The sequence below is a fragment of the Pantoea sp. GW821-FHT03E06 genome (genome assembly GCF_059420725.1).
Genome location: NZ_JBWKUG010000002.1, coordinates 516628 through 631970, shown reverse-complemented (window position 1 = coordinate 631970; position 115343 = coordinate 516628). Strand labels below are relative to the sequence as shown.

Here is a 115343-nt window from a genome sequence, read left to right as displayed (position 1 = left end):
GTTTTTTATTATTAACTTCACTTGTGTAGGGTTTATTTACAGCACTTTTATGTCGTGCACGATCTGGAACGGCTGATAATAGAAATTACAGAGCGGCATCCCTGCCTTACGACCTGATGTTTTAGATCGTTATCCAACTTTTTTCACGTGAAGAGGCGACGGCAGCATCGACCAACTTCTGAATTTGATATGCTTCAGTAAAATCGGGGCCAATAGATTTCCCCTCATTGATTGATTGAATAAACTCCAGCATTTCGATAGTTTTTAAATCATTAAATCCAAGCTGGTGTCCCGGAGCCGGGCAGAATAGGGCATAAGGATAATGTTCGGGTCCGGCCACCAGCGTTTTAAAACCGTTGGTCGCTTCATGTTGATTGAACTGGAAATATTGCAGTTCGTTGAAACGCTCCTGATTAAAAATCAGCGCGCCTTTAGAACCGGTAATTTCAAAGCCCAGCTGCATTTTATGGCCTGAAGCCACCCAGTTAGCTTCAACATGCCCGCTGCAACCGCGCGCAAACTTCACCGTAAGACGAGCGATATCATCCACTTCAACGGCTTTGGTATTTGCGGCACCGGCACTTTCCGGGCGTGTTTTAATCACGGTTTCCAAATCGGCAAACAGTGACGAAATGGGACCAAGCAGAAAGCGCGCCATGCCAAGAATATGGCTGCCCAGGTCGGCCACGGCACCGGCGCCGCCTGAGGGATCCAGTCGCCATGACCAGGGGATCTCTGGATTGGCCATAAAGTCTTCGGCATGAATACCGCGAAAACCGGTGATATCGCCCAGATCGCCTTCCGCTATCATCTTTTGCGCCAGCTTCAGTAGCGGATTTTTAACGTAATTAAAGCCAACCTGGGTGACCACGCCTGCTGCTTTGGCGGCCAGCACCATGCGTTCTGCGGTTTGGCTATCCGGTGCCAGCGGTTTTTCGCAGTGCACATGTTTGCCCGCCGCAATTGCCGCTAGCGACTGCTCGGCGTGAAAGCGATTGGGTGAGGTGATTGAAATGACATCGATTTCAGGATCGTCAATCAACTCCTGCCAGTTATTGGTTGAACGTTGAAAGCCATACTGCTGTTGGGTACGGCGGGCAGCTTCACCGTCAATGTCCGCAACGCACACCAACACCGGCTGCACCTCGCCTGAAAAGTTGGCTGCCGCGCGCCAGGCCATAGCGTGAGATTTGCCCATGAAGCCGGTGCCAATAAGGCCAATACCTAATTTGCGCATCACAATGTCCTTAATTCAGTTTCACCACGGCCTGAGTATCGGCGGAGAGCTGTGCAGCATCGGCAAGGCGTAGCGCCTGGCAGCCATCATGAATAGTGACAGGCAGCGCGGTACCCTTGCTGATGGCCTGAATAAAGGCGTCGATTTCCAGCCGATACGCATCGGTATAACGCTGCATGAAGAAGTCCAGCAGCGGACCGCGCACTTCGGTGTGCTGCGCGCCAAAATGGCGCACCGTGGTCTCACGGTGGTTGTCATTGATCATCATGCCGCCAGAACCAAATGCCTCCAGGCGCTGATCGTAGCCATATACCGCCTGACGGCTGCAGTTAATCTGGCACTGTTTACCGGAAGCCGTACGCAGCTGCACCATCACGGTGTCGTAATCCCCTAACGCCTCCAGCGAAGGCTCAAACAGGCGGCTGCCGGTGGCAAACACCTCTACCGGTTCCTCGCCCAAAATCCAGCGCGCGAGGTCAAAATCATGGATCACCATATCGCGGAAGATACCGCCGGAATGCTTGAGATAATTCAGCGGTGCCAGACCCGGATCGCGGCTGGTGATCACCACCTGATGCAGGTCGCCAATATCTCCCTGAGCGATACGCTGATGAATTTCGTTAAAGCCGGGATCGAAGCGACGGTTGAAACCCAGCATTACTCTGCTGGCCTTCTCGCCCAGCGCTTTTTCGGCCGCCAGCGCTTTGTGGATATCAAGATCCACCGGCTTTTCGCACAGCACGGCTTTGCCTGCATTGGCTGCGGCGAGCATCAGTTCGACGTGGGTATCGGTAGGTGTACCAATCACCACGGCGTCAACAGCAGGATCGTGAATCGCCTCAAGCGGATCTTGCACCGCGCGACCGCCCCACAGGGCTGTCAATGCATTAGCATTTTCGATAAATGGATCGGCAACCATAACCAGCTGCGCGTCTTTGTGGCGTGCCACGTTGGCGGCATGGACCTGGCCAATACGGCCAGCGCCGAGGATGGCGATTTTGAGCATGATGTTCTCCGGGTCGAGTTTTATTGTTATCAGGGTAATTGGCTCATCAGGTCGTTAAGCGCCAGAACCTGCTTATTGACCACCAGATCCGTATCGAGCTGACCAGTGAAATAGTCAACGATATTAGTGGCGGCGGAGACCGACATGCGCATCGCCGCTTCTTCGGTGAGCCCCGCCGAATGGGGGCTGAGGATTAATTTATCGCGCTGGGCTAGCAGCGCAGTGTGCAGGGCGGGTGGCTCCTGCTGTAACACATCCAGACCCGCGCCGCCCAGCGCATCGTTTTGCAGGGCGGTTGCCAGCGCCTCTTCATCGACAATGCCGCCGCGTGCGGTATTGATCAAAATGGCGTGACGTTTCATCAGTGCCAGTTCTTCTGCGCCAATCAACGGTTTTTCGCCGCTCAACGGCAGATGAATGGTGATCGCATCTGCCAGCTGCAAACCGTCATTGATGGCAGTTATGCGGGCTACGCCGCTTTCTTCAAAAGCGTTATCGGGCAGGAAGGGATCGTAAGCGATGACTTTCATGCGGAAGCTTTTCGCCAGGCGCGCCACTTCGCGGCCGATACGACCAAAACCGAGGATGAATAAGGTTCTGCCAGCCACCTCAACCGCAGAAAAACTGTTGCGACGATTCCATTCCCCATCACGAATACTGTTATCGAAATAGCAAAGGCGTTTTGCCAAAGCCAGCAGCATGGACAGGGTGTGCTCCGCCACGGAAAGCGAATTCACATTGCCGACAATGGTCAGCGGAATGTTGCGTTCGGTGAGGGCGGCAACATCAACCGAGTCATAACCCACACCGTGACGTGACACCACGCGCAGATTTTTCGCGGCAACGATCTCTTTTGCCGTGAGCGGTTGCGTGCGGATTAACAGCGCATCCGCCTCAGCCATAAAAGGGGCATAACTTTCCACGCTAACGTCGTGCACCAACTGCACCGTGAAACCTGGCGCGCTATTGAGAATATCGATCCCAGCCTGATGAATTTTTCCGGCAACCAGAATGTTTGGCATGTTAGTAACCCCCCGCCTGGGTTGATGGTGCTGTTACGCCGTTACCGTTAAGTTCGCGGAACTGCTGCACGCTGCTGGCTGCTGCACCACGCAACAGCTGGACATCATTGGAAAGGGTGACTAAATCGAAGCCCCATTGCGCCGCGTTGGCCGCATAAGCGGCAGAACCATTGTGCAAACCCGCTTTCTTCCCGGCGCGATGGGCGGTGGCGAGAATATGTTTAATTGCATCGACAATTTCCGCTTCAGTGCGATCAAAGCCAGTGCGATATTTTCTCCCGGTGAGGCCCAGCGTCAGGTCGGCCGGGCCGATATAGACGCCATCGAGACCGGGCGTGGCGACAATCGCTTCGATATTTTCAAAGGCTTCTGCGGTTTCAATCATTGCGAAACACACCACGTGATCGTCGGCATGCTGGCCGTAATCCTGACCGGCAGAGAACGTCACGCGCGTTGGACCAAAGCTGCGGCTGCCATGGGGCGGATAGCGTACGCAGGAGACCAGCGCCTGCGCTTGCTCAGCGGTACTGATCATGGGACAAATAATGCCCCATGCACCGGCATCGAGTGACTTCATGATGATGCCCGGCTCTAGCCAGGGCACGCGCACCATGGGGGCAACGCCGCTGGCGCGCATCGCCTGTAGCATATGCGTTGCCTGCTCATAGCCGACAAAACCGTGCTGCAAATCGATAGTCAGCGCGTCGTAACCCTGCTCAGCCATGATCTCAGCGGTGAAGGCGTTGGCGATGCTAAGCCAGCCATTAAGTACGGTTTGTCCTTCATTCCAGCGTGCTTTGATATTATTCAGCTTCATCAATGCATTCCTTACAGCACGATTTGCGCGAGTTTGACGTTCATATAGTCGTGAATACCTTCACTTCCGCCTTCACGGCCCATGCCGCTGGCTTTCACGCCGCCGAACGGTACTTCGGCAGCGGCCAGCGCATAACTGTTGATACCGACCATACCGGCTTCGAGGCGCGCAACGGTTTCACGGATGCGGGCCGGATCGTGGGTAAAGGCGTATGCGGAGAGGGCAAAGTCAGAGTTATTAACGCGCCGCCACAGATCGTCGCTGTCGCTAAATGCGGTGATGGCGGCGATAGGGCCAAAGTTCTCTTCGGCGATCGCCAGCGCATCATCGGGAACATCCGCTATCACGGTAGGGGCGTAAAAATAACCGCCGTTTAATTCGATACGCTCGCCGCCGGTCACGATGCGCGCCCCTTTATCGCGTGCATCCGCCACAATCGCTTCGATAGCTTTAAGACGTCGAGGGTTGATCAGCGGGCCCATTTGCGTTCCCTCATCCAGCCCGTAACCCACCTTGAGTTTTTTCGCGCGCTCGGCAAAACCTTGCACAAAGTCGTGGTAGCGGCTTTGGTGTATATAAAAGCGATCGCAGGTGACACAAACCTGGCCGCAGTTGGCAAATTTGGTGGCTACGGAAAGGTCGAGCGCTTTTTCCAGGTCGGCATCTTCAAAGACGATGACCGGCGCGTTGCCGCCTAACTCCATGCTCAGGCGCTTGATGGTGGCCGCTGAATCGCGAATCATCTGCTGGCCGAGTTGCGTTGAGCCGGTTAGTGAGACTTTCTTCACCACGGGCGAAGCAATCAACGGTTCATAGGTTGCGGCAGTCGGCCCAACAACCAGATTGGCCACGCCAGCCGGCAGTCCCGCTTTGCGCAGACACTCAAAGATCATCATGGCGGAGCCAGGGACTTCACTGGAGGGACGCAACACCACCGTGCAGCCGGCGGCGAGCGCAGGTGCGAGCTTGCGTGCCACTAGCACCACCGGAAAATTCCACGCGGTAAAAGCCGCCACCACACCGACCGGTTCGTGTGACACTTCGCAGCGCCCGCCCGGCACCCGGCTTTCTACAATGCGACCATAGATGCGACGTGCCTCCTCGGCGTACCAGATAAATTGATCGGTCGATAATTCCCACTCACGTTTGGCCTGTGCTAACGGTTTACCGCTCTCTTGCGAGATCATCTGCGCGGCTTCTGCCGCTAATAGCGTCATCTCTTTTGCCACCGCCTGCAGTAAATCTGCCCGCGCCCAGCCCAGGGTTGTTCGCCACTCGACCAGTGCCGCTGCTGCACTTGCCAGCGCAGATTGGGTGTCAGCGGTAGAGGCGGCGGCTATTTCACCCAGCGTTTTTCCATTACCGGGATCGGTAACGATCACCGGCTCTTTACCGCTGCCTTTAAGCCATTCGCCATTAATAAACTGTCCAAAGTTTTGATACATGTTGATCCGTTCCTCCGGTAGCGGTTTCAGGCTAAAGACAATTGACCTGAAACGGTCGGCTGAGAGGGAAAAGAAGGGAGTGAAAATCCCTCATCAGCATTGATAGTTGCAATGTTAGGATCGGAGCAATAAAAATTGCAATGATATGACTGGTGTGAGGTGAAATTGAGGGTTTAGCGTAAATTGTTGTTGAATATCATGTGGTAAGAATCTTCTTTTTCAGGTGGTTGAGGTGTTTCATTAAGACTAAAAGTGAATTTTTCGAAGCAAATCACAAATATCACGCTGAGTTTTTCCCAGTTGGAAACGAATAGGTTAGAACTAATTGCATTAGAGTTTTACTTGCAATTTTTATTGCGGTAGCGTGCTGGCGAGACGGGCTTTACGCCAAAAAGGAATGATGGATGAGTAAAATCGAGAAGATGCAGGCCACGCTGCCTCATGAGAATTACGAGCAAATTGTGGATGAAATTACCAAACGCTATGCGCAGTTGTCGGTGCGACACCAGCAGGCAGCCCGCTATGTGACACAAAACCCAAACACGGTGGCACTGGAGTCGATTAACGCTGTTGCCGCTAAATGCGGTCTGCACCCCTCGGTGCTGGTGCGTTTTGCGCAGGTGTTTGGCTATAGCGGTTTTAAACAGATGCAGAGCGTGTTTCAAACCCGCCTTGCCACTGCGGCGCCGGGGTACAACGAGCGCATCACCGCGCTGGAAAACGATCTGCGCAAGAATGAGCAAAATGGCAGCCTTGGCTTTCTGCAAAGTCTGGTGATCCGGGATATCGCTACATTGCAGGAGCTGCTGAGCAACGTAACGGAGGCTGATCTTGATGCCACCGCGACGTATCTGAAGAAGGCGGAAACCATTTACATCGCCGGTCAGCTGCGCTCCGAGCCCATTGCGTTACTGCTACGCTACCTGCTGACCATGCTGAATCGCCGGGTCATCCTGCTGGATTCCGCCGGCGGACTGGCGCCGGAAATGGCTAACCATATGCGCGAAAATGATGTGCTGATCGCCATCGCCTTCCGTCATTACGCCAAAGAGGTGATTGCCATTGCCGACCACGCCAGCGCACGCGCCATTCCGGTGATCGCGATTACCGATGGTCCGTTATCGCCTTTAGCCAAAGGCGCCAGCGTGCTGTTCAACATTCCGGAAGAGGAGTACAGCTTTTCACGCTCGCTGGCCGCGCCGGTGTGTCTGGCGCAAAGCATTGCTATGGCGCTGGCGGCGGTTTTACAGCCTGAAGTGGCGCAGCCGCGCATTGAAACCATTACTGAACGTGAAAAACGCGCTGAATCACCGCGCAAACGCAACCGCGCATAATGTGAATTAACGGGCTCCCGCCTGCTTTTAAGCGGGAGTTTTGTCGCCTGAAGTTGCAACTTATATTGCTAATATTTCGTTATGGCAATTTAAATTGTGAGATGAACCGCGATGCTGCCGAGCAGCATCTCTGAAGAGTGAGTGAGGATATGGCTACGATTCGTTGCACGACAGCTCAGGCGATAGTTCGCTATCTGAGCAATCAGTTTACCGAAGTGGATGGCAAGCGCGTACCGCTGTTCCCGGGCGTGTATGGCATTTTTGGTCACGGCAATGTCACTTGCCTGGGCGAGGCGCTGGAAGCGGCGCAGGATGTATTGCCGACCTGGCGCGGACAGAATGAGCAATCGATGGCATTTGCGGCCGTGGGTTTTGCTAAGGCGATGGTACGACGTCAAATCATGGTGGTTACCGCCTCGATTGGTCCTGGCACCACCAATCTGCTTACCGCAGCGGGCGTGGCGCATACGAGCCGCTTGCCGCTGCTGATGATCTGCGGTGACAGCTTTGCCCGTCGTCATCCCGATCCGGTGATGCAGCAGGTCGAGCATTTCAACGATCCGACCCAAACGGTGAATGATGCCTTTAAAGCGGTGTCGCGCTACTGGGATCGGATTACCTATCCTGAACAAATCCTCTCCTCTCTGCCACAGGCCGTGGCAACCCTGCTCGATCCCGGCGACTGTGGCCCAGCATTTATTGGCGTATGCCAGGACGTGCAGGAGATGGCGTGGGATTACCCAGAAGAGTTCTTTACTCCGCGTTTGCATCTGATGCCGCGTCCACGTCCCGATCGTCAGCTGCTGGCTCGCGCCGTTGCATGCCTGAAACAGGCCAAACGCCCGCTGATTATTTCCGGTGGCGGCGTGCGCTACTCGCAGGCTGAAGCAGAACTGGCGCAGTTTGCCCAGGCGCATGGCATCCCGGTGGTGGAAACCATCGCCGGCAAGGGCGCGTTTACCCACGACCATCCAATTCATTGCGGGCCGATTGGCATTCTCGGTTCAACGTCAGCCAATGCGCTGGCCGCCGAAGCGGACGTAGTGATTGCGGTGGGCACGCGCTTGATGGATTTCGTTACCGGTTCGTGGACGGTGTTTGATCGTAACGCGCAATTTATCGCCCTCAATGCCGCGCGCTTTGATGCACACAAGCATTTCGCCATCCCGCTTGAGTGTGATGCCCGCGAAGGCATTACCGAACTCGATACGGCGCTCGGCGACTGGAAAGCAACCGACAGCTGGCTGGAGAAAGGGCGCCGGGAATTTGCCAAATGGAACGAGCTGATCGCTGCGCGTCAGGAGCGCACGGTAGCGGAAGGCGATCCTACCTATGCGCAGGTCATCGGCGTAGTGAATGCGGCTGCCGCGGCTGAGGATTACATCATCAGCGCGGCGGGCGGCTTGCCGGGCGAACTGGTGAAAGGCTGGCGGGTGAAGAACCCCGGCACATTTGACTGTGAATTTGGCTTCTCCTGTATGGGCTATGAGCTCTCCGCCGGATGGGGCGTGGCGATGGCTGAGCAGGATCGCGACGTGTTCGTGATGATCGGCGACGGCACCTACATGATGATGAATTCCGATATCTACTCCAGCGTACTTTCCGGGCACAAATTCATTCTGCTGGTGTGTGATAACGGCGGCTATGCGGTGATCAACCGCTTGCAGAATGCCAAGGGCGGCGCGTCGTTCAATAACCTGCTGAAAGATTGCCGGGTGCAAGAGCCGTTTCACGTCGATTTCGTCGCGCATGCGCAATCGATGGGGGCGCTGGCGCGCAAGGTTTCTTCGCTGGATGAACTTGAAGAAGCCATCAGCTGGGCCAAAGGCAACGATCGCACTACGGTCATCTCGATTGCGACGCATCCTTTTGATTGGACGCCGGGCGATGCCTGGTGGGATGTCGGGGTGCCGGAAGTCAGCGCGCGTGACAGCGTCAACAAAGCGCGTGAAGAGCACGTCAAAGGCCGCCTGGCGCAGCGCGTCGGCATTTAATCAGGGAGTTCATGATGTTAAAAGCAAAACTGGGCATCGCGCCCATTGCCTGGTCGAATGATGACCTGCCGCAGTTGGGTGGGGATACGCCGCTGACCACCTGCTTGTCTGAGAGTCATCAGGCGGGATTTCAGGGCGTTGAAACCGGCGGAAAATTTCCGAAAACCTCCGAGGCGCTAAAACCGTTACTGCAAGAGTTTCAGCTGGATTTGGTGTCAGGCTGGTATTCCGGGACCTTGCTGGACAACAGCGTGGAAGCGGAGATCAAAAAATCGCTGCCGCAAATGGCGCTTTTCCGCGATTGCGGCGCCGCGTGCCTGGTGTATGGCGAAACGGCCGGCACCATTCAAAATCAGCAAAGTGTGCCGCTGGTGCAGCGTCGTCGCCTCACTGATGATCAGATGCGCGAATACGGCGAAAAGCTGATTCAATTTGCTGCCTTTTGCCGGGATTACGGTGTGCCGCTGGCTTTTCATCATCACATGGGAACCGCCATTGAGGATGAACATGATATTGACCGCTTGATGGCCGTCACCACGCCGGACGTTGGGCTGCTGTTTGACGCCGGTCATCTTGTCTTTGCAGGCGTTGATCCGCTGCGGATTCTGGAAAAGCACGGCAGCCGCATCATCCACGTGCACACCAAAGACGTGCGCGAGTCGGTGCTGCATGCAATCGATAGAAACCGTGACTCCTTCCTCGATGCGGTGCTGAAGGGGATTTATACCGTACCCGGCGACGGCATGATCGATTTTAACGCCATCGTTAACAAGCTGGCGCAAATCGGCTATCAGGGCTGGTTTGTGGTGGAAGCGGAACAAGATCCGGCGAAAGCACCGCCGCTGGAATACGCGCATATTGGTTATAAAACACTTCGTTCTGCGCTCGACGCAGCCGGTTATTCAGTCATTTCAGGAGCACTATGATGAGCCAGTTAACAGGTAAAGTGGCAGTGGTTACCGGAGGAACACAGGGCGTGGGCGCAGCGATTGCACGCCAGTTTACGCAGCTGGGCGCCAGCGCGGTGGTGATTTGTGGCCGCAATCAGGAGAAAGGGGCCAAAGTTGCCGAGCGCTTAAACGGTGAAAGCGAGACCAAAGTGGATTTCGTGCGCGCAGATTTATCTAACGTAGAGGATTGTCGTAACGTCATCGCTACCGCCGATAAGCTGCATGGCCGCGTCGATGTCTTAGTCAATGCGGGTGGCATGAGCGATCGCGGGACGATTCTGGACACCGACCCAGAACTTTTTGACCGTATCTTCGCCACCAACGTCCGTGGCCCGTTCTTCCTGATGCAGGAGGCCATCAAGCTGATGCGCCGTGACAATATTGCTGGCAGCATCGTGAATATCTGTTCGATGTCATCGCTGGCGGGGCAACCTTTTATCGCCGCATATTGCTCTTCCAAGGGCGCGCTGGCCACGCTGACACGCAATACCGCTTATGCACTGTTACGTAACCGTATTCGGGTCAATGGTTTGAATATTGGCTGGATGGCATCGGAAGGTGAAGATCGCATCATGAAGCAATATCACAGCGCGGAAGATAACTGGCTGGAGAAAGCCGCGGCGTCTCAGCCGTTTGGTCGTCTGATCCAACCCGAAGAAGTGGCGCGCGCGGTGGCATTCCTCGCCAGCGAAGAGTCTGGCTTGATGACCGGCTCAATGATTGAGTTCGATCAGTCAGTGTGGGGCGGTTACGATCAGGCCGCCGCGCCGGCAGCACCGCTTTAAATCTCCTCCCTCAGCCTGCGAAAGCAGGCTGATTCCTCATTTTATGCACTGATAAACGAGGATGCGCCATGAACCTAAAACAACTCGATAGCATTGCTTATTTTTATCATCAGCTGCTGCTTCAGGTTCGCTACCTGAAATTCAGCGCGCGGGGAAAAAAAGAAGACGAGAAAAAAGAGTTGCTCGTTCAGTGGCTGCTGAAAGAAAAAAAGTTAAAGACCTTTGGTGAAGAGTGCCGTCATGAGATTGCCTATATGATGCTCGAAATCGAGGGTAACCAGCTTCTCGACTTTGAAAATAAAGTGGAAAATCTGCTGAGTAACTGCGGTGCTATTCGTTTGGAGATGGAAATGAGCCAGGCGTTGAAATGGGAAACGTCATCAAAATCTGGCTATGGTTAAGACATCTGCCTCAGGAAGAGGCAGATTTAGCATTCCATTCACGCTTCTCCGCACCGGCACGCTTTTCTTTTATTTTCCAGATCAACCAAAGCGCAATAAACCACGTTGGCGAAACCGCCAGGGCGGCGAGTGTGTCGGGGTCAAATACCATGATTACGACCGAAAACAGGAAGAAAATCAGCGTGGCCCAGGCCATAACAATGCCACCGGGCATTTTGAATGTTGATTTTTGATGCAGGTCCGGGCGCTGTCTGCGGTATACCAGATAGGACACCAGAATCATTCCCCAGCAATAGATCACCAGAATGGCGGCCAGCGTCGAAACGATAGTGAAGAGCGTAGAGACATTCGGTACAAGGAACAGCAGCAACGTTCCGCTCAGCATACAGAAGCAGGAGAACAGCAGACTGCGCAGCGGGATGCGCGTGCTGCGCGAAAGAATGCGAAATTGCCAGTGCGCGTGCTTCTCAATCGACAAGCCATACAACATGCGGGTACTGGAGTAGACGCCGCTATTTGCGGAAGACATCGCCGAAGTGAGCGCCACGAAATTAATGATCGCCGCTGCGGCGGGCAATCCGGCCTTCGCGAAGAGCGTGACAAAGGGGCTGGTGTCTGGCGAAACGCCCTGCCAGGAGGTGACCGCAATAATGACCATCATCGAGAGCAGGTAAAAAACCACAATACGCAGCGGCAAGGCATTAATGGCGCGTGGCAGAATTTTCTCGGGATCGCGCGTTTCCGCGGTCATGGTGCCTAGCAGCTCAATCCCGGTATAAGAGAAAATAGCGATTTGGAACCCCGCGAGAAAGCCGGTGATGCCATGCGGCATAAACACGGCGGGATCGGTCAGATTATGTACCGATGCGGTGACGCCGTCAGGCGACGTCCAGCCGGTAAACACCATCCATCCCCCGGTTAAAATCAGCGCAATGATGGTAATCACTTTGATCAACGCGAACCAGAACTCCGCTTCACCAAAGGCTTTCACCGACAGCATGTTAAACAAACACAGTATGCTAAGGGTGAATAATGCCGGTATCCACGCCGACATTTCCGGAAACCAATACTGCATATAGGCACCGCACACCACCACGTCGGCAATGCAGGTCACAACCCAGCTTAGCCAATAGGACCAACCCAAATAGAAGCTGGCTTTCGGCCCGAGATAGTCACTGACAAAATCGGCAAACGATCGATAATCCAGCCGCGTCAGCAGTAGCTCTCCCATCGCCCGCATCACCATATAGCTAAAGAAGCCCACCAACACGTAGATAATTAAAATTGAGGTTCCGGCCACCGCAATATTGCGGCCTGCTCCCATAAACAGTCCTGTGCCGATGGAGCCTCCTAGCGCGATCATCTGAATATGGCGTTCGCTTAGTCCGCGCTGCAGTTTTTGCGGGGCGTCGTTAGACGGAGCAGGCTGAAGCTGCTCTTGAGTCGGTTTGTTAGACACAATGATTCCTTCAGTCTGGCGAAGAGACGCATGGCGATGCCTGCCCGCAAGCATCAATGGCAAATAAGGGTTTTATTCTTTCCGTAAAGACATAATTAAACGTATCTGTTTGGCCCCTGTAAAAAGGCACGTTTAACTAGTTGAAAGAACAACAAAACTGATAAAAGCCTAATTCATGATCGAGATTTCCCACTGAGTTTCACTCATCGTGGTTGCCTGAGTTAACAAAGTCAATGCGATAAAATAACACTTTATTCACTTTTTGATGACCATCAAAGAACTGAAAAATAGGGAAAAAATCCCAATTTATGCACTTAATTGCATATGTATTGCATAGATATGCGTTTCATGCAGAGCTATTTCATTGCTTATTTATTCATTCAAAAACGCGAATTTGCATTGGGAACGTTAATGTTTTCTTTTTCGCCATTATTCTCTTTTTTTAAAGATGCTAAATTAAACCCTGCCTAGTGCAATGCATTACCTTTCCACGTCTTTTCAATATAAATAACTCTGATTAAACAGGCTTCTCATGGAAAAGTTATCTTACGCGTCTGAAAGCAGTACATCTCCCTGGACTACCTACCTAAGCCAAATTGACCGCGTTGCGCCTTATCTTGGTGAATTATCTCGCTGGATAGAAACGCTGCGTCATCCCAAAAGAGCATTGATTGTTGATATCCCGGTGCAAATGGATGACGGATCCATCCGCCATTTTGAAGGCTATCGCGTGCAGCACAACTTATCGCGCGGGCCAGGCAAAGGCGGCGTGCGTTACCATCCCGCGGTTGACCTGAACGAAGTGATGGCGCTCTCTGCCTGGATGACCATCAAGTGTGCGGCGGTCAACCTGCCTTATGGCGGGGCCAAAGGCGGCATTCGCGTTGATCCCCATGCGCTGTCTGAAGGTGAGTTGGAACGATTAACGCGTCGTTACACCAGTGAAATTGGTCTGATTATTGGTCCACAGAAAGATATTCCCGCGCCGGATGTCGGTACCAACGGCAAAGTCATGGCCTGGATGATGGACACGTACTCGATGAACCATGGCACCACCATTACGGGTGTGGTGACCGGTAAACCGATCCATCTTGGCGGCTCGTTAGGTCGTGAGAAAGCGACCGGCCGTGGCGTATTTATTACCGGTCGGGAAGTGGCGCAGCGCTCCAACATTACCATTGAAGGCGCGCGCGTGGCGCTGCAGGGCTTTGGTAACGTGGGCAGCGAAGCGGCCCGTCTGTTTGCCGAAGCAGGTGCGCGCGTGGTGGTGATTCAGGACCACACCGCCACCTTGTTTAATGAGGGCGGGATCGATTTAACTGCGCTAAGTGCATGGCAGGCCGAGCATAAACAGATTGCCGGTTTCCCAGGCGCACGTGAAATCGAGAAAGAGCAGTTCTGGACCACGGCCATGGATATTCTGATCCCGGCCGCGCTTGAAGGGCAGATTACCCGCGAACGTGCGGAAATTATCAGTGCAAAACTGGTGCTTGAAGGGGCGAACGGCCCAACCTACCCGGATGCCGATGATGTGCTGGCTAACCGTGGCGTACAGGTAGTGCCGGACGTAATCTGTAATGCCGGTGGGGTAACGGTGAGTTACTTCGAGTGGGTGCAGGATATGGCGAGTTTCTTCTGGAGCGAAGACGAGATTAATAAGCGTATGGATCGCATCATGACCGAAGCGATGGTTCATGTTTGGGACAAAGCCGCAGAAAAACGCTGTTCACTGCGTACCGCCGCTTATATTGTTGCCTGCGAACGTATTTTACTGGCACGTAAAGACCGCGGTATTTATCCTGGCTGACTTAACGGGTTAAGACGCCTATTGGTAAAAACCGGGAGTGATACCATTTCCGGTTTTAAAATATCTGAATTAACGTTTATGAGATAACATTCAAGCAGCCAATTTTTGGCATATTACGCTTCGCTTTAATGAAGAGAGACGAACATATTTACTGCCGTAAGCTGAGCGTGTTAAGTAAAGCTAACTCTTAAGTTAAACGTCATCACCGCAGTGAGAGGACGTTTATCCTGTCGTTTATGCAAGGTTCACCCCCCGCAGGCCTGACCAGCAGCGCGCGGCGGACTGCGTAATCAGCACCGCAGGATCTTCGCTAAAGTCATTGACTAAATTCACTATCCTGTCAGTTAAACTTCTTATGTTTTCAGTGCCTACGTAGACAAATTCATTGACCGGTAATACGTAGGCATATCCCTTTTCACACACCAAACTGCGTGAGAACCCATTTTCGAGCATCGCATAGAGTAATTCGATCTGCATACTGGCAGTGGGCTCTTTCAACTCAATGCGAATAGTGTAACTGGCCATGATAAAACCTCCCGCGCAATAAAATTTAAGTTTACTTAAGTTTAATTGTGCCAGAACTTATATTCTGCTTTTAAGAAATATCCTAGTGGCTGCCTGCGCATAAATAAAAGGGTAATTTAGGGGGTTACAGCGATCAGGCGTAGTAAATAGTGGTACTATTAAGCGCGTCGGCAAAATGAGTTAATATATTTAACGGCTTGGGTTTATTGTTATTCCGTTCGGCTTATTTATGTTTATCGTTAATTAGAGACAATAGACGCTACGCGGGCTATCTTTAATAGATGGATCTTTTTGAATCGGTGTTAAAAACGTTTGCAAGCGAGTTTCCGCAAAAGGCGATTTTAAGCGTGGTATTTTTCATATTTTTATGCCTTAAGTGGAGTAGCAAATGAAATTAACCGTAACCGACTTTTACGTGTTTAGTCAGGAGGATGCCGACGGTTGCTGTAATCTCCACCGTGAACACTGCCGTTGGGCGCCGGCCTATAATAATCGCGTGTTTATGGGGTCCTTTTATTCACCCGCGCATGCCTGGCAATATTTCCGCACGCATCATGCCGAAAAAAGAGCGGCGTACTGCCTGGTTTGCATGCGAGAGGGCGCCTAAGGCTTAAAGCGTGATTTACAAAGGCTGTTGCGCAAAGGCCTGTTTCAGCGCATCAATCGCACACCTTAGCCGCAGCGGCATCGCGGCGGTTTTCAACCACACGGCGTAAATGGGCAGGCTGTTTCTGCGCGTTTGCGGCAGGATCTCAATCAGTTTTCTACTCTGGATATCCTCATTTACCAGCCAGCGCGGTAATTGTGCAATGCCGTAGCCTTCAAGAGTCGCAGCATAAACGGCACTCATGCTACTGAAGCGCAATCGATCGTCTGGCTGCCAGTAAACCATCTCCTCAGCGTTTTTCAGTAGCCACGGCTGCGATCGACCGTTTTCAAGTAACGTTAGATGCGGAAAATCAATAAGACCGTCTGGTTTATCCAGAGGATTAACAGTCGTTATCAGGGAAGGCGCGGCGCATAACAGCAACGGTTGCTGGCCAATCAGGCGAGCAGTCAGATCCGCGTGATGGCCGGGTGCCCCGATACGTATCGCGAGATCAACCCCTTCGGCTGCCAGATCGATGCGTTTGGTTGAGAGCCGCACATCGAGAGACAGTCCTTGCCAGCGGCGCGTCAGCGGCAATAAGACGGGCATCACCCATTTCTCACCCAGCAAGGGCGGCGCTGCTACCCGCAATTGGCCGGTCGGTTCGCTGGCATGCGCCGTAAGTCGATTCTCTGCCGCATCCAGACTCGCCAAAATCTGCAGGCAATCCTGATAAAATTGTTCACCTTCACTGGTCAGCGACAGGGATCGAGTGGTGCGCTGAAATAATTTCACCTGCAAGCGTGCTTCCAGACGGGCCACTGCTTTTCCCACGGTGGAACGCGATAAACCGAGTTGCTCTGCAGCCTGACTGAATCCACCCGCCTGGGCCGCCTGCACAAAAGCACGGATGCCGTTCAGCCTATCGGTGTTGACCATTTTTTTGCGACCTGGAATTGACGATAAAGGTTCGCCAGTATGACGAAAACATAGCGTTAATGGCGAATTTAAATCGTGTCAGGATAAGGTTTTCGCCTCAGGACCTTCGCATGTCAGCTTCTCACTCTGTTACACCCGCTAAATTGATCCGCATGCAAACGGGCATTTGTCTGGCCAGCTTTCTGGGTTGTATTGATTTCACCATCGTCAATACCGCTTTACCCGCACTGCAGCGACATTTTCAGACTGATATTGAGGATGTGCAGTGGGCAATGACGCTGTTTGTGATGGCACTGTGTTGCTGCATGGTGATGTCAGCCCGTCTGGCTGAACGCATGGGGGCTCGTCGGGTGCTTTATGCCGGGATGCTGCTATTTGGCACGGCTTCGCTAGGGGCGGGATTAGCCCCTAACCTGCTGTTCTTGCACTTTTGTCGCTTGTTACAGGGCGCGGGCTGCGCGGTACTGTATACCGTCAGTGCCACTATTCTGGTTGAGGCAATGCCCGTGGCAAAACGCGGCAGCGCCCTTGGCGTGCTGTTTGCCGCGAACGGGCTTGGATTAGCGTTGGGGCCGGTAGCCGGCGGGGTGCTGGTAAGCTGGCTCGGCTGGCGTGCGGTTTTCCTGCTGAATGTGCCGCTTATCCTGCTGAGTTTTCTTTTTTGCAGCGGCTGTATTGCGGCATCGCGCAGACGTAATGAAACGCGTCTGGATATACCTGGCTGGCTGCTGATGACTGCCGGGTTAGCTCCACTGCTAGTGTGGTGCAGCCATGTCCTGCAATGGGGGATGTTAACGTGGACTTCATTCGTGACGCTGCTGGCGTCGCTGCTGCTGTTGCTGGCTTTTGTGCTGCTAGAAAAACGCGCGATTCAACCGATGATCGACTTTCATCTATTGCGTATTCGCGGCTTTGTGTCAGCCTGTTTGCTCTCCGTGTTGCTGGCGATATTCTACTGCTCGGCGTTTATGCTGATGCCGTTCCGCCTGATGGCAATCTTTCATTTGAGTGATGCACAACTTGGCCTGATGCTGCTGCCGGTGACGTTAATCATGGCGCTGGTATCGCCACTGGCAGGCCGTGTTGCTGACCGATTTTCGCCCTGGCCGGTGATGGCGGTAGGTTTTGCCCTGCTGGCGGTTTCCGCACTGCTACAGAGCCTCGTCAGCTCAGCGCTCTTACCTCTCTTTCTCGCCTTCATACTGATGGGGGCAGGTTGGGGGGCCATCCTCGGCCCTTCTGTCGCAGCAGCACTCGCCGCTTTGCCCGAGGCCCATCACGCGCAGGGAATTGGCATTTCGTGGACGCTACATAATCTTGGCGGCGCGCTAGGGTTAGCCTTAGCAACACAGATCTTTCAAACCGGCGGCGAGATCGCAGGTTTCCAATGGGTGATGTGGGGACTGGCGGGCGCAGCGGTGATCGGTATGCTTGTTGCCGTGAGAGAAGCAAAAAGCACAAGCGTAGCAGCGGCGGATGCGGGTTAAAATTAATTCAACAGCACGGCATGCCATTTCTTTGCCCGCTCGCCACATTGAGCGTATTCACAGAAGCAGGAGAAATAAACGGTTGTCCTTGACCACGCAGACGCATGACGCATCCTGTTGAATCACTATCCGACCAGAGAACGCAGCATGCAGAATCCACACAAGACCACGCATTCACAGAAACGCGCATTAATTGCGGGTTCTGTTGGCAACTTTATTGAGTGGTACGAATTTGCCGTATATGGCTTTCTTGCCACGGTCATCGCGCAGAATTTCTTTCGCCTGCAGGGCGAAGCCGAGCTGACGGGTTTAATCCTCACTTATGCCTCGTTTGCGGTCGCTTTTTTCTTTAGGCCTCTCGGCGCGGTGTTTTTTGGCCGCATGGGCGATAGGATGGGACGCAAGCCCACGCTGATTTTCGTGTTGATTATGATGACGTTAGCGACGACGGCGATCGGCTTGATTCCCACCTATGCCAGCATTGGTGTGGCGGCGCCGCTGATCATCACCGGGCTGCGTATTCTGCAAGGCCTGTTCGCCGGGGGGGAATATGGCGGCGCGGTTTCACTGATGACTGAATTTGCCCCTAAAGGACAGCGGGGACGTTACGGTGCCTGGCAATCATTCACTGTTGCATTGGGGTTACTGGCGGGAGCCGGCATTGTGGCGTTGCTTTCCGCCGTGTTAAGTGCTGAACAGATGCACAGCTGGGGCTGGCGCATTCCTTTTTTCCTGGCATTACCGATGGGGGCGCTGGCGTTGTGGTTACGGTACAGCATGGAAGAGACACCCAGCTTTGTGCGCCAGCAGCAAGCGAAAAAAACGCATCAGCCCCAACCGGTCCGGGCCAGCTTCGGCACGACTTTCAAGATCATCCTGCTGGCGATTAGCCGCGTGATGGTTTGGTCGGCGGCGGGATATACCTATTTGGTGATTATGCCCACCTATTTGCAATCATCACTGCATACCGGATTTAATCAGGCGCTGCTGATTGCGGTGATATCTAACGTCGGCTTTGCGGCAACCATCCTCCCGGCGGGGATCCTCAGCGACAGAATAGGGCGTCGCCGCGTGATGGTTATTGCTGCTTGTCTATTGCTGGTGCTGGCTTTGCCGTTGCTTAAATTACTGCAGGCCGATGCCGCAACGCTGTTAATCAAGGCATTGGTGGTATTACTGGCAGGAGGAATTGTCGGGTTGCTGGCAGGACCGGGACCGGCAATGCTGGCGGAGATGTTTCCCACGCGCGTACGCTACACCGGACTTGGCCTGGCTTATTCTCTCTCTAACGCTATTTTCTCGGGATGTGCTGGGCTGATTATCACTTCACTCATTAAGCAGACAGGCAATCTGGATATTCCCGCCTGGTATATTATCGTGACGGCTGCGGTGAGTATTCCGGCGCTGATGACGTTGAATAAAACCGATCATTTGCGGTCGCTGGATGAGTAAGCAGAATCAACGCTAAAGGCAGAGGAGAGTGCTGCCTTTAGCGCGGCAAAATTCTATGGTGACAATGATGGCGAGTTAGTCTTTAGCTAAATGCCCCACCGCTTCCCGAATCGCGACTTCTCCGCTCGTCAGCTCAATAATGATGCGATTGAGGTCAGGCCGATCGATGATTTCTGCCAGCGTAGCCGCAACGTCTTCACGCGGGATATCGCCATAGGGGATAGCCAGGCCCGCATTGACCTTTCCGCTGCCTTGTTCATCCGTTAGCGTGCCAGGGCGCACTATCACCCAATCCAGCTGGCTTTGTGCCAGCGCCACGTCCGCCATTTTTTTCACGCGCATGTAGTTTTCGAAGGTGGCGGAAAGGTTTTTTCCTCTTCCCGCTTCAGGGAAAGCGGAAACCAGCAAAAAGCGTTTTATCCCAGCCTGCTGTGCGGCAGCCACAGCGGTTTTCAGGCCTTCGCCGTCAATGGCATTGGTCAACTCCTCTCCGCCTTTACCGCCCGCGCCGGCGGTAAAGACCACCACATCACTTCCTGCCATTAGTGCGGCAAGAGCGGCGCTATCCAAACGGGTTAAATCACCGTTAACTGGCTCGGCTCCCCGATCGCGTAAGGGTTGTTCCTGCTCCGCTTTACGAAACAGCGGGCGTGCAATATGGCCTTGGGTCGCTAACAGGGATGAAAGGCGACGACCAATGTTTCCTGCACCGCCAATAATAAATACCTTGGACATGAATGCCTCTCTGATTCCGTGAGTACGAGTAAAGGGATGAAAGTGTAGGCAGGCATGCGGATGAACGCCAGTTTAGGCTTATAGGTGGCGGGCTCGTAATACCCTGCGCTGCAGATTTATTCCAGTCATCTACACTCGAACCAGACGATTATGACAGGAGGAAATATGGCAGAGAGTAAACATGAGCTGGTCTCCCAAAGCGGAACCGCGTGGAACGGGCAGACCTACAAGGAATACCCGGCCGGTAAGCCAGAAATATCGGTAATGCGTATGTCATTACCTCCGCATAGCGAACTTCCCTGGCACACGCATCCGATGCCGAATACCGCTTACATTTTATCTGGTCAGCTGACGATTGAAGACAAAGAAACCGGTAAGACCCATTGCGTTAAAGCGGGGGACGCGCTGAATGAAACCATCAACAGCGCGCACCGTGGCTATACCACCGACGACGCAACCGAGTTAGTCATTTTCTACGCGGGAGTGGAAGGGCAGGCGCTTTCAGAATCACTGCCAGGCGAAGAGTCCGAGTTCTGAAGGTATCGCCAGAGTGCGTCGCTGCAAAATAAGCGAATGCAGTGGCGCGAAGAGCGGACTTGATCAGCGGTTTGCAGTACCCTGTTTACCTCGCAATTCAATCCTCTCTTCGAACAGGTAATATCGACAATGGCTCTGATTCCAAAAAATTACGCGCGGCTGGAAAGCGGCTACCGTGAGAAGGCATTAAAAATTTATCCATGGGTATGTGGACGCTGCGCGCGCGAGTTTGTGTATTCAAACCTGCGCGAATTAACCGTTCACCATATCGATCATGATCATACCAATAACCCCGAAGACGGCAGTAATTGGGAGTTATTGTGTCTGTATTGTCATGACCACGAACACGCTAAGTACACAGAAGCAGATCAGTACGGCACGCGCGTTGTGGCGGGAGAAGACGCGCAGAAAGATGTTGCCGCAGCCACCTATAATCCTTTTGCCGATTTAAAGTCGATGCTGAACAAGAAAAAATAATATCGCCAACAGGCCTCGCGCCGAGGGAAACGCTCTTCGCGAGGTCATCTGGCGACGCATCGCTGCCCCATTTTAAACGCACTACACGCCAAAATTCTGCTCAAGTCAGATTTTCATGATCCACATGTAGCGTATCGAGCATGACAGACAAGGTCTCAATATTGATTTGGCCCGGTGCAGAAGCCGCTCCCTGACTGGCAAACGTTAAATTGCTTCCGAAAAGCTCGCCAGCGGCACGCGACAGTTTGCCTGGGTCACCCATGGCCATGGTGAGTAACGGTTTGTCGGACTGCTTTCTCATTTGCCAGGTAACGTCCAGCAGTCGAATGACATCGTCAGGCCAATGCGGCATAACAGCTATCTTTAGAATATCTGCGCCCTGAGCCGCTTGCCACTGCAACCTTTCAAGTAGGTCGGCAGAAGACGGCGTTGAGGCGAAATCGTGAAACGAGAGGATCACAGCCACTTTTCGACGGTGGGCTTCGTTAATAATTTCCTGGGTGATGCTCTCGCCAATGCGCATTTCAACATCAATAAGATCGGCAAAGCCAGCCGCTAACCATTTTTTATACAGTGCCAGATAAGTTTGGTCATCCACCTCGCCACTCCCGCCTTCTGCCTTAGTGCGGAACGTCAGCAGCAGCGGCTTTCCCTCAAGCCGCTCACGTACAGCATGGCCAAGATGTGCAATTCGATCCGCGTCCAGCGCATTTTGATGTTTATCAACGCGCAGTTCGGCAATTTGTACAGCGTCATTTTCGGCCGCCTGGCTGGCCTGACTCAATAGGGTTTTGTCATTATCACCGTTTAAAGACACGATAACGGCAGGTTTACCTTGCTTAATGGTGATATTACCCACCGTGAGCGGCGTTACACGCACAGTTGTTGTTTTATCAGAGGGTTTATTCTCTTCACTGTTCGCCGCCGTTGCTGCAAAAGGCATCATTTCTCTCCGGACCTAATTCAAATTTCCATATTATATTTAGTTCACCTTTTTCAGCCCCGCAATAGCCCTTTCAATTTAGATGAATAAAGAAATTGTTCGCCTATGTAATAGTCATGTTCATATCAGAATATGGTAAGCGGGCGGCGTAATATGAATTTTACAAAATTAAATAAATTTTCAGTGTTTAACGTGGCTTAATAAAAATCGCTATCAGGAATAAACGAGACGTTAACGCATTACGTCTGAACGCTACTTAAAACTGAACCTATACTCTCTATTCGGCACTTTTGAATGAATACGTGAAAATAGTGAGGAATAAGATGGTTACGTTGTATCACGCGATAAAAATCTCAGCCAGCCGTCATGAGGTTTATACATCACTCACGGATCTGAAGAAAATGGCGGCCTGGCATGGCGGCAAGGTCGAAGGAGAAATTGCGGCGGGAAAGGTTCTTACTCTGCGGCCAAAACCGGACACTCACTTCAGCTGGGTAACCGAAAAACTTGTAAGCGATGAGCGCATTGTGCAGACGTCGCGAGAAGAGAGCGACAGCGATCCCGGTAAAACACTTGTTTTTACGCTCAGCGATTTAAACGATGGTCGCACGCTCGTTAAGCTGGAGCACGGCGTTTGGTCAGAAAATGATCCGCATCTTCCTTTTTGTAATACCTATTGGGGAGAAGTGCTATTTCACCTGAAAACCTTTCATGAACAACCCTGAGAGAGAGCCATACCATGCCACAAAAAAAACCGTCTACTTACCGCATCGTTAAAGCCGGTGAACCTCATCCTCAAGGCTGGAATGTTCCCCCCGTTAACGATCTGCGTTCAGCAATTGAACTGCTTAAAACATTACCAGAACAGTATGTTGAATCGAACCGCGAAGTGGATCCGATTGCCGAACTTGCGGGTGTATATCGCTATATCGGTGCAGGCGGCACGGTGATGCGCCCCACGCGTATCGGCCCCGCTATGACGTTCAACAATATCAAAGGTTTTCCTGACGCGCGTGTTTTGGTCGGCTTAATGGCAAGCCGTAAGCGCGTGAGTGCGTTACTGGGCGCGCCGGAACGTGAGTTGGGTATTCAGATGGCTGAAGCGCGAAGGAACGTGACCCCGCCGACGGTAATTGAGCCTGAGAATGCGCCCTGCCAGGAAGTGGTCTATCGGGCTGAGGACGAGGGATTTGATTTACGAAAAATTCTGCCGGCACCGACCAATACAACTGAAGATGCAGGACCCTATTTTTGTCTTGGTCTGGTGTTGGGAAGCGATCCTGATGATCGCGATAATGTTGATGTCACTATTCATCGTCTTTGTGTTCAAAGCAAAGATGAACTTTCAATATTTTTTGCGCCAGGACGCCACATTGATGCGTTTCGCTTAAAGGCGGAAGCCGCGGGCAAGCCGTTGGCGGTGTCCATTAATATGGGGCTTGATCCGGCAATTCATATTGGCGCAGAGTTTGAAGCACCCACCACACCGTTTGGTTTTAATGAGTTATGCGTGGCGGGAGGACTACGAGGTCAACCGGTTGAACTGGTGGAGTGTTTGACCGTTAAGCAGCGTGCGATTGCTCGCGCAGAAATTGTTATTGAAGGTGAAATTTTACCCGGCGTACGCGTTGCAGAAGATCAGAACAGCCATACCGGCAAGGCGATGCCGGAGTTTCCCGGTTATACAGGGGAGGCAAACCCTTCGCTGCCGGTAATCAAAGTGAAAGCTATCACCACGCGGAAAAATCCCATCCTGCAAACCTTAGTAGGACCAGGTGAGGAGCATGTCAGCCTTGCGGGTATTCCAACGGAGGCCAGCATCCATATTGAATGTGAGGACGCTCTGCCAGGACTGGTAAAAAATGTGTACGCCCACAGCGCAGGTGGCGGTAAGTTTCTTGCCATATTACAGGTGCAGAAGAAAAATGCCGGTGACGACGGTATGACGCGTCAGGCTGCGCTGATAGCGCTTTCAGTCTATCGTGAACTTAAGAACGTGATTTTGGTTGATGAAGATGTCGATATCTTTGATACCGATGATGTGATGTGGGCTTTGCAGACGCGTTATGTCGGCGACATCGATACTCTTTTCGTGCCCGGTGTTGCGGGGCATGTGCTTGATCCTACGCAACAGCCTTTTTATGACCCGCGCGTAACGGCGAAGGGAACAACGACAAAAACCATCTTTGATTGTACGGTACCTTATCATCTGAAAGAGCATTTTATTCGTGCTCAGTTTAAAGAGGTGGATGCGAGCTTGTGGTTATCTTCGTAACTCACTTTATCGATTGTTAGCGATAACGCAATCGTGGATGCGAGGGGGACAAAGTGAAGAGGCGGGCCATGGCGGCCCATTCTCTCCATACACAAATCATTTTTATAAAAAATATTTTTCTTACCTCTGGCTTAATAAACCTATACAAGCTCGTTGTTGTTGTATAACTTCACCTCCTGGCATAACGATTAAACCGTGACCAACCGAGGGTTTTCATGCAACAGAACGTAGGCACTTCCAGTTCGATAAATGACATTGCTGCTTATTTCAACAACGCATCACTTCCTTCTCAGCAGGAAACGCTGGGTAGCATTGTGGTTGAGATCCTCCGTTCGGGACGTAATCTGAATCGCAAAGCGATTTGTACAAAACTTTTGTCACGTCTCGAACTCGCCTCCACGTCTGATGAAGAGCATCACTACCACCAGCTGATAGCGCTGCTATTTGGCCGGGACTAAACGTTGTTAATCGGCCTATCTGGCCAGAGAGTGATATGAAAAACAGCGATGAAGAAAAACTCTGTGACATTCTCATCGGTGAGGCTGTTGTTACGTTACTGCGTGAAAAAGGGCGCATATCGCAACGTGCGCTTCTAACTAAGCTTAGGCTCATGCTTAACGCGGAGCATGATGAAGTGCGGATGCGCGCTACAAAGCTCGCCATTCGGGATGTTGAGGCTGAAATGGTACGGCGCGATAGTCCCGGCGCGGGAGAGCGAGAAAAGGGCGTAATAATTACGACTGGAAAATTCGGTAATGATGGCTCAACCCGGCACTGATACTGGTAGAAGTGTCAGCGAGAGAAAGCTCATAATAGTCACCAAGGTTAAAAGGAACACCCGATGCAGCAGAATACGACCGAATCAGACCTCCAGTCCTTCTTACATAGTACTGGAGATCAGTTTGACGAAGAAAAACAGGTGATTGGTGCCATAGTGAAGTCGTTACTGACAGAAAGAGGCCGAGTAACGAATAAAGCCATTATTTTAAGTTTGATCGCAGAACTTGAAAGCACGAATGATATTGAGCAGCTTGATGTACTGCGCAATTGCCTCGAAATCGTCGTGGGCCGCACACCGGATGATGATAAATGAGATTTTTTCGGCCTCGCCTCTATGTGAAAGCGTAAAGAGGCGAGGGCGACGTACCTTAGAAAGTTAGATGTTTGCTGAATGATAGGTGGCTAATTCAGTAGGAAGTGCCTTCAATTCCCGTAATGTCTTCTCTGCATGCCGCTGGTGCGTGTCTAATTGCTTCCGGCGCTTATTTCTCCCTCGATTACTCTTGAGCAGCCAGTCATTAAAGCGTTTTACTATTTCTTCAGCGTGCTGCGGATCAGGTGTGCGGCACAGCAGCAGGCGACTCATCGTTTGATGAGTACAATCGATGGCGTAAATTTCATGGGTCATATCGCGCGGCTCGCACTCTATTGCTGTGAAATGCATGTCAGGCCAGCGATTCACCTTTGACATAAACTCACTCAAAATCATATTTTCACCTCTAATTATTATGGAATGCTTTTTACTTTTCCCTACTGGTCAGTCCAGACTAGACGCAAGTCAGCACTTTGCAAATTAATGGCACTATTTTTGTGGCAAATTTTTGCCTGATGGTTGTCAGTTAAGATATGAAAGACCCTCATTATCGAGAGCACACAATGTAGCGGCGCAATTCATTGCGCGATAAATCGCGCCGCTACGGAAGGTGCGGTGATTTGATACGGCGCTTAACTGATCGGCATTAGGCAAACCAAGGGTGAAGCAGCCCGTAACAGTGAAGTGAGTTGCAAAGAGAGGAGGAGCGGCGCGAAAACAAAAGAGCAGGGCGGATAAGCTGGCGCTACGAGCTCAACATGGCGTTGAGACTTCAGCGTTGTGGCCAGCTATCCGAAAGATCGTGGCAATAGGGTGCAAACAACGTTTACCAGTTGAAGTAAGCCCAACGCTCCTCTTCACCCGGGGTCAATCCTACAACGACTTTAAGCGTGTTGAGTAAGATATCGACCTGCGCGGCATCAGAAGTGGTTTCAATGGCCGAAATGAGGTGCAAAATTAACGCAGTGGTCGTGACCTCTCTTCCTTGATTAGTCAAATCACGAACCGTGGCGTCAATAACCGCGGTTTCCGCAGAGAGAGCATCACCCGCACTAAGGAAGTGGTGAAAAATGTTTGCTTCAACTGTATTTTGCTGCGTGCTTTGATGCATTGACTTTATCCCCTTCATCCGGAAGTGTAGTGATAACGCGACGCGTAGCGACCATCTTAAAATTGAAATATAGCCGACTCTGTCTAGGTGTAAAGTTATACACTAATTTTAACATTGTACAGATATTCTGGTTGTGTACAGATTTGGATTTTTGGCGAAAAGTGCTAATTGTCATCAAGCTATAAGTGAGAGCACGCGCAATGCAGCGTTGCGGGGGAAATGCTATACGCTTTCCGTTATGGCGCTGCACTCAAGGCATGGCCAGGAAGAGGCAAATAGAGAGCGGGGATTTCGTAGGGTGCGCATTCATGCGCACCTGAATAAAGAGGCATTTTTGGCTTAAGTAAGCGGCGAAGCCTCAAAAAAATGTGGTTGCGCGCCCTCAGGCGCGACCGAGATAACATTAGGTTTTACTGTTGTCTTCTGACGGCAGATTCATGAGTTGAGGAGACTTTGCTGTAGCAAGCCAGCGGAGTTCTGCGCGATGTCGGGGGGCGGTGTTAACGAACCCTTCGAGCCAGTGCCTGGCGTCAGCAATTTGAGAAAGCTTATCTTCACTGATACCGTTTTCTGCCATTACACCTAATTCTGCAATAAGGGATTCAACGCTGATTTCCTGTTGACTAACGGCGAGGTTAAACACTGCTTCGCCAATAATAATGTGCCCTTGCTGGTCATCATGAAATAACACGGTGTTTCCTCCTGTTCATTTCTCGTTAATCATCAAAAAAGTGTAGTCAAGGATTCACTTTTATTCCTGCTACATCCACTTGTCCCTGGAATTTAGCTGAAAAAAGGTAGAATTAAACGTAGGTGACGTTTAGCCAACTCGCTGAAAGAGTGAGTAAAGAATGATTATGCTGGCAAATAAGCATCCTTAAAGAAAATTCTTAAAAAGAACCCTTGTTATCAATGAAATCGATTTCAAGCCGTTTCTATTTTACTGTGCCGATGTCCAATAATTCTTATGCAGCAGTTGGTTTGACCACAAATTGTGGAACAGAATATTAAAAATCGACAAACTACATTCACTAGTAAGGAAGTAATTATTTTCTAAATAAGTTCGGTAAATGTATTAATTCTGACATTTATCTTTTGCAGGCATAAAGAGGGCAATGTGTGGGGGAGAGTGTCGTCCCTGACATATTCTCCGGCCGGTACACGTAGAAACGTGACCGCTGAGGTCATCTTCGTTATCGTCTTCCGGCCGGAGCCGGACTACGTCCTATGGCGTCAGTTTGTCTCGTCGTTCAAGCCTGCAAGCGTTTGCAGGTAGGGCACTTGATGGACTGCTCGCTCCGGTTCTTCGAAACTCTTCAGCCAGGCACTGGCTTTGGTAATCTCAGACAACCGCGCTTCGCTGCCGCCAGCATTTGCCATATGATCAAGTTCGTCGATTAGCGAATGAACGCTGACCACTCTTTGACCCAAGGCAATGCTTAATGCCGCTTCGCCAATAATGACGTAGCCTTTCCCGTCGTGTTGAATAGACAAATTACCTCCTCCATTTCACGTTGATGAAAACCTCATTACCAACTGTAGGCAGGATGGGGATTTTTGCCTGGCGTTTATTCTTAAAAAACCGTCATAATTAATTTTAAATGGTGTTCATGCGCCAGGTATCTCGGTTAACGCTTATATATTAAGCATAAATACCCAAACACGTTGTGGCGTGACCTGAAAATACGCCTTGCTGGTGCGTTAATTTATCAATGCAAATGTGCAAAATAGCGCACAGGATTTCCATTATCATCGAACACCTCAAAGGATATTTTTTCATTTATCTGTAAAGGCTGTTTTAAAGGTAAGGTGTAATTACCTTTAGGGGCGACCATAATATTATTGATCATCTTATTCGGTTCAATTTGCAGACGAAGGCTCATAAACCAGGGCGTCGGGTTGACGATAGTTAAAAGCTGATTGCGGCTCTCAAAACGTAAGCGTTGCACATCTTGCTGTGTAGGCGCGGTAAGGGCTGCCGGGCGAATGAAGACTTTAAGGCGCAGTCGTAGCGGCAGCACCACCTTGCGCTCAGCATGACTTGTCTCTTTTGCTAATGCAGGTATTTGATAAAGATTAAGCCAGTACAGGCTCTCTTTATCCATGGGCAGAGAATGCTGTGAGAGTAACATCAGCCGAATAACTCGCTGTTCATCGGGGAGAAGTTTCATCACCGGCGGCATAGCAAATACCGGTGTCCGGGTGAGCGTAGGTGACTGCATTATGTCCCCATCATCACTCCAGATCTGCACAATGGTCGGATTATCAGGGCTATTTTTGAGATTCAAGGTCTGGCTGCTTTCGCTAGCACTAAAGATAATGCGCGTTTTATCAATATTTACGACGGCAAAAGTAGAATGGGCGTAAAGCACACAGGCTAAAACCCACGCGTTACTGAAAGCTAACCACCACTTGCAACTGCGCATTGACTGTCCCTGCTGTAATTGTTTGTCCACTCAGTGCTTCAAGCGAAGCGGTAAAGTCACCGCTATACATGTTGCTGGTGCCGGAAGCGGCGAGCGAGGTCAGATCGGTATAGGCATACCATCCTCGCGTATTACCTGTACCGGTACTGGTGAGATCGGGTAACAGGTTAATGGGAGCACCGTTAGCGTCATAAATTTTGATGCCCACTCCGGATGCCACGCCACTGCTGCCGTATTGATTATCCAGCAGCCATGTCAGTCCGCCGCCGCTGGTGGTTAATCCCATTTGAGTGGCTTTAAGAACGGATGTTGCCTGATTAACAAGGAAGCCCATGGCGACATTGGCTGAACTTGTCGTTGACGTGCTAGTACTGGAATTCGCGCCAGATTCACATTGCAGCGTGACGGAAAAGGGGGCCTGGCTGCTGCTGCCACCCGATAACGCCCCTACGCTAATCGTCGGCAACAACACTACCGAGGGATAATTTTTCACTTCACACAGTGCGCCGCGGACATAAGTAACGTTTTTGTAACTACTCCAGGCGGCAGGCCAGTTAGCGTAAAAGCCATACCAATAGCTAGCGCTGTCTTGCCCATCCCGCAGGCTATTAGTATCGAGCCCGGGTCCTTTAAAGGCGATATAACCGCGTGGCTGCGTCCAGATATCGGTATAGCGATTCGCCGCGGAGGCATAGTAACTGGTCGAGCTGATTTTAAACATTTCATACAACACGTTGCTGAAGGCGCTGGCTGGGATATAAATGTAGGTGCCGTCGGAATACCAGTTGTCGGAAGTAAACTGACGTGATTTCCAGTAGCGACTGTAAAACTCCCCGGTAGCGAGATTGGTCATACGTACTGCCACATTTTTTGCCACGTCATAATAGGCCCCCTCTACTTCACTGCTGGCATACATACCGGCATACGGGCTATCACCATTCGTGGCATACATTTCGTACAGGCTGCCGGCATCAGTCACAGCGCAGCGATACAGGATCTGATTCGGGCTATAGTTCACACTGCTAGCCGATGAGAGAAAGCTACCCACAGAGCTGGCAAGCAGCGTCCCGGAGGGTTGAAACGTACTCCCGCTGTTGATACTGATTACAGACGGTAAGCCAAGATTGCCGGAGCAGGTATCACAAGCACCTGGCCAGGAACCGGCTGTATAACCGGCTGCCAGTGCGGCGGCAGAGAGCGACGAGGTGCTGGTCACCCGAATACAGTTCGCCCAGACCGTGGGAGAGTGGGCCAGCAGAATAATAAGCGCCAGCAGCCAGGTTTTAATTTTCACGTTTATGATTTCCTACATGTCCCGTCGAGATGAATAAGCGCCTGATGCACATGACCGGGGATTTGATAATTCACTAAGCAGTGGTTCGTATTGCCATTCCAACTAACTTTTAGGCTGCCTGAGGTATGCGGCACGCGGGCGTAGAGCTGGCTTCCCTGGCCAACGACGCCAATTAATGTGCCTTCGCTGTCGCGAACGTCAGCCCCCATAGGTGGCGTAATGCCCTCATTGAGTGAGATCAATACCGCGTTGCCGCGCAGCGTGGAAAATTTCACCTGACTCACCGCACCTGCATAAGGTACTACGCGCTGACTTCCCCCGCTTAACTCGGCATCCGCACGCATGTTTTTGCTATCGAGGGTGACGGTATTTTCACGATATGGGGTAAGCGACGGCAGCAAGGCATAACCATGGCTATCGATCACCGCACCCTGACCGTTCTGCACAACTGCACCTTGCGCACCGTCGGCATGAATCAAAGCAAAGGTGTCGCTGGTATACGGACCGGCCGTCAGTCCACCGCGATGCAAAAGCAGCGTACCGGAAGTACCCAGTCCGAGCTGGCGGTAATCATTACCTTGACCATAACTGGCGCGGAATGCCCCTACTCGGGTATTTTGCTGCAAATTACCACCGAAGGAGCTGGCCTCGCCCGTTGAATCGTTGTGGTAACGATCGGTACCGCCATACATCGAATAGGATAGGTCGCGCTGCTCACCAGCCGATCCGGTAAGTGAAACGGTGGAAGAGCGGCTGGTTTTTGACTGGTTATAGTTGTAGGCCACCGAAGAGAGGCCCGATCCCCAATCCAGCGGTAGAGAGATATTTAACGAAACGGTGTTTTCGGTATATTTCTGCTGGCGTGAAGCGTCTGCATTATCATTCACACTGATGATGTGACGTCCGCTGTTCCAGTACGTGCGTTGGCGCGCCACATTCACTCCAAAACTGATGGTTTTCCAGCTGGTGGTATAGCCGAGTTGTAGCTGAGTGATACGCGACTGATTGTTGTAATAGTCTGAACTACTGGCACTGAGACTGAGCAAGCCATACGCATCCAAAGATTGGCTTAGGGTTGCCGACAGTCGATTTCGTTGATTAAGCGTATCAGAGTCGTAATGAATTCCATTTTTGGCCTGGCGTCGTACGCCAAGTACATCCTGTAGATCGCGAAAGCCACTGGTGGAGTAGCGATAGGCAGCTAACACCAGATTCGTACCAGTGTGAAAGGTTTTGCTATAGCTTAATTCGGCGCGCCAGCCCGAAATAGGGTGATTTTCCTCCACTTTGGCTTGGGAGAAGGTGGTGTTCATGCCTAAAGCACCCCATTGTGTCGCCCACACCCCACCCAGTAACCAGGCCTGATAACCTTGCGCCAGCCTGGAACCTGCCGTCGCTGTTATGCTGTTGCTCATGCCATGTTGTAAAACGCCTTCCAAAAAGCCGTTGTTCACCGAGTAATATTGGCGCACGCGTCCCATGGCTAAGGAATAATGCCAGTTACCCGGTCTGACAGAATCTGGAACGGAGGCATAAGGAACGGTGAATGTCGCCATCTTACCGTTTGCCTCAATCACCGTTACCTCAAAATCTCCCTGGCTGCGCGTGTTAAACAAATCATCAATGACAAAGGGGCCTGGCGGCACCACAGTTTCATAAACCACTTTATTTAACTGCTTCACCACTACGCGTGCGTTCGATGAAGCAATACCGTGAATTTCGGGTGCATAGCCTCGCCTGCCTTGCGGCCACATACGTTCATCCGTGGTTAACTTGATACCGTTAAAGGGCAGGCTGCCAAACAGATTGCTGTCGGTGTAGCTATCACCGATAGCAATTAAGCTGTTTAATTTTTCTAACGGACGTTGCACCCAGGTTCTAACGCTATTATAGCGATAGCTACTGCCACCGGTGCTGCTGCTCAGATAGCGTAAATTACTTTGGTGGCGTAGTTGCCAGTTCGCGATATTACTACCCGCAGTAATGCCACTCCATAAATATTGGTAGCGATAATCCGCACCACTGTTTTCCGTCCAGGTATAGTTGGTGTTATGACGCAGAAACAGAGCTGTCATACCTTGATCCCATTCAGACACTGGGACGTAGCCTCTGGGTTTACGATTAAGTGCAGTCATGGGCAGCGTAATATTTAGACGCAACGCCGCGGCGTCAAACTCCCAGTTTCCAAAGGACGTCCATGATGCAAGCGGATAGCAGGTGCGGGATAAGGGCGATGTCAGGGCAGATTTTATATGTAGCGTATCAATAAGTGACTTCGACAAGCAGGGCTCAGCGCGTTTATCTGCTTCTGAGGAGATAAACGTGATCTCTTCGCTGGAAACAATTAATTTATTGTTCAAATAGACATCAACAAGATATTGCCCCGCTGGCACGTCACTACGATTGAATTGATCAATGTTTTGACCAAAGGATGAGCCTTTGAACAGCGAGGGATCAAAATAGTATTCATCAGCATGTGCAGGATGAGACAAGCAGCCCGATACGCCGAAAAAGAATAAGTACAGCCGCAATTCACTGCGCGTCAATTGTATAGCTTTCACTTATTCTTGCCCCCTGATCGTTAATCGCATCGATATTCACCGCACCCACACCTTGTAAGCGTTTATTATTTTTGTGAAACCAACATGTTTGTCTGGCGAAGGGGGCTATCATTTCAGGTGTGCAAGAGTATTTTTCGGTGGATATGCGTACAGAAACAGCGACTATCGAGGCATACCAAGGCTGAGCATTATCTATTGTTATGCCATTCCCTTTAACGGCATCATAGACATCATGAACAGTTAATCCTTTTAGAATATTTTTTGGTTCGCCAATGGCGGTTGGACGATAAAAAATCTTCACTCTATTTCTCAGCATTACCGTCATTGCATTTTTCGCTGAATCAGACGTTAGATTGCTGGGGGGGATTTGCAGCATGTTGAACCAATAAAGCGTTTCTCTATCCTGTGGCAGAGCTGTTGTTTGGTTGAACATAATGCGTGATACTTGCCCAGCCTTGGGCTGAATGCGAAACACCGGCGGTGTAATAATAAAAGGGACGTTATTGATTTGCTGTGGCTGAGCGTCAATATCACCTTCATCAAACCATGACTGAATGACATACGGAATGTTATCGTCATTTTTAAACTGAATATCAATTGAGTGAGCGGAAGATGGATAGATAATACGGCTCCCCAATAACGTAACACTCGCCGTGGCATTCGCAGACGTCAATATCACTATCAGAAATAAAGATGAAAAAAGCGTGTGTAAAGACATACCAACGTTCTCATTGCATTAACTGAGAGCCCATTTCAATGGACTCTCATACTTTAACTACTGATAGGTGACGGCATATTGCATTGATGACTCAACCGTACCGGCGGTTGCGGCACTGGTTGCATAATATTGCGCAATATAATTTGCTGAAGCTTCCGTTTCATCGGCTGCCAACGTAAGGTCGCCATCACCGGTATAGCCACCGGTTAAATTGATTACAGCGTCTTTGCTGTCGACTAATTGAACTTCCACATTGGTCGCGCTGCCGGTATTGGCAAGGTTGCCATTAGCCGTGACGTTATTTCCCACAAATACCGTAGAGACTTTTGTTGACGTCGTTGAGCTGCCGGTACAGCCGGATAGACCTACGGTGAATGAAGTCTGGCCTGCTGTATCGCCGCTTTTCGCCAGTTCTGATTTACTGACGGTTGGCATTAGAACGACAGGCGAGGCCGCATTTCCATTTACCGCAATCGAACAGGTTTCATCAGACACTTCGCCCTGAAAGTTAATTGTATTCTCCGATGCGGCAATCGCCGATGATGAAAAGAGTAAACCGCTTAGTAACCGGACTAATAGTTTATTTTGCGCATGCATTGTGTCATCCTTTTTACAAAGTTGTAGAAGTGTATCTTGATTAACGTGTCACCAGATTTTAATTTATATAAACGATACAGTGGATGCTGATATCATTAGGCAGAATCATCGGCTAGAGTTTTTTGAAAAATTTGGCGTCATCCTCCCTGCGAAAAGTGTGAAAGTTCATGAGAAGACTTCTGGCATGAATTAATTTCGCTGCCTTAATCACTGCAAAGAGTGAGTCAATCAGCCATAACTTTCCTGCCACAGTAAAAGGCTCGATGCTTTTTTAACATTCAGTTTTCTCAGCGCATTGTCTCGTTGAGAGTAATAAGTTTTCCGCTTTGCACCCTCCAGGTATTGTAAAGCATCACACTGTAGACTTAACTGAAGCGCTTTATATTCTCCAGCCGTAATGCTCGGGCTGTTTTTATAAACATTAACCGGCGTTTTTAAATTGGGCCACGGGTATTTACTTAACGCAGTAATATCAAGAATACGTATCCTGCCACTGTTTGTATTTTCAAGAAATTTTGCCAGTGGCATACATCGTGATGAACTCACTAAAACCACATTTCCCTGAGGAAGTGTAAACTCGCCGGTGCCATTCACCACATGCACTAATGAGTGCACATCCAGCTTTACAAAATGGCAATATCTGGCAGGCGCGGGCAGGCTTGGCTTAAAGGTTGCAATAAAATGTCTTAACCCCACATTAAAGTAATGGTCCTGTTCTGGGAATGTTTTGATATTCATGATTATTCTGGCGTCCCTGATATATTTCGATCTCAAGAATAAAAAGCAACGTTGAATTCAACGTCTGCTAAGTGAGCAGATGCTCCTTCCCATGGACCATGATAATAGCGCGATGTTACTACCCATTTAGATTAGTTTGCTCGCATTCACGGCATGTCCATAATTCTACATAAAAATCAGCGCATCTAAATGACAACATTTCTACCCAATCTTTAACACCATGTTTAGCTAAGTGTATATTGACTTTTTTATTTATATTAGGTTGCGAGAGTTGACATGTCGCTCTATAGTCAAAAAAGAGGCGGCTGTTCGCATAATATTATATTTACTAACAGGACTTTATTCAGGCATGACGCCATAGAAGTTCTTCTGCAGCGAGTAACCATGGAAAATAAAATTAGAGTTTTTGAGGCACTTAATAAGTTATATTTAGACAATGCAGCAAACCCTTTGCTTAATGCAGCAATTCACAAACATAGCGAAATGATAACGGAAGAGTTCAAACGCAAAAGCCATTTCTATAAATTTATCTTTAAGAATAACCGCTTTCTGGTTGCGACGGTAACGGCTTCACAGTTTTACATTAACGAAGAAGCTTGCTTCTCCGATGTAAAGGCCGAATGTCTGAAGTTTGGTCTTGTCAGCGCCAATACCATTTCAAGTCTCCTTACTTTGATGAGTGTTAGTGGCAGAATTAAAATGAAAGTGAGCAAGAAGGATAAAAGAAAAATGCGTTATTTTTTGACTGAAAAAGGCGCAAATGATTCAATAAGTCTAATTAACACAATGACAAGTGCTCTTGATATCCTGAGCGGAAAGAAGCGCTCTCATCACATTTCACTTGATAATATTGCGCAATATTTTTCACGGTATTCGGAAATCTATAAAGCAGGCTTTTTTATTATAAATTTAGTTCCTGATGCTCATCTTTTTATCGACAAGGATTCAGGGCATATGGTCATGCTGAATTTATTCAATATTGGCAATAAGCCTAAAAGAGAAGATTGCAAGGAGGGCGCGCTAACGCGCATCTCACGGGAGTGCAGCGTCTCACGTTCTCATCTGAGAAATATTTTCATCGAAGCAGAAAAGAATAATATGATAAATTATGATCCGAAAAGCGGTGAGGTTGAAATACTCGATAGGTTTAAAAAGATGTTTTACACTTATATGTCTTATTATTTTGCTTTTGTCCAATATGGTCTGCAAAGTGAGTGAAATTTGCGAATTTGGCGTAAGTATTTATTTTTTCCAAAGATAGGACACTAAGCCAGAAACCGATGATTACGTTAATCAGGGCTGCAACACAGCCCTGATTGTTATCGCCTTACAACTTATCTTATGTTGTACTTGGTCTAAGCGTTTTTATCTTTCCCTTGCAGTGCAGAATGATACTTTTCAAAATACTGCTCCATCATCTTTCTTAATGACTTACCGATTGCGGCGTACTCATATTCATTCAAATTAGCCAGAGATATACGTCCTGCAGGTTTAAGGCTACCAAATCCGGTACCTGGAAGCATGACGATGCCGGTCTCTTCTGCAATGTGGAAAAGCAAGTCGGTTGGGTTGAGGGTTTTATTTACCCAATCGGCAAAGTCATCGCCGTAAACCTGACGAGATATTGCCTCTAAATCCAACAGCGTGTAGTAATCTACAGCCTCTTCGGTATCAATATGCGTTATTCCCAGCTCACGGTAGAGCACGGCCTGACGGCGGCGGATCACTTCCGATACAGCGGCTTTATAACCGTCCTCCCCATCCATCAGAGCGAATAGACTGAACAATACCATCTGCACTTGTTGCGGAGTCGATAAGCCGGCAGTGTGATTGAGGGCTACGCTTCGGCTATCCGCCACAACCCGGTCAAGAAATCGTAAAGCGGGAACGTCTGGCGTAAGGGAACCATAGCGCTGCTGCAGACGATGATGTTCTGCATCGCTAATATTTCTCAGTTTGTCATCCAGAATATTGTTCTGGTGGGTGGCGATCACCCCCAAACGCCAACCCGTTGCACCGAAATATTTTGAGAATGAATAGACTAAAATGGTGTTCTGCGGGCAGGTAGCAAACAATGATTTAAAGTTATTCGCAAAGGTACCGTACACATCATCCGTGAGAATGATTAAATCGGGACGCTGCTCAACAATTCTCGCCATTTTATCCAGGGTGCGTTGATCCATTTTCACTGAGGCAGGATTGCTTGGATTGACGCAGAAGAAGATTTTAATAGCCGGGTCGAGCAGTTTCTCTAACTCTTCATCGGGATATTGCCAGTTATCTTCCGGCGACGCATTAATCATCACGCTTTCAAGCCGGTAATCCTCCAAATGCGGTATTTCAATATAAGGGGTAAAAATGGGCGCGCCCATTGCGACTTTATCACCTGCGGTAACCAAACCATTTGTGCGAAGAGTATTAAAAAGGTAGGTCATCGCGGCCGTACCTCCTTCCACCGCAAACAGTTCAACGTCCTCAGCCGAAATCAGGCCGCCAACCATTTCTTTGACGATATACTCGCGGGTGATTTTTTCACTAAGCGACAACATACGTGGTGGAACCGGATAATTGCAGCCCAGAATACCTTCCACCATCTCATGTAAAAAATCGGAAGCGGAAAGCCCCAGCTGATCACGGACATAGCTTACGGCCCTCGACAAAAATGCAACGCCTGGTTGCTCATGGCCGCGAGAAAGAAATGCGTCGAAACGTGCCTCAATACCTTCAATGCGCGGTATACCTCCAATGCCATGCGGCAAATAAGAGAAGGATCGCTCCGCCTCTTCTGTGGCAAATAATCCAAGACGCCAGAAAGCACGGCGGGGCAAGGTCGCGATGAAGTTAGGATTGCCTCTACCTGCATTAAGCATCATGCGGTCGGGTTTACCGGAGGCGAGTTGTATCAGGGCGTCTTTGAGTTCGAAGGGACTGAGTGAAGCATATTTTTCGTAAGGGTTAGACATGGTAAATCTCTCCAGATCAGGAAGCATTTCATTGTCATACCAGCGCGACGATAAGCGGGCCAAGCAGGGTGAGAAACACATTTGCCAACCCGTATGTCACGGCAAAGGGGGCGGTAGGAATGGCATTGCCCGCCTTATCGAGAATTTCACCAAAAGCGGGATTCGCACTTCGCGTGCCAGACAAAGCCCCGGCAAAAATCGCCGTATTGTCATAGCGCAACAAATAGCGACCAATAAATAACGTGATCATTAGGGGGAGGACAGTCACGACAATGCCGATCAGGAAAATAGAGATGCCGTTATTTCGCACGGTCTCGACGGCTTGCAGGCCCGACTGTAAGCCCACCACCGCAACAAACCCCGCCAGCCCTAAATCACGCAGCAAACCCGATGCGGGCAAAGGCATATTTCCCATTAGTGGTTTTCGTGCCTGATACCAGCCAAACAGCAGGCCGGACAGTAGCGCTCCGCCGCCGCTGCCCAGCGTTAAAGGTACTGAACCAACACGCAACACCAGCAATCCCAGCAACAGGCCAAAGGTCAGGCCAAAACCGTGAAACATCAGATCTGTTTTTGGACTTTTCAGCAACACCGGACCGGCTAGCGTCACCGCACGCTGAATGTCCTGTTCGCTACCGTACAGCGTTACTACGTCATTACGCTCAATGACAGCATCATCTTTGAAGGGCAACACCACATCACCCCGTTTAAGTGCGGTGACATAAATACCGTGCCGGACGTCGCCCGAAATCTGTTTGCGCAGTTCATCCACCCTTTTTCCCATCAGCGCGGGGTTGGTTAGTAAGACTTCGGAGGTTTTCATCGTCATCTCCGGCCCATCCTCCGCATCCAGCTCTGTGCCTAGCGAGGGAGCAAGTGCAACGATCCCTTTGCGTCGACCCACCAATAACAGGATATCGTTCTCGTTGAGCACCATGTCAGGCGTGACAGCAATGACTTTATCGTCACGTTTAATGCGTTCGAGCGTGACAGGAAAATTTGATTGGGCCAACGCTTCAACCTCCGCCACGCTCTTGCCTGCGGCCGGTCCCACCCGGAATACCCTTCCCACCAGCTCGGGGAGTGCAGGGACCTGACCAGGCGCCAGAATGGTTGCGCCGTGCATCATTTCCTGTTCGGCTTTTATCGCGTCCTCGCGAATGGATCGGCCCATTATTTTCGGCAGAATGTTAACGCAGATGATGATGGCACCCAGCGAGCCGAAGATGTAGGTGACCGCGTATCCCACCGCCACATTGCCTTGCATCTGCTGAAGTTGTGCGGGATCTAAATTCAGTTTAGCAATGGCGGCACTGGCCGTACCGATGATGGCTGATTGTGTCAGCGCACCTGCCGCAATGCCTGCCGCAATGCCTTTGTCCAGCGCGAAGAGTTTGGCCATCACGACCAGGGTGGCTAAGGATGATATGACCAGAACTAACGCCAGAGCAATTTCACGCAATGTTCGTCGACCTAATGAGGAGAAGAACTTTGGTCCACTTTCAAAGCCCACAGCGTAAATAAACACGGCAAAAAGAACGTTTTTAATTCCACTGTCAATGGTAATTCCTACCTGGCTTATCAGCACGGCGATAAGCAAAGCGCCTGCAACGCCGCCAAGTTGAAATGCACCTAGTTTGAATTTTCCAATCCATGTGCCTATCGCGAGAGAAAGGAAAAGCGCCAGTTCCGGTGACAGACGAAAAACTTCTTGAATCAAATTCATAGAAGAATACCCTGCAGTTCGGTTCTTGAAATTCGGGCATATTTATCCGCCCGCTGAATGGTTTATCAGTGGTAAAGAAACGTCAATATGTAACACCTTACTTAGGTTAGCTTTAGATTTCACTTTGGCAAATTTGATAACTAAAATACTTCCTAAAAAAGAATTAACGTGCGATAAGTCGTTTAACTATCAGTAAAAATCTGAGAGAAATAATTTTCTCACGCTCCGTTTTTTTTCACGTTTTATTACCTTATACTGACTTTTTATTGTCATATGATTTATCCGGTTAAATATCCGTGTTGCAAATATCTCTGCTACCGACTACCGTGAAAAACAAGGTGATCCAGGTATTTTCAAATGCATAACATTGGAAAAAACCTGAAGTGTTCCATATTATAAATATCTCTATACGAGAATGATGTGGCAACTCGTCAAGAGGAAGTTTCATCAACTTACTCACAACACAGTGAAATATGAGGTAGTTATGTCCATGGAATCGTTAAACGATATCTCAAAAGATTTATCCGCCTTTGTTGGAACGCATTTTGTCTACACCTACGATAATGGATGGAAATATGAGTGGTATGCGCGCAACGACACAACGTGTGATTATCGTATCCACCAGGGATTGGTAGGTGGCCGATGGGTAACCCAGCAAAAGATGAATGCCGTACAGTTCGCCCCAGGTATTTATAAAGTAGACTGGCACGAACCGACAGGAACCTGTGTAAGCCTATTATTTGATCTCGAAAGAAAACTTATTCATGGTACTATTTTCTTCCCTCAATGGATTGCCGGTGAAGGACAGCACCCTGAAAAAACGATTTGTTATCAAAACGAATTTATTGAAGATATGCATCGTTTTCGCGATGAAGGTCCGGCTTACCCTTATGTGATTATTCCGGAATTTGCTAAAGTCACCTATATGAAAAATGAAGGGCCTGATAATGATGCTGTTATTAATATGCCTCCAGGTCAACTTCCGAGTGATTTCTTCGAAGGGAAATAAGCGGTGCTTGCTTTATAAAGGTGTTTGTGCCGAAGGTATTAAATGAACGGACAGCCTCTGGCATTAAGCAGTAATGCCAGAGACTGTCCGGTTGAGAATGCGTTAACGGCTTATACCACTTATCGTTAGTCTCACGAAAACGATATCTAGCGGATTTTCAGGCGGTTAAACACCGGAATCGCTCAATGTTGCGCGAACATGAGGCAGACACTCAGGATAATTTTGTTGTATAAACTCAATCATTTTTTCCCGGACGAGGCAGCGCAAATCCCAGGCCGTGGGGGAGTTTTGTGCCGTCATCAGTAATCTTATCGTCATGGTTTTATCATTGGTATCGGTAACCTGAAGCACCTGTGTCTGTTGATCCCAAAGTTTTGTTTCACTGAGTACTTTTTCAAAATGTTTGCGCAGGGGATCTAACGGCATAGAATAATCCACATAAAGAAAAACAGATCCTAATATTTGTGCATTATTACGCGTCCAGTTCTGGAAGGCATTTTCTGTAAAGTAGGTAATAGGCAATACCAGGCGGCGCAGATCCCAGATACGCACCACAACATAAGTCAGATTGATCTCCTCAATCCAACCCCATTCATTTTCAACCACCACCGCGTCGTCAATTTTTATCGGTTGCGTAAACGCTATCTGAATTCCGGCAAATAAATTGACCAGCGACTTCTGAAGAGCAAAGCCAATGATTATCCCGGCAACGCCGGCGCCCGCAAGGATAGTCGTGCCGAATTTACGCACCCCCGGAAAACTAAGTAGGATCAGAGTAAGACAGAATGATACCAGTAATACGATAGCGACTTTTTTAACATAGATTATTTGAGTGCGAATTTTTCGCGCGCGGAGATTGTTTGAAAGGTTAATGTCATAGCGTATAAAGAGCATATCCTGCGCGACATTAGTCAACCGGATTAAAATGGAGCAAAATGATAATATAATAAAAATGTTGGTCGTGGTCGTAATAAAGGCAAGGGAGTCTGGGTGAATGTTAATATAATTAACCCCGACATTGATTAACAGCAAGGGAATGAAGAGAAACAGCGATCCGCTCAGATGTTTTTCGAGTGATTTGAATAGCTTTCTGTCACGGCTCTGCCAGTAGCGGATAAACCTGAGAAGTATAAACCGCGCCAGAAAACCCAGAGCGAGCGAGAGCGTGACGAGCAATACAGCAGGCACCCATACTGGAGCACCAGATAACTCACCAAATATTAGTGGCATTCTTTTCCCTTATATTCAGCCAACAACCTTTAGCTGTCAGGTAATTCATAAAAATTCAGTAACCGTTGTCTTTCCGGTTATCTGCGAATGACATGTTTAACGCACGTTAGTTTAGGAAGAATTTAAACATCCGACTTCCCCGACAGGTAAAAAAACCGCGCACAATGACGGTTTTCTAAGGGGGATGCTATCGCAACTCACTGAAATATATGATGACGGCTTCTTTTATTCTCGGGCTAGTAGGACCACTCTTAAAGTGGCCGCAAGCACAACGCGAGGTCATTTACATAAAACCCTGACCCAACGCTTTCTACCGCAAACAGTTTTACTCCTGCACACGCTCAAATGTCGCAATTACCCGGTCAATATGCTTCTTCATCGCGGCTCTGGCTGCTTTAGCATCCCGTTTTTCTAGCGCCGAGAGAATCTCCATATGCTCCGTTTCTGAGACGAGCGGCATATCGCTCGGCGTGTAGTGCGCCTGCAACATGCGGAACATACTGCCATAGCGATGACCGAGCAGATGGCCGATGATAAAGCCGTAGGCGGGATTGCCACTCGCCTGGGCGATGCGAATGTGGAATAAACGGTCGCCGGGATGGGTGCGCGACTGCGCACGGTTATCTTCACAGTTTTGCAGATACGCTGCGCGGATGAGGGCCAGCTCCTGATCGCTGGCATGCACGGCGGCAAGCGCAGCGGCCTCTGGCTCAATCAGGCGGCGCGCCTGCAGCAGCGAGAAAGGTGGCAGTTCGGTGGAGAAATCAAGCTTTATCCCCAGTTCATCGTCGGGTTCCTTCCACTGATCGCGCCCGGCTTGCATCATCACCGGTTCCTGCGTAGTGGAACGTGCTTTCACAATCACGCCATTTCCCACTTTCACATCTACCAAGCCAATCACTTCCAGAGCGATTAGCGCTTCACGCACCGATGCGCGACTAACTTGTAGCTGCTCTGCCAGCTCGCGCTCCGCTGGCAGACGGCTGCCGGGAGGAAATTCATTGTTATCGATAAGTTTGATCAGCTGGTCAGCTATTTGTCTGTAAAGCCTGGGGTTTTCCATCTTTTTTATCGGCATCGCACTGCTACCTGTCTACATAAATTAAGTGATCGGATGCACAAATAATCATCAGCACACTTGTCAATGTTACGCAATTGTCAATAAAACGTAATGCGTCAGCGAAAAAGTTGCCAGCGTTATTTTGCTAACCCGGAAGGGCAAAACTCACTTTTAATGGCCTGACCATTAGATCTTTGGACCAGAGGAAATGCAATGAATTTATCCGGAAAACGCGTGTTAATCACCGCCGCCGGGCAAGGCATCGGCCTGGCCAGCGCGCGTTATTTTGTGCAGCAGGGCGCAAAGGTTATTGCCAGCGATATCAACCTTGCCGCGCTGCAGGATCTGCAAGGTATCCGCGCTTATCAGCTGGATGTGACCGATCGCCAGGCAATTCGCGCAGCGGCGCAGGAGCTCGGCACGCTCGATGTGCTGTTCAACTGTGCAGGTGTTGTACACAGCGGCAGCCTGCTGGCGTGCAGCGAAAAGGAGTGGCAGTTCGCGCTCGACCTCAACGTCACGGCGATGTTTCACATGATTCAGGCCTTTCTGCCGGGGATGCTGCAACAGCAGCAGGGCTCGATCATTAACATGTCATCGGTGGCATCCAGCGTAAAAGGCGTAGTCAATCGCTTTGCCTACAGCGCGACCAAAGCGGCAGTGATTGGCCTGACACGCTCGGTAGCGGCGGATTACATCGGTGAAGGGATTCGCTGCAACGCCATCTGCCCCGGCACCGTCGATTCGCCGTCGCTGCGCCAGCGCATCGCCGCGCAGGCACAGGCGGAAGGCCGCACGGAAGCGGAAGTGTATGACGCCTTTGTCGCGCGTCAGCCGATTGGCCGTATCGGCACCACAGAGGAGATCGCTTATCTGGCGGCCTATCTGGCCTCCGATGCCAGCGCTTATATCACCGGCACCGCACAGATTATTGATGGCGGCTGGAGCAACTAACAGGAGTGCAGTCATGAAATTATTACGAGTGGGCGAGCCGGGAAAAGAGCGTCCGGCAATGCTGGACCAACAGGGTGAACTGCGCGATTTGTCGCACTTTGTCGATGACATCGCTGGTGATGCGCTGCTACCTGCCGAACTGGAAAGGCTGCGTCAGCTGCCGCTCAGTGAACTGCCTAAAATCAGCGGCCAACCGCGCATTGGTGCCTGCGTCGGGCGTATTGGCAAATTTATCTGTATTGGCCTGAACTATGCCGATCACGCCGCCGAAACCGGTGCTGACATCCCGCAAGAACCGGTGGTGTTTAGCAAATGGACCAGCGCCGTGGTGGGGCCAAACGATACGGTGCGCATTCCTCGCGGTTCGGTGAAAACCGACTGGGAAGTCGAGCTGGGCGTAGTAATCGGTAAAGGCGGTAGCTATATCGCCGAAGCGGATGCGCTGTTGCATGTCGCAGGCTACTGCGTGGTCAACGACGTTTCTGAACGTGAATATCAGATTGAACGCGGCGGCACATGGGACAAAGGCAAAGGCTGCGACACCTTTGGTCCGATCGGTCCGTGGCTGGTGACTGCCGATGAAATCGCCGATCCGCAGCAGCTTAATCTGTGGCTGGAGGTGGATGGCAGGCGCTATCAGAACGGCAACACCCGCACCATGATCTTCACGGTTGCGCAGATCGTTAGCTATCTCAGTCGGTTTATGAGTTTGCAGCCGGGCGACATCATCTCAACCGGCACACCGCCGGGCGTGGGGATGGGACAAAAACCACCGGTTTATCTGCGTCCGGGGCAGGTCATCCGGTTAGGCATCGCCGGGCTTGGCGAGCAGCGTCAACTCACCGAGGGCAGCGAACAATGACCAGACTTACCGCATTGCGCGTCGAAGACATCCGCTTTCCTACCTCCGAACAGCTCGACGGTTCGGATGCGATGAATCCGGACCCGGATTATTCTGCCGCTTACGTCATCATCGAGACGGATAACGCGGCGATCAGCGGACATGGTCTGACTTTTACCATTGGACGCGGTAATGAAATTTGCTGTGCGGCGATACGCGCGCTAGAGCACCTGATTGTTGGTCGCCAGCTGGAGTCTGTCACCGCCGATATGGGGCAGTTCTGGCGCGACATCACCGGTGATAGCCAGCTGCGCTGGATCGGCCCGGATAAAGGCGCGATTCATCTGGCGACCGGCGCAGTAGTCAACGCAGTATGGGATCTGTGGGCCAAATCGGAAGAGAAGCCGCTGTGGCGGCTGGTGGCTGATATGTCACCGCAGGAGTTGGTGCGCTGCATCGATTTCCGCTACCTCACTGACTGCATCACGCCGGACGAAGCGCTGGCATTGTTGACGGCGCAGCAGGCTGGCAAAGCGCAGCGCATCCGTGAGCTGGAGCAGCACGGTTATCCCTGTTACACCACCTCGGCAGGCTGGCTCGGTTACGACGACGATAAACTGCGCCGCCTGTGTCAGCAGGCGGTCGATGCCGGGTTCTCACACATCAAGCTGAAAGTTGGACGTGACCTCGCAGATGATATCCGCCGCGTGCGCATCGCGCGTGAAGTGCTGGGACCGGATCGCCAGTTAATGATCGATGCCAACCAAGTGTGGGAAGTGAATGACGCGATTGAATGGGTGCAGCAGCTGGCCTTCGCGCGACCGTGGTTTATCGAGGAACCCACCAGCCCGGATGATATCGAAGGGCATCGCAAAATCCGGCAGGGCGTCGCGCCGGTGAAGGTGGCAACCGGTGAAATGTGCCAGAACCGCATCATCTTCAAGCAGCTGATTATGCGTGAAGCAATTGATGTGGTGCAGATCGATGCCTGTCGCCTCGGCGGCGTTAATGAAGTACTGGCGGTAATGTTAATGGCAGCGAAATACCAGTTGCCGGTGTGCCCGCATGCTGGCGGCGTTGGACTGTGCGAATACGTCCAGCACCTGTCGATGATCGACTTCGTTTGCATAGCCGGCAGCCATCAAGGCCGGGTCATCGAGTATGTCGATCATCTGCACGAGCATTTCTTACATCCTTGCGAAGTGCGCGGCGCTGCCTATATGCCGCCTACTGCGCCCGGCTTCTCGATCGAGATGTATCCCGCCTCGCGCGAGAAATACCGCTATCGCGCGCAGGGAGGCTGAGGTGCGAATCGACGCTCATCAGCATTTCTGGCGCTATGACGCGGTGGACTATCCGTGGATCGCGGAATCCATGACACGCCTGCAACAGGATTATTTACCCGATGATCTCGCGCCGCTGCTGGCACAACGGCAGCTGCAGGGCTCAATTGCCGTTCAGGCGCGGCAGTGCGTGGCGGAGACGCAGCAGCTGTTGCAGTGGGCGCAGCAGCACGCGGCAACGCAGGTGGTTGGCTGGATTGACGTCAGCGCCGCGGACCTGACGGCGCAGCTGGAAGTATTGCAGCATCCGCTGCTGCGGGGTTTCCGTCATCAGGTGCAGGATGAGCGCGATCCCGCCGCATGGCTACGACAACCGCGCGTGGCGAGCGGCATCCGTCTGCTGCAGCAGCGTGATTACGTGTGGGAAATGCTGCTGACCTGGCGGCATCTGGCGGACGCTACCCGGTTTGCCGCACAGCACGACCGTCACTGGCTGGTGCTCGATCACCTCGGCAAACCGGATATTGCGCGCGGCGCGCAGGCGTGGGGCGAACAAGTGGCGGAACTGGCCGCAATGCCGCACGTGGTCTGCAAATTATCGGGGCTGGTGACTGAGGCGCCGCAAGGCCAATGGCACAGCGCGCAGCTGCGGCCCTTTATCGATGAGGCGCTGGCGCGTTTCGGTCCGCAGCGCCTGATGTTTGGCTCAGACTGGCCCGTCTGCCTGCTGGCAGCGGAGTACCACGCGGTGGCGCAGCTGATTGAAGACGCAATCGCTGAGCTTGCAACCGACGAACAGGCCGCCATTTGGGGCAACACGGCGGCGCAGGTATATAGCCTGACAGGAGAGAAGCATGAATCTGTTTTTGCAGGATAAAGTGATTATTGTCACCGGCGGCGGATCGGGCATTGGTGCCGCCATCTCACGACTGCTGGCGGAAGAGGGCGCCATTCCGGTGATCGTCAGCAACGCACAGCCCGATGAGATGTGGCTGGCCGGCTTGCGCGCGCTGCAACCGCAAACCGAAGTGCTACTTGCCGATCTGTGCGATGAGCAGAACTGCCAGCGTGCGGTTGAGGCCGTGCAGCAGCAGTTTGGGCGCATCGATGGGCTGGTGAACAACGCGGGTGTCAACGATGGCGTCGGGCTGGAAGCGGGGCGCAGCGCCTTTGTCACCTCGCTGGAAAAGAATCTCATCCACTATTACCAGATGACGCATTTCTGCCAGCGCGCGCTGGAAAACAGCGGCGGTGCGATCGTCAATATTGCTTCGAAAACGGCACTGAGCGGACAGGGCGGCACCAGCGGCTACTGCGCGGCCAAAAGCGCGATTCTGGCACTGACGCGGGAGTGGGCAGTGTCACTGCGCAGCAGCGGTGTGCGGGTCAACGCCGTGGTGCCCGCCGAAGTGATGACGCCGCTGTATGAACGCTGGATCGGCACCTTTGCCGATCCGCAGGGCGAACTGGCGAAAATCACCCAGCGAATTCCACTCGGCCAGCGCATGACCACGCCAGAGGAGATCGCTAACACCGTCGTGTTTTTGCTGTCGTCGCGCGCTTCACACACTACCGGCGAGTGGCTGAGCGTTGATGGCGGCTATCTGCATCTCGATCGGGCGCTGTTATGAGCGGCGCAACCGAACGCTACGCTCTGGCGCTGGATCTGGTGGACGAGGCGGACAAAATTGCCGAATACCAGCGCCTGCATCAACGCATCTGGCCAGAAGTGGCGCAGCATCTGCGCCAGCACGGCGTCATCAATATGGAGATTTACCGCCTTGGTACCCGACTTTTTATGGTGATGGAGGTGAACGAACGGTTTAACGCGCAGGATGTTGCTCAGGCCGCTGAGCAAAATCCGCATATTCAGCGCTGGGAAGCGCTGATGTGGCAGTTTCAACAGCCAACGCCCTGGACGCCAGAAGGGGAAAAATGGGTGGCGATGGCGCGAATATTCTCTTTGCAGGACCAATAACAACACTTACCGACTGTACCCTACGAGGATATAACCATGTCTACACAACGCGTCGAGACGCCAGAAAACATTGGCGTCGGGGGAACTATTAGCCTGCGCTGGGCGTTCATGCTGATTACTACCCTGTTTTTTATGTGGGGCGTGTCATACGGCCTGCTGGATGTTCTCAATAAGCACTTTCAGGAAACGTTAAGCGTTACCAAAGCCCAATCAGGATTATTACAGGCGGCCTATTTTGGTGCCTATTTTATTATCGCGCTGCCTGCAGGTTATTTTATGCGTCGTCACGGCTATAAGGCTGGCATCCTGGCGGGATTATCGCTGTACGCCCTTGGCGCGCTGCTGTTTGTGCCGGCGGCGATGGTCAATAATTTCTCGGTATTTCTGTTTGCGCTGTTCGTGCTTGCCTGCGGGCTTGGCTGCCTGGAAACCGCGGCTAATCCGTACGCTACGGTACTGGGCGATGCCAACGGCGCCGAGCGTCGTCTCAATCTGGCGCAATCTTTTAATGGTCTTGGGCAGTTTGTCGGGCCCATGATTGGCGGCTCGCTGTTCTTTACCCACGCCAGCCAGGAAGCCGCGCAGGACAGTGTCAAAATGACCTATGTGGTGATTGCGTGTGTGGTTATCGCTATCGCGCTGTTATTTAAGCGTACCGCCTTGCCGGATATTCGTGAGGCCGCCAGCGAGCATGTGCAGCAGCCCGGTGCCACGCTATGGCAGCAAAAACATTTTGTCGGCGGGGTGATTGCGCAATTCTTTTATGTTGCCGCTCAGGTTGGGGTAGGTGCCTTCTTTATTAACTACGCCACCGAGCACTGGCATGGCGTGACCAATCAAAGCGCGGCTTATATGCTTTCGGTTGCGATGATCTGCTTTATGCTGGGACGTTTCTTTTCCACCTGGCTAATGGGCAGAGTTAAACCAGCGGCGATGCTGGCGGCCTACGCGCTGATCAACATCGTCCTGAGCGCCATTGTGATGTTAGGCGCAGGCGATGTCTCCGTTATCGCGCTGATCGCCATCTTCTTCTTTATGTCCACCATGTTCCCCACCATCTTTGCCATGGGCGTGAAAAATCTCGGGCAATCCACTAAACAGGCCAGCTCGTTTATGATCATGGCGATTGTGGGTGGTGCAATTATGCCTTACTTCATGGGGCTGATTTCTGACCATGTCAGCACGGCCGTGGCTTACAGTTTACCGCTGCTGTGTTTTGTCGTGGTGTTGGTTTATGCGCTGAGGCAGCGGAGACATTCATAATGACGTCTTAACGTTAGCTTGTGAGGGTTGATAAGAGCAGGGTAAGGGCGATGCTGCGGGATCGCCCTTGCATGCAGCCAGGCAGGAGTAAAGCAGGCGTGTTTGGCTTAGAGCGGGTAGCAAAATGAAATTAGCAGTAACAGTTTGTTAATTGTTATGTTATAACATTAACTTTGACATATAAGGTTAATGTTATGAAAATTAAGAAGTCATTAGTCTTCCTGGGATTAGTATTCAGTTCACACGCCTTTTCACATGCCCATCATTCACACGGTGCGCCACTCACCGCGACAGAGGTGAGTGCGGCAAAAGGTATTTTTAATGATGGCGATATCAAAGACCGACCGCTCTCTGACTGGGATGGCGTATGGCAGTCTATCTATCCATATGCCAAAGATGGCAGTTTGGATCCGGTTTTCCGCAAGAAGGCGGAAGCCGATCAACGAAAGTCATTTGAGGATATTAAGCATTACTATTTGAAGGGCTATGCCAGCAATATTACAGATATTGGCATTGAAAACGGGATGATGGAATTTACCGCCAATGGAGAAGTTAACGCCTGTAAATATGCTTATAAAGGATACAAGGTCCTCAATTACGTTTCAGGAAAAAGAGGCGTTCGCTATCTTTTCGAATGTACCGATAACAAAAGCGCAGCCCCTAAATTTGTGCAATTTAGCGATCATATTATTAGTCCGAGAAAATCATCGCACTTTCATATTTTCACCGGCAACGAATCACAGGATGCGCTCTATAAAGAGCTGGAGAATTGGCCAACATTTTTCCCTTATCAGCTGACCAAACAGGAAATTGTTGATGACCTAATGCATCACTGATCCCTCACGGATAAAGGATGCTTTCGTCGCTGGCAGGCTATGAGCCGGACTCTGACGTCCGCTTCTTAACGCGAGACATCAAGAAAAGGGTGAATAGAGGCTACCTTCCATTAAAAACAGCCTGTTCGCCCACAGGCTGTTTTGCATCTCATCATTGGGATAGCCATGCAACGTTGCTCACAGACATCCTGTATGCAGCTTTGTGTCAGCGGCCTGGTGGTTTATTAAGGTATTTCATCTGAAAACCGTGCGCTAATCGCATCGCGTTCATACCCCTGCGGTTGCGTCAAAATCTGGTATAAATCTGGCCGACGACCGTGGATCCAGCGGCGTCCAGTACTCATTGCCAGCAGGGTCAAATCCAGCTCAGCGCTGACCATGGCATCTTCAGCGGCCCAGGTTTCCTCAACCACTCTTCCATAGGGATCCAGAATCATCGCATTGCCGGTGCGTACTTCGTCGTCATCTGCGCCTACACCGTTACTGAAAAGAAGAAATAATCCGTTGTCATGCGCGCGTGCGGGCAGCCATCGCATTAACCATTCCCGGCCGCTATGGCCTCTGAATGCCACAGTGATTTCATCTTTACGCGTTTCCCGTTCCGCCCACAAATCGAGAGGAATTGGCTTCATCGCATGCGGGCTACGGGAATCAGTACCGCCGGTTTGATGGGGGGCGAGCAGGATATCCGCACCCATCAATGCCGTTGCACGCACGTTTTCCACCAGATTATTGTCCCAGCAAATTAAGATGCCTACTTTTACCCCCCATGGTGTTTCAAATACCGTAAACCCGTCGCCGCTGCTGATTGCGGGATGTTCGAAAGCGTGAAGTTTACGGTGCGTGTGCAATGATCCATCTGGCATACAGGCAACGTAAGCATTATAGAGTTGGCCATCCTCGGCTTGCTCAATAAGCCCCGCGCCAATAAGCATTTGATGCTTAATCGCCAGAGAACGAATTAACATCAGGGAAGGGCTGGTTTCAACCGGCTCAGCCAGAGCAGCCACCTCAGCAGCGGTGAGTTTGGGCACATGCCAGTAGCCGGTGATACACATTTCTGGAAAGGTGAGAATCTTCACCTCTTGAAGCGCCGCCTTCTCAATAAATTTCTCCATTATCAGCAGATTATAGTGTTTGTTATTGGCTTGATGCTGAAACTGTACGGTTGCAGCCTTTAAGGTGGTTAATGTGGGCATGATGCTTCTCCTCGGAATCGGAACTGAATTACACAGGAGCGACCGATAACTGTATAATCAATTTATTTCCCTTTTCGATAACATCCTGGAATGTAAATATGAACACCCGGTTGCTAAACGCCTTTGTGATGCTGGCTGAAAAAGGAAATTATGCGGAGGCGGCCCGCGCGCTCTATATTTCGCAGCCGGCGCTGACCAAGCAGATTCATCTCCTTGAATCTATAGTGAACATGCCTTTATTCTCACGTGGCCGCCACGGAGCAATACTGACGGTTGCAGGAAGACGCCTACTGCCACAGGCAGAAAAGGTTGTTCGGCAAACCCAGTTATTCATGCATCATGCTGGGCAGGTTTCAAAAGGGATTGAAGGGAATATCGCAGTGGGGTTCGGTCTTTCGAGCTTTTACCTTGCTCCGCGCTGTATTGCTGAATATCGCCGTGAGTATCCGGGTATTGAGGTTTCATTAACGGATCAAGCATCCTTCCTGCAATACGATATGCTGCTGAATGACGAGCTTCAGTTAGGATTTGTCAGGGTTCCTCCACCCGTAGCGCTTGATTACCTGCCATTATTTACCGATCGATTAGTTCTGGTTGCGCCGGCAACATCTTCATTTAGCGTTGCCGATTGGTTAAAAAAAGTCCCGCTGTTGCGACTTCACACCACGCGCGGGCGGGGTTTAAATGCGCAGATTGATCGCTATCTGCATGACAATGCCCTTTTTACTTCCTCTATTCAGGAGACTGACGATATACAAACCATTGTCGCGCTGGTGATTGCGGGAACGGGCGTTGCGCTTTTGCCTTATAGTGTGGTTCATATAGCGCCGCCAGAACTGGTAATTATTCCGTTAACGGGGGAATCGCTGAGCTGGCAGGTTGGTATCGCCTGGAATGCAAATCATGATGATGTAATACGCGACAATTTTATTGCCAGCATAAGAAAGGCGATGACGATTAATAAAGAAGAGTAAGCCATAGCGTTTCATTTAATCATATTGACAAAGACTCAATGCATATGGTTGTATCATACAACTAATGGTTGAGGATTAATATTTATGCGCTCTGAATCGCTGATGGTTGAAAATATTCGTGTCGCTTCGCGTCAAATGGTGCGGGAGTTGGGGTTCATGAACCACACTCTCGCAGCGACTCAATACTCTCCTTCCGTTGTTCACACTTTGCTGGAAATTGAAGCCCGGGGATTAATGACTGCGGCTCAACTGGTTCAGATTCTGGGACTTGAGAAGTCCAGTGTTAGCCGCATGTTGTCCAAACTGGTCAATATTGGTGAACTGGAAGAACAGCCTTCAACTGAGGATGCCAGAATTAAGCAGCTTGGTTTAACCGCGAAAGGCGAAGAAACCGTGCGAAAAATCAATGAGTTCAGTAATGAACGCGTTATGGGCGCGTTAAAGAAATTGGATCCCATACGGCAACAGGCCGTTTCACAAGGTCTCAGCGCTTATGCCGCTGCGCTTAAAGCCTGTCGTGAAAACAGTGTGGTAGATTCTTCGACCAGTTGCGAAATCGTTAAGGGGTATCGGGCCGGAATGATTGGCCGTATCACTGAAATGCATGGCAGTTATTATGCAAGAGAACATCAGTTTGGCTATGTTTTTGAAAGCAAGGTTGCAGCAGGCCTGGCGGAATTTTCAGGACGTCTGGAAAGGCCATGTAATGAGATCTGGTTGGCCATACAAAACGATCGCATTGTTGGATCGGTAGCAATCGATGGGCAAGATCTTGGAAACAATGAGGCGCACTTGCGATGGTTCATCCTTGACGATGGTTGTCGTGGTAATGGCGTGGGCAAAAAACTCATTTCCGCCGCTATGAAGTTTTGCGATGAAAAGGAATTTTCAGCCATTCAGCTCTGGACGTTCAATAAATTGACAGCGGCACGGCGTCTTTATGAGTCATTTGATTTTGAATTAACCAAAGAGTGGCAGGGTGACCAATGGGGAAGCCGTGTTACAGAGCAGCAGTTCACTCGGTTGGCGCGATAATGAATGGATAACCGCACGACGTGCGGTTCGTTCTATTTTTTAATATGCATGGTAATGAAGTAAAAGAAAAAAGCGTAAAGTCTTATCGCAGTGTGCCGATATAGATAGCGTTTTTTTACTATATGGATATTACATGCGTAAAGTTATCTGCTCCATTGGATTCATGCTTGGAATGACAGGGGTAACGTTACCTCTTCACGCCAATACATTGACGCAAAGCCTGACGCGTTGCGACACAACATTTTTCAGTGAGATTTATCATCAGCGAGCCAAACTCAGCCGCGTAGCACCGTTAACGGTGGATAAGCACTTTCAGGCTTGGTTCAAAGCGCCTGTTGACGGTAACGGCACCATCTGGTTTACCCAATCTCTTCAGGAATTAAACCTGAAAATAGCGGGATATTTTCTGCAAACCAGCAATCTCGATGAAATCAGTTACGGTAAATACTATTACTGGGGCTTGGTTTTCAAAGAATCACCGGAAGAGGTCATGTCCAGGCTCGATCATTTAACGTGGAGTAAGGCAGGGGATGATTATATCTCTCAGGCGATGATTAAAGCAGACGCAAACAGTGTTTGGGAAAAAAATGCACAGGCGGTGTCGGGTATTGCCCCGGCAAAAGAGAGTGCCGAAAAGCTCTTAATGCTCAGCAAAGGCAAAGAAGGAACATTATTGCTCTGTTCAGTTCAGGGAAATGTAACGCCTGACATGCTCACGACATTACGACCTGATTTATCCGGTGGGGCAGCAAAATGAAAAAGTTGACATGGCTGGTATTGTTTATGCTGTCGGGCTGTGCCGGGACCACGACACCCCAGCCGCAAACGCCCGCTAAAGCACCGGCAGGTTTTATAAAAGTTCTTGCAGATGAGCGCGTGACGTCATATGTCGATTTCAGGGTGATTTCAACATACCAGGGTAATAGCCACTTACGCCGGTTTTATTTCATCAATAACTACGCGGAGCAGACGCAAATTATAAAAAATCCACCCGTCTACGTTTCAAGCTCTAGGGCAATCGATGTGATTAACTGCGACAAAAACCAGCGTGCCGTTATGGGTCGTACACTCTTTTCCAAACCGTTCGCGGAGGGCGATCTTATTCATGCGTCACCGGATGTGGGCCAATGGGAAACTTACCCGAAAGACTCTCTTTTCGGGATAATTGCTGAAAGCATGTGCAGCATTCCCGTAGAAAGACTTAAGCCAGAGCCAGCGAAAGAAAACCGCAAACCGCTATTGGATTAATTACCATTCATCTTAACCTGACGCTCCAGGCTGAAGCAGATGGCCTATGTTTATTGTGGGCCATCTGCAATAAGTAAGAGAATAGGGAGCTTCTCTGGCGTGTACCTTTCTACTTAACTCTTCGACCACTCACAACGTTCCGTTGATTCGCTCACCCTCATGATTGAAACGTTTGCGGTTGCTCGACGCAAGCCAGCCATAACACGCCAGGTTAAATTCTTCTTCCGCATTTATTCGGTTTTCCCCTGCATCAGCTGGCGGTATTTCATGCTGTCGTGGTACATCTCATGGAATACGCGGTATTTACGATCGTAATACTCTTTAATCTTGTTGGTCTGCGGCGTGATGGTTTTGCCAATGCGGCTCATGGCGGCCATCGCTTCCGGCAAAGAGTCGTAGGCGCCCGCCGCAACGGTACCCATCATGGCGCTGCCAAGTAACATCGCCTCGCTCTCTTCCGGCAATAGCATCGCGCAGCCTGTCGCATTGGAATGTTCCTGCACAAAGAGCGGGTTTTTGGTGCCGCCGCCGCTCGCCATCATGGTATCGATGCGGTAACCACTCTGGTTCATGGTCTCAATAATATGCCGGGTGCCGAGCGCCAGCGCCTGGATGGTGGCGAGATACTGCAGCGCCATGTCTTCCGGCGTACGTGACAATTTCAGACCTGTCAGCGTGCCAGTCAGCGTCGGATTGGCACGCGGTGAACGGTTGCCGTGAAAATAGGGCAGCATATGAATGTCTTTGGTCAGGAACGCGATATTTTCTGGTTCACCAGCCATTTTGCGCAGTATGCCGTTCAGTATTTCATAAATCGTTTTGCCACTGTCTTTACCCTGTTTAAGCAGGTCCTGATAACACGGGTGTGACTGAATCACATGGTCAATTAACGCGCCGGTGGTGGATTGTCCACCTTCATTCAGCCAGTAATCCGGAAGAATCGCCGAATAGTATGGCCCCCAAATACCACCGATATAGCGCGCGCTACGCGACATCGCCATATGCGCAGTGGACGTACCGCCAATCATCGCGATGCGATTGTCGAAATCCGCCGATTCGCCAGATGCGCCGCTGGCACCAAGAATGCCAAGGCTGCCGGCGTGGGCATCAATAATTGAGACGCTGACCGCTGTACCCGCGATCAGCCCCATCTCGGCGGCGGCGCGCTGCGTCAGACCATGCCCCAGCGGTTCACCCATGGTTTTCACTTCGCTGCCGATTTTTGACGCGTTGTTTTCTAATAAATCTTCCAGACCTATCTGGCGGAAGTAGCTAGTGTCCCAGCGATCTTCGTGACCGATATACGTCCATTTGCAGACGGTGGAACATAAAGATCGCGTAGGGTCCTGCGTGGCGCGCCAGGTCAGAAAATCAGGTAGGTCAAAAAGATGGCCAACATTCTTCCAGGTGGTTGGCATGTGCTGTTTCAGCCAGAGCAGTTTTGGCGTTTGCATTTCTGGGGAAATAATCCCGCCGACAAACTCCAGCACACGATGACCGGTGGCATTAATGCGTTCCGCCTGAGTAATCGCGCGGTGATCCATCCACACAATAATGTTCTGCTCGCTGCGCCCGGACGGGCTTACGGTCAGCGGTTTACCCTCTTTATCCAGCACCACCAACGAACAGGTGGCATCAAAACCTATGCCTTTCACCTGAATTGGGTTGATATCCGCCTGATTAACCGCGTCTTTAACGGCGTTACAAACGGAGTGCCAGATCTCATCGGAAGACTGCTCAACAAAATCGGCTTTCGGGCGATACAACGTAATATCACGGCTGGCCTGGCCAACCATGCGCCCGGTCATGTCGAAGACGCCCGCGCGGGCGCTGCCGGTTCCAACGTCTACCCCAATAAAATAACTCGCCATGTTTTTTCCCTTCGTAAAAAACGTTCGCTTAGGATTTTCTGTTTTGCAGAGCGATAAACAGGATCAGGACGCAGCCCCACAGGGCCATGGTCAGGTAACTGCTGACGCCCATGAGGTTGAGGCCGCTCTCCAGCATTTGCAGAACGATCAGCGCCAGCACTAACCCGATGACCCGTCCGAAACCGCCGTCGGGATTAATTCCGCCGAGTACCGAGGCCAGAATGGTCACCAGCAAATAGGCATCGCCGTAGCCTGCTTTAGCCGAGTTAAATTTGGACATCATCAGCAGTGCCGCGCCCCAGCCAAGCAGAGCGGAAAGCACGTACACTGCGATGGTGACTTTATGTGTATTAACACCGCTGAATCGCGTGGCCTGTTCGTTGGAACCCATCAGATACAGGCTGCGCCCGAGCGTGGTGTGTTCAAGTAAGACCCACAACAGCAGCGCCACCAGCAGGAATAACAGCAGGGCAACAGGAATGCCCAGCAGGCTGCCGTTGCTGAGGTACTGAATCGCCGACGGGAAGCCGGAAATCACGGCGCCGTTAGTGAGCAGAATATTCAGCCCAGCAATCAGCGTCATGGTCCCGAGCGTCGCCAGAATCGGCGACACACCGATATAGGCGATCAGCGCGCCATTGAGCACACCAATGACCACTGCCACCAGCAGGCCGGCGAACATCGCCAGCGCGAAATAGCCAGGCTGGTTTGGGTGCGCCACCAGAATGGCCGCCATCACCAGCGAACAGGCGTTGGCACCGGCAATGACCGAAAGATTGATACCGCCGGTCAACATGGTGATACCCATCCCCAGCGCCAGCATACCCAGAATCGGTAACTGCGAGGCAATCGACTGGAAATTGCCAATGCTGTAAAAACTGCCGCCCAACGTAAATGAGAACAGCACGGCAACGGCGACGATGATCAGCAACTGCAAACGGATAATGTGATCGCCAGGTAAGAATCGGTTTAAGGTTGTCATGTCACATCCCCTTTGCGAGTTTGCGCTTTTCATTCCACGCGGTGCTGCTAATGCTGACCAGAATGATCACGCCGCTGAAAACCTGATGCCAGTAAGATGAAATGCTCAGCAGGGTCATGCCGTTTTGCAGGAAGGCCAGCAGCATCACACCCAGAATGGTGCCTGTCAGCGAGCCGCGTCCGCCGGTCATGCTGGTGCCGCCTAACACCACTGCTGCCAACACCGTCAGCTCATAACCGAGCAGGGAGTTAGGCGCGACCGACTGCGTAATTTGCGCCTGAACCACGGCAGCAATGCCCGCCAGCAATCCCATAAAACCGTAGACGTAAAAGTGCAGCCGCAGGATATTCAGACCAAGACGAGAAGCCGCGTCACGATTACTGCCCATGGCATAAATCTGGCGACCCACGCGTGTGCGGTTCATCAGCACCCCGGTTGCGATAATCACGCCCAGCAGGCTGAGCAGTGGCAGCGTCAGGCCATAGTCGTAACCGTCGGCAGCGGTAAAGGAGAACCAGTTGATGCCGTTCATAAACCAGTCGGGAAAACCGTACAACCAGGTGCCGTTGGTGAGATACACCAGCAAACCATAGAACAGGTTGAGCGTGGCAATCGTGATAATGATGGCCGGAACGCGCAGCCAGTACACCAGAAAACCGTTGACCAGCCCAAGCAGCAAACCGCTTCCCATCGCCAGGGCAAATGCCAGCGGAAAGCTGCCGCCATGGTGAATGATGTAACTTGCCATCACGTACTGACCAATAGAGGTGACGGCCGGAAATGAAATGTCGATGCCGCCGGCGATCAGCACCACAAACAGGCCGCAGGCCAGAATACCCAAAATGGCGTAGCTGGTGGCGACGTCAGTCAGGTTACCCAGCGTCATAAACTCGCTGGTGCTGACGCTCAGGCCTATCACCAGCAGCAGCACCAGTAATCCCAACCAGAATTCATGCTGAGAAAACAGCTTCGAGAGCGCCTTGTTATCCATTGATTACCTCCGCAATCTGCGCTTCGCTGCTCTGATGCGGCGCGAATTCCGCCACCAGTTCGCCTTTGCGCATCACCAGCACGCGGTGACTGTTGTAATAAGCCTCCGGGATTTCATCGCAAATCATCAGCACCGCCATGCCGGACTCCGCCAAATCACGCGCAATGCGGTAAATCCCTTCTTTATTGGCAATATCCACGCCCACGGTGGGTGAATCGAGGATCAGGATATGTGGCCGCGTCGCCACCCATTTGGCGATGGCAATACGCTGCGCATTACCGCCAGAAAGGGTCTTCACGGGTAAGCGGCTGTCTGAGACTTTAATATTCAGATCGCGGATGAGATCTTTCACTACCGACGCGGCTTTAGGGTGATCCATCAATCCTGCGCCGGTGTGCAGCTTGTCGAAAATGGATACCAGCGTGTTGTCATAGATGGATTGTTCCATGATGAGCCCCTGCGTCAGACGGTCTTCTGACACATAGGCTATACCGTGGCGGATGGCGTCGCGGTTCGAGTGGAATTTCACCGCCTGGCCGTTGATGCGGATCTCTCCGCTGTCCGGCTGGCTCATGCCGAACAGGCTCAGACAGAGTTCCGTACGCCCCGAGCCAAGCAGGCCGACAATCGAGGTGATTTCGCCCTGGCGCAGCGATAGCGAGATATTGTGATATTGCCCTTTGTGGCTCAGATGGCTCACTTCCAGCAGCGGCGTTACGTCGGCAGAGGCACGATGGGGCAGGTGACTGTAGGTAAAACGCTGGCCGGTCATCAGGAAGGCCAGTTCATTGCTATCGAGTTCGCTGGCCGGATAGGTGCCAACCAGTTTGCCGTCGCGCATCACGCTGATGCGGTCGGCCACTTCCATCACTTCATCCAGACGATGGCTGACAAACACCACGCAGATCCCGGCGGCTTTCAGCTCATTCACCACGCGCAGCAGGCCGTTTACTTCTGTGCGGGTCAGTGACGCGGTGGGTTCATCCATAATCACCAGACTGGCGTCAGCGGCGATAGCACGGCATATTGCCACTAACTGGCGGTCGGCGATCGACAACTTTTCGACTTTACGATCCGGATCCAGAGCAACGCCGACGCGTTGCATCGCCGCCACGGCTTTTTTGCGCATGGCCGCGCGATGCACCCAAAAATCACCGCCCGGCAAATAACGGTGAATGGCAATATTTTCGGCCACCGACAAGTTTGGGAATAAAGACAGATCCTGATAAATAACCTGAATGCCATAATAAGACGACAGCTGCGGCGTGAGAGTATGAAATAGTTTTCCGTCCAGAGTAATGGTCGCGCCTTTTTCCGGCTGATAGACGCCGGAAATCACTTTAATAATCGTACTTTTGCCGCAGCCATTTTGACCGGCAAGACAATGCACTTCGCCTTTATTGAGTGTCAGGCTGAGATTGTCTAATGCTAATACGCCGGGAAACCTTTTACTGATTTTCTCGAGGCTGATAAAGGCCTCAGCAGGGGCAGGGGACGTGTTGAGAGTATTCATCACAGATCCTTAAACATACCCGACCGGGTTCCAGCGGAGGCGTTGGCTGTACTCGTTCACCCGAAACGCTAACATAGGTAAGCTCTGCCGGGTTTACTCATTTGCAACCTTGCCCCAACTCGAATGATTGAAGGTATACGTTTTCGATGTCAGAGTAGAATTCAAATACGGCACAGCGCACAACGCCGTATTTGTTTCTATTTGCCTGGTGTGGCGCTGGAGCGAATATTGCTCCGTAAAATAAAAGAATTAAAAGATCGGGTTAGAACCCAAGCGATTTCGCATTCTCTGGTGTCACTTCAAGAATTTTATTAAAGCGGATCACTTTCTTATCCATATCTACATCGGCTTTACCCAGTCCCTCGATGCTCAGGTCTTTGGTGACTTCTTTACCCTGCAGCAACTGATCGGCAATCGTGACTAAGGCGAAACCGGCATCTTTCGGATCCCATAGCAGTGCTTTCTTAATATCACCGCGCATCAGGTAGGGCGCAGCCTGGCCGGGCATGGCGATGCCAACCACCGCGATTTTATTTTTCGCACGCTTCTGCTGGACAGCTTGACCGGCACCGATTGGGCCGAGCGAACCGAAACCGATTATTCCTTTCAAATCAGGATAGGTTTTCATTAAATCCAGCGTGGTGGAATAGGACTTATCAATGTTTTCTGCTACCGGCAGGCGTGAAGTCACTTCATGCATATCCGGGTATTTTTCTTTCTGATATTTAATTGCGGCATCTGCCCAGGCATTATGCAGTGGCACGGTTAGCGAGCCAACGTAAATGGCGTAACCCCCTTTGCCGCCCATATCTTTTGCCAACTCGTCCATGTTGGCTTGAGCATATTTCTGGCTGTCAATGGTTTCGACATCCCATTGCCCAATTTGCTGATCCGGTGATTCATGCGTTAATACGACGATGCCTTGGTCGCGGGCTTTTTTAAGCACCGGTTCCAGTACCTTGGCATCGTTTGGCACCACGATGATTGCGTTAACTTTTTTGGCAATCAAATCTTCAATTACCTTGACCTGCTGGGCCGGGTCCGGAGTGGCGGCACCGACCTGATAAGCGTTGACATCCAGTTTCTGCGCGGCTTCTTTGACGCCAACTTCCATGCGGGTGAACCAGGGAATACCGGTGACTTTAGCGACGACGGCGATATCGTAAGGTTTGGCGGCGAATGACGGTGTTGTAAATAACATGCATGCTGAAACCACACATGCACTGACCAATGCGAGGTTAAATTTCATTATGGTACCTTTCTTATGATGTTCAGTTAGAGGGAACAGACGATAGTTATTAAATCCGCGATCAGAGATTAACTGAAGGGGATACCGCTTTTCGCGCAAATGTGAACAAAATGTGATCAGCACCCGAATGTGTTAAATTCTATGATTTAATGTGTTAATTTAATGTTAATAACGCGATTATTAAGGCATGAGAGTGATGTAATAATCGAATTTACAATGCTTTTGTTAACCAAGTGGCATCAATTAATAAACAATATTGTTACATGTGCAGGCTGGCCAAGCGTCCCTTTGCGGGAAGATTAAGGCCGCGGATTTTAATTGCACAAACTGTGAACAGGGTCACGTGAGCAGGTAACCAGGCTGTATTACTGGTGGTGGATTAAATCTAAAAGTAGAAATTAGATTTCCAGTGCAGCAAGGATCGTCGCTTCCATTTTCTCGGGGGGAGTAAATGGCGCAAAACGTTTAAGCGGCTTGCCGTCGCGTCCAATCAGGAATTTAGTGAAGTTCCACATGATTCGCCCACCCAGCACACCGGGCAGTTGGTTTTTCAGATAACGAAATACCGGATGCGTGGCGGTTCCGTTAACTTCCACTTTCTCAAATATCGGGAAGCTCACACCGTAGTTGATGCGACACGTTTGCGCGATTTCGTCGGGACCTCCGGGCTCCTGCTTACCAAATTGGTTGCAGGGGAAACCAAGCACCACCAGACCCTCGACGGCGTACTTCTTGTAAAGCGCTTCAAGGCCAGTGTATTGCGGTGTGAAGCCACAATGGCTGGCGGTGTTCACCACCAGAACCAACTTACCGGCGTAGTCGGCCATGGAGACATGTTCGCCATCCAGACGAACGGCGGAAAGCTGATGAAAGGTTGTCATAGTCGAATCCCAAAGCAGAACTAATTTAATGTCGACCGTTATCGCTTAATGCCGTTCACTTAAGCAGAAAAATGCCTCTTTATACCAGTGCGCATGAATGTGCACTCTACGAAAAACCCGCTATATAAACGTAGGATCACCATTCATGGAGACTGATAATAGGCTAAGTCGATAAAAAGTTGCCCGTATTAATCCAGACGCCAGATTCGCCAGAGTTTGCAGGAGCAAATCATGGCGACCTTATTTATTCGCTGGGTATGGCAGGAATTCTGCCCGGATTTTTTTCCTGATATCGACGTTGTAGGCCGCCAAGGTGCCATTCCAGTTTTTCCATGGCTTGTTCGTCTTGCTGTTGATCCAGCAACTCGACAATAGCTTCATGATCATCCTGCGAACTTTGAAACTCTTCCGGGGTTTTAGTGAGATGGTTCAGGAAAGTGCGAATGCGGTTAATGCTGGTTTTGTAAGAGTTAATTAACTCTTTATTACGGCTGGATTCAATCATTGCCATATGGAACGCCGCATCCATTTCACGGTAAGTCTCAGGCGCATTTTGTAAGGCTTCGCGGCCATGTTGCAGATGTACCCTGAGAAGCGTGATCAATGCCTGACGATCGTGGCGTAGTGCAAGCTGTAAAGCGCCAACTTCAAGAATTTGCCGCATTTCACAGGTTTCACGCATTTCCTGTTCGTTAAATTCAAATACAAAGGTTCCACGCTGTGGAATTATTTGCACTAGCCGTTCCATTTCCAGTTTTTGCAGGGCAGCCCGCACCGGCGTACGGCTAACATTAAGCTGAGCAGCGATGTCATTTTCTGAAATTAATGAGCCTGGTTCGATTTGGCAATTAACGATTAAGTCACGAATATGATCGGCCAGAATATTACCCAACGATTGAGGGCGAATTATCTTTTTAGATGACCAGTCAATAATGAGCTTTTCAGAGGACATAAGTGAGCGTAATTCCTTAATGCAACTAACCTTTTATTGCGTAAATAGTTACATGATCTTACCCCGTATGCAAGATGTAGTATACAAGATACACCCCCCAGGAAAGGATGAGGGGGGCGGCGGTTAGACAGGATGATCAGGAGGTGAACAAGTATTGCTGATGCTGTATATGCGCGGGATTCAGGGCCATTCCCATCCCCGGCATTTGAGGGACCTGGATCAGGCCATCCTCAGGTACAACCGGATCGCTAAGGAAATACTGGTGAATATCGTTCCACTTCACCAGGTACTCTTGATAGGGCGTGTGGATAGGCGATTGCGTGGTGGTGAAATGCGCAGTCGCAATGGTGGAGTGACCATGTGGAATAACTTGTAGATCGTACATGGTCGCAGCTGCCGCGATTTTTAAGGTTTCAGACAGGCCGCCGCACCAGTAAATGTCTGGCTGAATCACATCCAGAACATCAGCCTCAAAAAAGCGTTTGAAGCCCCAGCGGGTATATTCATGCTCGGCACCGGCCAGCGGAATCGTCAGCTTATCTTTTAGACGGCGCATACTGCCGATTCTGTCCGGCATAACACACTCTTCCAGCCAACGTGGGCGATATGGCTCAATGGCCTTCGCCAACTCGATGACGTAAGTCACATCCATTGACTGCCAGCAGTCAAACATCAGATCGTAATCGTCGCCCAGGGTCTCACGCAGTGTCTTAACCAGCTCAATATTTTTCTTTAGGCCTTCTCTACCGCTCATTGGGCCGTGGCGGAAAAACCACTTTTGCCCACGATAACCTAACGCTTTGAATTGCAGAGCGCGTTCGCGTACTCGCCCCATGTCCTGTACGGCAAAACCGAGCATTGAAGCATATGCCGGGATCTCCTCGCGAATTGAGCCGCCGAGTAGACGATAAACCGGCTGCTGCATCCACTTGCCGCGAAGATCCCACAGTGCGCAGTCCACCGCGCTAATTGCCAGCATGGCGTCACCCTGGCGACCATGAATCAGTGCCCGATGCATCTGGTCCCACAGGCGTTCACTGTCACGCGGATCCTGACCAAGCAGTAGCGGACGCAATTGGCCATGCACTATCGACGCAACGGCATGGGGTATCGGCCCCGCCAATCCTTCAACGCCTTCGTCAGAGATAATCTCTAAAAACACGGTGGAGATAGCAAAACCGTTTTTAAGCTGCACGCCACCATCATGATTGTCCACGACGCGATATTGGGAATACACATCCGTTGGACGCGCCAGACGCTCTTCCCAAAAGTCCTCCTTGCCAGGTAAAACGCCTTCTACCTGCAGTAATCGGACATCGACAATTTTCATCTTACTGAGCCTCATGTTGTTCATTGCTATTAGGAATTGCTGATGATTGCTGGCGGCGGAAAATGATGCTCAGGGTAATAATGGAGAGCAGGGCCATCGCCGCCAGCCAATAAAATCCGCCGTTATAACTGCCGCTGCGATCGCGAATGATGCCGATAACCCATGGATTAACGACGCTGGCGAGGCTGCCGAGTGCGTTGATCAACGCAATGCTGCCCGCTACAACGGAAACCGGAAGAAATTGTCCGGGCAGTCCCCAGAAGACGGGCATTGCGCCGAAAAAGCCAAATGCTGAGCAGCAGAGGAATAGCATTCTGATCAGCGAGTTATCAAACAAGGCGACGCAGACCAATCCAAGACAAGAGATGATCAGGGCAATGTAATTGGCCAGCAGACGTGAACCGGGACGGTCGGCAACGCGCCCTAAAACCAGCATGCCGATCAGGCCAAAAATATAGGGAATGATGGTGACAAAACCGGTTTGTATGTGGCTCAACCCCGTTTCGCTAATGATTAACGGCAGAAAGGTACTTACTGCGCCGTTAAGGTTCGCCAGACCGTAGTAGGTGAGGCTGAATAACAGCACCAGCGGGCTGAAAAGCGCCTTGAGCAATCCACCGTGTCCGCGTGAAGGCAGTTTCTTTTGTTCTGCCGCTAACGTTGTCATTAGCCAACGTTGCTCGTCGGGTGCCAGGAATCTGGCATCTTTGGGTTTATCAGGCAGTGCAAAAGGGACGATCATTCCCAACAAAATGGCCGGAATGGCTTCGATCAGGAACATCACCTGCCAACCGCTTAGTCCCATCCACCCGTGTAATTCCAGTAACAGGCTGGAAACCGGTGTCCCGATAATCAGCGCAATTGGAATACCCGTCATGAATGAGGCGATAATGCGTCCGCGCCAGGCTGCCGGGAACCACAGCGTGAGATAAAACACGATACCCGGAAAGAAACCTGCTTCGGCTGCGCCAAGTAGCGCACGCATCACATACAGGCTATTTTCGTTCCATACGAATATATGCGCGCCGGAAATGATCCCCCACGTCACCATTATTCGGGCTATCCACCAGCGGGCTCCGACTTTCTCTAGCATCAGGTTCGAGGGCAGTTCAAGCAGGGCGTAAGGGACAAAAAACAACCCTGCCGCCAGCCCAAAACTTGCAGCGCTTAAGCCGATATCCGCATTCATGGTTAATGCAGCAACCCCTATATTCGCCCGGTCAACGACGGCAATGACGTAACAAGCAATCAGCAGCGGTATCAACCGCCAGGAAAGCTTGCGTATAACCCTTTTTTCGAGATCTGAGTCTGTGGTTTGCATGATTTTTCCTGAACATGAGAGCGAGGGTATTCAAGTACCTTGTATACAAGCTAAGTTGTATTCATCTACCGACTTGAGTTCAATCTCCTCAATGTGGAAATGAGATGTGAAACGTTTCAGCGCGCAAACTGAGAATGAATCTTTAGTGAAAGTTATTGACGGTAGGTGCAGAAATTGTCGACCGAGATAGAGAGTTTAGGAAAAGCCGAAACTAACGGATAAGGGGAGTTATGACGCTATTCATCCTTGAATAGATTGATATTAAAGCAGCGGTTATTTTTTACGGACGTCGTATGGCAATACACTTTATTTCAACCAGCAGCCCGGGATGCGCCAAACTTGCTACGCCAATACAAGTCCACGCGCTACGACCGCGCGGAAAGATCTTGTCCTTCACATGGCGAAAAACCGCCATATGCTTGGCCATATCAATATGATAAGTGGTCATTTCAACCACGTCATCAAAACCACAACCCGCTTCGTTCAACACTAATTCCAGATTGCGCCAGCAGGCAATAAACTGCTGTTCCGGATCGGTGATAATCTCAAGCTCGGGGGTGCGGCCAACCTGTCCGGCACAATAAAGTGTGTTACCCACCAGTACGCCAGGGACATAGCCTGTGCGCGCTGAGAGTGCTTGCATTGCAGCGGGGATAATGAATTTTCTGTCGCTCATAATATTTTTAATCCATTGAAATTAATAAAAAAGTTTTTTTAGTGGCTCGCGATTATGTGAACCTGTCACATTCATTGACTTTAACAGGGGAGTGTTTCCGCTTATCAGCGTTCGCTGTGTTAAAAATTAACATTTTGCCGATTATATGGCATCCAAATCACATTTATTAACATGCACCGGCCGTCACTTTTCGCGTCAGTGTTAAAGTCACGAGCTGGCGTCAGCGACATGAGCATGCCGCCAGAACAACGACCGCGCACGAAGTCGGCGCCGGCATAACCTTCCCTTCAGACATTGATTATCAGGGCTAAGACTATGGGCAAAAATCTGGCTTCGCATGCGTCCGAAGAGCGTAACGCCTATCGGATAGCCCCAGGCATACGCTTTGATTTGGTGACGTTAAGAGTGTTTGTTGCCACGGCGGAGCTTGGCGGCATCACACACGCCGCCGCACAGCTGCACCTAGTGCCTGCTGCCGCCTCGCGACGTATTCGCGAGCTGGAAGAGCAACTCGGCATGCCGCTGTTTGTCCGCTTGCCGCATGGCATGGCGTTGAACGATGCGGGCCGCGCGATTTTAGCGCATGCACGCTCTATTTTGCACGCCGCCGAACGGATGCAGGATGACATGCAAGCCTTTCTGCAAGGCAATCGCGGTGTGGTGCGCATTGCTGCCTGCACCTCGGCAGTATTGCAATTTCTCACCGACGATCTGCGCAGAAGCCATCAGCTCTATCCCAATATTCATATTGATCTGCATGAGATGAATAGCGAAAGCGTGATTCAGGCAGTGCAGCGGGGCGTGGCGGATATTGGCATCTATGAGCAGTCCGTCAGCCATGCTTCGCTGCCGCTGATCCCGTATCGCCACGATCGTCTTTGCGTCGTCACGCCAATTGACCATCCGCTGGCCGAGTGGGTTGCCAGCAAACAGTTGTTAACGGCGAACGAACTGTTGCAGCACGATCTGATTGGGCTGACCGAAGGCGCTTCCATCTCGATTATGCTCACCCAATTGGCGCGCCGGCTGGATAAGCCGCTGAAGATGCGCATTCGCGTTGGCAGCTTCGATAGCATGGCGGCGATGATTTCCTGCGGGATTGGCATTGGACTCATGCCTGAAAGCGTGGCTCGTCAAATTATCTCCACTTCTGAATTTGCACATTTATCGCTGCACGATCCACTGGCTGAGCGTCAGTTTGTGTTGTGCCATCAGGCGCATGAAGCTCTGTCAATGGCGACGGAGAGTATTCTTACGCTACTGAGTCAGGTCAGCGAAGCCACGCATTGACATATTGTTAACGCTGTATATCCAAATTGTTAATAGCTTCCGCGTAATTGATTGCAGCATAGTTGACAGGGCGACATACCCTACAACGACTGCCCCAATTACATAAAAGCAGGAGGCAATTTTGAAAACTCAGTCCCACATCAGCAGAAATATGCTGATTATCTTCTGTGCCATGTCATTTATCCTTTATCTGGATCGCGTTAACCTGGCCGCCGCTGCAGGACCGCTTAAAGCGGAACTGGGGCTAACCAATACTGAACTCGGTATCGCTTTTTCAGCATTTGGCTACACCTACGCTATTTTTCAACTGGTCGGTGGCTGGGTGGCGGATCGCTTCGGCGCACGTCGCACCATTATCGTCTGCGGTATCATCTGGGCCGTAGCGACCGTATGCACCGGCCTGATCGGTGGGCTGGTTTCATTGTGCTTAGCACGCCTTTTGCTGGGTATTGGCGAGGGTGCTGCGCTTCCGGCGCAGGCAAGAGCGATTACCAACTGGGTACCAAAACCTAAACGAGGTATGGCTCAAGGGCTGACTCACTCGTTCTCGCGCCTTGGTAACGCTGTAGCACCTCCGCTGGTGGCCATTTTGATTGCATGGCATTCATGGCGCGCGGCTTTCATCGCGGTGGGCATTCTGTCAGCGTTGTGGCTGGTGGTGTGGCTGGTCTACTTCAAAGAGACACCCGAAGAGCACCCCGGTGTTTCAGACGCGGAATTAGCCTTGCTGCCGCGTCGGGAAAACGTTCAGGAGGGAGGCGACTCGCTGCCACACTCATGGTGGACCATCCTGCGTCGCATGCGCGCGACGATCGCGGTTTACTTCTGCATGGTTTGGTCTAATACGCTGTTTTTCAGCTGGATGCCGATCTTCTTTATGCAGTCGTTAAATCTCGATATCAAAAGCTCAGCGCTCTATTCATCCGGGGTGTTCTTTGCCGGTGTGCTGGGCGATTTAACCGGCGGCGTGATCAGCGACTTCATCTTGAAGCGCACCGGTCGTCTGGCGCTGGCCCGTCAGGGCGTGATCACCATCAGTTTACTGGGCGGGCTCATTTTCTTTATCCCGGTGCTGATCAGTCATAACGTCATCACTATCGCGCTGTGCCTGAGTGCTGCATTTTTCTTCCTGGAGTTAACCATTGGGCCGATATGGGCCGTTCCGATGGACGTTGCGCCAAAAACGGCAGGAACTGCCAGTGGCATGCTCAACTTCGGTGCCGCAATGGCGACCATTATTTCCCCGATTATTTTCGGTCTGATGATCGATATGACCGGAAGCTGGACGCTGCCTTTTGCGGGTGCGATTGGCTTCCTGATCCTTGGCATTATTTTTACCCAATGGATCCGTCCGGACATCTCGGTTGAGGACATCTCACAACATAAACCCGCAGAGACACAATCGCTGCTGGGCTAACTTTTAGCGCTTATTCCGTCATTCCCTATGCCACTTTCTTCGGCAGAGGCTTGCCTCTGCCCGTTATAAAATTGAGGAGCAATTTGCCATGACAAATGAAACTTTGCGTCAAACCTTCGCCGAAACCGATAAACCCCATATTGTGCTCGCTGTAGGCGATGCCGCGGGCATTGGTCCCGAGGTTATTGTCACACTGCTAGCGGATCCGCAAACGGCACGCAAAGCGAATGTAACGTTGATCGCGAATATGCCCGCGCTTGAAGCGGCGGCACGCAGTAAAGGCGTGGCATTACCCACCGCCACTGATTGGCTATCAATTCCGCAGTGGCCTGGCTTACACCGCCACATTGCGCCGGCGCAAGTGAGTGAAGATAACGGCGTATTTATCCTCGAATCGCTGAAAATAGGCGTTGAGATGGTTGCATCTGGGCAGGCCGATGCGCTGTGCTTTGGTCCTCTGAACAAAGGCGCCATGCGCCTGGGCGGAATGCAGCAAGAGGATGAAATGCGTTGGCTGGCAAATGAGCTCAATTACCAAGGCGTTTGCGGTGAATTCAACGTTCTGGATAAGCTCTGGACCGCGCGCGTCACCTCACACATCCCGTTGTCGGCGGTTTCGAGCCAGCTAACTGCAGAAAAAGTTGCCATAGCAATTGGCATGCTGACGCAGGCGCTAAAAGACGCCGGTGTCGCGCAGCCAAAAATCGGGGTCTGTGGCTTAAATCCCCATAATGGTGATAACGGCAATTACGGTGATGAAGAGGGCAGAATCATCACGCCAGGCATTGAACTGGCTGCAACTCAGGGCTATCCTGCCGAAGGTCCATTCCCGGCAGACACGATTTTCCTGCGCGCCAGAGACGGTCAGTTTGATGGAATTGTTTCGATGTATCACGACCAGGGACAAATCGCCACCAAGATGATGGGCTTTGATATTGGCGTTACCGTACAGGGCGGGTTGCCGATTCCAGTGACCACGCCAGCACACGGCACGGCCTATGAAATTGTCGGCAAAGGCGTGGCAAAAACCACGGCGATGGCCAATGCCTTTGACCTCGCGTGCCGCATGGGAATCAGTCATCGGCAGAAGCGCGCCTGATTTTACTGACCAGCCAGGTGCGCACTCTTGCACACCTGGCATCATGACGATTAATGGAACAGGCTAAAGAACTTCCAGAGCAAGAACGAAAGAACATGCGATCCCTGATCCAGCGACGAAATCTCGCTGGCGCCGGGTGGAATATTAAAGCCGATATTATGTGCTACCTGAGTAATTAACGGTGCCATGGCTGTACCAATCCAAAGAATGCAGCAGACCACCACAATGGATGAGAGCAGCGAGCGGAACAAATTGCCGGCACAGGGAATAATTACCCAGGTGAGGAAGATCGGGATAACGGGTAAATCAGCGAAGGGCAGAATCTTATTGCCGGGCAGTATTGCAGCAATAAACAGCGTTAACGGCACCATTAAAATACCCACGGAAAGTATTTTGGGATGGCCCAGCGCAATTGCGCCGTCGAGTCCAATATAGACTTTTCTTCCCGGGAACTTCTTCGACATATAGCTCTGAGCACCAATCGAAATAGCCGATAAACCTTCCATGAGTTTTCGCGTCATCATCGGCAAAAGAATCATCACGGCTGCCAGCTGAGTCATCAGAATTAAGGTGCCTTTGATGTCATAGCCGGCTAATAAGCCAATGCCTAATCCGATCAGTAAGCCAAGAATTCCGGGGTCGCCAATGATTTTATAGAGCACACCAATCCTATTATCATTCGTGCTCTGGGATGTGTCATCCGGCTGATGCGCGTGAAAGACGGTTTCCATAATCTGGTCGTAAATTTCGTTGCCTGCAGCGCCGGCGAGAATTTTCACGCCCAAAAATGACGGACAATCCAGATGCGTTCCCGGCGGTAAAGCGGCTGAGTGGATCACAAAGTCGGGCTTAACCGATTGAGCGTACTGTTCGACTTCCGCCAGCTTGCATTGCGAAATCTCAAGCTGAATATTCAGGTCATTAAAGTGCTTCTGTACCTTTTTAATGATCATTGAAGACGTGGCGACCCCGGAAGGGCAGCATACCAAACATTTAGCTGTCGTTTGATGCAGAGCCACGTCAGCAGAATCGCTGCTCCGTTCGCCAATTTTATTAATGCCCGGAATGATGCTCCACAGCTTATTCAAACCGTAACCCACAGGCAGCCAGTTGATGGTTTCCAGATGGGCGAAAGTGACGCCAGGCATCTGGAAATACTTCTCGACAATCGGTGCACCCCAGTCCGCTAATTTCAGCACGACGATAATACTGATGGCTATAGCCAATATGCTTAAGAAGATTGAACCGGTTGAGTAATACACCAGCGCGCCGGTGAAGATGAAGTGCCAGTAATTCCACAAATCAACGTTCAGCACGTTGGTCCAGTTACGCCAAAGCATGATGCCATTAATCAAAAAGTGCAGTACAAATACCCAAAGTACCAGCGGTGTGGCATAAGAAATCGCCGCGCCGACCGACCATCCGGTATCCAACACGGTTAAATGGATATCAAAACGTTCGGTCATCAATTTGGTCGCCGCACCCAGATTGGTCACCATAAAACCAATCATCAGATTGATACCAATAAAACCCACTGAGATGGCAATGGCGCTTTTGATGGCATCCAGCAATTTTACCCGAAAAAATAATGCCACAAACAAGATTAATATCGGCACAACGATGGTTGCGCCATAAGAGAGAAAGTTATCAATGTAACGCATTATAAGAGCAACCATATTGCAACCTCTATTATTATAAAGCGTGAAGGTTAATCGTGCAGGTGCGCATAACTACGCACCCTAAGATATGCCTGGCTTATTGTTAAGCCGCTAATTATGACGACCGAAGACCCTGGTGTTGACGACTCAATCTTCTAATGAAGAAATAAAGGTGCTCAGTGCGCTAAGTGCCGCCTCTTCATCAGGGCCCTCAGCGCTAATAGATATTTTATCCTGATAAGAAATCCCTACCTGCAGGAGTTTCATTAAGCTTTTTCCATTGGCAATTTTATCGCCTTTTTTTACCAGGATTTCTGACTGGAAACGTTTTGCTTCTTTGACAAAACTCGCGCCGGGTCGGGTATGCAGTCCTGTCGGGTTCGTGATCACGATTTCAATTGATTTCATCGCTCTCTCCTTTAGCCACGTTATTATCAGGAAAGTAGGTCACGTACCTGTTCCCCATCTCTAGCATGCTTCAATTGCTCAATAAGGTGGTCATCATCCAGCAGCGTCATAATTTCCATGAGGATGCCTTCATTGAGTTCTTCGTTATTTTTAGCTGCCATGGTGAAAAGAATGCTGACCGGGTCATGATCCTCATGACCAAAGACAACCGGTTCTTTGAGAATAACCAGGCTACAGCCGGTTTTGATCGCACCTGCCTCAGGTCTGGCGTGTGGCATAGCAATACCGGGTAGAATTACAAAGTAAGGGCCATGCTCTGCCACGCTATTTAAAATGCCCTGATAATAATCTGCGGTGATGTAACCTTGCTCTTCGAGTAATGCGCAACCGACCTGAACTGCGTCTTGCCAATCAGTAGCGACATGTTGTGTAACGAATAAATTATCCGCGACAATTTTGGCACCTAATTTCATCATTCATCCTAATATTAAGTTGGATTGAAAAAGAGTTAATGCGTATCGCTTAATCCATAGCCGTGGAATTTGATCAACACCTCGTCAATCTGTGCATCGGACAATATTGGCGCGGGATCCATAATGGGTAAAATAGTCAAATACAGTTTTGCCAATACTTCGACTTCCTGTGCCAGCCACAGCGCTTTTTCCAGCGTCTTCGCCGTGGTGATCATACCGTGATGCTGTAATAGCGTGGCTTTATAACCCTGTAAGGCGTTAACCGCATATTCCGATAATTGCTGGGTACCATAGGTGGCATAAGGCGCACAGGGAATGACATTGCCGCCGGCGGCTGCCACCATGTAGTGAATGGCGGGGATTTCTTTATTCATTACGGCAACCGCCGTGGCAGAAATGGCGTGGTTATGCAGCACGACATTTTCTTCAGGTTTTGACTTGAGGATATCCAGGTGAAAGCGCCACTCGGAAGAGGGATTTTTACCGGGTTCTGCCGCGCCGTTCATATCGACATAAACGATATCGTCCGGGCGCAGATCTTCATATGGCACGCTGGTCGGGGTAATCAGCATACCATTTTCAAAACGTACGCTGATATTCCCAGAGGTTCCCTGATTCAGGCCCATAGCACTCATCTTTAGACAGGTATTAATAATGTCCTGACTTATTTGTGCTCTGCTCATTTTCTTCTCCTTAGGTAAATTTCCTCATTTTTATAAATGTCAGCATTGAGCACCAACACAGGATTGAAATCAGCTTGTGATGGCAATCATATATTCGGCGTACAATGCGCGAATTTTTCTGGGCGCGCTCACATTTCTCTTTGCCCTTTTGATAAATTTCTTAATCAAACGGGCATTTATGAAGGTAGAAGTACTGCATATAAAAAGTGAAATAATGGGGAGGGGATTAGTTGGGCGTTAGCGTTATACCGGGGTTAACTGTAAAAAACGGATGTGACCTGGCTGAGGTTGAAGAGATTCAACTCACCACGCGAACCTATTTTGCTCTTATAGATGAGCAAAATCTTATTGCTAGCCAGGTTGAAAGCGAATTTTTTAAACTTAGCGTTGCCATTATTGGTATCCCAGATGTTTCCCATCTTATCAATGCTGTCGCAGGAAAAAATAAACAGATCGATTTTCTTCGATTTAATCGCGGGCAGGGCATCGCTGCTCATAAAAAAGCTCGAATACTTCCTGATCAACGTTCCGCCCGTGGAGATAATGGTAACATGGTCTTTCTTTTCGAGTTCGCAACAAATTCTAAAACTATTTGTAATGACGGTAAGCGGAATATTGGGGAGCTGCTTAGATAAATACCAACAGGTGCTGCTGGCATCTAGAGCAATACACATGTTGGGCTTAATTTGCGATAGCACTTGTGAAACCACGTCTTTCTTATTTCGGGCGTGACGGCGGAAACGATCAACGAAGGAGAGTCCGTTATCACTGTTATCATCCGCTAAGGCTTTAATCTTGCCATGCTGACGAATGATTTTGCCCTGCTGGTGCAGTTCACGAATATCGCGTCGTACCGTTTCGATGCTAACGTCTAGCATCGCGGCTAAGTCGTTGGTGGCCAATGAGTGCTGGCCAGCGATAATATCCAGAATTGCGCACTGCCGCTGCTGTTTCATCACCGTCTGTACCTAAAAAAACAGAGACAGAACTATACCTGAAGTTGGGCGGCTATATACATGCTAATGCTGGGATATCAATCACCTTCATTCCATCACCCAGTGCCCGGCACTGACTTCACGATAGCGACGCGTTTCAGGAACAAATCCCACTGCCCGCACTGGGCTTTTTAACTCACCGATCTCCACCTGCCGCTTCAAATGACGCCGCGTCGGATCGGGGATCGGCACTGAAGACAGCAGCTTGCGCGTGTACTCATGCTGAGGGTTTTCGAAAATGGCTGCCCGCGGGCCTATTTCGACGATTTCCCCTAATAACATCACCGCCACCCGATGGCTAATACGTTCGACTACTGCCATATCATGGGAAATAAACAGGTACGACAAGCCCAGACTTTGCTGCAGATCCAGCAGCAGATTGATGATTTGCGCTTTTACGGTGACATCCAGCGCGGACACGGATTCATCCGCAATAATCATTTTGGGGTCGAGCATCAACGCGCGCGCGATGCAGATGCGCTGACGCTGGCCGCCGGAAAATTCGTGCGGATAGCGCGTTAACATGCTGGCAGATAAGCCGACTCGCTCCATCAGCGATGCAGCTTTCTCGCGCGCTTCGGTTTTAGACCCGAGCCGATGCTGTAAAAACGGTTCGGTTAGCGCTTCCTGCACCGACATACGCGGATTAAGGCTGGCGAACGGATCCTGAAAAATCATCTGCATGACGCGACGCAAATTACGCAACTCATTGGCAGAAAGATTCAGCACATCGTACCCATCAAAGGCAATTTCACCGGCCGTGGGCGTGACCAGGCGTGTCAGCGAACGTCCGGTGGTTGATTTTCCACAGCCAGACTCACCCACCAGCGATAAGGTTTCACCCGGCATCAAATCAAACGAGATATTTTCCACCGCGTGAACCGCCCCGGTTTTGCGGCTAAACACGCCTTCATGGATAGTAAAGCGCGTGCTGAGATGCTTCACCGACAGCAGCGGCTTAACCGGCGCAGACCTGGTTACCGATTCATCGGGTTCCTTTTCGGAGTTTAAGGCGAACTTGCGCGGCCCAAGACTGCCCCGCATCGCACCAAGCTGCGGCACGGTGGCAATGAGCGTGCGCGTATAATCGGCGGCAGGCGCGGCGAAAATCGCTGTGGTCGTGCCGGTTTCTACAACGTCACCTTGATACATGACTAACGTGCGATCGGCGACTTCCGCCACCACGCCCATATCATGCGTGATGAACAAAACTGCGGTGCCTTCCTCTTCCTGCAATGTCTTAATCAGATCAAGAATTTGCCCCTGAATCGTCACATCTAGCGCCGTGGTGGGTTCGTCGGCAATCAACAGTTTGGGCCGCAGTGCCAGAGCCATGGCGATCATCACACGTTGACGCATTCCACCGGAAAAATGGTGGGGATAATCATTGAAGCGTTTACTGGCATTGGGTATACGTACTTTTTCCAATAGCCGTATTGTCTCCTCACGTGCGGCACGTTTACTGATTTTGCGATGATTGATCAGCGCCTCTGCAATTTGATCGCCAATGGTAAAGGAGGGATTGAGGCTGGTCATCGGCTCCTGAAAAATCATTGCCACCGCATTGCCACGAATATCACGCATGGCGGATTCGCTTAATTTCAGCAGATCGATGCCGTTTAACATCACTTTGCCGCTGACTCGCGCGTGCCGCAGGTTGAGCAAACGCATAATCGCCATTGAGGTGACGCTTTTGCCCGAGCCTGATTCTCCAACAATCGCGAGCGTCTCACCTGCATGGACGGTTAACGACAGGTTTTTGACAACCTCGCGCCACCCATCGTCGCGACGAAAAGCCACCGTCAGATTTTCAATCCGCAGAACCGGTTCAACCACGGTTATTGGCTCGCTCATTTTGCCGCCAAAAAGCGCGCTGACAGGCGGCTTACCGGCATGAAAGAAAAGTCGGTATCAAAGGGGTAAGCAGGCTGCAATTTGCGCTTGCGAGTTAAACGTTCCACATATTGATCGACCACGCCTTCCGACAGCGCCATCAGATTAGGATTGGCCAGCGGCGCGAGTTCCGGCGACAGATAACCTGATTTCACCACGAGGATTTTGGCTGCTGCCGGATCGAGGCCAAGCAGAGCAAAATCCGCCAGATTGTGATACGGACGACGCCGATCGGCCACGACCAGCGTAATACCGCCGGTTTGCAGCAATGCTTGTTTTGCCAGGGAGCGGGCGTCGTCGCTGAGATGCTTCACCACAAATTCGGCCTGCACTTTACCTCCCGCCGGATCGAGTGAGGCGCCCACAGTGAGATGCAGCGTAGCGCCCTCGCCAGCGGCAAATGCGGCTTCGGTAGCCGGTTTATCCGTAATACCGGCCACGATGACATCCTGCGCATTTTGACGAATCAGTTCGGCTAACACATCCGCACGATCCCCTACGCCGCCGCCGGTGGGGTTATCCCCAGAATCGGCCAAAATCACCGGCGCGGTTTCGCTGGCGATAGCCATGGAGACACATTCTGTAATGCTGCCGGTGACGCAGCCAAAGCGAAATTCATCGCGCGCCTGCCAGTAGGCCAGTGCCAGGTTTGCAGCCTGCTCAGCCAGCACATCGGCATCGGTGCCCGTCATGATCGCCGCAGCCGTCGCGCGCGGTTCATCGGCCCACACGTAGCCGACCATCAGCGAAGCATCCCAGATGCCCTCTATCTCATTGATGGCAGGCAAGCGGGCATACAAACTTTTAGCCGGTTCATCTTCAGTGCTGGTACGTTCACCAGGCAAAACGACAGGGATCGGCGCCCATACCACGCCCGGTTTTATGCCGGTTTGCAGGCTTTTAACCAGCATCGTCACCGAGCGGCGCATGGTCTCTTCCACATCAATGTGCGGCGCGGTGCGGTAGGTTGAGAACATATCAATTGCATCGATGATGCGCTGCGTGACGTTGCCGTGTAGATCGTAACTTACCGTAATAGGGCAATCAGGCCCCACCAACTCGCGGGTGGCGCTGATCCAGTCGCCTTCGGCGTCTTCCATACCTTCAACGTAGACCGCGCCGTGCATGGCCAGGTAGACACCGTCGACCGGCAGGTAAGCTGCAAGGCGTGTCAGAAAATCCTGCTTAAAATCCTCGTAGGTCATACGTGCGACGGGGCCGCCGGCAATGGCCCGCGCGTGGAATGTGGGCAGGAACTCAGCGGGATAATCCTGCAGAAAGGCAAAGTAAGGATTGGTCGTCAGTTCATCACCACGCACGATGCGGAAGTCATCGGCGTAATTCAGCACCGGATTGTAAGTACTGCACTCAGTATGAATTCCACCAAAAGCAATGCGCATAGCAGCCTCCGCTAGTCGGGTAAGTGAATGATAAAACGATATGCCGCCACGCTGGCTGCGGCTCTGGCCCAGCTCTGTTCGTTGATGGCAATATTGGCAATGGGTGTTTTGCCCATCATTGCGGGCAAAACATTGCTATCGATGGCCTGCATGACCACGGTTTTGAGTAGGCCATCAAAGGCATCGGGCTGATGCGCAATGACAATCAATTCGGGATCGTTCATCTGAATGATATTCGCGATCGATAAACCCAGCGCATGTCCGGCCTGGTGCAGAATGGCAATCGCAGCGCTGTTGCCTTTCACCGCCAGTGCCTCCAGCTCGCCAATCGATTCGCTCTCCAGCGCTTTATCGCGCGTGCTTTCGCGGATTGCCGTTAGCGAGGCGAGGGTATCGAGGCAACCTCGCTTGCCGCAGCGGCAGGGGCGACCGCCGGGTTCAATGGTGCAATGGGCAATCTCTCCGGCGCCACCGTGTGCGCCACGGTGCAATTGCCCCTGAAAGAAGTGCGCTGAACCGATGCCGTCGCCATGGGAAATCAGGGTGAAATTGCGCGCCTTTTTTGCCACGCCAAACATCTTCTCGCTCACCGCCAGCGCTTTGGCATCGTTCTCCAGTGAGACGTCCAGGCCGGTTTGCTGCTTCAGCATTTCAGCCAGCGGGACATTTTTCCAACCGAGCAGAGCCGATTGCACACAAACTGCCTGATGTTCATCAATAAAGCCGGAAAGCGTGACGCCAAGGCCAATGACCTGATCCAGTGAAATGGATTTCTGCGCAATCAGCGCTGGGATGGCCGCTGCTATCGCCGCCACTAATTGGGCGGGCGCGAGATGGAGCGCCATTTCGGTGGCTGCCAGCGTATGACCATGCATATCGATTAACACTAAAACTACGCGTTCGCCGAGCAGCGAAGCACCGAGAAAATAGGCGCTGTCGGCGCGCATTTTTAATAATACCGATGGACGTCCCTGGCCGTTTGATTCTGGAATACTTTCCTCCAGTAATCCGGCATTTAGCATCTCTTTAACCTGCGTTGTAATAGCGGCTTTGCTCAACTTCATCTGTTCAGCAATCAGGGTACGGCTCATTCCCTGTGAGGCAATAAGCAAACGCAGAATTTGTTGCTGATGGGCATTGAGCATTCGAGGTCTCACAGCGTTAGCATTTATGCGCTGACAATAATAAGGCCAGAAAACAAATACAACGATATTTAGTTAAATTTCTGAATGCAGATCTAATTATAAGTAAATTATATGAACTGACATCTTGGCTTTTGTTTAGAGATCGTGGCTTATATAGCGCAACGCCGTGGTAAAGATTTCGTAGGGTCGCCATTCATGGCAACCAATGCATACAGGCGCGCATAAATGCGCACCCTACAACGACATGTTCATTCACCCTTCGTTTCAATGATTCATTGAGGGCCTTCATGGAAAGCAAACATAAGCATTTCAAGGTACTGACGCTGGCCGGTTGTTTATTAGCGTCAATGGCGAGCGCCTCCGTTTTCGCCAGCCAGCTGGTGATCATGCAGAACGAACCGCCGCGTAGTATGGATCCGGGCAACCAGACCGCGACCTTTACCGGTACCGTGCTTGATCCGATGTATGAAGGCCTGACGCGCATTGGAGACGATGGAAAAATTATTCCGGCATTAGCCTTATCCTGGACGTCCGACGACAGCGGTCTTAATTGGACTTTCACCCTGCGGCCCAACGTGAAATTCCATGACGGCACGCCGTTTAATGCCGATGCGGTAGTCGAAAACTTTCAGCGCCATTTAAATACACAACGTGGGCTGGCAGGTAGCGGAAAAATTCGCACCTTTATTCAGGATGTGAAGAAAAAAGACGATCTTACCGTTACATTCCAGCTTAAAAAAATCAACCCGGCCTTTTTAACCGTTTTAGCCTCCGGACCAGGTTTAATGGTGAGCCCAAAAGCGGATAAAGAGGGCAGCATTAACAATAAAGCCGACGGCACTGGGCCCTATAAGCTGGTGCAATACAAATCTGGCGAATATGTACTTGAACAAAAGAACAGTGACTATTGGGGGAAATCCTCCGGCCCGGATGAAATAAAATGGACGTGGAGCAGCGAGCCTTCGGTAATGAATATGGCGCTGCAATCGGGACAGGTAGATATTATTAATCCGGTGCCGCCGCAGTTCGCTGGTATGTTAAAAAACAATGCCAACGTTAATCTGAAAAGGTCGCCGGGAGCGGCTGTGTTCTGGGTCGATCTGAATACGCAGAGCAAAGCGCTCAGCGATGTTCGCGTGCGGCAGGCGCTAAACTTTGCCACCGATCAACAGGCGCTGGTAAAAGCCATCATGTTTGGCTATGCGCAACCGGCCAATTCCGCGCTGGCACCCGTCGATCCTAACTACGACAAGAATCTGCACGATTATCCTTATGATGTTCAAAAGGCCAAAGATCTGCTGAAGGCAGCGGGCTACGCCGATGGCTTCCCGATGTCGATTGCGGTGCAGGCGCCGGACGCGCGTACTGCGCAAGTGCTGCAGGGTATGTGGAGCAAAATTGGCGTGAAGCTCACCGTGCGCCAGATGGAAAGCGGTGTGTGGACCAAAGCGGCCTTTGCCGATGGCAAAGAGAAGGCCGCACAGGGCACCGATGCGGTACTGGCGTCATGGTCTTCCGGTTTATACGGCTCAGACCTGCAATTGCGTCCGCTGTATCACACCAGCAGCTTTGCACCAGGTGGCGCCAATCTTGGCTTCTTCAGCGATAAGCACACCGATGAACTGATCGATACTGCCGCGTCCACGCTCGACGATACCCAACGCAAGGATCTCTACTTCCAGGCACAGAAACAGATCAGCGGATTAGCGCCGCAGGTGCTGCTGTTCTATCAGGACGATCTTTACGCCGCGCGCAAAAACATCAGCGGGGTCGTCATGCAGCCGGGTGGGCAGATTGTCGTCCGTGATGCAATGAAGCAATAAACTCATGGCTGATGTGATATGAAAGCGTACGTCGCAAAAAAGGTGCTGTCGCTGCCGTTAATTATTTTCGGGGTGTCGATCATTGTATTCATTGCCATCCGCGCGCTGCCGGGCGATCCGGCACGCTTGATGGCAGGACCGGAAGCGCCACAGGAAGCCGTGGATAATATGCGCATGCGGCTGGGACTGGATAAGCCTTTGCCGCTGCAATATGCGAAATTTGCTGCCGAAGCCATACATGGCAACCTCGGACTGTCGCTGCAGTCGCAGCGACCGGTGATGACGGAAATCAGTGAGCGGCTGCCATATACCTTATCACTGGCGGCGCTGGCTTATCTGCTGGCCATTGCGATTGGCGTGCCGGCGGGGATGACAGGCGCAATATATCGCCAGCGCATTCCCGACCAAATCGTCATGGTGCTGACCATTGCCGGTGCGTCCATCGCCAACTTCTGGCTGGCGCTGCTGGCGATGAACTACTTCGCCGTTGAGTTAGGTTGGCTACCGCTGCTGGGTGCAGATTCATGGAAAAATTACATCATGCCAACCGTTACGCTAGCGATCTTGCCGATGGCGATGATTGCCCGCATGACGCGTTCCAGCATGCTGGATGTGCTGAGTCAGGACTATATTCGGACTGCCAAAGCCAAAGGTTTATCGTCTGGCAGCATCCATTGGAAGCATGCGCTGCGTAATGCGCTGATCCCGATCGTCACCATTGTCGCACTGAATTTCGGCAGTCTGATTGGCGGTGCGGTGGTGACGGAATCGGTGTTTAACTGGCCGGGGATTGGCCGCTTACTGGTGGATTCGGTGCGCTACCGTGATTATCCCGTGATTCAGGGCGTGACGCTGGTCGCCGTTACCGGCGTGGTGCTGATGAATCTGGTGGGGGAAATTCTGATTGGTCTGCTTAACCCCAAAATAAGGTTCGACTGATGAACAGCATTGAAAGCTCCGTGCTGCCGCCGCGTTCGCGCAGCCGAAACCTGCTAAGAACCCTGGTCGCTAATCCTTCCATCGCCATTGGCGGCGCACTGGTATTGCTGGTGGTATTCGCCGCCGTGCTGGCACCGCTGATCACCCATTGGGATCCGGTTGAACAGGATTTACTCAATACGCTGCAGGCACCTTCGGCCGCACATTGGTTTGGCACCGACGATTATGGCCGGGATATTTTCTCGCGGGTGATTTTTGGTGCGCGCATAACGCTGTTTGAGGTCTGCCTGAGCGTGGCGATATCAATGGCGATCGGCATTCCACTGGGCATCATTTCCGGCTTAGCCGGGCGTAAAATTGATGCCCTGATCATGTGGGTGATGGACATTATCTTTGCTTTCCCGGGAATTGTTCTGGCGATTCTGATTGTTAGCGTGCTGGGGGAAGGCCTTACTAATATGTTGATCGCTATCTCGCTCTTCTCCATACCGGTCTATGCGCGCCTGAGCCGCAATTTAACGCTCGGATTGAAAAATATGGAGTATATCGAAGCGGCACATATGCTCGGCGTGCGCTATCCGCGCATCATCACTCACTATATTCTGCGCAATTCGATTGGGCCGCTGATCGTGCAATCAACCCTAACGGCCGGCGCGGTAGTGCTCTCTGCCGCCAGCCTCTCTTTTCTTGGCTTAGGCGTGCAGCCGCCCATGCCGGAGTGGGGCACGATGATGAGCGACGGGCGCAACTTCCTTGGCCTGAATATCTATGTGTCACTCTTCCCTGGATTGGCGATTTTGATTACCGTGCTGGGCTTCAATGTCCTTGGCGACGGCTTGCGTGATGTGATGGATAAACGTTTATGAGTAAACCTGCAGTTATTTGCCTCGATTTGGGCGGTTCATTTATCAAGTTAGGCGTGATGGATGCGCAAAATGCATTAACGATTCTCGATCAGCAGAATATCCCGGCGACCAGTTGGACGGCGTTCACCACGCTGGTCAGCCACATGATTGCCCAACATCAGGCGCATTTTACTGCTGATAGTCCGGTGGCGATTTCCACCGCCGGCATTGTGGCGCCGGACACCGGGGAGATGTTTGCCAGCAATATTCCTGCTTTTCATCAGCGCAGATTGGCCAACGAATTATCAGCGATCTTGCAGCGACGGGTGATTGTGCACAACGACGCCGATTGCTTCACGCTGGCGGAGGCGCTAACGGGAGCCGGGCAAGCACACAAGGTGGTGTTTGGTGCCATCCTCGGTTCAGGTGTTGGCGGTGGATTAGTTGCGGATGGTCGTATCATCACTGGCCAAAATGGTTTGACCGGGGAATGGGGGCATGGGCCGATCACACTCACTGAAGTGGAGATTGATGGTGAAACGCTGCGCCTGCCGCGCCTGAGCTGCCCGTGCGGACAAAAAGGCTGCCTCGACAGTTACGGAGGCGCGCGCGGCCTGGAAAATCTGCATCAGACATTGCATAGCAGCACAGCGAGCAGCATTGATATTATCAAGCGCTGGCAGCAGCAGGACAGGCAGGCGCAGCAAACCCTGCAGGCGTGGTTACAGCTGGTTGGCCAGCCGCTGGCGTACACCATTAACATTACCGGCGCATCACGCGTGGTGGTGGGCGGCGGGCTGGCTTCTGTGGTGCCGTTAATCGAGGCGTTAGATCAGGCGGTGCAGGGTTATGTGTTGCGCAGTACGCGCCAGCGTTTAGTGGTTCCTGGAGCGTTCGCGCATCATGGCGGCATGATGGGCGCCGCGCTGTTGGCCCGACAACGTCATGGATAATGTTACCCGGTGCGCATAAATGCGCACCCTACGTCGTAGCGTCGCCATTCATAGCGACCAATGCGGCAGCGTTACCCCAGCCATTAACACATAATTGCGCTATCATATGCCGCTTACTTAACTCAGTTACGACGATGGTTGCTGTTCAATGCACCCACGATGCTGGCTGAGTTCTTCACCTGTGGTTCGGAAAACTCATGTCATCAATACAACCTCAACTTACTCAGCTGCTGAGCGAGGCATCGCTGCCGCGCAAAAGCGTGCTGAAAGCGCTGTTCGCGCTGGGTACCGGTGGCTTTGCCATTGGGACCGGCGAATTCGTGATTATGGGCCTGCTGCCCGATGCAGCAAAAGGCCTCAACGTGTCGATCCCTTCCGCCGGGCATCTGATCAGTATTTATGCTCTCGGCGTGGTAATTGGCGCGCCGCTGCTGGCCGTTTTGGGTGCGCGTGCCTCACGTCGTAATTTTCTGATGACGTTAATGGGCCTGTTTGCCGCCGGAAATTTGCTGAGCGCGGTGGCACCTGGCTACTACTCGATGCTGTTGGCGCGTTTTCTTGCCGGTTTTCCGCATGGCACTTTCTTTGGCGTGGCTGCGCTGGTAGCGGCCGGTTTGGTCGAGCGCAGAAAGCGTGCGCAAGCGGTATCGATGGTGCTATTTGGTTTGACCATTGCTAATTTGCTGGGCGTTCCGGCGGTCACTGCCATCGGTCAATGGTTTGGCTGGCGAGATGCCTTTGCCATTGTGGGTGGTCTGGCGCTGGTCACGTTGCTTTTGGTGTGGCTGTGGGTACCCAACGTAGCGGGTGATAAAAATGCCAGCCCGCTGCGTGAGTTGTCAGCGCTAACGCGCAAGCAGGTGCTGCTCACACTGGCGATTGGTGCAGTAGGCAGCGGCGGATTGTTCTCGGTGTTTAGCTACGTCAAACCCACTATGACCGAACTGGCACAGATGCCGGTGAGCTGGATTCCTGCCGTGTTGGCGCTATTTGGTTTAGGCATGATTATCGGCAATATTGCGGGTGGTCGTCTGGCCGATCGCGGTATTGAAAAGACGATTCGTATTTTGCTGGTGTGGTCGTTTCTGGTGCTTAGCGCCTTTGTGTTTGCTGCACATTATGCCCTGGCGGGTGCAATCAACGTGATGCTGGTTGGCACCATGGTCGCGCTGGCGGCTGTGCTGCAAATTCGGTTGATGGATGTGGCGGGAGATGCACAAACCATGGCGGCAGCGATGAACCACTCGGCATTTAATCTGGCCAATGCGTTAGGTGCGTGGCTAGGTGGCGTCACGATCTCAGCAGGTTTAGGCTGGCAGTCAACCGGTTGGGTGGGCGCGATTCTGGCGGTGCTAGGTCTGTTGATTCATGGTGTTGCGGTACGTGATGCGCGGCGGAAATCCATCACCTTTGCCCACGATAATCATTAACATCATAGGGTCGCCATGAATGGCGACCCTACTGTTTTGTAGGGTGCGCATTCATGCGCACCTGGTTAAATCATGAAAGCTTCTGCTACAAAAACGTTACAAATATCCTATTAGTCTCCCTCCGAATGTGGGAGATATGCCAGCCCGAACGATGCGAATTACTGCTCCCACCCTGGACAAATAACTACCAGACCTGTCTTGGGGTTCTGCGTTGCGCTGCTAAAAAAATAGAAAAAATTAATGGTTCTATAAGGGCGAGTACGTATTATTTCTATAAATACCAATACGATGCTTTTATAGTCACGCCAATTTGCTCGCACGATCACAGCGTAAGTAACACAATTTCTTAACATTAATTGCAGTGATTAAGATCGCAATAATTATTCCCATACTCTCTTTAATAGAAAGCCTTGAACCTAAGCAACCCGGCTTAACATGGAGAGGGCAGCATGCAAGAAAAAATCCCCGGAACGCGTTGGTATCGCGTTATCGCCCCCATTCTCATTACCTGCATCGTCTCATTCATGGATCGCGTCAACATCAGCTTTGCGCTGCCTGGCGGCATGGATCAAGATCTGGCGATCAGCAGTCAAATGGCGGGTGTGGTAAGTGGCATCTTCTTTATCGGCTACCTGTTCCTGCAAGTGCCAGGTGGACGTATCGCCGTAAATGGCAGCGGTAAACGTTTTATTGCGTGGTCGCTGGCAGCATGGATGGTGGTGTCTATCGCCACCGGCTTTGTTACCAACCATTATCAGCTGCTGGCGCTGCGTTTCGTGCTGGGTATCTCGGAAGGTGGCATGTTACCGGTAGTGTTAACCATGGTCAGCAATTGGTTTCCAGAAAAGGAGCTGGGACGCGCTAATGCTTTTGTAATGATGTTTGCGCCGTTGGGCGGCATGTTTACCGCACCGATCTCCGGCTACATCATTAACGTGCTGGACTGGCGCTGGTTGTTCATTATTGAAGGTCTGCTTTCTGCCGCTGTACTGCTGGTGTGGTGGCTGGTAATCGCCGATCGTCCAGAAGAGGCGCGCTGGTTACCCGCACGTGAAAAGGCGTATTTGCTGCGCGAACTGGCGCGTGAAAAGGCGCAACATCGCCAAAAAGCACCGCTTAGTAAAGCCCCGTTAAAAGCGGTGTTCCGTAATTCAGGTTTGATGAAGCTCGTGGCGCTTAACTTCTTCTACCAAACTGGCGATTACGGTTACACGCTGTGGCTGCCGAGTATCCTGAAAAATCTCACCGGCACCAACATGGCGGGCGTCGGCCTGCTGGCCGCCATTCCGTTTGTGGCGACAGTGCTCGGTATCTATGCGATTTCCTGGCTGAGCGATCGCACCGGTAAGCGACGTTTGTGGGTAATGGTCTCGCTGTTCTGCTTCGCTGCTGCCTTGCTGGCTTCGGTGGTGCTGCATGAGAACGTGGTTGCCGCCTATATCGCGCTGGTGGTATGCGGCTTCTTCCTGAAAGCAGCGACCAGTCCGTTCTGGTCTATTCCCGGACGTATCGCTGCGCCGGAAGTGGCGGGTAGCGCACGCGGCGTGATTAATGGGCTTGGCAATCTGGGGGGATTCTGTGGGCCGTACTTAGTTGGCATCATGACGCTGCTCTATAGCCAAAACGTGGCAATCTGCTGGCTGGCGGGTTCGCTGGTGATTGCGGGGATCTTTACGCTGTTGTTGCCAAAAGAGTGTGATATTAACCCTTCAGAACCGCGCAGACATATGAAGGACGATCGTTTGATGAGTGCCAAATAGTGAAGCTGGCAAGGTTGGCACTATTCTGAATATGAACAATAGAAAGTCAGAATAAATAAAAAGGGAATGCCTGATAAGGTGTTCCCTTTTTAACGTTTCAATCAATCGACAGATTATGAATAGCCAGCACAGCACGTGCGGCTTCTTTGCCTTTCTTGATGAAATGCTCGGTGTAGAAGTTTTCGATGACGTCTACCGGTTGGAAGTTATGCGGTGTCAATGAAACGGAAAACACCGGTACGTTAGTGGTGAGCTGCACATTCATCAGGCCATCAACCACCGCTGCTGCAACGAAATCATGGCGATAGATGCCGCCATCCACCACCAGCGCCGCGCAGACAATTGCATCGTATTTGCCGGTTTCAGCCAAACGCTTAGCCAACAGCGGCATTTCAAATGCGCCAGGCACTTCCAGCACTTTTAATTCCGCGGCAATAGATTGATCGGCTAATTCTTTTTCGAAACCTACCAGGGCATTATGGACAATTTCTTTGTGCCATCCGGCTTTAATAAATGCAATTTTAATAGTGTTCATGGTTATTTCGACATCACCTGTAATTTGTTCTTGCTCATAAAATAATGTGTTTGTATACCATATGTTACGTTTGTAATCTACCGACGCAAAACCCGTCATACTTCGAGTTGCAGGAAGGCGGCAAGTGGGTTCATCCCCAGGAGCATACTGAAGTATGTGACTGGGGTGGACACGCGCAGCCAACGCACCTGCAGCTCGAAGTATGATGGGTTTAAGTATGGAGAAGACAATTTAACCACACCCTTAATGCAGTTATTCCGCGCTTGACGGCGACCATCGCCTGCAATACAAATAGACGCGTCGGGGGAGTCTCGCCACAGAGACTGAGAGGCTAATAGCGCACTGCGCGGCTTAGCGACCCTTTGAACCTGACCCAGTTGATACTGGCGTAGGAAGACTGACAGTCTGTTAGCTTGGCTGTCTGGCGCTAAGGCAAGCTCGATCGTGGCGCCATTTCCCTTCACCTGTATCTGCGGGTCTCAGTCAACACTGAGAGGCCGATGTGAATTTCCCCTTTTTGAACATCATGGAACCTGCGCTGTGAGCCGCTGGAGCGTGCTAGGCTGCGGCGTGGCCGGCTTGTGCGTGGCAACATTATTGGCAGAGCGCGGCGAAGACGTTGAGGTGATCGACGATGCATCGCGGCGCCCGGCATCGTGGTATGCCGGCGGCATGCTGGCGCCCTGGTGTGAAGCCGAAAGCGCGCCGCGTGAGGTGATAACCCTTGGACAGCACGCCGCCGCGTGGTGGCAACAGCGCGTCAGCAGCGTTGCACATCAGGGAACGCTGGTGGTGGCGCCGCCGCGCGACAGCCAGGAGCTTAACCGCTTTGCCCGCATGACCGAGCAGCATCAATGGGTTGAACCTGGTGCGATTGAACCGGCGCTGGAAGGGCGCTTTGCGCGCGGTCTGTTTTTCGCTCGGGAAGCGCACCTCGACCCGCGCCTGGCGCTGCAGGAAGTGCGTGAGAAGCTGATTGCGCGCGGCGTAGCCTTCAACTCGCATGCGCCGAGCGGCCAGATTATCGATTGCCGTGGCATTCATGCCGCGCCCGAATTGCCGCGCCTGCGCGCCGTGCGCGGCGAGATGCTGATTCTGCACAGCGATGAGGTGCAGTTCTCCCGTCCGATTCGCCTGCTACATCCGCGTTTTCCCTGCTATCTGGTGCCGCGTCGCGGCGGGCATTTTATGCTCGGCGCTACCATGATTGAGAGCGATGACGCCAGCCCAATCAGCGCCCGCGCCATGATGGAGTTACTCAGTGCCGCTTACGCCATTCATCCGGCGCTGGCGGAGGCGCGGGTAATTGAGAGCGGCAGCGGGCTGCGTCCGGCCTATCCGGCCAATCTGCCGGATATTCACTATCAAAATCACACCTTCTATCTCAACGGCATGTATCGCCACGGTTTTCTGCTGGCACCGATGCTGGCTGAACAGCTGATGCAGCGCCTATCTGGAGAGCAATCTTATGATTATTCAGCTTAACGGGCGCGCTATCAGCACCGAAGCAAAAAGCCTGAGCGAACTGCTGATCGAGCAGCAAATTGATGTGGCCTGCGTCGCTACCGCCTTTAATGGCACCTTTGTGCCCAAAAGCCACTACGACACGCAGCTGCTGGATGAAGGTTGCCAGCTCGAAGTCTTGTCACCGATGCAGGGAGGCTAAACGATGTTTTACGATGTTGACCCACAATCGCGCTTCCTGCTCGGCACCGCCGGATATCCTTCGCCCGCCATTTTGCAGCAGGCGATTGCCGCGTCTGGCACTGAAATCATCACCGTTAGCCTGCGGCGTGAAGGTGCTGCGGGCGCGGCATTTCGTGAACTGCTGACCGGACTCAACATTCGCGTGTTACCGAATACCGCCGGCTGTCACACGGTGAAAGAGGCGGTCACCACCGCGCATATGGCGCGAGAATTGTTTAATACCGCGTGGATCAAACTGGAAGTGATTGGCCACGCCGACACGCTGCAGCCCGATCCGTTCGCGCTGGTGGAAGCGGCGCGCATTCTCAGCGAAGACGGGTTCAAGGTGTTTCCCTACACCACTGAAGATCTGATCGTTGGCGAAAAACTGCTGGCGGCAGGCTGCGAGCTGCTGATGCCGTGGGGCGCGCCGATCGGTTCCGGCCAGGGACTGCGCAATATCGACGGCCTGCGCGCGATGCGTGCCTGGTTTAGCGATGTGCCGCTGATCATTGATGCCGGCATTGGCGCGCCGTCACAGGCGGCGCAGGCGATGGAAATGGGCTTCGATGGCATCCTGCTGAATACCGCCGTCGCCAAAGCGGGCGATCCGATCGAGATGGCAAACGCATTTCGTCTGGCAATAGAAGCCGGACAGGCGGCCCGTCGCGCCGGATTAATGGAAAAGCGTAATATGGCGAGTGCTTCCACGCCCATCTTTGGCCTGGCAAATCTCAACTGATGGGCGGCGATATGGAACGCTATCAACGCCAGATGATGCTGCCGGAAGTGGGTGAAGACGGGCAGCGCAAACTGCGCAACGCGCGCGTAGTGGTGGTGGGTGCCGGTGGGTTAAGCGCGACGCTGCTGCCGCAGCTGGTGGGCGCGGGCGTCGGCCATATTCGGCTCTATGACGACGATGAAGTGGCGCTGCATAACCTGCATCGGCAAACGCTGTTTACGCTGCAGGATATCGGCCAGCCCAAGGTGCTCAGCGCTCAGCAGGCTTTGCAGCAGCGTAATCCCGAGGTGCAGATCGACGCGCTGCAGCAGTCGCTGAGCGCCAGCAATATGCAGCAGGCGCTGGCGCAGTGCGATCTAGTGATCGACGCCGCCGATAATTTTGCCGTCACCTATCAGCTCTCCGATGCATGCATGCTAGCTGGCATCCCGCTGATCAGCGCCTCGGTGTTACGCAGACAAGGTTACGTGGGCGGTTTCTGTGGCGGATCGCCGAGCTATCGCGCGGTATTTCCGCGCCTGCCGACCTCCGCTGCGGACTGCAACACCGCCGGCGTGATGGGGCCGGCGGTCGCCGCATTGGGCGCAATGCAGGCGCAGATGGCGCTCAGCGTGCTGCTCGAACTGCAGCCATCGCCGCTTGGCTGTCTGGTGAACTGCGATTTTGTTAACTGGCACTTTCGCCCGTTCCGCTTTGATCAGGCCGAAGAACCGCAACAGGCGGTGCCGTTTATCGATCGGCCGCTGCTGGCGGCGGATGACTGCATTGTCGAACTGCGTAGCCATGAAGAAGCGCCAGTCAGCGTCGCAGAGGGCGTTGAGCGCATTCTGCCGCAGGCGATCGCCACATGGCAGCCACCGACGCAGCAGCGCATTGTGCTGGTATGCGCCAGTGGCATTCGTGCCGCGCAGGCCGCCGCAGTGTTGGCGCAGCGTGGCTTTAACCAGCTGGCGATTCTGGCGGCAAATCGCCCATGAGCCACGACATTGTGTTCAACGACGTGAGCTTTAGCTGGGGCGATAAACCGCTGTGCCAGCAGCTGAATCTGCGACTGCGCGGCGGCAAAACCACGGTGATGCTGGGACGCAGCGGCATCGGCAAAAGCACGCTGCTGCGCTTAATCGCGGGGTTACTTCAGCCGCAACAGGGCGCGGTGCAGGGTTTACGCGGCAATGTCGCCTGGATGGGGCAGCAGGATCTGCTCTATCCGTGGCTGACGGTGCTGGAAAACGTGATGCTATCGGCGCGCCTGGGCGGTGAAAAAGCAGATCGTCCGCGCGCGCTGGCGCTGCTGGCGCAGGTGAAGCTCAGCGAGGTGGCGCACGCGCCGCCGCATCAGCTCTCAGGCGGCATGCGGCAACGGGTGGCGCTGGCGCGCACGCTGTATGCGCAGCGTGAGGTGGTGCTGATGGATGAGCCGTTCGCCACGCTGGATGTGATGACCAAACTCAGCCTGCAGACGCTGACCGCACGCTTGCTGCAAGGCAAAACCGTGTTGCTGGTGACCCACGATCCCCTGGAAGCCTGCCGCATGGCCGATGATATTTTGCTGCTTGATGGCCAACCGCTGGCGATCGAAAACTGGCCGGTGCCTGGCGGTGTGACCCCGCGATCGTTCGATGATCCCGGCGTGTTGCAGGCGCAGGCGCAACTTTTCTCCCGATTGAATACCCATGAAAACACTGTTTAGCGCGATCTATTTGTTTGTGGTGCTGCTGTGCGGCTGGCTGCTGGCGCGTCACAGCGGCGTGCCGACCTTTTTACTGCCCGCGCCGCAGGCGGTGCTTGAAGCGCTATGGCTGCAGCGCCAACTGCTCTGGCATCACACGTTATATACGCTGGCGGAAATTGTGCTGGCGCTGCTGCTCGGCGTGGGTGCCGGCGTGACGCTGGCGGTGCTGATGGCTGCCAGCCCGCTGCTGCGACGCGTGCTGTTTCCGCTGGTCACCGCCAGCCAGGCGATCCCGATATTTGCCCTCGCGCCGCTGCTGGTGCTGTGGCTCGGTTTTGGCATTGCGTCGAAAGTGGTGGTGGCGGCGTTGATTCTGTTTTTTCCGCTGTGCCTGTCGCTGTTCGATGGGCTGTGCCGCACGCCGAGCGGCTGGCTGGAGCTGGCGCAAACCACCACGCCATCGCGCTTTCGCATCTTCTGGCGCGTGCGCTGGCCCGCCGCCTTACCGCAGTTTTTTTCCGGCTTACAGATGGCGGCGGTGCTGGCACCGATCGGCGTCGTGATTGGCGAATGGGTTGGAGCCAGTGAAGGGTTGGGCTACTTGATGATGCAGTCCAACGCCCGGCTGGAAACCGCCACCAGCTTTGCTGCACTGCTGCTGTTACTGATTCTGGCGCTGTTGCTCTCCGGCAGCGTGGCGCTGATTCGCAAGAAAACCCTCTGGCAAACTTCATAAGGATGCACTTTGAACACCTTACGCACTATTTTTACCACCTTGCTGTTGCTGGCTTCTGCTCATGTCCACGCCGCAGAGAAAGTTCGTTTGCTGCTCGACTGGTTTATTAACCCGAATCATGCCGCGATTTTTGCGGCTCAGCACAGCGGGGCTTTCAAAAAAGAGGGGCTGGACGTAGAGATGATCGCGCCTGCCGATTCCGCCTCTGTACCGCTGCTCTTGGCCGCAGGTAAAGCCGATCTTGCTATCAGCTATCAGCCGCAGCTCTATACGCTGGTGGAGAAGGATGTGCCAGTCATCCGCGTTGGCACTTTAATCAATCAGCCACTGAATACGCTGACCACGCTTGCGAGCGATATTCACTCTTTAAAAGATTTTGCAGGGAAAACGCTGGGCTATGCGGTACCGGGAACAGAAGACGTGGCAATTCGCAATATGCTGAAATCGCAGGGCGTTGATGTTGCCACCGTGAAGCTGATTAACCTGAATATGGACGGTGAATCAGCGCTATTGACGCACAAGATTGAGGGTGCGATGACCATCTTCCGCAACTATGAGCTGCTGGATCTGCAGGACAAAGGCGCCAATCCGACGGTGTTCAAACCTGAGGATTACGGTGTGCCGGCGTATGACGAACTGATTATTCTGGCAAATCAAAAAACGGCCGCGCAGGACAAACGTATTCCGGCGTTTTTGCGCGGGCTTGATGCGGGTGTGGCATGGCTGCGCGCGCATCCGCAAGAGGCGTGGCAGGCATTTATCAAGCAATATCCAGAGCTGAACACCAAACTGAACCATGAAGCGTGGCAGGCGACGCTACCATACTTTGCTGCGCACAGCGCAGAGTTTGATCGGGCGCGCTATCAGGCATTTGGTGAGTATATGAAAGCGAATGGTGTGATTAAGGATGTGGCGCCGATGGCGCGTTATTCACTGCAGTAACTTCTGCCAGGTGCGCATTAATGCGCACCCTACGAATATGTAGGGTCGTCATTCATGGCGACCGGAAATACACCAAGAATTACGCTTGCACACCGCTGTATTTTTGATAATGATATTTATTCTCAATTATCAAGTAATGGACAACCTGATGCGTTTTCCCGCTCTTTCTCTGCTGCTCACTCTATTTTTCATCTGCACCCACGTCCACGCCACCGCCAACTGGCCGCGCACCATCCAAACCCCGCAAGGCCCACTTACGCTGCAACAGCCGCCGCAGCGTATTGTTTCGACCAGCGTCACGCTGAGCGGCACTTTGCTGGCAATTAATGCGCCGCTGATCGGCTCTGGCGCCACCAGCCGCAATAGCAGCGTGGCGGATGCGCAGGGCTTCTTTACTCAATGGAGTGCGGTGGCCAAAGCGCGTCAGGTAAAACCGCTGTACGTGTCGCAGCCAAACGCCGAAGCGATTGCGGCCGAAGCGCCGGATTTGATCGTGATGGCCGCCACCGGCGGGGATTCAGCGCTGCGCTTGTACGATCAGCTGCAAACCATTGCGCCGGTATTAGTGATCGACTACGGCGATAAGAGCTGGCAGGCATTAGCTTTACAGCTGGGCGACATCACCGGTCATGAAGCGGATGCGAAAAAGCTGATAGCTGCGTTTGACCAGCGCGTCGCAGCGGTGCGCAATACGATCACGCTGCCGCCGCAGCCGACGTCTGCCGTGGTCTATTACGAAGATGGACGCGGCATGAACCTATGGACACCGGCCTCGGCGCAGGGTGCGCTGTTAAAGGCGTTGGGCTTTACCTTGGCCGCGCCGCCCGCGAGTTTTCAGGGCAGCACCAGCATGGGCAAGCGTAATGACATCATTCAGCTAAACGGTGAAAATATGGCCGATGGCATCACCGGCAACACTATTTTGCTGTTTGCGGCCGATGAGAAAACCGTGCCGCAGGTGGCGAAGAATCCATTCCTCGCCCATCTGCCCGCGGTGCAGCAGCACGCTATTTTTGCCGTGGGGAACGACACTTTCCGCCTCGATTACTACAGCGCCAGCAATATGCTGAGCAGCATCGAGCGGCAATTCACGCATCAAGCGTCAGCGGTGGCTGGTCGCGGTGCATCAGGCTGATCGCCGAGGCGTGCGGTGCGCAGGCCGCGCGCCGCCAGCGCCAGCAAGACCAACAGCCCCGCCGCCAGACCACCAAACCACAACACGCTGCTCAACGGCGCCAACACCCGTGCCAGTGCCCCCAAACCTAATGCGCCAAGCGAATCGCCCGTCACATCCTGTGCTGTGCCGAGGCTGTTAACGCGACCCAGCAGCGCATCCGGCGTGTGATGCTGCGTCAGCATAAACTGCAACAGCGAGGCGATAGCGTTGCTGTAGCCGTAACACACCAGCGCCAGCAGTGCGGGCAGCAAATGGCTGTAGAAACCGAGCGAGGCGATGCAGGCAAACGCCAGCAGCGCACAACCGATCAGCACCCGCCCCGGGCGTGACAGTTGTCGCACCCAGCCACTGGTAAATGCGCCGATCATCGCGCCCAGCGGCACCGCAGAATACATCAAACCTAATGCCGAGGCATCGGCGTGCAAGGTTAGCGCCAGCGCCGGGAACAGGATACGCACCGCGCCCACCATGCTGAGCAGTAACCCAACCAGCACCACCGCGCCCACCACTTTATGCTGGCAAACAAATTGAATGCCGCTCGCCAGCGCACGCAGCGGATGCTCCGGTTCCTGCTGTTCAGGTTTCATGGCGGGCAAACGCACTAGCGGAATCAGCGTAGCTAGCGTACCGATGGCGGCGACCGCAAAGGCCCAGCCGACGCCTGCCGCGACGATAATCATCCCGCCAATCGCTGGCGAGAGAATCGCGCCGAGGCGCACCGTTAGCATGCTGAGCGCACCGGCTTCAGCCAGATGTTCGCGTCCGACGATCAGCGGGATCACTGCCATCAGCGCGGTCATGCCCAGCGCTCCAAAGAAGCCATCCCAAAAGGCGAGGAAATTGAGCGCCAGCAGCGAAGGCGCTAAGCTGAAGGCATTCAGGCTGAGCAGCACAAAGCCGATGCCGCAGGTGCCGCGTGCAAACAGGATCAGCTTGCGGCGATCGTAGCGATCTGCGAGCACACCGCCAAGCAGCAGGCCGATAAACATGCCGACGCCATCGAGCATCACCGCCACGCCCACCTGCAGCGTGGAGCCGGTCATGGCCTGAATCTGCACCGGCACACCCACCGCCAGCATGCCGAGCGCAAACACCGACAGCATGCGAGCGCAGAATATTGCGCGGAATGACGGGTTATTTTTCAGCAAACTAAAATCTAAAAATATCGAGGGCTTAGCCATATATCTCCAACATAAGGGGTAAAGGTCACCATGAATGGCGACCCTACACTTATTTCCAGGCCGCTATGAATACGACCCTACAAAAACGTGCAGACCTTTCGTAGGGTGCGCATTTATGCGCACCGTTTCGATGCCCGCACCAAAGCTCAACCCGCTAACAGCTGATTGATCAACGGTCCCAATACCTTCAGCGAATCCGCCGAGAGAATATCGGCGTGTTCACAATCCAGCGGGATGAGGGTGAGCTCATCCACAAACGGCGCCCAGCTGGCGCGGACATCCATATCCGGCGGCACGGTTCTTTTCGCCATAAACAGCGTGGCGCTGCCGGCATAACGCGGCGTGCGCGCTTCGGCCAGGCGCGCGACGGCATCTTTGTAATTAGCCACGATGGTGCTAAACATCGCCGCCTTCTCCGCCCGCAGCAGCGGATCGCGTTCGTCTTCGGTTGCCGCCATAAATTCGGCCTGCTCCCGCGCCACCTCCTGTTCCGCTTCAGCGGCATCCGGCATGCGCCAGTCCTGACCTTCCGCCGGATAGGTATCCAGCAGGCCGAGGAAGGCCACCTCTTCACCTAATGCCTGCAGGCGTGCCGCGATGCCTTGCGCCAGCGTGCCGCCAAGCGAATAACCGAGCAGGAAGTAGGGCCCGCTCGGCTGCTGCTGGCGAATCGTTGCCAGATGCCGATCGCACATCGCCGCCACGCTGTGACACGCCGCAATCACCCCATCAGGACGCGGCGATTGCAGGCCGACAATCGGGAAGTCGCCGTCCAGATAGTGCAGCAGGGCGCTATACTGCCAGGCGAAACCGGAGGCGGGATGGATGCAGAACAGCGTAGGGCCGTTGCCTGCGCGCAGCGGCAGCAGTTCACCGTTGCCACCGGTTTCGCTGCTGGCGCCGTCGTCGAGCAGCGCCGCCAGCTTCTCCACGCTGCGTGCCGCGATGATCTGCCCGACGCTGAGCGGCGGCACCTCACGACGACGCAGTTCTGCCGCCAGACGCATCGCCAGCAGCGAATGGCCGCCGAGCGCGAAGAAATCGTCGTCGGCGAACACGCTGTCGCAACCCAGCAGCTGCTGGAACAGCTCTGCCAGCAAATGCTCACTGGCGCTGTCCGGTAAGCGACCGCTGCGCGCGCTGCGCTGCGGCATCGGCAGCGCTTTGCGGTCGAGCTTGCCGTTAGCGCTCAGCGGCAATTGGTCGAGCAGCAGATAGCTGACCGGCTGCATATGCGCAGGCAATCGTTCGCTCAGCTGCTGCTTCACGCGCTCGAGGTCCAGCGTGATGCCCGCTTCCGCTACCAGCCAGCCCAGCAGCTGACGATTATCGACGCCTGGCGTTGACTGCTGGGTAAGGTTGCGCGCCGCGACCACCGCTTGCGCCACGCCCGGCAGCGCCGCCAGGGCTTGTTCGATCTCGCCCGGCTCAATACGCTGTCCGCGCATTTTCAGCTGATCGTCACTGCGTCCCAGATACTCAACCGCACCGTCGGCGCGCCAGCTGGCAATATCGCCGGTGCGATACATGCGTTCCCCTTCGGCAAACGGCGCGGCGACAAAGCGCTGCGCGGTGAGATCGGCGCGGTGCAAATAGCCATCGGCCAGCTGCACGCCGCTGAGATAGAGATCGCCGGGCACGCCAACCGGCACCGGGCGCAGCAGGTTATCGAGAATATGCAGCTGCGTGTTCCACACCGGGCGTCCAATCGGTACGCCCGGACCGTTGAGGCCCGCTAGCGCGCTGCCGCTGGCCGGTTGCCAGGTGACATCGACGGCGGCTTCGGTCGGGCCATACAGATTGTGCAGCGGTGCGGCAATCAGATCCTGATAGCTGCGCGCCAAATCGCACGCCAACGCTTCACCGCTACAAAATACGCGGCGCAGGCTTGGGCAAGCACGATCGGTTTGCGTCGCCAGATGGCCGACAAATGCGGCCAGCATCGAGGGGACAAAATGCATTGTGGTGACGCGATAATCGTCAATTAGCTGCCACAGCGCCTGCGGGTCGCGGTGTGCCTCCGCTGGAGCCATCATCAGCTGCGCGCCAGTCATCAGCGGCCAGAAGAACTCCCACACCGAGACATCAAAGCTGCACGGGGTTTTCTGCAGCACCACATCGTCGGCGCGCAACGGATAGCTGGCCTGCATCCAGCGCAGACGATTGACGATAGCGCGTTGGTTCACCACCACGCCTTTCGGTTTGCCAGTGGAACCCGAGGTATAAAGGACGTAAGCCGGCCGATTGGCATCCGCCTGCGGCAGCGTGTGCCGAGCCTGAGCCTGTGGGTTGGCTAAGCCATCAAACAGCATCAGCGTACCAAAACGGGCGAAACGAATTTCCAGCGCTGACTCGGTGATCACCACCCACGGCCGCGCATCTTCTACCATGTAGGCCAAACGCTCATCGGGATAACCGATATCCAGCGGCAGATACGCCGCCCCGGCTTGTAAAATGGCGCTGAGCGCGATGCTAAGCCGTACCGAACGCGGCAGCGCCACGGCGACGATGTCGCCCGGCATCACGCCGGCTTCGATCAGGCGATCCGCCAGCAGCGTGACCTGCCGCTGCATGTCGCTGTAGCTCAAACGATGCGCTTCATCAACCAGCGCGAGCGCATCGGGCGTACGCGCTGCCTGCTGGGCAATTGCCTGCTGCAGAGTTTCCTCTTCCAGCTGCACGCCGGTGTTATTGACCCACTCCAGCAGCGATTGCTCAGCCAGCGTTTGCAGTCGCCACTGCGTCAGCGGCAGATCGGGCGTGGAAACCAGCTGTTGCAGCAGCAGGAGCAACCGCTCGGCGAGACGTTCCGGCGCGCTGACGCAGTCGCGATACTCCATCAGCAGCGTCAGCTGTTCACCCGGTAGCACCAGCAGCGTCAGCGGGTAATGCGTATAGCCGCGGTTGTGAATCGCCTCGCAGCGCACGTCGGCATTGGCATCCAGCACGCTTTGGTTGTCCGGATAGTTCTCGACCACCAGCAAGGTATCAAACAGCGTACCCGCGCCAACCAGCTGCTGAATTTCGGCCAATCCGAGACAATCCTGCTCAATTAGCTGGATCTGCTGCGCCTGATGATCGGCCAGCTGCGCCAGCAGTGGCCGCTGATGATCGAAGCGAACGCGCACCGGCAAGGTGTTGCTGAACAGGCCGACGTGCTGATCGATACCGTCAATCTGGCCAAATCGACCGGACACTGGTGCGCCAAACACCACGTCCTGCTGGCCGCTGGCAACGGACAGCATCAAGCCCCACACACCCTGCATGACGGTGTTCAGGGTTAATCCACGCGCCCGACACAGCGCATAAAGCTCGCGCTCCAGCGTGGCATCCAGCGTGATGCGTTTTTCGCTGACCGCGCTGTCGGCCGCGTTTGGATAGAGCAGCGTCGGCCGCACGTCGCGCAGGCACGATTGCCACTGTTGGCGCGCGTCGTCGCAGTCGCGCTGGCCGAGTTGACGCACCAGGTCAACATAACTGCTGCTGAGCGCGGGCAGGGTTTGCTGCCGCAGCGCACAAAGCAGATCGTGGAGGATCACCGGCGTTGACCAGCCATCGACCACGAGATGATGCGCGTTAAGCAGCAGCGTCCAGCGCAGGCCATCGCGATGGGCGATCAGCGTGGCTTGCAGCATGATCGGCTGACTAAACAGATCCTGCGCCAGCGCCTGATGCTCCAGCGCCAGCAGCGCCTGATCTTCGTCTTCCTCAGCCAACTGATGCACCGCCAGCGGCCAATCCCGCTCGCCTTCCGGCAGCAGCTGCAGCGGTTGCAGGCTGAGTTCGGCATCAAAGCGTGCCGCCAGCTGTGGATGGCGGCGTAGCACTGCGTTCAGCGCCTGCTGAACGGCTGCGGCGCCGATCTCGCCGCTCAGCGTAAGACGCGTCAGCGAGTTATAGCTGCCTTGTTGTGCGGTGGTTTGGGCGTGGAACAGCAGGCCTTTTTGTAATGGCAACAGCGGCAGCACATGGCTGAAGGCGCCGTGACGCGCATGCAGCTGTTGCAGCGTGGTATCGTCTACGCCATCAATGGCCACGTCGGCGGCAACCAGTGTATTGGCAGCCTGCTGCGGCTGATTTTGTGCCAGTGCCATCAACGCCTGCGCGGTGCTGACCATTGCCAGATGCAGTTGTTCAATCGCCTCAGCATTCAACACGCCAGCGGCCCAGCTCCAATTGAGCGCCAGCTGCGCCGCGTCCGGCTGCTCTTCGACAAACACGTTAAGTTCTAACGCATGCTGCAGCGGCAGCGCGCCATCCTGCATCACCGCAAAGGTGTCGCGGAACGCCTTGGCGGTGCGCTGTGGCGACCAATAGCCGCTGCGCTGTTGGAAGCGCCCCAGATAGTTAAATAGTACCTGCGGCGCATGCTTAGCCGCCAGTTTTGCCAGCGTAACGCCGCGATGCGCATCCAGCCAACGTAACTGACCATAGCCAATGCCGCGATCCGGCACCGCGCGCAGTACCGCTTTTACCGCGCGTACGCTAGCGTTGAGCGGCGCCTGTGGGTTTTCCGGTAATGCCAGCAACAGCGGGAATTCCGCCGTTAACCAGCCAACGGTGCGCGCCAAATCCTGCTGGGTATGCAGCTCGGCGCGGCCATGTGATTCCAGCGTAACGCGTTGCATCGCACTGCCGTTATGCTGGCGCAGCGCGAGGGTCAGCAGCGTTAACAGCAACTCTTCGCTGGTGGCGCGATAAGATTGCGGCAGCGTGTTGAGCAGCGCGTGCGTAGTGGCCGCATCCAGCAGCGTGCGCCGATGCTGCTGGCGATCGCTGTGCTGAAGGGATCGCTGTCCAATCGCCGGCAGCGGTTCAGCCAGCATCTGTTGCCAGAACGGCAGTTCGCTAGCGCGCGCGGAGAGGTTAGCCAGCAAGGCAGCCGACCAGTCATGCAGCGAGGTTTCCTCTGCAGGGATCATCAGCGGCGTGTTATTGAGCAGCGCATCACCGGCCTGTTGCAGCTCATCCAGCAACACGCGCCAGGAAACGCCATCAACAATTAAATGATGCAGCGTCAACACCAGCGCGCAGCTGGCGCCGTTTTGTTGCAACAGCGTGGCCTTGAGTAACGCACCGGCAGCGGGATCAAGCGCGTAAGCATCTTCGGTAAACGCCTGCTCCGCCGCACTATCGCGATCTGCTATTGCCCATACGCGTACGCGTACGCGGGCAGGGCATGCAGGCAATGTTTCGCCGACGATCAGCTGCTCATCGCGCGTAAAGCCGTTCAACACGGGATGCGCCCGCGCCAGTTGATCGATCAACTGTTCTACCTGCGCCTGCTGTAACTGCGGCGGCACCGACAGCAGCACGCCGTGGGCAAAGCGCGCATTAATGCCTGCCTGCGCGTGGAACCAGTGCAGGATCGGCAATCCGCCAATCGCGCCCTGTTGCGCCACCCGTTTAGCGGTGGACTGTTGTGCCAACGGCGTTAAATCACGCGCCATGCGGGCAGCGGTACGTTCAGCGAAAATTTCACGCGGACGTAACAGATAACCGGCGCGGCGCGCGGCGGTGCTAAGTCCCATCGCCGAGATACTGTCACCGCCGAGTGCAAAGAAATCATCCTCTGCACCCACGCTTTCCAGCCCGAGCAGGTTGGCTATCGCCGAACAAATCAGCTGTTCCTGCGGCGTGCTGGCAGCGCGGCTTTGGTTCTGCGCCGCCTGTTGCGGCTTTGGCAGCGCCTGGCGATCAATCTTGCCGTTGACATTAAGCGGCAACGTCTCCATCACCATCAGTACCGCCGGCACCATGTAATCCGGAAGCCGTGTTGCAAGCTGTGCCAGCAATTGCGCGCTGAGAGTGCCCTCTGCGCGCAGCGCATCATCCTGCACCGAGCAGTAGCCAATTAAGCGATGCGTCGCGCCTATCACTTCGGCGATGACGATGGCGGTGCTGACTTCCGGCAGCGCCACCAGCGCGTTCTCCACCTCACCCAACTCGACGCGGAAGCCGCGCACTTTAATCTGGTGATCGGTACGGCCAATAAACGCCAGCTGACCATCCTGATTCCAGCGCATCAGGTCGCCGCTGCGGTACATCACATCGCCTGCGCGGAACGGATTGGCAACAAAGCGTGCGCTGGTGAGATCGGGGCGACGCAAATAGCCGCGCGCGATGCCGCTTCCGGCAATGTACAACTCGCCTGGGCAGCCAATCGGTACCGGACGCAACTGGTTATCCAGCAAATAGACTTCGCTGTTCCCCACTGGACGGCCAATCACCGGCTGCGGCGAGGCCATCACGTTGGCGCCGAGCGTATCAATGGTGTATTCCGACGGGCCGTAATAGTTGTGGATCTCCATCTGCTGCTGTTGCTGCATCCGTTTCCACAGCGTCGGCGTTGCCGCTTCACCGCCAATCATCACAAACGATGGGCGATGGTTATCGGCTTCCAGCAGGCCGCTGTCGATCATTTGTGAGAAGAACGACGGTGTGATATCCAGTAAATCCACCGGCACCGCGTTCATCTGTTGTATCAATCCCCAGGCGTCGCGGCGAAGATCTTCGTTGAAGATATTTAGCTCGCAGCCCATCAGCATGCAGAACAGCGGTTCCCAGGAGGAGTCAAAGGAGAATGAGGCGGTGTGACCCGCGCGCATGCGGCGCGGACTGTGGGCGGTAAAGCGCGCAATCGCGGGGCCAAACAGGTGTTCGCGATGCGAGAGGAACAGATTGAGCAAACCCTGATGCGTGCTCATTACGCCTTTGGGGCGTCCGGTCGATCCCGAGGTGTAGATCATGTAAGCCAGATCGACACCGCACAGGTTAGTTGCGGGTCGCGCGGTGGGATACGTGTTCAACTCAATCTCATTAATCAGCAGATGCGGCAGTTTTGGCATTTGCTCCAGCGTGCGGGTGTGGGTGAGTAGCAGTTTGGGCTGCGCGTCATCGCACATCAGGGTTAAGCGTTCACGCGGGTAGTCGAGGTCGAGCGGCATATAGGCCGCGCCGCTTGCCAGTACGCCAAATATCGCCACCAGTGAATCTACAGAACGTGGAATTCCGATTGCCACCACGTCGTCGGCGTGCAAACCGCGCGCGATCAGCAGATGTGCAAGCTGCATCGCGCGATCGGCAAGCTGGCGATAACTCAGGCTGCGCTCGCCGCAAACTACCGCGATCTCATTGCCATGTTGCGCAGCAGATTGCAGCAGGACATCAACAATGGTGGCGGTATCGGCAGGCGGTATGATGCCAGGGCCGGTTGACCAGCGCTGCAGATCGGCCTGCTCTTGCGGGGCAATCAGCGACAGCGCACCCACGTTAATAGCAGGATTATCAACAAACTGGTTTAGCAGATAGCCAATGCGTTCGGCGTGACGTTGTAACGATTTTGCATTATAACGCTGCGGGTTAGCGACTAACGTCAACTGTAATGCACCGTCGCGGAAACCAACCTCAAATTCCAGATCGTCCACCGGGCCCATTGCCAGCGTATGGGTGGCGGCACCATGACCATCGAATTGCACATCGTCGTGATAAACCTTGACGTTAATCACCGGGCCATACAGCGCCTGGCTGCTGCCAACCAGACCCAGATCGCGGCGCAGCTGTTCCGCTTCATAACGCTGATGACGGCGCGCTTTGCGGATTTCGCTCTGCACCTGCTGCAACAGCGCCGGTAACGTCATCTCATCGCTCACGCTAAAGATCAGCGGCAATACATTCACCACCGGTCCGAGCGTTGAGATCGCCGCCGAACCCATGCGGCGCATGAACGGAAAGCCAATCGACAAACGCGAGCGGTTGCTGATGCGGGCGAGATAGGCAATTAACAGGGCACTGACGATATCTCCTTCGCTGCTGTCAGCCAGCTGCTGATGCAATCTCGTCAACTGCGGGAGGGTGACCTGACAACTGATGGGGCGAGCGTCGGGATGCGTTATGTTTTCATTTGAGAGCGTAAGGGTTTCAGGAAGCTCAGCGGTGTAGCTTTGCCAGTGGCTGGCGGCGCGCTCGCAGGCGGCGGAATCCTGCCACTGTTGATACTCCTCAATCACCGTGGTGAAGGGGGTAAACGGCGTGGGCGCAGGCGTTTCGCCGGTACACTCGGCGGCATAGATTGCCGCAATGCGCTGCGTCAACGCCGCAAAACTGAAGCCATCTACCAGCAGATGATGATAGCGCTGATACCACAGCCAGTTGCCGTCATCGACGCGCATTAACACGTGACGATAGAGCGGAGCGTCGCCGTCGGCAGGCAGCTCAGCAGCGAGATCTGCCTGCATCAGCTTGTGCGCCTGGCGGGTTGCGTCGGCACGCTGGCTAAAATCGTGCCATTCCGGTGCGATGGGTGCTTGTGCATCGAACCACTGCGCCGGATTGCCCTCATCGTCGAGACCAAAGCGCGCCTGCACGGTATCAGCTTCGGCCATCGCCTGACGAATAGCGCTATCGAGTGCGACGCGGTTGATGTTGCCGTGCAACACGCTGTAGTGCGCCACGGTAAATTGATTGCGCGGCTGCGCAATGCTGTCAGCGATCCAGATGCCGGGCTGCGCCGCGACTAAAGGATAGGGTTGTTTGATCGTTGCCAAGAGACAGTTCCTGTCTGATTCCTGTCATCCTTCGGGCTGCAGTGGCGTTGGCTGCGTGCGCTCACCCCAGTCACTTACGTCCGTAAGCACCTGGGGATTTGCGCACTTGCCGCCTTGCTGCAGCCCGAGTGATTGGGGGAATAAATTAACTAAATGATTAAAAGAGCAAATTAAGCTGCGGTAGACGACGTCTGTTGCGTCGCTGGTCGCATGTCGTGCCAGTTGGCTTCGATAAATTCAATTGCCGCAGCGCGCGTTAGCGGCCCTGCCACGTTATGCCAACCGGCGGGAACGGGAGCGAATGCTGGCCACAAACTGTATTGCTGGCGCGTGTTAAGCAGCACCAGAAATTCCAGCGCATCGTTATCAAACGGGTTTTGTTGTTCAGACATGGTGATTACCTTCAGAGGGTGAGGTTGGGGATAGAAAATCGGCCAGCAGCCAGCGACAGCCGTCGATCAGACCGCCGCGCCAGCACAGCGCATCGTGCCCTCCGGCGTAGCGGCGAAAATGTAATTCGTGGCCAGCGGCTTCCAGCACCGGAGCGATCTGCTGGTTGACGTACACCATGTCCGCCTCGCGATCGCCCACTTCCTGGAAGATCTTCAGCGTGCCCGTTGGCAATGTGCCTTGTTGCAGACGCTGCAACAGCAGGCCCGGCGCGTGATGTTCACGATTGGCGTAGTCGCGGAGATATTGCAGGTTGGGCCACCAGAATGAGCCGGATTGCGTAAGAATGCGGCCAAAGCGCTGCGGCCAGTGCAACCCGGCATACAGGGCGGCGAGTCCACCGTAGCTTTGCCCGGCCACCAACGTGCGATCGGCATCGCTGCTGAATGCCGCGTGTTGCTGAGCCAGCGGCAGTAGCTCTTGCTGCACCGCCTGCCAGAAAGTTTCATTGCACGGTAATTCCGCTTCGCGATGCTGGCTGTCGATGACATCGATAAACAGCCAGCAGGCCGGCGGCAGTTCGCCAGCGGCGGTGACCTGATCCAGCGCGCTAAAGATCGGCTGGCCGTACACCCAGTTTTGTCCGTCGAGCAGAATTGCCAGCGGGCGCTGTTCGGGCCGGTCGGTTTTACCCGTGCTGTAGATCCAAACCTTGCGCGTAACCTGGAGCAGCGTGCTGCGCCACCGCAGCGTTTGCAGCGTATCGGGCCAGGTTTCGGCGAGTCCGGCATCCAGTGCTCGCCACGCCGATTGATCCGGCGCATCCGGCATATGCGCGTTGCTCAAAGCAAAGCGACGGCTGCTGAGAAATGGCGGGGTGGGATTGAGCTTGTCGGGAATCGCCAGCGGCATCAGCGAAATCCACCATTTACGTTGCAGCGCGCGACAGGTGTCATCATCGCCACAAAATAGCGGCGGCAGCTGTTGCGCAGTGACCGGAATCAGGCTGTAACTGCCGCGCCAATCGGATTCAATCGGCGTAGACCAATGCCAGACGTTGCTGTCCCCCACGCGCGCCAAACTTTCTGGCGCTTCGCTGTGGTGATCGGTGACGCCATTAATATCGATATAAACCCGTTGCGTAGAAGAAAGTGCGGAATGACCTTGGGGATCGCGCCAAAAAAAATGCATGGAGGTTTGTCCCTGCTCATCACGTTCCACCAGCGGTGTTCCGGTGGCATAAAGCCGCTGCCACCAGCCTTCGCCGCCCACATCAGCTTGCCGCAACCATTGCGCAACGGTTCCCGCAGGCAACCAGTTTTTTGCTGTTTTTTCTGCATGCGTTAGAAACATTCTGCAATCCATCTCCACATTTTGTTCATAGTCTTTACTTAATCAAAGCTAATGCAAATGCTATTGATAACGATTTACATTTGCAATATGATTTTTCGCGCCTAAGAAACCTTCGGATTTTCAGTGGATTATTTTGTGAGAGAGGTCACGCGGGGAAATTAGGGCCGTAAATAATCGATGACAGTAATATTTCAATCCGTTACAGCCTCTGCTATTAGGCGAGGACCTCTGAATGGATTATTTCATCTACAAGGCAGTTTGAAATAGAGATGGCGACTATGTCTATTAAAGTAAGAAAATCAGCAATACCTGCTGTGGCACACCCGTTCAGATTCAATCCTGTATATCTTTCACTGGCCTCAATTTTGTTAGTGGCACCGGTGTCCGCCGAAGAGACGATTACCGTTAACGCCGAAACGCACGAAAGCGTCACCGCACCGCTACAAGGCTATGTGGCGAAAGAGAGCGCGGCAGGCACAAAAATCGCCACGCCGCTGCGCAAAACCCCGCAATCCATTTCAGTGATTACGCGTGAGCAGATGGACGATCAGGCGGCGGCATCGGTGGCGGATGCGCTAAGCTACACCAGCGGCGTGTTAACCAACTATCGCGGTAACTCCAACCGTAATGATGAGATTATTGCGCGCGGTTTCCGCTATGCGCCGAAGTTCCTTGACGGCCTGAGCTACGGTTTGTCCGGTCAGGCTGGCGCCGCGGGGCAGATCGATCCCTGGCTGCTGGAGCGCGTTGAGATGATTCATGGTCCCGCCTCGGTGCTGTACGGCCAGGTGAATCCGGGTGGCATCGTGGCGATGACCAGCAAACGCCCGACGGCGCAAAGTATTCATAAAGTGCAGCTCAGCACTGGCAATCAACATTTGGGTGAAGCGGCGTTTGATTTCGGCGGTAAGCTAAATGATGACAACACGCTGTTTTATCGCCTGAACGGTATCGCCAGCACCAAACACGAGTTCGTTAAAGATAATAAACAGCAGCGTATGGCGATTGCGCCGGCCATCACCTGGCTGCCCAACGCCGATACCAGCTTTACGCTGTTGACGCTGTATCAGAACGAGCCGAAAGCGGGCTACCGTAACTTCCTGCCGGCCAACGGAACGTTGTTCAACACCAGTGCCGGACGGATCCCTTATGACTTTAACGTCAGTGATCCGAGCTTCAACGAAGCCAAACGCGAGCAGACGTCGATTGGTTATATTTTCGAGCACAATCTGAACGATAACGTCAGCTTCACGCAGAATCTGCGCTACAGCAACATGGATGAGTCGTACAAATATCTGGTGTATACCGTTGATGCGGATAACGATCACTCGATCAACCGTCGTCCGCAGCATGACAAGATCAAGTCAAAAGAGTTGGGCCTGGATAACCAGCTGAAAGCCACCTTTGATACCGGGAATGTTGCGCACACTGTGCTTGGCGGGCTGGATTACAAGTGGAGCGACGTAGATAACAAATTGTGGCTCGACAGGGGCGATCAATACATTCTCGATTGGGCTAACCCAACGCGTATCAGCATCAACGAGAGCGATTTGACGCTGACTACCAGCACCCGCAAGAAGCTCGATCAGGTTGGTGTTTATCTGCAGGATCAGCTGGAGTGGAATCAGTGGAACCTGTTGTTGTCTGGCCGTAATGACTGGAGCGAAGTGCGTACGCAGGATCGCACCGATAACAGCGAAACCCAGCAGAATGATAACAAGTTCACCGGGCGCGCCGGTTTGCTGTATGCGTTCGATAACGGGATTTCGCCGTACATCAGCTACAGCACCTCGTTTGAACCCAACCTGAACAGCGGCGCGCCGGGCACCGATCCGTTCAAACCGACCACCGGTGAACAGACAGAAGTGGGCGTGAAGTATCAGCCGTTGGGCTGGGACGCGGTGTTTACCGTGTCCGCGTTTGATATCACGCAGAAAAACATCACCGCTTATAACAACGTCACCGGCTATAACGAGCAGATTGGTAAAGTGCGTTCAAAAGGTATTGAAACCGAAGCGCATGCGCAGATCACGCCAGAGATCAAACTGCTGGCGGCTTATACCTACACCGATGCGGTGACCAAAGAGAGCAGCATCACCGAGCGTGTTGGTCACTCGCCGTCCAGCATTCCGCGTCATGCGGCCTCGGCGTGGGGCAGTTATACCTTCCTCGATGGCGTGCTGAATGGCTTTACCCTTGGCAGCGGCGTGCGCTACACCGGCACCGCGCCAGCGGATGAAACCGGCACCAATAAGGTTCCGCATTACACGTTGTACGACGTGATGGCGAAGTATGAATTAGGCGAAGCGGCGAATTCGCTGCGCGGTACCACGCTGCAACTTAATGTGAATAACGTGGCGGACAAACACTATGTCGCCTCGTGCAGCAACACCAGCGCCTGCTTCTATGGCAGCGGTCGTTCCATTGTTGCATCGGTTAATTACAGCTGGTAATTCCGTCGGCGGTCTTACCGGCCGCCGTTTCTTTTCACATTCCGTGCGGCTGGTATGCACCTGTTACAACTCCTCACCGGTTTTAGGAAAATACTGTAATTATGAGACTGTCATCACTATTCAAGGCACGCTAAAATAATCGCTTCTCATTCAGCAAAGGTGTTTTTGTCACGATGTTATCGCGTTTCACACTGGCCACTTTGATGGCAACCTTAATGCTCACCGGCTGTGCCCGACTGGCTGCCGTTACCGGTACATCCCCTGACAGCACTGCGACGGCGGATACCTCCGCGGCTCAGCCTGCGACCGGCGCGCCAATCGAAAATAATGACACGCCAACCCCATTTGAAAGCGGCCCGACGGTGATTAATGTTTCGCATCTGGTTACGCGCACCGATGATGGTTCAACCATTTATTTAACGGTTGATGGTCAAAATGCGGGACTGTTGCAGAAGGGCGAAAAGAAAGAGATTCGTGTCGCGCCAGGTAAACACCAAATTGGCGGATACGTGCAGACGCTGTTTGGCTTTGGCAAAGTGACAATTGCTTCAGTGGATGTCACCACCGATCCTAATAGTCCGAAAAATGTTGTCTATTCGGTAACCCGCCAGAAGCCAACGTTTAGCGAAACCGACGCTACACCGCCGAATAACTCTTGAATCATGTCCGGTGCGCATCAATGCGTCATGACGGCTAATGCGGTCTTTAAAACGGTGCGCATAAATGCGCACCCTACGATGTAGGGTCGCCATTTATGGCGACCGTCATAATGACGCACAGTACACAACGCCATTTATGGCGACCGTCATAATGGACGCACAGCTCACCTCGCCATTCATAGCAGCCATTTCGCTATTCGCTGCGGCTAATACCCATGTTAATCCCCCAGAATAAAGTCTCCTGCTGTCGTTGCGCATCTCATCCACGCTACATCTGTTATTTAGATGTTAATCCGCTATGCTGTGATTCCGCTTTAAACTGGCGTGTATAGCGCGCTGATGCAGGAGAGTCGCTGTGAACCTAAGCCAGCGTGAACACATTGCCAATGTAGTTGCCCGAATCGAGAACCGTAATGCTGCCCGCGTGGTTAATCCGCAAGAGGAGGCGGTGCAGGCTTCATGGTTACGCTGTGTCAGTGAGCATGGACTGGATCCCGCTCGCCTGCAGGACGCGCGTATTCTGCCAGCACATCAACTGCTTGAGCATCGTCAGCAGTTGGATGAGCTACGTTTTGTCGCTCAGCACGGTTTGCAGACGCTTTATCAGCAGATTGCGCCCGCTGGCTATATTCTGCTGCTGGCCGATGCACAGGGCGTCGCGGTGGATTACCTCGGCGATGCCAACGCGGAGGTCAGTTTGCGGCGTGCGGGATTATTCCTCGGTTCACAATGGTCTGAAGCGTTATCAGGTACCTGTGCGGTGGGCACGGCGCTTGCCACTGGCAGCGCGATCACCGTGCATCAAACTGACCACTTCGATGCCACCCATATTCCGCTCACCTGCAGCGCGGTGCCGCTGTTTGATTCGCAAGGGGTGATGCAGGCGGTACTGGATATCTCCGCGTTAACATCGCCACAGCCGCGCAGCAGTCAGCATCTGGTGATGCAGTTGGCGCTGGGGCAGGCCCGACGGATTGAAAACGCATGGCTTTTACATCGCCATCGTCAGGACTGGATTCTCAAACTCAGTCGTACGTATGCATGGGCCGATGTACATCCTGAATACCTTCTGGCGTTTGATGTTTACGGACAGCTGGTAGGCATGAATCAGCCGGCGCGCCAGCTGTTTTCTGAGCGCGATGACCTTCTCGGGTCCCCCCTTTCAGCGCTATTCCGTACCTCTATCGATCAGCTGCCGAGTTGGTTAAATGCTTCCGATGCCCATCAGTTAGAAGACATCAGAGGCGAGCAGCGTTTCTTTGCCTGTACGCAGCCACCTGCCGCGCCGCGCATCCGATCGGCCGAGGTGAAAACGGCGCCAGCCCTGGCGGCGCTCAGCGGCGGCGATACGCAGCTTGATCGGCAATTACAGCGCGCGACGCGTTTGCTTAATACTCCGCTCAATGTGTTGGTACAAGGTGAAACCGGCAGCGGCAAAGAGTATTTTGCGCGCGCTTTCCATCAGGCCAGTTCGCGGCGGAAAGGGCCCTTTATCGCAATCAACTGTGCGGCAATTCCGGCGACATTAATTGAGAGTGAGCTGTTTGGCTATCTGCCCGGCAGCTTTTCGGGAGCCGGCAATCGCGCGCGCAGCGGGCTGATTCAGGCCGCGCACGGCGGTACGTTATTCCTTGATGAAATTGGCGATATGCCGCTGGAGATGCAAACGCGTTTGCTGCGCGTGCTGGCGGAGCAGGAAGTGCTGCCGATTGGCGCACGCCAGGCGCAGAAAGTCGATCTCCGCGTGATCTCCGCTTCTCACCATGCACTCACCGAGCGGGTGGCGCAGGGAGTATTCCGTGAGGATCTGCTGTATCGCTTACAGGGCGCGACTATCACGCTACCGCCGCTGCGCGCACGCCAGGATATTAATGGGTTGATCGACCAGATGCTAAACGGCAAGGCGTTAATCAGTGATGCTGCGCGCCAGACGCTGTGCTGTTATTCCTGGCCGGGCAATTTGCGCGAGTTACATCACGCGCTGCAATATGCCCAGGCGATGTGTGAACAGGGAATGATTCAGCGTGCAGATCTGCCTGATGCGTTACAGCTGCCGCAATCCGTCGCGCCCTTATCGCTGAGTGGCGAAGCAGAAGCGCTGCGGCGGCAACTCAACGCCGTGGGTTGGAATCAAAGCGAGGCGGCGCGTCAGCTGGGGATTAGCCGCATGACGCTGTATCGTCGAATGGGAAAATTCGGTATTAAGCGCAAAGGCGCGTAACGCCTTAATCTTTCGCTGCCTGTCCCATGGGTCGCCATTTATGGCGACCCATGGCTGGCGATTACTGCGGGGGACGAACCAGAATTTTCACCTGCTGTTTCTCTTTCACCAGCGCTTCAAATCCCTGCTCGACCAGATCGGCCAACTCAATGCGTTTAGTGACCAGTTTTTCCGCCTGGAAATAGCCCTGAACCATCAGCTCCATCACCGCCGGGAAAATATGGCGATAGGCGATGATGCCTTTCACGTTGCGCTCGGCTAGCACCACTTTATTCGGATGGAATGATGCTTCACCTTCCCAAATAGACACGATGATGGTTTCGCCTTCATAGCGGGTACTGTCGATGCACTGCTTCAGCACTACCGGTACGCCGGTGACCTCAAACGCGACATCGACGCCGCCCTTGCTCAGTTCACGGATTTTCGCTACCGCATCGTCTTTACTCGGATCGATGACTACGTTAGCGCCCAGCTCGCGCGCTTTCTCACCGCGCTGTTGCGAAAGCTCCACCACATAGATTTCGGCGGCGCCTGCCGCGCGCAGCGCTTCAATCACCAGCAAGCCAATCGGACCGGCACCAAATACAGCGGCTTTATCGCCGGCTTTCAGTTTGCTCATGCGCACGGCGTGAAGGGCCACCGCCGCCGGTTCAACCAGCGCCCCTTGCTCGTAAGAGAGTGCATCTGGCATGCGATGCACCATGTGCTCCGCTACCACGGTGAAGCTTGAGAAGCCGCCGCCGCCGCCGGATAAACCGTGGAAGCCGAGATCGCCACACAGGTTGTATTTACCTTCGCGACAGGCAGCGCATTCGCCGCAGGAAAGAATCGGCTCGACCACCACACGATCGCCCGCTTTCACTTTCGTCACGCCTGCACCCACTTCCACCACTTCGCCAGAAAACTCGTGGCCCATCACGATTGGGGCGATGTCATGGCTGATTTTGTGCGGATGGTCGACAGGTACAAAAATCGGACCGGCAAGATATTCATGCAAATCGCTGCCGCAAATACCGGTCCACGCCACTTTAATTTTAACCTTACCGGCTGAAACCTGGGGTTCTTCAATCTCATCTACGCGAATGTCGCGTGCTTTATACCAACGTGCCGCTTTCATTATTTTCTCCTTGAGTCTGGCTGTGGTTCTGTCCATTGCCACGCAGGTGGCCGGTGCAGAAGCTCAAAAGGAGAGTGCGAAAAGCGTGCCAGCCGCTAAGGGGTTAACAAGACTAATAAAATCAATAAGTAAAAATTAAGCGCGTGAGCGTGAACGGTATCAGTGTTACAGCTGTAACAGGTGCAGATGTCACAGCAGTTACAGCCGCGCTGTTATCGCGCGCAGATGCTCGCGCAGTAGGCTATGTAAGGCACGGATCGCCGGAGAAAACTGTTTACGGTGCGGGCAGATAAGGTGCAGCGGGGTACTTTCACCCGGCATCTCCGGCAGCACCATCTCCAACCTTCCTGCAAGCACATCCTCACATACATCAATCCAGGATTTATAGGCGATGCCCATGCCCGCGATGGCCCAGCGGCGGGCAACCTCCGCATCATCACACAGCATGCGGCTTTTAACCGTAATTTGCCGCCGCATGCCTTCCTGCGGGAAAGCCCATTTGTCGTAAACGTGTCCGCCCATAATAAACAGCAGGCAGTGATGATGCTGGGCAATCTCTTCCAGCCTTTGCGGGCGACCATGGCGATCGAGGTAATCGGGCGATGCCACCATCACGCGGCGATTATCCTCCGCCAGCGGCAGCGCAACGTAACTGCTGTCTTCCAGCTTGCCGTAGCGAATGGCGATATCCACCGGATCGCGAAACACATCGCTGATCTGATCGGAAAAAGCGAGCCGCACCGCCAGTGCCGGATGCGCGCGGCAGAAGCCGGTAATCAACGGCAGCAAGATGTTGCGGCCAATGTCCGAAGGCAGCGCGATTTTAAGCTCACCGCTCAGCGCATCTTCATCGCTCTGCAAACTGTCGGCTCCGGCCTGCATCAGGGCCAGCATCTCCTGCGCATAGGGCAAATACTTTTCCCCTTCCGCGGTTAAACGCAGGCTGCGCGTGGAGCGGGCGAATAAGCGGCGATCTAAATCGCGTTCCAGCCGCTGAATCGCCGCGCTCACCTGACCGGGCAATAAGTTCACCTCGCGCGCCGCGCGGGAAAAGCTACCGAGGGCGGCAGAGCGGACAAACAGCGTGACATCTTCCAGACGGATCATCTGCTTCTCAGTGAAAGGAGTAAAAACGGATTTTCACTCTAAAAGTGAAAGTGTTCACCTGCAAGGGGCATTTTTCATTGCGTAACGGCCCGTTATGCTGAATCTATCGCATGAAAACTGCTGTTAAATAAGGATCTGCCTGATGAAAGCCATTGTTTATAGCCAAAACGGTTTACCGATTTCTGATGAAAATGCGCTGTATGAACTCGACGTAGAAAAGCCATCGCCAGGCGCACGCGATCTGCTGGTAAAAATTCACGCCATCGCGGTGAACCCCGTGGATACCAAAGTGCGTGCAGGTGCGCCCACCGATAAGCCGCGCATTCTGGGCTGGGATGCGGTTGGCGTAGTGGAAGCGATTGGCGCGGATGTCACGCTGTTCCAGCCCGGTGACAACGTGTTCTACGCCGGTGATATTACCCGCGCTGGCAGCTACGCCGAATATGGGCTGGTGGACGAGCGCATCGCCGGGCATAAACCACGCTCATTGAATGATGCCGATGCCGCCGCGCTGCCGCTGACATCCCTCACGGCTTGGGAATTGCTGTTTGATCGACTGGAAGTGCAAGCTGAAGATGATGCGGCCTTACTGATTATTGGCGCGGGCGGCGGCGTCGGATCGATCCTGACGCAGCTTGCCAGCAAGCTGACCAAACTGACGGTAATTGGCACGGCATCGCGTCCGGAAACGGCGGATTGGGTGCGTAAGCTGGGGGCGCATCATGTGATTGATCACCATCGTCCGCTTGGTGAGCAGCTGGAAGCGATTGGGCATAAAGAGGTGCGCTATGTCGTTTCTTTAACCCACACCGACAGCTATTACGCGCAACTGATCGATGTCATTGCGCCGCAGGGTAAATTGGCGTTAATTGACGACCCGGAGACGCTGGATGCGGTTCCGCTGAAGCGCAAAGCTATTTCGCTGCACTGGGAATTGATGTTTACCCGCTCGCTGTTCCACACCGCTGATATGCAGCGTCAGCATGAGATTCTGCAGCGCGTGAGCCAGTTAATCGATGATAAAACCCTGCAAACCACGGCGGGAGAACATCACGGCACGATTAATGCCGCTAATTTACGCCAGGCCCACGCGCTGATTGAGAGCGGACGCGCGCGCGGCAAGATTGTGCTGAGCGGGTTTTAAGAACGCGGTCGCCATGAATGGCGACCCTACATAAAACGTTAATAATTTTAATAGGTTAAGGAGTATGCAATGACTTTGAATGATGCCGTTGCCCGTCGTCACACCGTAAAAGCCTTTGAGGGCGGTAAAAGCCTGCCGCAGGACGAAATCGAAACCCTGCTAAACGTGCTGCGCAACAGCCCATCATCGGTCAATTCACAGCCGTGGCACTTTGTGGTGGCGTCCACCGCGGCGGGCCGTGAGCAGATGGCAAAATCTACCGACGGCGCGTTCGTCTATAACAGTCCGAAAGTACTGAACGCGTCGCACGTTATCGCGCTGTGCATGCGTACCGATTTGGATGAAGCGCATCTGCAACATGTGCTGGCACAGGAAGAAGCGGACGGACGTTTTGCTAAGCCGGAGGGTAAAGCCGGGCAGGATAAGAGCCGTCGTAGCTATGTTGATATGCATCGTTACGAGCAGCGTGATGTGCCGCAGTGGATGGAAAAACAGGTTTATCTGGCGCTGGGTGGCCTGCTGCTGGGCGCCGCAATGTTAGGGATTGATGCCACTCCAATGGAAGGTTTTGACCCGCGCGCACTGGATCAGGCGCTGGGACTGCGTGAGAAAGGCTTCACCAGCGTGGTGCTGGTGTCACTAGGCTACCGCAGCGATGCGGATTTCAACGCTGCGTTGCCAAAATCACGTTTGCCGCGTGAAGAGATTTTCACCTTTATTTGACTGTCGTAGGGTGCGCATTGATGCGCACCGTTTCAACGGCTGCACTTACGCTAAGGAAATCGCAGCGTAAAGCGGTTCACGCCATGCTCGCTGCGCACCTCGCAGCTTCCCTGATGCAGGCGCATAATGCTGCGCACGATCGATAATCCCAATCCGCTGCTGCCCTGATGACGTGATGGATCGGCGCGCCAGAAGCGATCAAAGATGCGCGCCTGCTGTTCGCCACTGAGCGCGGGGCCTCGATTTTCCACTAGCAATGTCGTGCCGTGATTGAAAATTCGGATGGTGGTATGACGATCGCCATAGCGCAGCGCATTCGCAATCAGATTGGCTAGCGCGCGCTGCAGCAGGTGCGCGTCGGCATGCAGCTCGCCGTGCAGCGCCATCTCCAGTTGCATCGCCTGTTCTTCTGCCATGCCGTCAAAGTACTCCTGCAATTTCTCACCCAGCACCGCCAGATCGATGTTTTGCACATCCATTGCCTGGCTGGCATCTTCCGCTTTCGCCAAAAACAGCATGTTGTCGATCATCTTTGCCAGTCGCTCCAGCTCTTCGTAATTGGAGCCGAGCAGCGCCTGATAATCGCCGATGCTGCGCGTCTGGCTAAGTGCCACTTCGGTCTGTCCCAT

General features: G+C 52.9%; 102 protein-coding genes and 1 riboswitch (1 of these 103 running past the window's edge). Of the genes, 51 read left to right on the top strand and 51 right to left on the bottom strand.

Annotated elements, in window-relative coordinates; genetic code table 11:
- Positions 1–121: 121 nt before the first annotated feature.
- From AC07WB_RS22415 to AC07WB_RS22395, 5 genes are read right to left on the bottom strand one after another with little or no spacing between them, the layout of a single operon-like run.
- A complete protein-coding gene (locus AC07WB_RS22415) occupies positions 122–1237 on the bottom strand; it encodes a Gfo/Idh/MocA family protein (RefSeq protein ID WP_494941378.1) in 1116 nt (371 codons plus the stop codon).
- 10 nt (positions 1238–1247) lie between these two features.
- Positions 1248–2243, bottom strand: a complete 996-nt coding sequence (gene iolG, locus AC07WB_RS22410; protein WP_345830429.1) for an inositol 2-dehydrogenase — start codon at positions 2241–2243, stop codon at positions 1248–1250.
- A gap of 29 nt (positions 2244–2272) precedes the next feature.
- Positions 2273–3265 (bottom strand): hydroxyacid dehydrogenase, encoded by a 993-nt coding sequence (locus AC07WB_RS22405; protein ID WP_494941377.1) that lies wholly within the window; start codon positions 3263–3265, stop codon positions 2273–2275.
- A 1-nt stretch (position 3266) separates the two neighbouring features.
- Positions 3267–4082 (bottom strand): HpcH/HpaI aldolase family protein, encoded by an 816-nt coding sequence (locus AC07WB_RS22400; RefSeq protein ID WP_097098131.1) that lies wholly within the window; start codon positions 4080–4082, stop codon positions 3267–3269.
- Between the two features lie 11 nt (positions 4083–4093).
- Positions 4094–5527: an NAD-dependent succinate-semialdehyde dehydrogenase gene (locus tag AC07WB_RS22395; protein WP_494941376.1), complete on the bottom strand. Its 1434-nt coding sequence runs from the start codon at positions 5525–5527 to the stop codon at positions 4094–4096.
- 404 nt (positions 5528–5931) lie between these two features.
- On the opposite strand from AC07WB_RS22395, the gene AC07WB_RS22390 reads away from it, so the two are divergent.
- The 5 genes from AC07WB_RS22390 (at position 5932) to AC07WB_RS22370 (ending at position 10991) form a co-directional block, all read left to right on the top strand.
- Entirely contained in the window at positions 5932–6861 is a 930-nt protein-coding gene (locus tag AC07WB_RS22390) for a MurR/RpiR family transcriptional regulator (protein ID WP_494941375.1), read from the top strand.
- Between the two features lie 149 nt (positions 6862–7010).
- Positions 7011–8855 carry a 3D-(3,5/4)-trihydroxycyclohexane-1,2-dione acylhydrolase (decyclizing) gene (gene iolD / locus AC07WB_RS22385; protein WP_097098128.1) on the top strand — a complete coding sequence of 615 codons (1845 nt, stop codon included), beginning with the start codon at positions 7011–7013 and terminating at the stop codon, positions 8853–8855.
- Positions 8856–8869: 14 nt separating this feature from the next.
- Positions 8870–9781, top strand: a complete 912-nt coding sequence (iolE, locus tag AC07WB_RS22380; RefSeq protein ID WP_494941374.1) for a myo-inosose-2 dehydratase — start codon at positions 8870–8872, stop codon at positions 9779–9781.
- Positions 9781–10590 (top strand): SDR family oxidoreductase, encoded by an 810-nt coding sequence (locus AC07WB_RS22375; RefSeq protein WP_097098126.1) that lies wholly within the window; start codon positions 9781–9783, stop codon positions 10588–10590. Before iolE ends, AC07WB_RS22375 begins: the two co-directional genes overlap by 1 nt.
- Positions 10591–10658: 68 nt before the next feature.
- The gene (locus AC07WB_RS22370; protein WP_097098125.1) at positions 10659–10991 is read left to right on the top strand and encodes a hypothetical protein; all 333 of its coding nucleotides are present in this window, start codon (positions 10659–10661) and stop codon (positions 10989–10991) included.
- A 10-nt stretch (positions 10992–11001) separates the two neighbouring features.
- On the opposite strand, the gene AC07WB_RS22365 is transcribed toward AC07WB_RS22370, so the two are convergent.
- A complete protein-coding gene (locus AC07WB_RS22365) occupies positions 11002–12450 on the bottom strand; it encodes an amino acid permease (RefSeq protein WP_494941373.1) in 1449 nt (482 codons plus the stop codon).
- Positions 12451–12982: 532 nt separating this feature from the next.
- Here AC07WB_RS22365 and AC07WB_RS22360 point away from each other — a divergent pair.
- Positions 12983–14257, top strand: coding sequence for a Glu/Leu/Phe/Val family dehydrogenase (locus AC07WB_RS22360; RefSeq protein WP_097098123.1), 1275 nt, complete (start codon positions 12983–12985; stop codon positions 14255–14257).
- Positions 14258–14491: 234 nt separating this feature from the next.
- On the opposite strand, the gene AC07WB_RS22355 is transcribed toward AC07WB_RS22360, so the two are convergent.
- Together AC07WB_RS22355 and AC07WB_RS22350 are read right to left on the bottom strand one after the other, a co-directional pair.
- A complete protein-coding gene (locus AC07WB_RS22355) occupies positions 14492–14782 on the bottom strand; it encodes a hypothetical protein (RefSeq protein WP_097098122.1) in 291 nt (96 codons plus the stop codon).
- Positions 14783–15404: 622 nt separating this feature from the next.
- Positions 15405–16310 (bottom strand): LysR family transcriptional regulator, encoded by a 906-nt coding sequence (locus tag AC07WB_RS22350; protein WP_494941372.1) that lies wholly within the window; start codon positions 16308–16310, stop codon positions 15405–15407.
- Positions 16311–16420: 110 nt separating this feature from the next.
- Here AC07WB_RS22350 and AC07WB_RS22345 point away from each other — a divergent pair, with 110 nt between their 5' ends.
- Together AC07WB_RS22345 and AC07WB_RS22340 are read left to right on the top strand one after the other, a co-directional pair.
- Positions 16421–17797 (top strand): MFS transporter, encoded by a 1377-nt coding sequence (locus tag AC07WB_RS22345; RefSeq protein WP_494941371.1) that lies wholly within the window; start codon positions 16421–16423, stop codon positions 17795–17797.
- 147 nt (positions 17798–17944) lie between these two features.
- Positions 17945–19249: an MFS transporter gene (locus AC07WB_RS22340; protein ID WP_494941370.1), complete on the top strand. Its 1305-nt coding sequence runs from the start codon at positions 17945–17947 to the stop codon at positions 19247–19249.
- A 75-nt stretch (positions 19250–19324) separates the two neighbouring features.
- On the opposite strand, the gene AC07WB_RS22335 is transcribed toward AC07WB_RS22340, so the two are convergent.
- On the bottom strand, positions 19325–19984 hold the full coding sequence (locus tag AC07WB_RS22335; protein WP_400457452.1) for an NAD(P)H-binding protein: 660 nt from the start codon (positions 19982–19984) through the stop codon (positions 19325–19327).
- Between the two features lie 165 nt (positions 19985–20149).
- Between AC07WB_RS22335 and AC07WB_RS22330 the strand changes: the two genes are divergently transcribed.
- Both AC07WB_RS22330 and yajD read left to right on the top strand, forming a co-directional pair.
- Positions 20150–20521, top strand: coding sequence for a cupin domain-containing protein (locus tag AC07WB_RS22330; protein ID WP_400457454.1), 372 nt, complete (start codon positions 20150–20152; stop codon positions 20519–20521).
- Between the two features lie 129 nt (positions 20522–20650).
- Positions 20651–20998, top strand: coding sequence for an HNH nuclease YajD (yajD, locus tag AC07WB_RS22325; protein WP_097098115.1), 348 nt, complete (start codon positions 20651–20653; stop codon positions 20996–20998).
- Between the two features lie 100 nt (positions 20999–21098).
- On the opposite strand, the gene aroD is transcribed toward yajD, so the two are convergent.
- Entirely contained in the window at positions 21099–21944 is an 846-nt protein-coding gene (gene aroD / locus AC07WB_RS22320; protein ID WP_494941369.1) for a type I 3-dehydroquinate dehydratase, read from the bottom strand.
- Between the two features lie 320 nt (positions 21945–22264).
- Between aroD and AC07WB_RS22315 the strand changes: the two genes are divergently transcribed.
- From AC07WB_RS22315 to AC07WB_RS22295, 5 genes are all read left to right on the top strand, one after another.
- On the top strand, positions 22265–22666 hold the full coding sequence (locus AC07WB_RS22315; RefSeq protein ID WP_097098113.1) for an SRPBCC family protein: 402 nt from the start codon (positions 22265–22267) through the stop codon (positions 22664–22666).
- A 44-nt stretch (positions 22667–22710) separates the two neighbouring features.
- The gene (locus tag AC07WB_RS22310) at positions 22711–24216 is read left to right on the top strand and encodes a UbiD family decarboxylase (RefSeq protein ID WP_494941454.1); all 1506 of its coding nucleotides are present in this window, start codon (positions 22711–22713) and stop codon (positions 24214–24216) included.
- 215 nt (positions 24217–24431) lie between these two features.
- Positions 24432–24674: a regulatory protein YcgZ gene (ycgZ, locus tag AC07WB_RS22305; protein ID WP_097098111.1), complete on the top strand. Its 243-nt coding sequence runs from the start codon at positions 24432–24434 to the stop codon at positions 24672–24674.
- A 35-nt stretch (positions 24675–24709) separates the two neighbouring features.
- Positions 24710–24994, top strand: coding sequence for a hypothetical protein (locus AC07WB_RS22300; RefSeq protein ID WP_097098110.1), 285 nt, complete (start codon positions 24710–24712; stop codon positions 24992–24994).
- A gap of 63 nt (positions 24995–25057) precedes the next feature.
- Entirely contained in the window at positions 25058–25309 is a 252-nt protein-coding gene (locus tag AC07WB_RS22295; RefSeq protein WP_097098109.1) for a biofilm/acid-resistance regulator YmgB/AriR, read from the top strand.
- A gap of 63 nt (positions 25310–25372) precedes the next feature.
- Here the strand turns inward: AC07WB_RS22295 and AC07WB_RS22290 are convergent, their stop codons facing one another.
- The 10 genes from AC07WB_RS22290 to AC07WB_RS22245 form a co-directional block, all read right to left on the bottom strand.
- Positions 25373–25705 carry a hypothetical protein gene (locus AC07WB_RS22290; RefSeq protein WP_345830451.1) on the bottom strand — a complete coding sequence of 111 codons (333 nt, stop codon included), beginning with the start codon at positions 25703–25705 and terminating at the stop codon, positions 25373–25375.
- Between the two features lie 430 nt (positions 25706–26135).
- Positions 26136–26420: a biofilm development regulator YmgB/AriR family protein gene (locus AC07WB_RS22285; RefSeq protein ID WP_494941368.1), complete on the bottom strand. Its 285-nt coding sequence runs from the start codon at positions 26418–26420 to the stop codon at positions 26136–26138.
- Positions 26421–26823: 403 nt separating this feature from the next.
- Positions 26824–27111, bottom strand: a complete 288-nt coding sequence (locus tag AC07WB_RS22280) for a hypothetical protein (RefSeq protein WP_494941367.1) — start codon at positions 27109–27111, stop codon at positions 26824–26826.
- A gap of 542 nt (positions 27112–27653) precedes the next feature.
- The gene (locus AC07WB_RS22275) at positions 27654–27914 is read right to left on the bottom strand and encodes a hypothetical protein (protein WP_345830456.1); all 261 of its coding nucleotides are present in this window, start codon (positions 27912–27914) and stop codon (positions 27654–27656) included.
- A 215-nt stretch (positions 27915–28129) separates the two neighbouring features.
- The gene (locus AC07WB_RS22270) at positions 28130–28846 is read right to left on the bottom strand and encodes a fimbrial assembly chaperone (RefSeq protein ID WP_494941366.1); all 717 of its coding nucleotides are present in this window, start codon (positions 28844–28846) and stop codon (positions 28130–28132) included.
- The gene (gene stbD, locus AC07WB_RS22265) at positions 28812–30134 is read right to left on the bottom strand and encodes a fimbrial usher protein StbD (protein ID WP_494941453.1); all 1323 of its coding nucleotides are present in this window, start codon (positions 30132–30134) and stop codon (positions 28812–28814) included. The genes AC07WB_RS22270 and stbD overlap by 35 nt, the downstream gene beginning before the upstream one ends.
- An 8-nt stretch (positions 30135–30142) precedes the next feature.
- The gene (locus AC07WB_RS22260; RefSeq protein ID WP_494941452.1) at positions 30143–32686 is read right to left on the bottom strand and encodes a fimbrial outer membrane usher protein; all 2544 of its coding nucleotides are present in this window, start codon (positions 32684–32686) and stop codon (positions 30143–30145) included.
- Positions 32673–33419, bottom strand: coding sequence for a fimbria/pilus periplasmic chaperone (locus AC07WB_RS22255; protein ID WP_097098101.1), 747 nt, complete (start codon positions 33417–33419; stop codon positions 32673–32675). The genes AC07WB_RS22260 and AC07WB_RS22255 overlap by 14 nt, the downstream gene beginning before the upstream one ends.
- Positions 33420–33476: 57 nt before the next feature.
- The gene (locus tag AC07WB_RS22250) at positions 33477–34016 is read right to left on the bottom strand and encodes a fimbrial protein (RefSeq protein WP_345830460.1); all 540 of its coding nucleotides are present in this window, start codon (positions 34014–34016) and stop codon (positions 33477–33479) included.
- 228 nt (positions 34017–34244) lie between these two features.
- The gene (locus AC07WB_RS22245) at positions 34245–34754 is read right to left on the bottom strand and encodes a hypothetical protein (RefSeq protein ID WP_141400278.1); all 510 of its coding nucleotides are present in this window, start codon (positions 34752–34754) and stop codon (positions 34245–34247) included.
- Between the two features lie 384 nt (positions 34755–35138).
- On the opposite strand from AC07WB_RS22245, the gene AC07WB_RS22240 reads away from it, so the two are divergent.
- Entirely contained in the window at positions 35139–35972 is an 834-nt protein-coding gene (locus tag AC07WB_RS22240; protein WP_097098099.1) for a hypothetical protein, read from the top strand.
- Between the two features lie 137 nt (positions 35973–36109).
- On the opposite strand, the gene AC07WB_RS22235 is transcribed toward AC07WB_RS22240, so the two are convergent.
- Positions 36110–37717: a bifunctional aspartate transaminase/aspartate 4-decarboxylase gene (locus AC07WB_RS22235; protein WP_097098098.1), complete on the bottom strand. Its 1608-nt coding sequence runs from the start codon at positions 37715–37717 to the stop codon at positions 36110–36112.
- A gap of 34 nt (positions 37718–37751) precedes the next feature.
- Positions 37752–39443: an aspartate-alanine antiporter gene (aspT, locus tag AC07WB_RS22230; protein WP_097098097.1), complete on the bottom strand. Its 1692-nt coding sequence runs from the start codon at positions 39441–39443 to the stop codon at positions 37752–37754.
- Between the two features lie 484 nt (positions 39444–39927).
- Here aspT and AC07WB_RS22225 point away from each other — a divergent pair, with 484 nt between their 5' ends.
- Positions 39928–40452, top strand: coding sequence for a phenolic acid decarboxylase (locus tag AC07WB_RS22225; protein ID WP_494941365.1), 525 nt, complete (start codon positions 39928–39930; stop codon positions 40450–40452).
- Between the two features lie 165 nt (positions 40453–40617).
- On the opposite strand, the gene AC07WB_RS22220 is transcribed toward AC07WB_RS22225, so the two are convergent.
- Both AC07WB_RS22220 and AC07WB_RS22215 read right to left on the bottom strand, forming a co-directional pair.
- Positions 40618–41682, bottom strand: a complete 1065-nt coding sequence (locus tag AC07WB_RS22220) for a mechanosensitive ion channel family protein (RefSeq protein WP_097098095.1) — start codon at positions 41680–41682, stop codon at positions 40618–40620.
- 325 nt (positions 41683–42007) lie between these two features.
- A complete protein-coding gene (locus tag AC07WB_RS22215) occupies positions 42008–42760 on the bottom strand; it encodes a FadR/GntR family transcriptional regulator (protein ID WP_494941364.1) in 753 nt (250 codons plus the stop codon).
- Between the two features lie 195 nt (positions 42761–42955).
- On the opposite strand from AC07WB_RS22215, the gene AC07WB_RS22210 reads away from it, so the two are divergent.
- From AC07WB_RS22210 to zinT, 8 genes are all read left to right on the top strand, one after another.
- Positions 42956–43696: an SDR family oxidoreductase gene (locus AC07WB_RS22210; RefSeq protein ID WP_494941363.1), complete on the top strand. Its 741-nt coding sequence runs from the start codon at positions 42956–42958 to the stop codon at positions 43694–43696.
- A gap of 13 nt (positions 43697–43709) precedes the next feature.
- Entirely contained in the window at positions 43710–44558 is an 849-nt protein-coding gene (locus AC07WB_RS22205; RefSeq protein WP_494941362.1) for a fumarylacetoacetate hydrolase family protein, read from the top strand.
- Positions 44555–45841 (top strand): L-fuconate dehydratase, encoded by a 1287-nt coding sequence (locus AC07WB_RS22200; RefSeq protein WP_494941361.1) that lies wholly within the window; start codon positions 44555–44557, stop codon positions 45839–45841. Before AC07WB_RS22205 ends, AC07WB_RS22200 begins: the two co-directional genes overlap by 4 nt.
- Before the next feature lies 1 nt (position 45842).
- Positions 45843–46697, top strand: coding sequence for an amidohydrolase family protein (locus tag AC07WB_RS22195; RefSeq protein ID WP_494941360.1), 855 nt, complete (start codon positions 45843–45845; stop codon positions 46695–46697).
- The gene (locus tag AC07WB_RS22190) at positions 46675–47451 is read left to right on the top strand and encodes an L-fucose dehydrogenase (RefSeq protein WP_494941359.1); all 777 of its coding nucleotides are present in this window, start codon (positions 46675–46677) and stop codon (positions 47449–47451) included. The genes AC07WB_RS22195 and AC07WB_RS22190 overlap by 23 nt, the downstream gene beginning before the upstream one ends.
- Positions 47448–47798 carry an L-rhamnose mutarotase gene (locus AC07WB_RS22185; protein WP_097098088.1) on the top strand — a complete coding sequence of 117 codons (351 nt, stop codon included), beginning with the start codon at positions 47448–47450 and terminating at the stop codon, positions 47796–47798. Before AC07WB_RS22190 ends, AC07WB_RS22185 begins: the two co-directional genes overlap by 4 nt.
- A 36-nt stretch (positions 47799–47834) precedes the next feature.
- A complete protein-coding gene (fucP, locus tag AC07WB_RS22180; protein ID WP_097098087.1) occupies positions 47835–49061 on the top strand; it encodes an L-fucose:H+ symporter permease in 1227 nt (408 codons plus the stop codon).
- A 194-nt stretch (positions 49062–49255) separates the two neighbouring features.
- The gene (gene zinT, locus AC07WB_RS22175) at positions 49256–49897 is read left to right on the top strand and encodes a metal-binding protein ZinT (protein ID WP_494941358.1); all 642 of its coding nucleotides are present in this window, start codon (positions 49256–49258) and stop codon (positions 49895–49897) included.
- Between the two features lie 224 nt (positions 49898–50121).
- Here the strand turns inward: zinT and AC07WB_RS22170 are convergent, their stop codons facing one another.
- The gene (locus AC07WB_RS22170; RefSeq protein WP_494941357.1) at positions 50122–51096 is read right to left on the bottom strand and encodes a nitrilase family protein; all 975 of its coding nucleotides are present in this window, start codon (positions 51094–51096) and stop codon (positions 50122–50124) included.
- A 98-nt stretch (positions 51097–51194) separates the two neighbouring features.
- On the opposite strand from AC07WB_RS22170, the gene AC07WB_RS22165 reads away from it, so the two are divergent.
- The 4 genes from AC07WB_RS22165 (at position 51195) to AC07WB_RS22150 (ending at position 54353) form a co-directional block, all read left to right on the top strand.
- Positions 51195–52070, top strand: a complete 876-nt coding sequence (locus tag AC07WB_RS22165) for a LysR family transcriptional regulator (RefSeq protein ID WP_494941356.1) — start codon at positions 51195–51197, stop codon at positions 52068–52070.
- Positions 52071–52154: 84 nt separating this feature from the next.
- A complete protein-coding gene (locus AC07WB_RS22160) occupies positions 52155–53105 on the top strand; it encodes a helix-turn-helix domain-containing GNAT family N-acetyltransferase (RefSeq protein ID WP_097098346.1) in 951 nt (316 codons plus the stop codon).
- Between the two features lie 133 nt (positions 53106–53238).
- The gene (locus AC07WB_RS22155) at positions 53239–53862 is read left to right on the top strand and encodes a hypothetical protein (protein WP_097098083.1); all 624 of its coding nucleotides are present in this window, start codon (positions 53239–53241) and stop codon (positions 53860–53862) included.
- Positions 53859–54353, top strand: coding sequence for a surface-adhesin E family protein (locus AC07WB_RS22150; RefSeq protein ID WP_345830483.1), 495 nt, complete (start codon positions 53859–53861; stop codon positions 54351–54353). The genes AC07WB_RS22155 and AC07WB_RS22150 overlap by 4 nt, the downstream gene beginning before the upstream one ends.
- Positions 54354–54583: 230 nt before the next feature.
- On the opposite strand, the gene AC07WB_RS22145 is transcribed toward AC07WB_RS22150, so the two are convergent.
- The 10 genes from AC07WB_RS22145 to AC07WB_RS22100 form a co-directional block, all read right to left on the bottom strand.
- Positions 54584–56224 carry an FGGY-family carbohydrate kinase gene (locus AC07WB_RS22145; protein ID WP_345830485.1) on the bottom strand — a complete coding sequence of 547 codons (1641 nt, stop codon included), beginning with the start codon at positions 56222–56224 and terminating at the stop codon, positions 54584–54586.
- Between the two features lie 28 nt (positions 56225–56252).
- Positions 56253–57206, bottom strand: coding sequence for an ABC transporter permease (locus AC07WB_RS22140; RefSeq protein ID WP_494941355.1), 954 nt, complete (start codon positions 57204–57206; stop codon positions 56253–56255).
- Position 57207: 1 nt separating this feature from the next.
- Positions 57208–58197 carry an ABC transporter permease gene (locus AC07WB_RS22135; RefSeq protein WP_097098080.1) on the bottom strand — a complete coding sequence of 330 codons (990 nt, stop codon included), beginning with the start codon at positions 58195–58197 and terminating at the stop codon, positions 57208–57210.
- Complete coding sequence (locus AC07WB_RS22130) at positions 58190–59710, bottom strand: sugar ABC transporter ATP-binding protein (protein WP_494941354.1); 1521 nt, start codon at positions 59708–59710, stop codon at positions 58190–58192. The genes AC07WB_RS22135 and AC07WB_RS22130 overlap by 8 nt, the downstream gene beginning before the upstream one ends.
- A 262-nt stretch (positions 59711–59972) precedes the next feature.
- Positions 59973–60959 (bottom strand): autoinducer 2 ABC transporter substrate-binding protein, encoded by a 987-nt coding sequence (locus AC07WB_RS22125; protein ID WP_345830492.1) that lies wholly within the window; start codon positions 60957–60959, stop codon positions 59973–59975.
- Between the two features lie 398 nt (positions 60960–61357).
- Positions 61358–61840, bottom strand: coding sequence for a glutathione peroxidase (locus tag AC07WB_RS22120; RefSeq protein WP_494941353.1), 483 nt, complete (start codon positions 61838–61840; stop codon positions 61358–61360).
- Between the two features lie 244 nt (positions 61841–62084).
- Positions 62085–62792 carry a GntR family transcriptional regulator gene (locus tag AC07WB_RS22115; protein ID WP_400457495.1) on the bottom strand — a complete coding sequence of 236 codons (708 nt, stop codon included), beginning with the start codon at positions 62790–62792 and terminating at the stop codon, positions 62085–62087.
- 136 nt (positions 62793–62928) lie between these two features.
- On the bottom strand, positions 62929–64122 hold the full coding sequence (locus tag AC07WB_RS22110; RefSeq protein ID WP_345830496.1) for an enolase C-terminal domain-like protein: 1194 nt from the start codon (positions 64120–64122) through the stop codon (positions 62929–62931).
- A 1-nt stretch (position 64123) separates the two neighbouring features.
- Positions 64124–65443, bottom strand: coding sequence for an MFS transporter (locus AC07WB_RS22105; RefSeq protein ID WP_494941352.1), 1320 nt, complete (start codon positions 65441–65443; stop codon positions 64124–64126).
- A gap of 280 nt (positions 65444–65723) precedes the next feature.
- A complete protein-coding gene (locus AC07WB_RS22100; protein WP_494941351.1) occupies positions 65724–66119 on the bottom strand; it encodes a RidA family protein in 396 nt (131 codons plus the stop codon).
- Between the two features lie 315 nt (positions 66120–66434).
- On the opposite strand from AC07WB_RS22100, the gene AC07WB_RS22095 reads away from it, so the two are divergent.
- The 3 genes from AC07WB_RS22095 to AC07WB_RS22085 all read left to right on the top strand — a co-directional run bounded on the left by AC07WB_RS22095 (position 66435) and on the right by AC07WB_RS22085 (position 69925).
- Complete coding sequence (locus tag AC07WB_RS22095; protein WP_494941350.1) at positions 66435–67409, top strand: LysR family transcriptional regulator; 975 nt, start codon at positions 66435–66437, stop codon at positions 67407–67409.
- A gap of 121 nt (positions 67410–67530) precedes the next feature.
- The gene (locus tag AC07WB_RS22090; protein ID WP_320204524.1) at positions 67531–68826 is read left to right on the top strand and encodes an MFS transporter; all 1296 of its coding nucleotides are present in this window, start codon (positions 67531–67533) and stop codon (positions 68824–68826) included.
- Positions 68827–68914: 88 nt separating this feature from the next.
- Positions 68915–69925 carry a 4-hydroxythreonine-4-phosphate dehydrogenase PdxA gene (locus tag AC07WB_RS22085; protein ID WP_494941349.1) on the top strand — a complete coding sequence of 337 codons (1011 nt, stop codon included), beginning with the start codon at positions 68915–68917 and terminating at the stop codon, positions 69923–69925.
- 50 nt (positions 69926–69975) lie between these two features.
- Here the strand turns inward: AC07WB_RS22085 and AC07WB_RS22080 are convergent, their stop codons facing one another.
- From AC07WB_RS22080 to AC07WB_RS22045, 8 genes are all read right to left on the bottom strand, one after another.
- Positions 69976–71586: a PTS transporter subunit IIC gene (locus AC07WB_RS22080; RefSeq protein WP_494941348.1), complete on the bottom strand. Its 1611-nt coding sequence runs from the start codon at positions 71584–71586 to the stop codon at positions 69976–69978.
- A gap of 144 nt (positions 71587–71730) precedes the next feature.
- The gene (locus AC07WB_RS22075) at positions 71731–71991 is read right to left on the bottom strand and encodes an HPr family phosphocarrier protein (RefSeq protein ID WP_097098073.1); all 261 of its coding nucleotides are present in this window, start codon (positions 71989–71991) and stop codon (positions 71731–71733) included.
- A gap of 26 nt (positions 71992–72017) precedes the next feature.
- Positions 72018–72464: a PTS sugar transporter subunit IIA gene (locus AC07WB_RS22070; RefSeq protein WP_494941347.1), complete on the bottom strand. Its 447-nt coding sequence runs from the start codon at positions 72462–72464 to the stop codon at positions 72018–72020.
- A gap of 35 nt (positions 72465–72499) precedes the next feature.
- The gene (locus tag AC07WB_RS22065; RefSeq protein ID WP_097098071.1) at positions 72500–73147 is read right to left on the bottom strand and encodes an L-fuculose-phosphate aldolase; all 648 of its coding nucleotides are present in this window, start codon (positions 73145–73147) and stop codon (positions 72500–72502) included.
- Between the two features lie 254 nt (positions 73148–73401).
- Entirely contained in the window at positions 73402–74103 is a 702-nt protein-coding gene (locus AC07WB_RS22060; protein WP_494941451.1) for a DeoR family transcriptional regulator, read from the bottom strand.
- A gap of 87 nt (positions 74104–74190) precedes the next feature.
- On the bottom strand, positions 74191–75996 hold the full coding sequence (locus AC07WB_RS22055) for an ABC transporter ATP-binding protein (protein WP_494941346.1): 1806 nt from the start codon (positions 75994–75996) through the stop codon (positions 74191–74193).
- Positions 75993–77435 carry a M81 family metallopeptidase gene (locus AC07WB_RS22050; protein WP_494941345.1) on the bottom strand — a complete coding sequence of 481 codons (1443 nt, stop codon included), beginning with the start codon at positions 77433–77435 and terminating at the stop codon, positions 75993–75995. Before AC07WB_RS22050 ends, AC07WB_RS22055 begins: the two co-directional genes overlap by 4 nt.
- An 11-nt stretch (positions 77436–77446) precedes the next feature.
- Positions 77447–78580: an ROK family transcriptional regulator gene (locus AC07WB_RS22045; RefSeq protein WP_097098067.1), complete on the bottom strand. Its 1134-nt coding sequence runs from the start codon at positions 78578–78580 to the stop codon at positions 77447–77449.
- A gap of 287 nt (positions 78581–78867) precedes the next feature.
- On the opposite strand from AC07WB_RS22045, the gene AC07WB_RS22040 reads away from it, so the two are divergent.
- From AC07WB_RS22040 to AC07WB_RS22015, 6 genes are all read left to right on the top strand, one after another.
- A complete protein-coding gene (locus tag AC07WB_RS22040) occupies positions 78868–80403 on the top strand; it encodes an ABC transporter substrate-binding protein (protein WP_345830512.1) in 1536 nt (511 codons plus the stop codon).
- Positions 80404–80421: 18 nt separating this feature from the next.
- Positions 80422–81342, top strand: coding sequence for an ABC transporter permease (locus AC07WB_RS22035; protein WP_494941344.1), 921 nt, complete (start codon positions 80422–80424; stop codon positions 81340–81342).
- Positions 81342–82208 (top strand): ABC transporter permease, encoded by an 867-nt coding sequence (locus AC07WB_RS22030; RefSeq protein ID WP_400457513.1) that lies wholly within the window; start codon positions 81342–81344, stop codon positions 82206–82208. Before AC07WB_RS22035 ends, AC07WB_RS22030 begins: the two co-directional genes overlap by 1 nt.
- Positions 82205–83140, top strand: coding sequence for an ROK family protein (locus AC07WB_RS22025; protein ID WP_400457515.1), 936 nt, complete (start codon positions 82205–82207; stop codon positions 83138–83140). The genes AC07WB_RS22030 and AC07WB_RS22025 overlap by 4 nt, the downstream gene beginning before the upstream one ends.
- Before the next feature lie 197 nt (positions 83141–83337).
- Entirely contained in the window at positions 83338–84570 is a 1233-nt protein-coding gene (locus AC07WB_RS22020) for an MFS transporter (protein ID WP_494941343.1), read from the top strand.
- A gap of 449 nt (positions 84571–85019) precedes the next feature.
- The gene (locus AC07WB_RS22015) at positions 85020–86330 is read left to right on the top strand and encodes an MFS transporter (protein WP_494941342.1); all 1311 of its coding nucleotides are present in this window, start codon (positions 85020–85022) and stop codon (positions 86328–86330) included.
- Between the two features lie 97 nt (positions 86331–86427).
- On the opposite strand, the gene AC07WB_RS22010 is transcribed toward AC07WB_RS22015, so the two are convergent.
- Positions 86428–86865 carry a 6,7-dimethyl-8-ribityllumazine synthase gene (locus tag AC07WB_RS22010; protein ID WP_097098343.1) on the bottom strand — a complete coding sequence of 146 codons (438 nt, stop codon included), beginning with the start codon at positions 86863–86865 and terminating at the stop codon, positions 86428–86430.
- A gap of 292 nt (positions 86866–87157) precedes the next feature.
- A riboswitch (TPP riboswitch) is annotated at positions 87158–87277 on the top strand.
- Positions 87278–87405: 128 nt separating this feature from the next.
- Here AC07WB_RS22010 and AC07WB_RS22005 point away from each other — a divergent pair.
- The 8 genes from AC07WB_RS22005 to fepB all read left to right on the top strand — a co-directional run bounded on the left by AC07WB_RS22005 (position 87406) and on the right by fepB (position 93778).
- Positions 87406–88350, top strand: coding sequence for an FAD-dependent oxidoreductase (locus AC07WB_RS22005; protein ID WP_494941341.1), 945 nt, complete (start codon positions 87406–87408; stop codon positions 88348–88350).
- Positions 88334–88531, top strand: a complete 198-nt coding sequence (gene thiS / locus AC07WB_RS22000) for a sulfur carrier protein ThiS (RefSeq protein ID WP_097098059.1) — start codon at positions 88334–88336, stop codon at positions 88529–88531. Before AC07WB_RS22005 ends, thiS begins: the two co-directional genes overlap by 17 nt.
- A gap of 3 nt (positions 88532–88534) precedes the next feature.
- The gene (locus AC07WB_RS21995; RefSeq protein WP_494941340.1) at positions 88535–89293 is read left to right on the top strand and encodes a thiazole synthase; all 759 of its coding nucleotides are present in this window, start codon (positions 88535–88537) and stop codon (positions 89291–89293) included.
- A gap of 11 nt (positions 89294–89304) precedes the next feature.
- On the top strand, positions 89305–90270 hold the full coding sequence (locus AC07WB_RS21990; protein WP_494941339.1) for a HesA/MoeB/ThiF family protein: 966 nt from the start codon (positions 89305–89307) through the stop codon (positions 90268–90270).
- Complete coding sequence (locus AC07WB_RS21985; RefSeq protein WP_345830527.1) at positions 90267–90983, top strand: ABC transporter ATP-binding protein; 717 nt, start codon at positions 90267–90269, stop codon at positions 90981–90983. The genes AC07WB_RS21990 and AC07WB_RS21985 overlap by 4 nt, the downstream gene beginning before the upstream one ends.
- Entirely contained in the window at positions 90967–91701 is a 735-nt protein-coding gene (locus tag AC07WB_RS21980; RefSeq protein ID WP_494941338.1) for an ABC transporter permease, read from the top strand. Before AC07WB_RS21985 ends, AC07WB_RS21980 begins: the two co-directional genes overlap by 17 nt.
- A gap of 9 nt (positions 91702–91710) precedes the next feature.
- Complete coding sequence (locus tag AC07WB_RS21975; RefSeq protein WP_097098055.1) at positions 91711–92643, top strand: ABC transporter substrate-binding protein; 933 nt, start codon at positions 91711–91713, stop codon at positions 92641–92643.
- Between the two features lie 148 nt (positions 92644–92791).
- Positions 92792–93778, top strand: a complete 987-nt coding sequence (fepB, locus tag AC07WB_RS21970; RefSeq protein ID WP_494941337.1) for a Fe2+-enterobactin ABC transporter substrate-binding protein — start codon at positions 92792–92794, stop codon at positions 93776–93778.
- On the opposite strand, the gene entS is transcribed toward fepB, so the two are convergent.
- The 4 genes from entS to fes form a co-directional block, all read right to left on the bottom strand.
- Complete coding sequence (entS, locus tag AC07WB_RS21965; RefSeq protein ID WP_494941336.1) at positions 93739–95001, bottom strand: enterobactin transporter EntS; 1263 nt, start codon at positions 94999–95001, stop codon at positions 93739–93741. The two genes, fepB and entS, sit on opposite strands and share 40 nt — an antisense overlap.
- Positions 95002–95147: 146 nt before the next feature.
- The gene (locus AC07WB_RS21960; RefSeq protein WP_494941335.1) at positions 95148–103547 is read right to left on the bottom strand and encodes an amino acid adenylation domain-containing protein; all 8400 of its coding nucleotides are present in this window, start codon (positions 103545–103547) and stop codon (positions 95148–95150) included.
- Between the two features lie 170 nt (positions 103548–103717).
- Entirely contained in the window at positions 103718–103939 is a 222-nt protein-coding gene (locus tag AC07WB_RS21955) for an MbtH family protein (RefSeq protein ID WP_097098052.1), read from the bottom strand.
- Positions 103932–105290 (bottom strand): enterochelin esterase, encoded by a 1359-nt coding sequence (gene fes, locus AC07WB_RS21950; RefSeq protein WP_400457537.1) that lies wholly within the window; start codon positions 105288–105290, stop codon positions 103932–103934. Before fes ends, AC07WB_RS21955 begins: the two co-directional genes overlap by 8 nt.
- Positions 105291–105568: 278 nt before the next feature.
- Here fes and AC07WB_RS21945 point away from each other — a divergent pair, with 278 nt between their 5' ends.
- The 3 genes from AC07WB_RS21945 to AC07WB_RS21935 all read left to right on the top strand — a co-directional run bounded on the left by AC07WB_RS21945 (position 105569) and on the right by AC07WB_RS21935 (position 110623).
- Entirely contained in the window at positions 105569–107743 is a 2175-nt protein-coding gene (locus AC07WB_RS21945) for a TonB-dependent siderophore receptor (protein ID WP_400457539.1), read from the top strand.
- Positions 107744–107916: 173 nt separating this feature from the next.
- The gene (locus AC07WB_RS21940; RefSeq protein ID WP_097098049.1) at positions 107917–108402 is read left to right on the top strand and encodes a hypothetical protein; all 486 of its coding nucleotides are present in this window, start codon (positions 107917–107919) and stop codon (positions 108400–108402) included.
- 355 nt (positions 108403–108757) lie between these two features.
- Positions 108758–110623 (top strand): sigma-54-dependent Fis family transcriptional regulator, encoded by a 1866-nt coding sequence (locus AC07WB_RS21935; protein ID WP_494941334.1) that lies wholly within the window; start codon positions 108758–108760, stop codon positions 110621–110623.
- 61 nt (positions 110624–110684) lie between these two features.
- Here AC07WB_RS21935 and AC07WB_RS21930 read toward each other — a convergent pair whose 3' ends face one another.
- Together AC07WB_RS21930 and AC07WB_RS21925 are read right to left on the bottom strand one after the other, a co-directional pair.
- Complete coding sequence (locus tag AC07WB_RS21930; RefSeq protein WP_400457543.1) at positions 110685–111740, bottom strand: 2,3-butanediol dehydrogenase; 1056 nt, start codon at positions 111738–111740, stop codon at positions 110685–110687.
- A gap of 198 nt (positions 111741–111938) precedes the next feature.
- Positions 111939–112847 carry a LysR family transcriptional regulator gene (locus AC07WB_RS21925; protein ID WP_494941333.1) on the bottom strand — a complete coding sequence of 303 codons (909 nt, stop codon included), beginning with the start codon at positions 112845–112847 and terminating at the stop codon, positions 111939–111941.
- 142 nt (positions 112848–112989) lie between these two features.
- Here AC07WB_RS21925 and AC07WB_RS21920 point away from each other — a divergent pair, with 142 nt between their 5' ends.
- Both AC07WB_RS21920 and nfsB read left to right on the top strand, forming a co-directional pair.
- Positions 112990–113991: a zinc-binding alcohol dehydrogenase family protein gene (locus AC07WB_RS21920; RefSeq protein ID WP_345830545.1), complete on the top strand. Its 1002-nt coding sequence runs from the start codon at positions 112990–112992 to the stop codon at positions 113989–113991.
- A gap of 69 nt (positions 113992–114060) precedes the next feature.
- Positions 114061–114714: an oxygen-insensitive NAD(P)H nitroreductase gene (gene nfsB, locus AC07WB_RS21915; RefSeq protein ID WP_097098036.1), complete on the top strand. Its 654-nt coding sequence runs from the start codon at positions 114061–114063 to the stop codon at positions 114712–114714.
- 50 nt (positions 114715–114764) lie between these two features.
- On the opposite strand, the gene AC07WB_RS21910 is transcribed toward nfsB, so the two are convergent.
- Positions 114765–115343, bottom strand: the 3' portion of a protein-coding gene (locus tag AC07WB_RS21910; RefSeq protein ID WP_494941332.1) for a heavy metal sensor histidine kinase. Its footprint extends 783 nt past the window's final position; 579 of the gene's 1362 nt are visible here — the last part of the coding sequence; its start codon lies beyond the right edge, outside the window; the stop codon is at positions 114765–114767.

What these genes read in the sequence shown, in the direction of transcription:
- AC07WB_RS22415 (WP_494941378.1), bottom strand. Translation starts at nt 1,237, where the DNA reads ATGCGCAAATTAGGTATTGGCCTTATTGGCACCGGCTTCATGGGCAAA.
- iolG (WP_345830429.1), bottom strand. Translation starts at nt 2,243, where the DNA reads ATGCTCAAAATCGCCATCCTCGGCGCTGGCCGTATTGGCCAGGTCCAT.
- AC07WB_RS22405 (WP_494941377.1), bottom strand. Translation starts at nt 3,265, where the DNA reads ATGCCAAACATTCTGGTTGCCGGAAAAATTCATCAGGCTGGGATCGAT.
- AC07WB_RS22400 (WP_097098131.1), bottom strand. Translation starts at nt 4,082, where the DNA reads ATGAAGCTGAATAATATCAAAGCACGCTGGAATGAAGGACAAACCGTA.
- AC07WB_RS22395 (WP_494941376.1), bottom strand. Translation starts at nt 5,527, where the DNA reads ATGTATCAAAACTTTGGACAGTTTATTAATGGCGAATGGCTTAAAGGC.
- AC07WB_RS22390 (WP_494941375.1), top strand. Translation starts at nt 5,932, where the DNA reads ATGAGTAAAATCGAGAAGATGCAGGCCACGCTGCCTCATGAGAATTAC.
- iolD (WP_097098128.1), top strand. Translation starts at nt 7,011, where the DNA reads ATGGCTACGATTCGTTGCACGACAGCTCAGGCGATAGTTCGCTATCTG.
- iolE (WP_494941374.1), top strand. Translation starts at nt 8,870, where the DNA reads ATGTTAAAAGCAAAACTGGGCATCGCGCCCATTGCCTGGTCGAATGAT.
- AC07WB_RS22375 (WP_097098126.1), top strand. Translation starts at nt 9,781, where the DNA reads ATGAGCCAGTTAACAGGTAAAGTGGCAGTGGTTACCGGAGGAACACAG.
- AC07WB_RS22370 (WP_097098125.1), top strand. Translation starts at nt 10,659, where the DNA reads ATGAACCTAAAACAACTCGATAGCATTGCTTATTTTTATCATCAGCTG.
- AC07WB_RS22360 (WP_097098123.1), top strand. Translation starts at nt 12,983, where the DNA reads ATGGAAAAGTTATCTTACGCGTCTGAAAGCAGTACATCTCCCTGGACT.
- AC07WB_RS22355 (WP_097098122.1), bottom strand. Translation starts at nt 14,782, where the DNA reads ATGGCCAGTTACACTATTCGCATTGAGTTGAAAGAGCCCACTGCCAGT.
- AC07WB_RS22350 (WP_494941372.1), bottom strand. Translation starts at nt 16,310, where the DNA reads ATGGTCAACACCGATAGGCTGAACGGCATCCGTGCTTTTGTGCAGGCG.
- AC07WB_RS22345 (WP_494941371.1), top strand. Translation starts at nt 16,421, where the DNA reads ATGTCAGCTTCTCACTCTGTTACACCCGCTAAATTGATCCGCATGCAA.
- AC07WB_RS22340 (WP_494941370.1), top strand. Translation starts at nt 17,945, where the DNA reads ATGCAGAATCCACACAAGACCACGCATTCACAGAAACGCGCATTAATT.
- AC07WB_RS22335 (WP_400457452.1), bottom strand. Translation starts at nt 19,984, where the DNA reads ATGTCCAAGGTATTTATTATTGGCGGTGCAGGAAACATTGGTCGTCGC.
- AC07WB_RS22330 (WP_400457454.1), top strand. Translation starts at nt 20,150, where the DNA reads ATGGCAGAGAGTAAACATGAGCTGGTCTCCCAAAGCGGAACCGCGTGG.
- yajD (WP_097098115.1), top strand. Translation starts at nt 20,651, where the DNA reads ATGGCTCTGATTCCAAAAAATTACGCGCGGCTGGAAAGCGGCTACCGT.
- aroD (WP_494941369.1), bottom strand. Translation starts at nt 21,944, where the DNA reads ATGATGCCTTTTGCAGCAACGGCGGCGAACAGTGAAGAGAATAAACCC.
- AC07WB_RS22315 (WP_097098113.1), top strand. Translation starts at nt 22,265, where the DNA reads ATGGTTACGTTGTATCACGCGATAAAAATCTCAGCCAGCCGTCATGAG.
- ycgZ (WP_097098111.1), top strand. Translation starts at nt 24,432, where the DNA reads ATGCAACAGAACGTAGGCACTTCCAGTTCGATAAATGACATTGCTGCT.
- AC07WB_RS22300 (WP_097098110.1), top strand. Translation starts at nt 24,710, where the DNA reads ATGAAAAACAGCGATGAAGAAAAACTCTGTGACATTCTCATCGGTGAG.
- AC07WB_RS22295 (WP_097098109.1), top strand. Translation starts at nt 25,058, where the DNA reads ATGCAGCAGAATACGACCGAATCAGACCTCCAGTCCTTCTTACATAGT.
- AC07WB_RS22290 (WP_345830451.1), bottom strand. Translation starts at nt 25,705, where the DNA reads ATGATTTTGAGTGAGTTTATGTCAAAGGTGAATCGCTGGCCTGACATG.
- AC07WB_RS22285 (WP_494941368.1), bottom strand. Translation starts at nt 26,420, where the DNA reads ATGCATCAAAGCACGCAGCAAAATACAGTTGAAGCAAACATTTTTCAC.
- AC07WB_RS22270 (WP_494941366.1), bottom strand. Translation starts at nt 28,846, where the DNA reads ATGCGCAGTTGCAAGTGGTGGTTAGCTTTCAGTAACGCGTGGGTTTTA.
- AC07WB_RS22255 (WP_097098101.1), bottom strand. Translation starts at nt 33,419, where the DNA reads ATGTCTTTACACACGCTTTTTTCATCTTTATTTCTGATAGTGATATTG.
- AC07WB_RS22250 (WP_345830460.1), bottom strand. Translation starts at nt 34,016, where the DNA reads ATGCATGCGCAAAATAAACTATTAGTCCGGTTACTAAGCGGTTTACTC.
- AC07WB_RS22245 (WP_141400278.1), bottom strand. Translation starts at nt 34,754, where the DNA reads ATGAATATCAAAACATTCCCAGAACAGGACCATTACTTTAATGTGGGG.
- AC07WB_RS22240 (WP_097098099.1), top strand. Translation starts at nt 35,139, where the DNA reads ATGGAAAATAAAATTAGAGTTTTTGAGGCACTTAATAAGTTATATTTA.
- AC07WB_RS22235 (WP_097098098.1), bottom strand. Translation starts at nt 37,717, where the DNA reads ATGTCTAACCCTTACGAAAAATATGCTTCACTCAGTCCCTTCGAACTC.
- aspT (WP_097098097.1), bottom strand. Translation starts at nt 39,443, where the DNA reads ATGAATTTGATTCAAGAAGTTTTTCGTCTGTCACCGGAACTGGCGCTT.
- AC07WB_RS22225 (WP_494941365.1), top strand. Translation starts at nt 39,928, where the DNA reads ATGTCCATGGAATCGTTAAACGATATCTCAAAAGATTTATCCGCCTTT.
- AC07WB_RS22220 (WP_097098095.1), bottom strand. Translation starts at nt 41,682, where the DNA reads ATGCCACTAATATTTGGTGAGTTATCTGGTGCTCCAGTATGGGTGCCT.
- AC07WB_RS22215 (WP_494941364.1), bottom strand. Translation starts at nt 42,760, where the DNA reads ATGCCGATAAAAAAGATGGAAAACCCCAGGCTTTACAGACAAATAGCT.
- AC07WB_RS22210 (WP_494941363.1), top strand. Translation starts at nt 42,956, where the DNA reads ATGAATTTATCCGGAAAACGCGTGTTAATCACCGCCGCCGGGCAAGGC.
- AC07WB_RS22205 (WP_494941362.1), top strand. Translation starts at nt 43,710, where the DNA reads ATGAAATTATTACGAGTGGGCGAGCCGGGAAAAGAGCGTCCGGCAATG.
- AC07WB_RS22200 (WP_494941361.1), top strand. Translation starts at nt 44,555, where the DNA reads ATGACCAGACTTACCGCATTGCGCGTCGAAGACATCCGCTTTCCTACC.
- AC07WB_RS22190 (WP_494941359.1), top strand. Translation starts at nt 46,675, where the DNA reads ATGAATCTGTTTTTGCAGGATAAAGTGATTATTGTCACCGGCGGCGGA.
- AC07WB_RS22185 (WP_097098088.1), top strand. Translation starts at nt 47,448, where the DNA reads ATGAGCGGCGCAACCGAACGCTACGCTCTGGCGCTGGATCTGGTGGAC.
- fucP (WP_097098087.1), top strand. Translation starts at nt 47,835, where the DNA reads ATGTCTACACAACGCGTCGAGACGCCAGAAAACATTGGCGTCGGGGGA.
- zinT (WP_494941358.1), top strand. Translation starts at nt 49,256, where the DNA reads ATGAAAATTAAGAAGTCATTAGTCTTCCTGGGATTAGTATTCAGTTCA.
- AC07WB_RS22170 (WP_494941357.1), bottom strand. Translation starts at nt 51,096, where the DNA reads ATGCCCACATTAACCACCTTAAAGGCTGCAACCGTACAGTTTCAGCAT.
- AC07WB_RS22165 (WP_494941356.1), top strand. Translation starts at nt 51,195, where the DNA reads ATGAACACCCGGTTGCTAAACGCCTTTGTGATGCTGGCTGAAAAAGGA.
- AC07WB_RS22160 (WP_097098346.1), top strand. Translation starts at nt 52,155, where the DNA reads ATGCGCTCTGAATCGCTGATGGTTGAAAATATTCGTGTCGCTTCGCGT.
- AC07WB_RS22155 (WP_097098083.1), top strand. Translation starts at nt 53,239, where the DNA reads ATGCGTAAAGTTATCTGCTCCATTGGATTCATGCTTGGAATGACAGGG.
- AC07WB_RS22150 (WP_345830483.1), top strand. Translation starts at nt 53,859, where the DNA reads ATGAAAAAGTTGACATGGCTGGTATTGTTTATGCTGTCGGGCTGTGCC.
- AC07WB_RS22145 (WP_345830485.1), bottom strand. Translation starts at nt 56,224, where the DNA reads ATGGCGAGTTATTTTATTGGGGTAGACGTTGGAACCGGCAGCGCCCGC.
- AC07WB_RS22140 (WP_494941355.1), bottom strand. Translation starts at nt 57,206, where the DNA reads ATGACAACCTTAAACCGATTCTTACCTGGCGATCACATTATCCGTTTG.
- AC07WB_RS22135 (WP_097098080.1), bottom strand. Translation starts at nt 58,197, where the DNA reads ATGGATAACAAGGCGCTCTCGAAGCTGTTTTCTCAGCATGAATTCTGG.
- AC07WB_RS22130 (WP_494941354.1), bottom strand. Translation starts at nt 59,710, where the DNA reads ATGAATACTCTCAACACGTCCCCTGCCCCTGCTGAGGCCTTTATCAGC.
- AC07WB_RS22125 (WP_345830492.1), bottom strand. Translation starts at nt 60,959, where the DNA reads ATGAAATTTAACCTCGCATTGGTCAGTGCATGTGTGGTTTCAGCATGC.
- AC07WB_RS22120 (WP_494941353.1), bottom strand. Translation starts at nt 61,840, where the DNA reads ATGACAACCTTTCATCAGCTTTCCGCCGTTCGTCTGGATGGCGAACAT.
- AC07WB_RS22115 (WP_400457495.1), bottom strand. Translation starts at nt 62,792, where the DNA reads ATGTCCTCTGAAAAGCTCATTATTGACTGGTCATCTAAAAAGATAATT.
- AC07WB_RS22110 (WP_345830496.1), bottom strand. Translation starts at nt 64,122, where the DNA reads ATGAAAATTGTCGATGTCCGATTACTGCAGGTAGAAGGCGTTTTACCT.
- AC07WB_RS22105 (WP_494941352.1), bottom strand. Translation starts at nt 65,443, where the DNA reads ATGCAAACCACAGACTCAGATCTCGAAAAAAGGGTTATACGCAAGCTT.
- AC07WB_RS22100 (WP_494941351.1), bottom strand. Translation starts at nt 66,119, where the DNA reads ATGAGCGACAGAAAATTCATTATCCCCGCTGCAATGCAAGCACTCTCA.
- AC07WB_RS22095 (WP_494941350.1), top strand. Translation starts at nt 66,435, where the DNA reads ATGGGCAAAAATCTGGCTTCGCATGCGTCCGAAGAGCGTAACGCCTAT.
- AC07WB_RS22085 (WP_494941349.1), top strand. Translation starts at nt 68,915, where the DNA reads ATGACAAATGAAACTTTGCGTCAAACCTTCGCCGAAACCGATAAACCC.
- AC07WB_RS22080 (WP_494941348.1), bottom strand. Translation starts at nt 71,586, where the DNA reads ATGCGTTACATTGATAACTTTCTCTCTTATGGCGCAACCATCGTTGTG.
- AC07WB_RS22075 (WP_097098073.1), bottom strand. Translation starts at nt 71,991, where the DNA reads ATGAAATCAATTGAAATCGTGATCACGAACCCGACAGGACTGCATACC.
- AC07WB_RS22070 (WP_494941347.1), bottom strand. Translation starts at nt 72,464, where the DNA reads ATGAAATTAGGTGCCAAAATTGTCGCGGATAATTTATTCGTTACACAA.
- AC07WB_RS22065 (WP_097098071.1), bottom strand. Translation starts at nt 73,147, where the DNA reads ATGAGCAGAGCACAAATAAGTCAGGACATTATTAATACCTGTCTAAAG.
- AC07WB_RS22060 (WP_494941451.1), bottom strand. Translation starts at nt 74,103, where the DNA reads ATGAAACAGCAGCGGCAGTGCGCAATTCTGGATATTATCGCTGGCCAG.
- AC07WB_RS22055 (WP_494941346.1), bottom strand. Translation starts at nt 75,996, where the DNA reads ATGAGCGAGCCAATAACCGTGGTTGAACCGGTTCTGCGGATTGAAAAT.
- AC07WB_RS22050 (WP_494941345.1), bottom strand. Translation starts at nt 77,435, where the DNA reads ATGCGCATTGCTTTTGGTGGAATTCATACTGAGTGCAGTACTTACAAT.
- AC07WB_RS22045 (WP_097098067.1), bottom strand. Translation starts at nt 78,580, where the DNA reads ATGCTCAATGCCCATCAGCAACAAATTCTGCGTTTGCTTATTGCCTCA.
- AC07WB_RS22040 (WP_345830512.1), top strand. Translation starts at nt 78,868, where the DNA reads ATGGAAAGCAAACATAAGCATTTCAAGGTACTGACGCTGGCCGGTTGT.
- AC07WB_RS22035 (WP_494941344.1), top strand. Translation starts at nt 80,422, where the DNA reads ATGAAAGCGTACGTCGCAAAAAAGGTGCTGTCGCTGCCGTTAATTATT.
- AC07WB_RS22030 (WP_400457513.1), top strand. Translation starts at nt 81,342, where the DNA reads ATGAACAGCATTGAAAGCTCCGTGCTGCCGCCGCGTTCGCGCAGCCGA.
- AC07WB_RS22025 (WP_400457515.1), top strand. Translation starts at nt 82,205, where the DNA reads ATGAGTAAACCTGCAGTTATTTGCCTCGATTTGGGCGGTTCATTTATC.
- AC07WB_RS22020 (WP_494941343.1), top strand. Translation starts at nt 83,338, where the DNA reads ATGTCATCAATACAACCTCAACTTACTCAGCTGCTGAGCGAGGCATCG.
- AC07WB_RS22015 (WP_494941342.1), top strand. Translation starts at nt 85,020, where the DNA reads ATGCAAGAAAAAATCCCCGGAACGCGTTGGTATCGCGTTATCGCCCCC.
- AC07WB_RS22010 (WP_097098343.1), bottom strand. Translation starts at nt 86,865, where the DNA reads ATGAACACTATTAAAATTGCATTTATTAAAGCCGGATGGCACAAAGAA.
- thiS (WP_097098059.1), top strand. Translation starts at nt 88,334, where the DNA reads ATGATTATTCAGCTTAACGGGCGCGCTATCAGCACCGAAGCAAAAAGC.
- AC07WB_RS21995 (WP_494941340.1), top strand. Translation starts at nt 88,535, where the DNA reads ATGTTTTACGATGTTGACCCACAATCGCGCTTCCTGCTCGGCACCGCC.
- AC07WB_RS21990 (WP_494941339.1), top strand. Translation starts at nt 89,305, where the DNA reads ATGGAACGCTATCAACGCCAGATGATGCTGCCGGAAGTGGGTGAAGAC.
- AC07WB_RS21985 (WP_345830527.1), top strand. Translation starts at nt 90,267, where the DNA reads ATGAGCCACGACATTGTGTTCAACGACGTGAGCTTTAGCTGGGGCGAT.
- AC07WB_RS21980 (WP_494941338.1), top strand. Translation starts at nt 90,967, where the DNA reads ATGAAAACACTGTTTAGCGCGATCTATTTGTTTGTGGTGCTGCTGTGC.
- fepB (WP_494941337.1), top strand. Translation starts at nt 92,792, where the DNA reads ATGCGTTTTCCCGCTCTTTCTCTGCTGCTCACTCTATTTTTCATCTGC.
- entS (WP_494941336.1), bottom strand. Translation starts at nt 95,001, where the DNA reads ATGGCTAAGCCCTCGATATTTTTAGATTTTAGTTTGCTGAAAAATAAC.
- AC07WB_RS21955 (WP_097098052.1), bottom strand. Translation starts at nt 103,939, where the DNA reads ATGTCTGAACAACAAAACCCGTTTGATAACGATGCGCTGGAATTTCTG.
- fes (WP_400457537.1), bottom strand. Translation starts at nt 105,290, where the DNA reads ATGTTTCTAACGCATGCAGAAAAAACAGCAAAAAACTGGTTGCCTGCG.
- AC07WB_RS21945 (WP_400457539.1), top strand. Translation starts at nt 105,569, where the DNA reads ATGTCTATTAAAGTAAGAAAATCAGCAATACCTGCTGTGGCACACCCG.
- AC07WB_RS21940 (WP_097098049.1), top strand. Translation starts at nt 107,917, where the DNA reads ATGTTATCGCGTTTCACACTGGCCACTTTGATGGCAACCTTAATGCTC.
- AC07WB_RS21930 (WP_400457543.1), bottom strand. Translation starts at nt 111,740, where the DNA reads ATGAAAGCGGCACGTTGGTATAAAGCACGCGACATTCGCGTAGATGAG.
- AC07WB_RS21925 (WP_494941333.1), bottom strand. Translation starts at nt 112,847, where the DNA reads ATGATCCGTCTGGAAGATGTCACGCTGTTTGTCCGCTCTGCCGCCCTC.
- AC07WB_RS21920 (WP_345830545.1), top strand. Translation starts at nt 112,990, where the DNA reads ATGAAAGCCATTGTTTATAGCCAAAACGGTTTACCGATTTCTGATGAA.
- nfsB (WP_097098036.1), top strand. Translation starts at nt 114,061, where the DNA reads ATGACTTTGAATGATGCCGTTGCCCGTCGTCACACCGTAAAAGCCTTT.